Source organism: Pseudomonas sp. H9, assembly GCF_004353925.1.
In the GTDB taxonomy this organism is placed as follows: domain Bacteria; phylum Pseudomonadota; class Gammaproteobacteria; order Pseudomonadales; family Pseudomonadaceae; genus Aquipseudomonas.
Genome location: NZ_SMOK01000011.1, coordinates 230,687 through 346,029, shown reverse-complemented (window position 1 = coordinate 346,029; position 115,343 = coordinate 230,687). Strand labels below are relative to the sequence as shown.

The following is a 115,343-nucleotide window of genomic DNA, read 5'->3' as shown; positions in this document are numbered from 1 at the left end:
GACGGCTGGATGGGCAAGTGGAATTGGCCTTGGCAACTTCAGCGAAGTCAGCGCCGCCTTCGATCTGCGCTTTGAGCTCGTTGCACTTCTCTTCGCTGCTGACGAGGATGTGGCGGGCAGTGGCTTTTGCCATGGGAAAGTCTCCTGGTGAATGAACCGCAAGCCTAGCGCAATTGGCTGCACATTGCTCCTGCTTATTGAGCAAGCCGGTGGGAGCGGGCTTGCCCCGCGATAAAGGCTTGTCAGACACATCGCAGCGGGTCAAGCCTGCTCCCACCCCAGTCGCAAGGACTGCGCTGTTAACGTTGCGCCAGTGCTGCACTGGCCTGCTGCAACAGGTGCTGAGTCGAATCCCAGCCCAGGCAACCATCGGTAATCGATACACCGTACTTCAGTGGCTCTTTACCCAACGCCTGGCAGCCGTCGAACAAGTGGCCTTCGAGCATCATGCCGACGATTGAGCGGTCACCTTCCAGGCGTTGCCGCAATACCTCATCGAACACGGCGGGTTGGCGCAGCGGGTCTTTGCCGCTGTTGGCATGGCTGCAGTCAACCATGATCCGCGCGCTCAGACCGGCCTTGGCCAGGCCCTGACGTGCCTGGGCAAGGCTGGCCGCGTCGTAGTTCGGGCCCTGGTGACCACCGCGCAGCACCAGGTGGGTGTCGGGGTTGCCCAGGGTTTCGATAATCGCCGGGTAGCCTTGGGTGTCAATGCCGAAATGCCGATGTGCATGGGCAGCGCTGCGGATGGCATCGCAGGCAATGGCGACACCGCCGTCGGTGCCATTCTTGAACCCGACCGGCAACCCCAGGCCGCTGACCATCTCGCGGTGGATCTGCGACTCGGTGGTTCGTGCACCAATCGCCGCCCAACTCAGCAGGTCATCGAAGTACCCGGCCGCCATAGGCTGCAGCAACTCGGTGGCAACCGGCAAACCGCGCTCGAGCATACCCAGCATCAGCCCACGGGACAGGGCGATACCGGCGTGCATGTCATCGCTGCCATCCAGGTGTGGGTCGTAGGCCAGGCCTTTCCAGCCGACGGTGGTACGCGGTTTTTCTACGTAGGCTCGCATTACCAGCAGCAGTTGATCGCTGACGTCGTCACTGAGGGCTTTGAGGCGGTCGGCGTATTCAAGGGCCGAGCGTGGGTCGTGCAATGAACAAGGGCCGACGATCACCAGCAGGCGTTGGTCGCGACCTTCAAGAATGGCTCGGACGGCCTGGCGATGGCGTTCGACCTGATGGCCAAGGGCAGTGCTCAATGGCATTTGCTGCTTGAGCAGGTGGGCACTGGGTAGACGTTGGCTGACCGCAGAATTGGCGGCTTGCGGTTGGGTCAGGGGCAAAGCGAGCGAAGACGATTGCATGGCGATTATGTTCCCTGGGCGGACGGCGGGTTCTGGCCCGCGCACTCGGCCCTATCGAAGTGTTCGACAAAGATCCGGATTGGCTGTCTGTGTGGTTGCGCCACCTGTGATGGACCGGTCGGAGGCGGCAAACTGGCCCGAACGGGATTGGCTAAATCGCCAGGCGGTAAAGCTTGGGTAACGGTAATAAGTGGTGTAGTTCATGGGGTAATCCTCGTTATCTGTTCGGTTTTCCGGGGCCTGAAATGCAAAACCCCCGGTCGGGGGGCCGACCGGGGGTTGAGTATTCTCGTGTTCGGCGGCCCCTTGAAAGTGGGCGCCGGTGTGGGTATCAGCGGCGCCTGTGGCTAAACCAATACCCAAAATAAAACGCAGCAGGAGCGACGGTCGCGCACTCAGCCACAGCCAGCAGCGGACGCGATGGGCGACCTGCGTGGTGAGCGTGAATGAGGGTGGATGGCGACATGGGACTCTCCGGTTGATGTGCCTGAGCTTACTTCAGGCGCGGGCGTGGTTTCAATGGCTAATTTGCATATCCGTGATTACCCCCGACTATCGTCGCAGGTAGGCAGTGAAGTCGATGTCGCCAGCGCTGAGGATCGCCTGCACGCGGTTGTGCACATTGAGCTTGCGCAAAATTGCAGACACATGGGCTTTGACCGTGGTCTCGGCAATGTCCAGGTTGTAGGCGATCTGTTTGTTCGATTCGCCTTTGCTCATGCGCTGCAGCACCAGCAACTGTTTGCGCGTCAGCGCTTGCAGCAGCTCCGGAGCGAAGGGCGGGTGTTCGCTGTGGCTGCGGCGGGTGTTGGCTTTTTGCGTGCGAATGATGTCGGGTGGCAGGTACACATTGCCATTGAGGATCTGTTCGATGGCGTCGGTCATTTGTGAGCGCGGTGAAGACTTGGTGATGAAGCCCACGGCGCCATAGGTAATCGCTTGCAGCACGACCTGTTTGTCTTGTTCGGCCGAGACAATCACCACGGGTACGGTGGGGGCACTGTTGCGCAGGTTGATCAGGCCACCCAGGCCATGCATGCCCGGCATGTTCAAATCGAGCAGGATCAGGTCGAGGTCGTCATGATCGACAGTCAGGGCCAAGGCGCCGTCAAGATCGGCGGTTTCCATCACCTCGCTGCCGGGAAAGCCATCGCTGATCACGCTATGGATGGCTTCGCGAAACAATGGGTGGTCGTCGGCGATCAGAATCTTGTACATGGCTTTGCACCTTATTGTTGTGGGTGTTGCTGCACCCCTTCATTACAGGCCAGCACTAGCGCTTTGGAAATGCGACCATCGACAACGGAAACAGTACCAAAGTAGTAGGCGCCGGGGCAGGGGTGCGCTTTAGCATGGGCACAACCTGCTTCGCAGGACTACTGGGGAGGGGCTTTGGATGGCCATTTTACTGGTCGACGACCACCCGATGCTGCGTCTGGGCCTGGCCCGTCTGCTGATGCAAGGGCTTGAAGGGGTGGCAGTGATTGAAGCGGGCAGCGGCGAAGCGGCGCTGCTCAAGGTCGCCGAGCAGTTGCCGGGGCTGGTGATCATGGACTTTGACCTTCCCGGCATCAGTGGCCTGGAAACCACTCGGCGGCTACGCCAGCGCTTGCCGCAGTTGCGTGTGCTGTTTTTCAGTGAACACGCGCAGCTGGGGCTGGTGCGTCAGGCGCTGGATGCCGGCGCTTGTGGCTTTGTCTCCAAACGCGCTGAGCCTGAGGTATTACTGGAGGCGGCGCGCCGTGCGTTGTGCGGCCAGGCCTACATCGAGCAGCCGCTGGCCACAGCATTAGCGGTGCAGGCCTATGGTGGGCAAGCCGCCGATGTACGCCTGCAGGACTTGACCCCGCGCGAAGTGGAAATCTTTCTGATGCTGGCCAAAGGTTTTTCGAACCAGATGATCGCCCAGCAGCTGTGTTTGAGCAGCAAAACCGTGTCCAACTACCTCACCACCCTCAAGAGCAAGCTGCAGGTCAGTTCTCAGGCCGAAATGGTGCATCTGGCGATTGAAGCTGGCCTGCTACAGCTGGCAGCCTAGTTCCAACTGTCGGGACAGCCCTGGCAACCTTCCATGTTGCTGCCCTGGAAGTTGGCGTAGTGTTGGCGACTACCGCGCAGGTCGGCCTGCGCCAGGTTGCTTTCGCCCAGTTTGGCTTCCTGCAGGTTAGCGTCAGCCAGGTTCGCCCCTTTGAGGTCGGCCTTGCTCAACCAGGTCATTTCCAGGTCGGCAGCCTGCAGGTTGCTGTTGTGCAGACGGGCGCCGGAGAGGCGCGCGAACTCCAGATAGGCAGCACTGAGGTTAGCGTTGTCGAAGGTCGCGCCTTGGGCGAACAGCCCCCAGCCTTGCACGGCAACCAGGGTCGCGCCCTGCAGATTGGCCAGGCGCAGGTTGCTTTGCTGCAGGCTGGCACGGGTGAGGTTGGCGCCTTGCAGGTTGGCTTTTTCCAGGTTGGCCAGGTCCAGGCGGGCGTGGCGCAGGTTGGCGCCGCGCAGGTCGGCTCCGGCCAGATTGATTTTGCGTAGGTCCTGGTTGCTCAGGTCGGCGCCACGCAGGTTCGCGTTAGGGCATTGGCTTTCCGGGGCGAGCACGCAGCCGTTGATGGTCGGTGCGCTGTCGTCGGTGGCGAAGGCGGGGGTAAGGGCGGCGATTAGCAGCAATGGCAAGTAATTCATCAGAATCTCCTTGGGAGGGATGACGCTGTCGCGGGGCAAGCCCGCTCCCTCAGTGGGAGCGGGCTTGCCCCGCGATCGGTTCAACGCTGAGCAGTCTTGGTATCCCAGGCCGGGATCTTGAACACCCAGAAAGAACCACCCTGAGCCACCGGCTTGGTCAACTCGGCCATGTCGCCACCCCACAGCGGTACCGCGCCGCCATAACCGACGGTGACGCCGATGTACTGTTCACCCTCCTGCTCCCAGGTGATGGGTGGCGAGACAATGCCGCTGCCGGTCTGGAATTTCCACAGCTCTTCGCCGGTCTTGGCGTTGAAGGCCTTGAAGTAGCCATCGCCGGTGCCGGTGAACACCAGGTTGCCCTTGGTCGCCAGCACACCGGCCCACAGCGGCAGGCGCTCTTTGTGTTCCCAGACCATTTTTCCGGTGGTCGGGTCCATGGCGCGCAATGAGCCGACATGGTCCTCATACATGCGCTTGATCCTAAAGCCCATGCCTAGGTAGGCCGAGCCTTTTTTGTAGTTCACCTCCTCGGTCCAGTATTCCTCTTTCCACTGGTTCGACGGCACATAGAACAGCCCGGTGTCCTGACTGTAGGCCATCGGGTTCCAGTTCTTGCCACCCAGGAACGGTGGCGATACCTCTACCGGTTTGCCTTTGGTCTGGCCGGGCTCAGGCTTGGCCGGGCGTTGGCCAGGGTTCTCCACCGGGCGACCGGTGGTGAGGTCGATGTGGCTGGCCCAGGTGATGTTGTCGGCGAACGGAAAAGCGTTTTTCAGTTTGCCGTTGGTGCGGTCGACCACATAGAAGAAGCCATTGCGGTCGGCATGGGCGGTGGCCTTGAACGGCTTGCCGTCTTTGTCTTTGTAATCGAACAGCACCAGTTCGTTGTTGCCGGAGAAGTCCCAGGCATCGTTAGGGGTGTGCTGGTAGAACCACTTCACTTCTCCGGTGGTCGGGTCGACGCCCACCTGACCTGAGGTGTAGAGGCTGTCGTAATCGTGGGGGTTGCCGTCTTTGGAGGTACGCGCCCAGGTGTTCCAGGGGCCGGGGTTGCCAGCGCCGACGATGATGGTGTTGGTTTCAGCGTCGAAACTGGCGCTTTGCCAAGGCGCGCCACCGCCATGACTCCAGGCTTGGACCTTGCCGGTTTCGGTGCTCGGATCGTCTGGCCAGGACGGTGCTTTGACATCGCCGGTGGGGGTGCTGTCCTTGCCGTTCAAACGGCCCATGTGTCCCTCAACGAAGGGCCGCATCCAGACTTCATCACCGGTCTCGGGATCACGGGCAAACAGTTGGCCGACCACGCCGAATTCATCGCCGGAGCTGCCGTGAATCAACAGCACCTTGCCGCTCTTCTGGTCTTTGACCAGGGTTGGCGCGCCGGTCATGGTGTAGCCTGCACTGTGGTCACCGAACTTCTTCTTCCACACCACTTTGCCGGTGTCTTTGTTCAGGGCAATGACCTGGGCGTCGAGGGTGCCGAAAAAGATCTTGTCGCCATAAATCGCTGCACCGCGGTTGACCACGTCACAGCAGGGGCGGATGTTGTCGGGCAAACGATGGTTGTAGGTCCACAGGCGCTTGCCGCTTTTGGCGTCGAGGGCGAACACCCGCGAATACGAGCCGGTGACGTAAATCACCCCGTCGTTGACGATGGCCTGGGACTCCTGGCCACGTTGTTTTTCATCGCCAAACGAGTACGACCAGGCCGGGGTCAACTTGAACACGTTGCTGTCGTTGACCTGAGCCAGCGGGCTCCAGCGCTGGGCGTTGGTACCCATGCCGTACTGCAGGACGTTGCCGGTGGTTTTATGGTCATCGGCGATGTCGTCCCAACTCACCGGCGTTGCGCTGGCCGGTACGGCCAGGGCCAGGCCGCTGAACAGCATGATCGCGTGCACGGCGTTAGACAGTGGAGAGCGAGTGGTGGGTACCGATCTTATTGTCATGGTTGGAGTTCCCAGAAAAGGTTTTGGCCCGCTTAGCCTGGAACCTTGCCTCTGAGCGTGAAACGGAAAAACTCCCGCCCTTTACGGGAAAACTTCCCAAACGGCGCATGATTTGGCACTGCTTCACAAGCGTTACGACCAAGGGAGTAGAGCGCGGCCCCCAAAGCAGCATGGGGCCTGATGCCGGGTCGGCCTAGGCTGGCGAACACCCTTTCAACAGAGAGGGGTTCGCGTGCAAACAGCAGTCGAGGGCATAACAATGACAACAGTAAAAAACGCCTGGTTGGGCCTGATAATGACCAGCTGCCTGATCAGCAGCGCAGCGGTGTTGGCCCATGGCAACGTCACACCGACGGCGGTCAATACCGGAAACCTGGAAAAACTCGGCGAGCAATGGCGCACGGAAAACCCCTACCGCAACAGCAAGGATCATGACGAGGCAGTGTCGATTGGCGCATCGGCCTACAACCAGAATTGCGCGGCTTGTCATGGCCTGGAGGCCAAGTCGGGGGGGATCGCACCGGATTTGCGCTTGCTGGATGAAGGGGCGGCGGGTGATGAATGGTTTGTCGAGCGGGTGCGTAACGGCGCGGTGCGCGATGGCCGGGTGTACATGCCGAAGATGGCCGACTACCTGAGCCAGGAGGCGCTATGGGCGGTGCGCAGTTACCTCGACAGTGTGCATGTTGATGAGTAAATCGCGGGGCAAGCCCGTTCCCACCAACCCTGTGGGAGCGGGCTTGCCCCGCGACGCTTGTTACAACGCGTAGTGCTTGAGCTCGCGGGCAATCAGCATGCGCTGAATCTCGCTGGAGCCTTCGTAGATCTGGGTGATCCGCGCATCGCGGTAATAGCGCTCTACGGGGTAGTCTTCCAGATAGCCATAGCCGCCATGCACCTGAATCGCCTTGGAGCAGACCCGCTCAGCCATTTCCGAGGCAAACAGCTTGGCCTGTGACGCCTCGCTCAGGCACGGCTTGCCAGAACTGCGCAGGCGTGCGGCATGCAGGATCAGCAGGCGTGCCGCGTTGATTTGCACCTGCATGTCAGCCAGCAGGTTGGCGATGCTCTGGTGCTCATTGATCGGTTTGCCAAACTGCACGCGGTCACGGGCGTAGGCCAGTGCAGCTTCAAACGCCGCACGGGCGATCCCCAGTGCCTGGGCGGCAATGCCAATGCGTCCGCCTTCAAGGTTGGACAGGGCAATGGCCAGGCCCTTGCCGCGCTCACCGAGCAAATTGGCAGCGGGGATGCGGCAGTTGTTCAAGGTCACCGCGCAGGTATCGGAAGCACGAATGCCCATCTTGTGTTCGCTGCGATCGACCACAAAACCTTCGTTGTCGGTCGGCACCAGGAACGCCGAAATACCTTTCTTGCCCAGCTCTGGGTCGGTTACGGCAAACACGATGGCCAGGCCGGCGCGCCGTGCGTTGCTGACAAACTGTTTGGCACCGTTGATGACCCAGTGGTCGCCCTGCAACTGGGCGCTGGTGCGCAGGTTGTGCGCCTCGGAGCCCGCTTGTGGTTCGGTCAGGCAGAAGCAACCAATCACGTCACCGGTGGCCAGACGCTCCAGCCAGGTTTGCTGTTGTTCAGCATTGCCGTAGGCGAGCAGGGGGCCGCAACCCACCGAGTTGTGAATACTCATCAGGGCACCAGTGGCGCCGTCGCCTGCAGCGATTTCTTCGACTGCCAGGGCATAGGCAACGTAGTCGGTGTAACTGCCGCCCCATTGCTCTGGGACGACCATGCCGAGCAAGCCCAGCTCGCCCATTTTTTTCACCACCTGATCATCGATCCAGCCGGCTTTTTCCCAGGCCTGTGCATGCGGTGCGATTTCGCCACGGGCAAAGTCGCGGGCCATGTCGCGGATCATGATCTGTTCTTCTGTCAGTTCCAGGTCTTGCATCTGCGTACTCCAGGCCTCACAGGCCTTCGAAGAATTGATCCACCCGCGAACGGTCCAGCTCGGCAAGGGTCGGCGGATTCCAGCGTGGCTGTTTGTCCTTGTCGATGATCAGGGCCCGCACGCCTTCGATCAGGTCGCCATGCTCGAACCACTGCTGATCCAGGTGCAACTCCATCTTGAAGCAATCTTCCAGGCTCAGGTGACGGCCGCGGCGCAGCATCTCCAGGGTGGCTGCCATGGCCAGCGGCGAACGGGTTTCCAGCAGGTTTGCGGTGTTCACTGCCCATTCGTGGCTGTCGGCCACGGTTACCGCCCGTAGTTGTTCCACGATACTGCTGACGTCGGGCAGGGCAAAGAAGTGATCGATGGCCGGGCGCAGCTTGGCCAGTGGCGGGTTGTCCAGCGTTTGGGTACCCAGCTTGGCGAGTACGCCTTGCAGGTCTTTGAGCGGGTAATCGCTGAACGTCAGGGCATCGAGGCGTTCATCGAGCTGCGCCAGTTTGCTGCTGTCCACGTACCAGTCTGCCAGGCCGCAGTACAGCGCATCCGCCGCCTGGATCTGCACGCCGCTGACGCCCAGGTAGGTGCCCAGCTCACCGGGCACGCGGGACAGGAAGTAGCTGCCACCGACATCTGGGAAGTAGCCGATGCCGACTTCTGGCATGGCCAGGCGGCTGCGTTCGGTAACAACACGCAAGTCTGCACCTTGGGCCAGGCCCATGCCGCCACCGAGGGTGAAGCCGTCCATCAAGGCGAGGATGGGCTTGCGGTAATGATGGATGCACAGATCGAGGGCATATTCTTCGATGAAAAAATCCCGGTGCAGGCTGTCGCCGGCCTTGTAGCTGTCGTGCAACGAACGGATGTCACCCCCTGCACAAAAGCCCTTGGGGCCTTCGCCGCGCAGCACCACGGCATGCACATCGGCGTCGTGGGCCCAGGCATCAAGTTGAGCCTGAAGGCGGCGCACCATGTCCAGGGTCAGGGCGTTGAGGCCGGCGGGGCGATTGAGGGTCAAGTGACCGATATGGTTACGGACCTGGGCCAGAACCGGTGTTTCGGCTGGCGTTTGAACGTGCGCGGTCATCGCTTCTCCCTGCATTGTTATTGATTTTCCGCTAGAGGATCGCCGGATCCTACCAGTGCAAATTTGCTCAATACAATCGATAAAACTGCAGGGTGAATCTGCATATTTGCATAAGCGACACTGTGGGAGCGGGCTTGCCCCGCGATGCGATGTGTCTGATACACCGCAATCGCGGGGCAAGCCCGCTCCTACCTACACCGTCAGCTTGCCGGTTGGGTCACCGCGCTGGGGGCGCGTGAGGCGCGCAGGGCCACCAGGCTACCGACTACGATCAGGCCAGCCAGTGAATACAGGGCGGCATCGGTCGAACCGGTCTGGTCCTTGATGAAGCCCACCAGGTAGGGGCTGAGGAAGCCGGCCATTTGCCCGACCGAGTTGATGATCGCCAAGCCCGCCACTGCAGTACCGGCACTGAGCAGCGCAGTAGGCATTGGCCAGAACATCGGCAAGCCGGTGAGGGCACCCATGGTGGCGATGCTCAGGCCCAGCATGGCAATGACCGGGTTGCTGGCAAAGTTCACCGCCATCAACAGACCGATAGCGCCCATCAGCATCGGCACCACCAAGTGCCAGCGCCGCTCATTGCGCAAGTCGGCCGAGCGACCCACCAGCAACATGAACACGCCTGCCAGCAAGTAAGGAATGGCGCTCAACCAGCCAATCAGCAGGGCGTCGCTGAAGCCCAGGCTCTTGATGATCGACGGCAACCAGAAGTTGATCGCATACACACCGCTCTGGATGCAGAAGTAGACGAAACCGAACGTCCAGATCATCGGGTTGGTAAATACAGACACCAGGCTGTCACTGACAGTCACCGGCTTGCTGGCGGCATCGATCGCCAGATCATGCTTGATCATCTCGCGCTCAGCCGGGCTCAGCCATTTGGCGGTGGCATAACCGTCGCTGAGCAGGAACACGGCCATGATGCCCAGGATGACCGTGGGGATACCTTGAATCAGGAACATCCACTGCCAACCCGCCAGGCCATGCTGACCGGCGGCGAAATGGTTGAGGATCCAGCCGGAGAACGGCCCACCAAGCAAGCCGGACACCGGAATGGCCGACATGAACAAGGCCATGATCCGCCCGCGGCGGGTGGCCGGGAACCAGCGCGAGAGGTACAGCACGATGCCCGGGAAGAAGCCCGCTTCCGCTGCGCCGGTGAACAGGCGCAGTACATAGAACTCCATGGGCGTGGTGACGAACAGCAGGCAGGTCGACAGCGTGCCCCAGGCGATCATCATCAGTGCGATCCAGCGTCGTGGACCGAAGCGGTTGAGCGCCAGGTTGCTGGGCAAACCGCACAGTACATAGCCGATGAAGAAGATACCGGCACCGAGGCCGTAAATGGTTTCACTGAATTTCAGTGCATCGAGCATCTGCAACTTGGCAAAGCCAACGTTGACCCGGTCCAGGTAATTGAACAGGTAGCAGATAAAGATGAAGGGGATCAGCCGCAGAGTGATGCGCCGATACAGCGCGTTGCGGGAGTCGTCGTGGCCTTGGTCAGGGGCAGGGCTGTATGACATGATTTGCTCTCTTCGTTTATTTTTATCGCCGCAGCCTGCATCAAGGCGGCTGCTGCGATGAGTCTCGGTGAGAGGGCCGTGGCTGTCTTTGTGCTTGTGCACAGCATTTCTGGCGGCCTGCTGTGCCGCGGACCAATCATTGCGACAACAAGGATCCTCCCATGTTCGAACTGGACCATGATCTGGCGCAAGATATCGTCGATCGGGCGATGGCTATTTTGCCGTGCAACGTCAACGTGATGGACAGCCAGGGCCTGATCCTCGGCAGTGGTGAGCCGGAGCGCATCAACACCCGCCATGAAGGCGCGCAATTGGTGCTGGCCAACGCCCGCATTGTCGAGCTGGACGTTGAAGCAGCCAAGTGCCTGAAGGGCGTTCAGCCGGGCATCAATTTGCCGCTGATGCTTGACGGGCGTTTGATGGGGGTGCTCGGCCTGACCGGCGACCCTCAACAGCTGCGCACGTACGCACAACTGGTGCGCATGACTGCGGAAATGCTCCTGGCCCAGCGGCACATGCAGGTGGAACAGCAATGGCGGCGGCAGCGCTGCGATGACCTGTTGGCCTTGCTGTTGGGCGGCTCTGGGGATTCTCCGCGGTTGGTGGATGAAGCCCGACAGTTAGGGCTCAAGCCGCAGTTGCCACGGGTGCCGTGCTTGTTCGAGCTGGAAAGTGGCCCGGCCGCCGAAACCCTGGCCAGCTGGCTGATGAGCCGTTATCCGGACAGTTGGTGTGTGAGCCCGGCACGGCAATCCCTGCTGTGGTGCCGCCCGGCCAGCGCGACGCTGGATGAGGTGCGGCTGCTGGATAAACTGCAGCGCCACGGCTGGCAGGTGCAGCGTTTGGCCATTGGCTCGCCGGCACAGAGCCTTGAGCAGCTGCGCCGAGGCTACCGTCGAGTTCGCGATTTGCTGGCCTACGGTCGGGAAGTGTTGCCCGCTGAGCGAACCCTCACGCTGGCTCGCTACCGCTTGCCGGCGCTGCTTTGGCGCCACCGCAACGATGATGCGCTCGACGAGTTGCTTGAGCCCTTGCAGCGCATCCGCGCCAAAGACGCCAGCGGCCAATTGCTCGCGACCTTGCGCGCCTGGTGCGCCCATGACGGGCAGAGCCAGGCCTGTGCCGACGCCCTGGGCATTCACCGCAACAGCCTGCGCTATCGCCTGGAGCGGATTGCCGAACTGAGTGAAGTCGATCCGTTGCGCCTGGAGGGCATGCTGAGCCTGTACCTGGGGCTACAGTTGCTGGCAGCCGACGCCTGACTGGGCAAACTGACCAAAGCTGGAACATCCGCTTTGTGCATCTGACAGAAGCTCAAGCCGCGTCTTGCTGTCAGCATGCATCGATCTGGAGCAGGAGAATCCCCATGAAAATCGTCATCGCCCCCGACTCGTTCAAGGACAGCCTCAGTGCCGAAGGGGTGGCGCAGGCCATCGGCCGCGGGCTGACGGAGATCTGGCCTCAGGCGCACGTGGTCACGTGCCCGATGGCTGATGGCGGCGAAGGCACCATGGAAGCGATTGTTGCCGCCTGCCAGGGTGAAGTGCGTCAGCAGCAGGTTCAGGGGCCATTGGCTGAGCCGGTGCTGGCCAGCTGGGGCTGGTTGGCCGAGAGTCACACTGCAATCATCGAGATGGCCCAGGCCAGTGGCTTGCAGTTGCTGAGCCTGGCACAGCGCGATGCATGCCGCAGCAGCACCTATGGCACCGGTGAACTGATTGCCGCAGCGCTGGACGCCGGTGCCCGGCGTATCATTCTTGCCATTGGCGGCAGCGCCACCAATGACGCGGGCAGCGGGATGTTGCGCGCCCTTGGCCTGCAACTGTTCGATGCCCACGGGCAAAGGCTGGCCGAAGGCGGCCTGGCCCTGGCAAATCTGGCACGCCTGGATGCCAGCGCGCTGGACCCACGGCTGGCCGAGGTACGCCTGGAAGTGGCGGCGGATGTCGATAACCCGTTGTGCGGCGGCAATGGCGCCTCGGCTATTTTTGGCCCGCAAAAAGGCGCCAGCCCCGAGCAAGTCAAGGCGCTGGATCAGGCCCTTGGGCATTTTGCCGACCATTGCGCCCGGCTGCTGGGCGAAGACGTGCGTGACTTTCCAGGCTGCGGTGCCGCAGGCGGCATGGGCTTTGCCGCCAAGGCCTTCATGCAGGCGACATTCCGCCCTGGCATTGAAGTGGTGGCCGAACTCGCCGGGCTTGAGCAGGCGGTACACGGTGCCGACTTGGTGATTACCGGTGAAGGGCGTTTCGATGCCCAGACGCTGCGCGGCAAAACTCCATTCGGGGTGGCCCGCATCGCCCAACGCCAAGGGGTGCCGGTGGTGGTGATTGCCGGAACCTTGGGCGAGGGTTATGAACAGTTGTATGCCCACGGCATCGACGCTGCATTCGCCCTGACCAATGGCCCGATGAGCCTGGAGCAGGCCTGCGCCCAGGCCCCAGAGCTGCTGCAAGCCCGGGCCCGGGACATTGCCCGTTTGTGGCGTTGTGCCCGCGATTGCGGCCTGTCAGACACATAGCATCGCGGGGTTAGCCCGCTCCCACAGTAAGCCCGCTTGTGTCGCTAGCAGCAGGGTAGGTCCGGTGGGAGCGGACCTTGCCCCGCGATCGGCTGCGCAGCGGCCGTAAAAACAGCTGCTTGCAAGCCAGCTCCCCTCACAAGGACTTCAGGATTGAATCAAGCGCTGCGGCTGGGCCGTTTCAAGCAGGGCCAGCTCGCCGAACGAGGCCGAGGCATCGATGTAGCGCAAGGCCGATTTAGCGTCTTTCCAGCCGACGTGGCTCATCAGGGCCTTGAGCTCCCAGCCATTGCTGGTGGCCCAGGTGGCAAAGCCACGCCGCAGCGAGTGACCGGTATATAAAGCAGCAGGGACGCCGCTGCGTTCCAGAATGCGTCGGAGCAAGGCAATCAGGCTGTTGCTGTTCAGCGCCTCAAGGCCCAGGTTGCCCCAGCGGTCGAGTTTGCGAAACACCGGGCCATGGGCGATACCGGCAACTTCGATCCATTGCAGGTAAGCCTGAACCGGACACAAGACTTTCAACGCCGGCGCCTGATGCCGCACCCCCAGTGCCTGACGGTCACCTTTGCTGCGCGGCAGGAAAATCGACATACCTTGGCCCGCTTGTGCGTGAATATGCTCAACCTGCAATCGCGCCAATTCATCGCCTCGAAAACCGCGCCAGAAGCCGATCAGTAACAGGGCCACATCGCGTCGGGCCCGGAGCAGGGCGGGCAGGTTGTGGTGGGCGCGCGCCTGGCTGGCCGCGTTTTCCAGGGCAGTCACGGCCTGTTGCAAGTGCTGGATCTGCAACGGCGCGGCTTGCCGGGGCTCGGCCGGGTGCAAGGTGCGGATGCCTTTAAGCACCTGGCGCACCACGGGGGCCTTGGTCGGGTCGGGAAAACCCTGGCTGACATGCCACTGTCCCAACGCCGCCAGACGTTGCTTCAACGTGCTGATGGCATGGGTTTGCGCATGGTCGGCCAGGTAACGGGCAACACTGTCGGCGGTGGCGGGCAGAAAGCCGCCCCAGCTCACTTCATAGTGTTCTATCGCTGCCTGATAGCTGCGCCGGGTGTTATCCCGCGTGGCCGCCTGCAGGTAGCGCTCGATGCTGTCCATTGATGCTGTGGTTCACGTGCTGTGGTTTGCACGGATGGTAAGAATTTCTTCCGTGTAATGCCATCAAAAGCTCGTTACAGGCTACCCACCAAGTGGCCGCCATCCACTGCCAGCACGGCACCGGACATGTATGCGCCGGCTGCACTGGCCAACAACAGGAAAGGGCCGTTGAGTTCTTCGAGCTGCCCGAGCCGGCGCATCGGCACGGCTTGCTTGATGTATTCCTGGCCCTTGTCGCTGTCGAAGTAGGCGTCGTTCATCTCGGTTTTGAAGTAACCCGGGGCAATGGCATTGACGCGGATGTCGTAACGGGCCAGCTCCAACGCCAGCGACTTGGTCAATTGCACCACCCCGGCCTTGGCCGCGCAGTAGTGGCTGTAGCCGGTGCCGACACGCAAGCCGAGGATCGAGGCAATATTGACGATGCTCCCTGGCCGCTTGGCTTTGGCCAGACGCTGGGCGGCGCACTGAGCCACGCGCCAGACCCCGTCGAGGTTGGTGGCGAGCATGCTGCGCCAGTCTTCTTCGCTGACCTCCAACACGCGCTGGCCATTGCCGATACCGGCATTGTTGAGTACCACATCGACGGTACCGAAGGCGGCTTCAGCGGCATCGAAGGCAGCTTCCACACTGGCGCGATCGGTCACGTCCATGGCCACTGTCAGGGCCTGGGCACCGTTGTGTTGCAGCGCCTCGGCCAGTTGCTGCAGGCGCTCGACACGGCGTGCGGCCAGCACTACTCGGGCACCGGCGGCAGCGGCAACGCGTGCCAGATGTGCGCCAATGCCACTGGAAGCGCCAGTGATGAGTACCACGCGGTCATTGAGGCAGGAAGGGGAGAATAGGTTCATCAGGGCACCGGAAACTGTGAAAGTGAATGACGCCAGGGTTACCCCTGGCGTCTCTGCGTCAGACGCGTTCGATGCGCTGCTTGCCTGCGGCAACCAGACGCTCAAGCAACGGTGCCGGGGTAAACCACGTCTGGCCGTAGTCACCGAGTGCTTTGCGGTAATGGTTGAGGGTGGCCAACACCTTGTCCAGCCCCAACTGCTCGGCATAGTACAGCGGGCCGCCCAGGTGGCCGGGGAAGCCATAGCCGTTGAGCCACACCAGGTCGATGTCACTGGCACGCAAGGCGATGCCTTCGTCCAGTAGCTGGATGCCTTCGTTGATCAGCATGAACAGGCAGCGGTCGTGGATCTCCTGATTACCGATGGGGCGGCGCGGGATGTGCAACTCGCCCGCCAGGCGTTCGGCCAGGGCCACCACCTCATAATCGTCCTGACGATTGCGCCCCTCATAAAGGTAGAAACCACGGCTGGTCTTCTGACCGTAGCGGCCCAGGGCGTAGAGTTCATCGCCCAGTCGGCAGTAGCTGGGGTCATGGGCGATGGCGGCGCGGTTGGCATCGCGTACCAGGAAGTTGACGTCGATACCCGCCAGGTCAAGCATGCTGAACACACCCATGCTCAGGTCCAGGCCGGTGAGCACCCCATCGACTTGCGTGGGCGTGGCGCCTTCCAACACCAGCCGGTGCGCTTCACGCGCATAGGGTTCGAGCATACGGTTGCCGATGAAGCCGAAGCACACCCCGGACACCACGGGCATCTTGCCGATGGTACGACCCATTTTCAGGGTGGTGGCCAATACGTCAGGCGCGGTGAGCTTGCCGCGCACCACTTCGAGCAGGCGCATGACGTTGGCCGGGCTGAAAAAGTGCAGGCCGATCACGTCCTGCGGGCGGGAGGTCACCGCCGCGATCTGGTCGACGTCCAGTGACGACGTATTGGTGGCCAGAATAGCCCCGGGTTTGCACACATTGTCCAGCGTGCGAAACACCGCTTGCTTGATTTCCAACTTCTCGAACACCGCCTCGATCACCAGATCGGCATCGGCCAGGTCGGCGTAGTCCAGCGTGCCCTGCAGCAGGGCCATGCGCTGTTCCAGTTGCGCCGGGCTGAGCTTGCCACGCTTCACGCTGATCCCGTAGTTGTGGCGGATCTGCGCCAGGCCACGGTCCAGCGCTTCGCCTTCGCGTTCGAGCAGGGTCACCGGGATGCCGACGTTGGCGAAATTCATGGCGATGCCGCCGCCCATGGTGCCGGCGCCGATCACCGCAACGTTGCGCACACTGCGCAAGGGCGTATTGGCGTCGATGCCTGGCACCCGACCGGCTTCGCGTTCGGCAAAGAATACATGGCGCAGGGCTTCGGACTGAGCGGATGCTTCGGCCTGTTTGAACAACGCCAGTTCGCGGGCCAGGCCTTGCTCCAGCGGGAGCAGACAGGCGGCTTCTACCGCAGACAGCACCAGGCGTGGTGCCAGGCGCGACTTCCAGCGCGGTTCGTGATCTTCGCGAAAGCGGGTCAGAAAGTCTTCGGGCAGGCCTTTGTCCGGTTCCGGGTAAAGTGCAGCCGGTTGTGCCGGCGCCTGGCAGGCGACCAGTTCACGGGCGTAGGCGCAGGCTTCCGGCAGCAGTGTGGCGGCGCTCGCCGCGCAACGGTTCAACAGGCCTTGTTCAAGGGCATCTGCCGCACCAATCGGAGCACCGGACAACATCAGCTCAAGCGCTGGTTTAGCGCCGATCAGGCGTGGCAGGCGCTGCGTGCCACCGGCACCTGGGAGCAGGCCCAGGTTGATTTCCGGCAGGCCGAGGCGGCTGCCCGGCTCACCGATACGGTAACCACACGCCAGGGCCAACTCCAGGCCGCCGCCCAGGGCCAGCTTGCCAATCGCCGCCACCAGAGGCTTATCCAGCTGGGTCAGGCGCAGCAGCAGGCCAGGCAAGTCAGGTGCGGCGAACGAGGCTTCGCTGCCGAATTCGCTGATGTCGGCGCCGGCGCAGAACAACCCACTGCTGCCGTGCAGCACGATCGCGTTCACCGCCGGATCGGCAGCCGCGCGCTCGACGGCGTCGAGCAGTGCCGCGCGCAGGGGCTGGCCAAGGGCATTTACCGGGGGACGGGCCAGCCCGATCAGGGCCAGGTTGTGTTCAAGCTGATAGGTGACAAAGGTGTGCATGTGTATTCCTTAAAACGAAGTGCAGGCGAAAACCCTCAGAACCAGCGGTCCTGCATGTCAAAACTGGTGCGGTTCGCCGACCCCAGCAGGCGTGCCTGGGCTTCGATACCGGCCAACTCCCACTCCATGAAGTAACGGGCAGCCTGCAATTTGCCGTGATAGAAATCCGCTTCACTGGTACTCGCCCCGGCGGCAAGCGCACGGCTGGCAACCAACCCCATGCGCAGCCACAGCCAACCCACCAGTACACGGCCGAACAAATCGAGGTAGACGGTGGCGTTGGACAAGCCAAGGTTGGCATCGGCACTGACCTGGCCGAGCAGGTTTTCAGTGACGTCCTGCAAGCGGTCCAGGCTGCCGGCCAGGGTGTAAGCCAAGGCGGCGCATTGCGCGTCACGGCTAGCCTCGGTCAACGTCTGACGAACGTTCCTGAGGAACAATCGGTACCCTGCGCCGCCGTTCTGCAGCAGTTTGCGGCCCAGTAGATCCAGGCCGTGGATGCCCTCGGTGCCTTCATGGATAGGGTTCAAGCGGTTATCGCGGTAGTACTGTTCCAGCGGGTACTCGCGGATGTAGCCTGAGCCACCGAGAACCTGAATGCCGATGTCGGAGGCAATGACGCCGTACTTCGACGGATACGACTTGACCATCGGGATCAGCAAGTCCAGCAACTCGCCAGCCTGCAGGCGGTCGTCTTCGGTCTCGGCGGTATGGGCGTCCTCAAACAGGCTGCTGGCGTACAGGCACAGGGCCAGGCTGCCTTCGGCATAGACCTTTTGCTGCAGCAGCATACGCCGCACATCGGCATGCTCGACAATGCGTACCTGAGGCGCCAGCGGGTCCTTGATGCCAGGCAAGCGGCCTTGTGGGCGCTCGCGGGCATAGTCCAGCGCGTGAATGAAGCTCTGGTAGGCCAGCGACGAGGCACCGAGGGCCACGCCAATGCGCGCTTCGTTCATCATCTGGAACATGTAGGAGAGGCCCTTGTTGGCTTCACCCACCAGGTAAGCAACCGCGCCCTCGCGTTCACCAAAATTGAGCACGGTGGAGGTGGTGTTGCGATAGCCGTGCTTGTGCAGCAGGCCAGCCAGGGCCACATCATTGCGTTCAGCCGGGTTACCGTCGGCATCGAGCAGGTACTTGGGCACCAGAAACAGCGAGATACCGCGGGTGCCCGCCGGCGCACCGTCGATACGGGCCAGCACCATGTGCACGATGTTCTCGGTCAGGTCGTGGTCGCCACCGGAAATGAACATCTTCTGCCCTTGCACACGGTAAGTGCCGTCGCCTGCCGGGCGGGCGCTGGTGCGCAGGTCACCCAGCGCCGAGCCCTGGCCGGGTTCGGTGAGGGCCATGGTGCCGCTGAAGCGGCCATCGAGCATCGGCGCCAGGAACTGTTGGCGCAGCGGCGCGCTGGCGAAGCTCTTGACCAGGTTGGCAGCGCCGATGGTCAGGAATGAATAGGCGACGGTGGCGATGTTAGCGGCATTGAAGTAAGCCATGCTGGCACGCAGGATGACCTCCGGCAGTTGCAGGCCACCGTCTTCGAAATCGTGGTGGGCAGCGAGAAAGCCCGCCTCGGCGAAGGCATTCCATGCTGCTTTGGTTTCGGGTATCAGCGTGACCCGTTCACCGTCGAAGGTCGGTTCACAGGCATCGGCCTTCTGATTGTGCGGGGCGAAGTATTCGGCGGCGATGCCGCGTGCAGTTTCCAGGGTAGCGTCGAACACCGCCCGGTCATGCTCGCTGTAGCGCGCACGCTGGAGCAGGGCTTGGGTGTCGAGCAACTCATAGAGTTGGAAGCGCAATTCGCGTTCATTGAGCAGCGATTCGGTCATGGTGTTCTCGTGTACAGCCAGATGGAATGAGCCGTGCCAGTAAAGCAATACCATTGAAAGCGCTCACCCACCCCCTTGGAGTGGGGACAGTGAGGCAGGGTCGGCCTACTCGCTTGGAGGGGGGGACATCAGGTTGCAACGCCTTAAGGTGAAGCGACAGGCAACCGAGCTGTTCGGCGCCCGCACTCGCTAATTGCATTCAGGGGTAACTCCATGATTCCGCGCACCCTCTTCGAACATGAACATGAAGAGTTCCGTAATACCGCCCGCCGTTTCCTGGCGGAGGAATGCACGCCGTACCATGAGCATTGGGAAGAGAACCACTTGGTACCGCGCCAGATATGGCAGCGCGCGGGTGCCCTGGGCATGCTCAACGTCACAACACCGGAGGCTTACGGCGGCCTGGGCCTTGACCGTCGTTTCGCGATGATCGCGGTAGAGGAGGTGGCCCGTGCCGGCCTCTCGGGGTTGAGCGGCTTCAACGTGCACGATATCTGCGCGGGCTATCTGATCAACTTCGGTACCGAAGCACAGAAGCTCAGATGGCTACCCTCCATGGCCAGCGGTGAAACGATTGCTGCTGTGGCCATGACCGAGCCCGACACCGGCTCGGATTTGCAGGCGGTCACGACGCGTGCAGTGCTCGAAGGCGATGAGTACGTCATCAACGGTTCCAAGACGTTCATTTCCAACGGCACCAACAGTGACATCATCGTCGTGGTTGCCAAAACCGGTAATAGCGGCAAGGGTTCGCGCGACATTTCGCTGATTCTGGTGGAGGCGGACCGTGCTGGGGTGAGCAAATCCAAACCCCTGCGCAAGGTCGGCTTGCATGCCCAGGACACCACCATGGTGTTTTTCGAAAACGTGCGCGTCCCCAAGGCCAATATCCTCGGTGGCGAGCCAGGCCAGGGTTTCTATCAACTGATGAAAGAGCTGGCCTGGGAACGCTTGAGCATTGGCATTCTTGCCGTTGCAGCAAGCCAGGCCGTGCTGGAGCAGACCATCGCGTACACCCGTGAGCGCACCGTGTTCGGCAAGCCGATCATCGATTTTCAGAATTCCCGCTTCAAACTGGCGGACCTGAAGACCGAGATCGCCCTGGGGCAGACCTACGTCGACCGCTGCATGGAGTTGCTGCTCGAGCACGAATTGAGCGTTGAAGCAGCGGCAGCGGCCAAGCTCTGGTGCACCGAGTTGTACTCCCGGGTGGTTGACCAGTGCGTGCAGTTGCATGGCGGCAATGGCTACATGTTGGAGTACCCGGTGGCCCGCCACTATCTCGACAGTCGCGTCAACCGCATTTATGGCGGCGCCAACGACATCATGCGCGAACTGGTCGCGCGGTCGCTCTGAATCCTGCGCCTACAGGATGCTCCCCCTCGTATGGAGGGGGAGCATCGTCGTCATTGCACGACACCATGCCTGTTCACAACGCCAGCCAGGGCTTGCCTGGTGCCCGTTGCGGATGACCTTCGAACGCTTTTCGGCGAATATTCACCGATCAGCGGGGAGGTCAGCCATACGACTCTGCCCCGTACAGTGACGGGTCGCTGCGTGTTAACCGGCGGCTTGCGAATCGGAGACCGGTCTGGACATGCATACCGACAAACTGCTTGTATCGACAAAATTCGCACCACCGCGCATGGGTAACCAGACCATTCTGCGCCAACGGCTATTGGACGACCTGCGACGTATGGATCAATGCCGGGTAGGGCTGGTGACCGGCAGTCCCGGTTTCGGCAAGACCACGCTGCTGGTGCAATGGCGACAAGAGGTGATGCGCACAGGGGCGGATGTCGCCTGGTTGTCGCTCAGTGCCGACGATAATCATCTGGCTATTTTTTTCGCCTACCTGCGCGGCGCCCTGCAGCGCCTGGGTATTCCGATCGACAGCGGTATCCCGCCGGAAGGCGCGCGCCCCGAATTCATTGATGAAGTAGTCGCGGCGATTGTCGACGCGGCCGCCAGCATCAACAAAGAGCTGTATCTGGTCATTGACGACTATCAGCATGTGCTCGACCCGCGTTCGCACCAGTTGATGCAAAAGCTGCTGGATCACAGCCCGGACAACTTGCATTACGTGATTTCCTCACGGGTCGGCCCACCCTTGAGCTTCAGCCGCTTGCGCCTGAGTGGGCAACTGGTGGAACTCGACTGTGTCGCGTTGCCTTTTGACCTGCTGGAGTCGCGTGCTTTCCTGGACCATAACCTGGCGGCAATGAAACTCTGCCCCGAGGAATTGCACCAGATCCATCAACTCACCAGCGGCTGGCCGGCCACCTTGCAGTTGGTGGTAATCCTGTTGCGCAGCGATCCGCAGGCGCGCGGCACATTGCGCGAGATGGGCTGGCGCTCCGACGATCTGCAAAGCTACCTGGCCGAAAACGTTTTAGCGCATCTTCCGCCAGCGCTGGTGGCGTTTATGGAGGACATCAGTATCTGCCGGCGCTTCAATGCCTCGCTGGCCGAAGCCGTCACCGGACAAGCACCGGCCCAGGCGCTACTCAAACGCCTGGATGAAGAGAACCTGCTGATCTTCCGGGTCGAAACCGACGACCGTCAGCCCTGGTTCCGTTTTCATGCCTTGTTTGCCGACTTCCTCGCCAACCGCCTGGCGCGGCGCGACGGTGCGGCGCAAAGCAGCCTTCACCGCCGCGCTGCGGGCTGGTTCGCGGAGCGCAAACTGCTGGCGGAGGCTGTCAGGCATGCGACCTTGGCCGGTGATCTGAACTTTGCCGTTGAAGTGATCGAGCAAGCCGCACCGGCGACCTGGAGCCTGGACCAGTTGAGCCTGTTGCTGCGTCTGCTCGACCGGTTGCCACAAGACGTGTTGTTCTCGCGGCCACGGCTGTTTTTCCTCGGATGCCTGGCCTATGCACTGACTGCGCGGCCAGCCAAGGCCGAAGCCTGGCTGGAACAGTTCCAGCGCAGCGGCGCCGCGCAACAAGCTGATGTCGCCTATCGCTTGCCGCTGGTCCAGGCCGCCATCGAGGTCCAGCATGATCGCACCGAGCCAATCATTGATTTGCTCAAAGACTTTCGCGCGTTGCCGGATGACTATTCGGTGACCCGCTACGGTGCCCCGGCGTTACTTGCCATCGCCTACCTGGCGGCCGGCCGTATCGCCGAGGCATTGCAGTGCCTGGACAACAGCCCGATTCCCGAGGCCGAGCGCGATGCCGAAATGGCCTTGGTCGCCGAAGGTGCCAGGACCCTCTGCTATCTGCAGGAAGGGCACATGCATGAGGCCTTGCGGATAGGTTCGGCACAATTGGCCCGTGCCGTGGCGGTGCATGGCCACCGCTCAGCCAGCGCTTATCTGGGTGCCGCCACCCTGGCCGAGGTGTATCGCGAGTTGAATCGCATTGACGAGGCACGGGAGGTGCTGGCAAACCGCAGTGGCCTGCTGCAATGGGCAATGCCCGACACTATGTTGCGCGCCACGATCTGCCGGGCGCGGCTGGACCTGCTGCAAGATTCCAGTGCCGTTGCCATGGCATTTCTGCAGCGCCAGGAGCGTCATTTCCGTGCGATCGGCCAGGACCGTGCCCTGGTGCATTGTTTGGTTGAGCAGGTGCGCATGGCCTTGATGGCAAACGACCGTGCGCTGGCCGCCGAGCGTGTCACGCAACTGGAACCTCTGTTGCTCAGGCATGCCAACTCGCCGGGCTTTCGCGCAGATATTCCGGCCATGATTGCGCTGGCCCGTGCGCGCTTGCTGTTGGCCACTAACTACCCGGACAAGGCGCTGGAACACTTGCAGGTGTTGCACAACTACGCGACACGCTACCACCGCGGCCAGTTGCTGGTGACTTGCCTGTTGCTGATGGCTATCGCCAGGGCCGATTTACTGCAACCGCAACGGGTGGATGAACACCTGCTTGAAGCGCTGTCGCGCGGGCAGCAATTGGGCTTGGTACGGACCTTTCTGGATGAGGGCGAGGGGCTGCGCAAACTGATAGCCGGCCTTGTCGGTAAACCGTTGCCCGAGCCTGAGCACCGTTACCTGAAGCAGTTGCTGGAGGCGGGTGGAGGCAGTCTGGGCGAGCGCGCCGGCCAGGCATCGGCGCAAGGCGCACCGTCCATGCTCACGCCACGTGAGCTGGCGATTTTGCAGTTGATCAGCCAGGCGATGGCCAATAAGCGCGTAGCGCTGACGCTGAACATTTCGCTGGAAACGGTGAAATGGAACCTGAAGAACATCTACGTCAAGCTGGGAGTCTCCAGCCGTTACGACGCGGTGACCTGGGCTCGCAAGCACGGCATGATCGAGTAGTGCAGGTTACCGGCGACACGCAGAGACGCACGTTGCGTGGACGTATCGTCATTGCGTGCCGCCAGTTACACACGGCATTAGTCTGCGTGCGCGGCGCCACGCTGTAACCACTCGCGACGAGGGGCCTGGCTCGGGCGCCCACCACCGTTTACATCCCCCCCTCCCTGAGGGGGCTGACCCTCAAAAGCTGCTCCTATGATCGATCCATCGCCACCGCACCGACGGTGGAAGGATTGACCCCAGGAGAGCCTTGAATGATACCGCGTACCCTGTTTGATCATGAGCATGAGGCGTTTCGCAGCACTGTGCGACGCTTTCTGGCAGAACACTGCCTGCCACACCTGGAACAGTGGGAAGCAGATCATCGGGTACCCCGGGCTGTCTGGAAGCGCGCCGGGGAGCTGGGCATGCTCAATGCCACCACCCCGCAAGCCTATGGCGGGCTTGAGCTGGACCGGCGCTTCTCGATGGTCGCTACCGAAGAAATCTACCGTGCCGGGTTGGCCTCGGGTCTGATCGGCTTTGGCGTTCACGACATCGTCGCCGGTTACCTGGTGAACTTTGGCGATGAGGCGCAGAAGCAGGCCTGGTTGCCGAAAATGGCCGCCGGTGAAGCCATCGGTGCTGTGGCCATGACCGAGCCGGACACCGGCTCCGACCTGCAAGCAGTCAAGACCCGCGCGGTGCTCGACAATGACGAGTACGTCATCAACGGTGCCAAGACCTTCATCTCCAACGGCAGCCAGTGCGACCTGGTCGTGGTAGTCGCCAAGACCGGCAACACCGGCAAGGGAGCTCAGGATATTTCCCTGATTCTGGTTGAGTGCGACCGCCCCGGCTTTAGCAGGTCCGCACCGTTGCGCAAGGTTGGTCTGCATGCCCAGGACACCACCATGCTGTTCTTCGACAACGTGCGTGTACCTAAGCACAACGTACTGGGCGGTGTGCCGGGCCAAGGCTTTATCCAGCTGATGAAGGAGTTGGCCTGGGAGCGCCTGTCGATCGCCATCAGTAGCGTTGCCGGTGCCCAGGCCGTGCTCGACAGCACCCTGGAGTACACCAAGGGCCGTAGTGTGTTCGGCAAACCGATCTTCGCCTTCCAGAACACCCGCTTCAAATTGGCCGACATGACCATGCAATTGGCGGTTTCGCAGAACTACGTCGACCGCTGCATGGCTCAGTGCCTGGCGCACAACCTTACCCCTGAAGCCGCTGCGGCCGCCAAGCTGTGGTGCTCCGAGCTCTACACCAAGGTCGTGGACGAATGCGTTCAGTTGCATGGCGCCAACGGCTACATGCTCGAGTACCCAGTCGCCCGTCACTACCTCGATCACCGTGTGCTGCGTATTGCCGGCGGTGCCAACGACATCATGAAGGATCTGGTCGGGCGCACGCTCTGAACCGGGTCACTGAGGAAATTGCCATGGAATACCTGATACCCCGTACCTTGTTCAGCCCTGAGCACGAAGCGTTTCGCGACGCTGCGCGACGGTTTGTGGCAGAGGCAGTCGCGCCATTTCATAGCCAGTGGGAAAAAGACAAACGTGTGCCCCGCGAAGTCTGGCGCCACGCTGGCGAACTGGGAATGCTGCTGCCTTCGATACCGGAGGCCTACGGCGGGCCGGGCGCCGACCCACTGTTCGATGTGGTGTTCGCCGAGGAGTACATGCGTGTCGGTGCTACCGGCTTGATCGGCTTTGGCGTGCATGGCCTGGTAGCTAACTACATCCTTAACTATGGCACCGAACAACAGAAGCAGACCTGGTTGCCGAAGATGGTCAGCGGCGAGGCTGTCGGTTCAATTGCCATGACTGAACCCAACACCGGGTCCGATCTGCAAGCCGTATCTACCCGCGCGGTGCGCGAGGGTAACCAATACGTCCTCAACGGTTCCAAGACCTTCATCTCCAATGGTGCGTCCTGTGACCTGGCATTGGTGGTGTGCAAAACCGGTAACAGTGGCAGCGCCAAAGACATCTCTATTGTCATTGTTGAGAAAGAGCGCGCCGGCTTCGTCCGCTCCCAGCCCCTTGAGAAGGTTGGCCTGCACGCCCAGGACACCAGCATGCTGTATTTCGATGACTGCCGCGTGCCCCTCGAAAACATGCTCGGTGGCGAGGAGGGCAGGGGCTTCTACCAGCTCATGCACGACCTGGCCTGGGAACGCATCATCGGGGCGGTGGGCTTTCAGGCCCAGGCTGAGGCGGCGCTGCAGCAAACCATCGAATACACCCGCACCCGCAAGGTGTTTGGCCAGCCGGTACTGGACTTCCAGAACTCGCGTTTCACCCTCGCGCAATTGAAAACCGAAGTGCAGATCGGACGCTCCTGGGTCGACAGCTGCCTGGCGTTGCTGATGCGCGGTGAGCTGACCTCTGAAACCGCTGCCGTGGCCAAGTACTGGACTGCAGAGTTGAGCAGCCGGGTGGTCGATGCCTGCCTGCAGTTGCACGGCGGCAATGGCTACATGACCGAATACCCCATCGCCCGGCTGTACCTCGATACCCGCGGCAACCGGATCTGGGGCGGCACCAACGAAATCATGAAAGAAATCATCGCTCGCACCTTGTGAGCCGACCCTTCGAGTAACCCATTTCTAGAACAGAGGATAACTATCGTGACGCAAGAGATTCGCTTTGATGGCAAAGTAGCCATCGTGACCGGTGCAGGCAATGGCTTGGGCCGCGCCCACGCTCTGCTGCTCGGCGCGCGTGGTGCCAAGGTGGTGGTCAACGACCTTGGAGTGACCACCCAAGGCCTGGGTAGCTCCAGCGCCGCAGCCGATGCCGTAGTGGCCGAAATCCGCGCCCTGGGTGGCGAGGCCGTGGCGGATTACCATTCGGTTACCGAAGGCGAGAAGATTGTCGCCACTGCCCTTGAGTGTTTTGGCACGGTCGATATTCTGATCAACAACGCCGGTGTACTACGTGATACATCGTTCCACAAAATGACCCATGAACAGTGGGACTTGATTCAGGACGTCCACGTCAATGGCGCTTTTCGCCTGACCCACGCAGTCTGGCCGATCATGCGTGAGAAGGGCTATGGGCGGATTGTGATGACCGCCTCGGGCGCTGGGATCTTCGGTAACTTCGGCCAGTGCAACTACGCCACTGCCAAGTCCGGCTTGATCGGATTCACCCATGCGCTGGCCATCGAAGGCGCAAGCAAGAACATTCGCGTCAATACCATCGCGCCGATTGCCGCTTCGCGCATGGTCATCGCCAGTGGCATCTTCCCGGAAGAGTTGCACGCCAAACTCAAAGTCGAAGATGTCGCACCGCTAGTGGGCTGGTTGTGCAGCGAGGCGTGCCAGGACACCGGTGGTCTGTTTGAAGTAGGCGGCGGGTTTCACGCCAAGTACCGTTGGGAGCGTTCGCAGGGGCGTTTCCTGCACACCGACACGCTCAGCCCCGAACTGGTGCGTGACAACTGGGAGCGAATCACCCGCTTCGATGAGCACAGCGTGCATCCGGCCAATGGCGCTGAAGGTTTCAAAGAGCTGTTCGAGCGCATGGAGTCGCCAGCCAAAGGGGGTAATGCCTTTGTCGATATGGAAGTGGCGGCCAATGCCGTTTCCTACCTGGAAACCGAATACGACCAGAAAGACGCGGCACTCTATGCCTTGGCAGTGGGCGCGGCCAAAGACCCGCTCGATCGTACGGAACTGCTGTACGTCAATGAGTTCGTGGGTGATGAGTTCCGCGTGCTGCCGACCATGGCGGTGCTGCCGGCGACCGAGGTATTCCTGCGGGCAGCCAAGTCCGGACAGCCCCAGCTCGAAGGCCTGAACCTGCCGTTCAGCAAAGGCCTGCACGGCGAGCAATACACCGTGATGTATCGCCCCTTGCCGCCAGCCGCCAAACTCAAGCACAGCATGCGCCTGAAGGCTGCAATTGACAAAGGCAAGAGCTCGGTCAGTGTGCTGGCCATCGAGACCACCGATGAGCACGGTACGCCGCTGTTCTACAACGAAGTCACCGGCTTCTACCCAGGTGTGCCTGGTGCCGGCCTGCAACGCGTGGCCAGCGAAGAGATCAACCTGCCACCTGCGCGTGAACCCGATGCTGTGCTCGCCGACCAGACCGACATCAACCAGGCATTGCTGTATCGCCTGTGCGGTGACTGGAACCCGATGCACGTTGATCCCGACTACGCCGCCAAGGCCGGTTATGAGAAGCCGTTCCTGCATGGCTTGTGCACCTTCGGTTACCTGGGGCGCCATGTGATCAAAGCGTTCTGCGGTAACGACTCGCGGCTGTTCAAGAGCGTTCGAGCGCGTTTCGCTTCGATCGTGATGCCCGGCGACACCCTGCAAACGCGCATGTGGCGTGAATCGCCAACGCGCATCATCGTCGAGATGCGTGCGCTGGAGCGTGACGTGATTGTGTTGAAAAACGGTGCAGTCGAACTGTTCGAGCACCTGCCGGCCTGACCCTTGGCCATCTGCCGCCTCCATGCCCTGGAGGCGGCAGCTTCAGTTTCAGGAGAGCACGATGCAACGATGCGTCAATGTGATTGGCGTAGGGATGTCCCCGTTCAGTGCCGCTGCGCTCAGACATGATCCGATCGGGCTGGTCGGTGACGCGCTCGGTCAGGCACTGGCGGACGCCGGATTGACCGCCAGGGATACAGGTATGCTCTTCGTCGCTACAGGCCAGATGGAGGGCACGGGGCTGCGGTGTGCTCTCGATCACGCAGGATTCGCCGCGGTACCCCTGCAACTTGTACCAGCAACTCCGTCCGATGCTTGCGCTGTGCTGTTCAATGCCGCCCGGGCCATCGAAATGGGCTTGTGCGAGTGTGCGATGGTGCTCGGCGTACAAGACGACTTGCTGCCATTCACCGATCAGGGCGGTACGCTTGCGCAGCTTGGTGCTACAGCACGTGAATACATGGCGCGTTATCAGGTTCGCCCGGAAACCTTCGCCATGGTTGCGGTCAAGGCGCGCCGACATGGCACACTCAATCCGCTGGCAGCGTACAGGCATGCGACAAGCCTCGATGAAGTCCTGCAGGCTGAGGTCATCGCCGCCCCCCTCACATCCCCGCAACTTGCCTGGGCCAGCACGGGTACGGCCGCTTTATTGCTGTGCTCCGATCAGATGGCTCGGCAAGCCCGGGGTGCGCGAGCGGTCAGGATCCTTGCGCAGGCGCGTGTGGCAGTGCCCCAGGCGGTTGGCGCCGATCAGGATGTGCGTTTCGCCGGTACCGGTTATGAGGTCAGCATCGCCGCCGCCCGGGAATTGTACGAGCGGGCTGGCATTGGGCCTGAGCAAGTCAGTGTGTGCGAGCTGCATGACAGCAGTACCCTCGGCGAACTGTTGCTGTACGAGGCATTGGGCCTGTGCCCTGAAGGTTGCGCCGAGAAAATGGTCGAAGACGGTGACAACACCTATGGCGGTAACCTGGTGGTCAATCCCTCGGGGGGGCTGCTGTCACTTGGACAGGCGCCGGCGGTGAGCGGGCTGGCACAGTGCATTGAGCTGGTGAGCCAGTTGCGTGGCAACGCCGGACCGCGTCAAGTCTTCGGCGCGCAGATTGCGTTGCAGCATCAAATCGGTACGGATGGTACGGTGATGACCACACTTTATCAGCGCGCCTGAACAACGCGGCTCGTTTGTCGCGCACAGAACAATAGCAAAGGGTGGAACACCACCCCTCAGACGCAGGATCGCTATGAACAAGAATAATGAGCACCCTACGCTGTTGCACCGTTTCCTTCACTGGGAGCAATGCACACCTGATTCGATCTACCTGACCCAACCGCAACCGGATGGTAGCGTGATCGATTACACCTGGCATGAGACCGCAAGCCAGGCCCGGCGTATGGCGGCCTATCTGCAATCCCTTGACCTGCCGCCGAAATCGTCCATCGGCATTTTCGGCAAGAACACTGCGCACTGGATCATCGCCGACCTGGCGATCTGGATGGCCGGACACGTCAGTGTGCCGTTGTATGCCAGCGCCAACGCCGACACCGTACGCTATGTCCTGGAGCACGCCGACGTGCATGTGCTGTTCGTCGGCCGACTTGACGGTGACGCGGCGGGCTGGAGCATCATCAGCGCAGCGGTCCCCGTCGACCTGCCGCTGATCGATCTACCCATGTCGGCGTGCGGCCACGGCAAAGCCTGGGCGGATATAGTCGCGTCAATGCCGCTACCGGCGGAGGTCGTTTGCCCGGCACCGGATGAACTGGCGACCATCATCTACACCTCGGGTAGCACCGGGAACCCCAAAGGGGTGATGCTCAGTTTCAACGCGATGTATCAGGCGCCGGCGCTTACCGGCGCGATCTACGCCGGCGGCAAGGGTACCTGCAGCAGTGATCGTCTGTTGTCGTACTTGCCCCTGGCGCACACCGCTGAGCGGGCTGTGGTGGAGGCGATTTCGTTGTTCAGCGGCTGCCGTGTGTTCTTCAACCTCGGGCTTGAGACCTTCAGCGATGACCTACGTCGCGCACGGCCGACAATTTTCCTGTCCATGCCACGGCTGTGGGGCAAGTTCTACCAGAGCATCAACGAACGTATTGCGCCCTCGGTTCAGCAAGCGGCGTTTGCCGATCCGCAGCAAGCGCCGTTGATGAAGGCGCAGATCCTCAGCGCCCTGGGCCTCGATCAAGTGCATACCGGCCTGTCCGGCTCAGCTCCGCTGCCGGTGAAGGTCATGGCGTGGTATCGCCAGCTCGGCTTGGAATTGCTCGAAGGCTATGGCATGTCGGAGAACTTCGGCATTTCGCATTTCAGCCTGCCAGGGCAGGTGCGCGCGGGGTATGTCGGCGCTGCGGTGGCCGGTGTGCACAGCCGTATTGGCGACGACAACGAGATTCTGGTGAAGAGCCCTGCGCAAATGCTGGGTTATTACAAGCAACCGGAACTGACAGCGCAGAGCTATACCAACGACGGTCTGTTTCGTACCGGCGACCGTGGCGAGCAAGATGAGCAAGGCCGCCTGCGCATCACTGGGCGGGTCAAGGAACTGTTCAAGACCGCCAAGGGCAAGTACGTGGCGCCAGTGCCCATCGAGGCCAGGCTGGGCAATCACAACCGTGTCGAAGCCACCTGCGTGACCGGCGTCGGACTGGCGCAACCGGTGGCCTTGGTCAATGTGTTTCCAGACACCCGGGCGTTGCTCGACAGCGCCCAGGGACGCGACACGGTGAGCACTGAACTGGAAGTATTTCTGCAAGCGCTCAATGCACAGTTAGAGGCACATGAGCAGTTGGCCTGTCTGGTGGTAGTGCACGAGCCCTGGAGCATTGCCAACGGTCTGCTCACCCCGACCCTGAAAATTCGCCGCAACCTGATTGAAGCGCGTTACCACGACAAGATCGAAGCGTGGAGTGAGCTTGGCGCTAAAGTGCTTTTCGAATAAGACCAACGTAGTTCAGCGCAGGTAGGCCTGCGATTGGCTGCGTAAGATCGCAGGGCAAGCCAGCTCCCACCGGGTTCACACCGACCCGGTGGGAGCGGGCCTTGCCCCGCGATCGGCTGCGCAGCGGCCGTAAAAACAGCTGTTTGCAAGGCAGCTGACATACCGAGGCGACTGAATTGCTGCCGCTATGCGCCAGATCGCAGGGCAAGCCAGCTCCTACCGGGTTCACACCGACCCGGTGGGAGCGGGCCTTGCCCCGCGATCGGCTGCGCAGCGGCCGTAAAATCAGCTGCTTGCAAGGCAGCTGACATACCGAGGCGAATCAATTGCTGGCGCTATGCGCCAGATCGCAGGGCAAGCCAGCTCCTACCGGGTTCACACCGACCCGGTGGGAGCGGGCCTTGCCCCGCGATCGGCTGCGCAGCGGCCGTAAAATCAGCTGCTTGCAAGGCAGCTGATATACCGAGGCGACTGAATTGCTGGCGCTTCGCGCCAGATCGCAGGGCAAGCCAGCTCCTACCGGGTTCACACCGACCCGGTGGGAGCGGGCTTTGCCCCGCGATCGGCTGCGCAGCGGCCGTAAAATCAGCTGCTTGCAAGGCAGCTGATATACCGAGGCGACTGAATTGCTGGCGCTTTGCGCCAGATCGCAGGGCAAGCCAGCTCCCACCGGGAGCTGGCTTCATGGTCGATGGTCACTTCGGGCAAAGCCCTGCAAGGCAGTTGCTCCCACCGGCAACAGGCCCGATTCAGGGGCAGAAAGGGCAAGTAAGCACGCACAAAAAAATCCGATACCAGCGAGCCGGTATCGGATTTTTTCAGTCAACAGCATTGCCTCAGTACAGCATTTCGTCGCTGGGTACTTATCGAATACCCGCATTGCGCAAGGCCGCAGGGGTGAAATCTGCCATCTTGGTGCGGTTACCATATTGCGGCGCGCGTTTCGCCTCGTTGCTCATGGTGGCGACGATGTAACGCCCGGCCATCAAATCGTAAAAGCCTTGTGCTGCAGGAGCATTCAAGCCTTTTTCGTAATGATTGTAGGTATGGTTTTCGCCCACGCGCCAGAGCTGCCCGCGGCCATCGTAATGGTCGACTTCAGCCAGTACCCAGGTGTCTTCATCGAAGTACATGTCACGCTTGGCATAGATGTGTCGCTGGCCAGCCTTGAGCGTCGCTTGCACGTGCCACACCCGGTGCAGCTCGTAGCGTGTCAGGTCCTGGTTGATGTGGCCTGGTTTGATGATGTCGGCATACTTCAGGCTTGGCGATTGCAGACGGTAGTTGTTGTAGGGGATGTACATCTCCTTCTTGCCTAACAACTGCCATTCGTAACGATCAGGCGAGCCGTTCATCATGTCGGCGTTGTCGGAGGTGCGCAGGCCATCGGAGGCGAGGCCAGGGGCATCATAGGCCAACTGCGGCGCACGCCTTACCCGCCGTTGCCCGGCGTTGTAGGTCCAGGCCTTACGCGGCTCTATGAGCTGGTCGATGGTCTCATGGGCCATCGACACGGTCCCGGCCAGGCGTGCCGGGGCGTTGATGGTGAAAATGTAGTAATACAGAATGTTCTTCGCCGACTGTGGGTCTACACCGTCCATGTATTGCGGAAAGCTGTTCTGGTCATGAGTCTCGACGATGGTGTAGTCGCCGTTGACTTGTGGTGCGGCCTGTGCCGCCGAACGCTCAATGTTGTCGCCGCGGTAGCGGGTGACGTAGTTCCAGTAAACTTCAACTCCACTTTTAGGAATCGGGAAGGCGTAGTAGCGTGTGTCGGCTAAGTTGGCCAAGCCTGTGCCTTCATTGACCAACTTCACGTTGACCGCACTTTTTTTCGCTGCCGCGTAAACACTGGCCGGCGCCGCTGCCGTGCGGTGGCTTGGGTACACCGGAATCCTGTAAGAGTCCGGATAACGCTTGAACATCGCCAGTTGGCCGGGGCTCAGCTTGTCTTTGTACAGGTCGACGTTGGCGGCGGTAATGGTGAACAGCGGCTTTTCGTCTTTGAACGGATCACCGAGAAAGCCTTTGCTGTCCACTGGCGCGGCATCAGCCTTGAGCCCGCCGGTCCAGGCCGGAATACTGCCGTCGGCGTTGCCTTCTTTCTGCGCGCCCAACGGTGTGAGCGTGGTGCCCAGTTGAGCCGCTTCCTGATCGCTGATAGCTGCCATGACGCTGGTGGTCAGCAGGGAAAGTGCCAGGGTTGCCGAAGTGATGACGGTTCTAGTGTGCATGGATATACCCTCTGTCAGGTGCGACTCAGAAGTTGACGCCGAAGCTCAGCGCGACGTAGTCGCGGTCTGTGCTGGTGTTGAACTGACCGCCAAAGAAGTCCGTGTAGCTCAGGCTGGCGGTGTAGGTATTGAGGTAATCGGCATCGACACCGAGGCTCACGGCTTTGCTGCCTTCATCGAAATTCGGCCCCCAACCGTCAACGTCATGGGACCAGGCCAGGTTGGGTGACAGGTTGATGCCGGCCAACACATTGCTGTAATCAAGCTTGGCGCGCAGGCGGTAACCCCAGGAGTCGGTGGTGTAGAAACCGTGGCTGTTGCACTGTTGCTGCGGGTTGGTGGCGGTGGCGCAGACCGTGGCGTTCTGGTTGCCTGGGAATTCACCCGGGCCATACACCGGGCTGCGTCCGAAGCGGATGTCGGTGCCATCGGCGGAGCCGAGCCCGTTGATGCGGTTGTAACCTACCTCACCGATCAGGGTCAGACGGCTGGCGCCCCAGATCTGGTCGACGAAATGGGTAGCGGTGACCTGCGCCTGCACTACCGGCATGCGCTTGTAACCGGGCAGTTCGCCACCCAGCGCTCGTGCCACTTCACCGGTGGTGAACAGCGGTGAGGTTTGCGTGCTCAGGTCAGTGTCGGTGGACTGAATGGCTGCCAGGTTGAGATCGGCGGTGTTGATCTGCAGCGGCATGTTCGGGCGAAAGCTTACTTCGCCACCTACCGACGTCGCCCCCAGGGTGGTCTGGAAACTAACGCCATACAGGCGGATGTCTTCCGGGTAATCGACGAAGTAGCGGGCTGAGCGTACCCGGTCGAACTGGCTCTGGATCGCGGCCAACTGACGGGCGGCTGCGGGCAGGGCGGCCAACTGCGCAGCAGTGATCGGTGCAACGCTCGTCTGCTTGAAGCTCAGGTAGGGGCTGCGGCTGTGGTAGTTCATGGCATAGAAGCCGAGCTCGGTATCGTTCAGCTCGGGCACAAACCAGCGCAGCGCTACGCCAAACTGGCCGCTGTCACGGGGGTCGTTGTCTTCCAGGCGCGGCATGTACACGTTATCGACTACCGCGCCGCTGAGGATTTGCGCGGCGCTCGCGGTGTTGCTGGCAACGCCCGGCGGCAAGTCGGGACCGGCGAACACCAGGCGGTCGTTGCAGCCTTGCGGCAGCGGGTCGGAGCCAAAGAAGGTGCCGCAGTTGTCGACCACCGAGTTGTCCCACTGCAACTGGTAGAACGCCTCCAGGTTGAGGTTTTCGCTCAGGCCCTGCGAGATATAGAACATGTTCACCGGCACCAACCCTTCTTTTACCTCGGCGCCCGGGCGACGCAAGGCCGCCACGTCGACTGGGTTGATGCTATTGATCGAGTTGCCGATAAAAGTGCTTTCGCCCCAGCTCACCACCTGTTTACCCAGGCGCACGTTGCCGGCCAGCTCAGCCACCTCATAGTTGTGGTAGACGAACGCGTCGAGGAACTCGGCGCCCGAGGACTTGGCCAGGTCGTCGCGGCCGTTGTCGTCGATGTCATAAAACAGGCGGTGCTCATCCTTGAGCTCGAAGTCGTACCAGTATTTGCCGCGTACGAACACGCCGCTGTCGCGGTATTTCAACTCCAGGTCGTGCACGCCTTTGAAGATCTTCGAGAAGGTTTCACCTTTCTTGAAGTTCTGCCGGTTGTCGTCGGCGGTGCGGGTAGCCGATTCGCCGCGCAGCCCCATGATGTTGGCGGCGTTGACGAACTCCGGGTCCGGACCACGAACGGCCCAGCTGGCGCCTATAGAGAGGGTCGAGTCGAACTGTCCCTCGATTTCGCCTAGTTGAAAGTCGATGGCATTGGCGTTGGCACAGGTGCCCAGGCCGACCGCCAGGGCCAGCAAGTGCGGGCGCAGTTCGGTGGGCAACAAGGCGGACGGGCGATGGCTTTGTGAGCTCAGGTGTCTTGCAAAGGTCACGTGGTGGTACCCCTGTGATTTTGTTGTTGTTCTGGTGGACCGCACGCAAACGCTACCGCCCCGGGGGTGGGCGCTTCCCCCTCCAGAGGGGGGGGAAGGTTGTGTTCGATGGCCAGGCGGCAGACAGGCGAGGGACGCGCTCCCCCTCTAGCCGGGGGGGCGAGGTGGCTCGGCGTTACGTAACCATCGGTCGGCGGTTTGCTGCGATCGCCGCCAAGACGGACGCAGTCGCAAGCCTGAAAACTGACCTTGGAGAAAGTGATGTCGCAGAAAGTATTTGTCGCCGGTGTCGGCATGATTCCATTTGCCAAACCTGGCCAAAGTGGTACCTACATCGAAATGGGTGCACAGGCCATTCGCCTGGCCCTGCAGGATGCCGGTCTGGACTACAACAAGGTCCAGCAGGCGTATGCCGGGTACGTCTATGGTGACTCCACCAGCGGTCAGTCGGCGCTCTATGAAGTCGGGCTGTCCGGCATCCCGGTCATCAACGTCAACAACAACTGCGGCAGTGGTTCCACCGCGCTGTATCTGGCGCGCCAGGCGGTGGAGAGTGGGGCGGTGGATTGCGCCCTGGCCTTTGGCTTCGAGCAGATGCAGCCAGGTGCGTTGAAGTCGCATTGGCTTGACCGCCCGATTACCTACGGCAAAGGTCAGGACGTGGCCAACGCGGTGTTCCCTGAAGGCCGCGAGATGCCGGATGCGCTGAAATTCTTCGGCGGTGCGGGCCAGGAACACATGCAAAAGTACGGTACGCGTATGGAGACATTCGCCGCGATCCGTGCCAAAGCCAGCCGCCATGCTGCCAACAACCCGTTGTCGGTGTTCAAAAAGGTCGTCACCGTCGAAGAGGTAATGGCCGATCAGGTGATTTTCCCGGGTGTCATGACCCGCTTGATGGCCTGCCCACCCACCTGTGGCGGTGCCGCGGCAATCGTGGTCTCTGAGCGTTTTGCCAAGCAGCACGGCCTGCGCACCGACGTCAGCATCCTGGCTCAGGCATTGGTCACAGACAAGCCCGAGGCCTTTGACCCACCGTCATTGATCAGCATTGTCGGGGTCGGCATGACCCGTCAGGCCGCCACACAAGTCTACGAGAAAGCCGGTGTGGGCCCGGAAGACATTCGTGTCTGCGAGCTGCATGACTGCTTCGCCCATAACGAACTGTTGACCTATGAAGGCTTGGGTTTCTGCCCGGAAGGTGGTGCCGAGAAATTCGTGATGGATGGTGACAACACCTACGGCGGCCAGGTGGTGGTCAATCCGTCTGGCGGCTTGCTTTCCAAGGGCCACCCGCTGGGTGCTACTGGCCTGGCGCAATGCTACGAGCTGACCCATCAGCTGCGCGGTACGGCTGACAAGCGCCAGGTACAAGGCCTGCAGCATGCCTTGCAGCACAACCTGGGCCTCGGTGGTGCCGGCATCGTGACCTTGTTTGGTCGCGGCTGAAGCTGATGCGCGCTGGCTTACGGCGCGCTTTTCAATACACCTACACGAGTGCATGACATGGCAGACCAATCTCTGATCGGCCAACGCCTGGGCGTGACCACCTGCGAGGTGGAGAAGGGCCGCTTGCGTTTCTTCGCCAAGGCCATTGGCGAGACCGATCCGGTCTACACGAACGAAGCCGCTGCCAGGGCTGCCGGGTACCCGTCGTTGCCCGTGCCCCCCAGCTTTCTGATGTGCCTGGAAGCGGAAGGGCGTGACAGCGATCACATCGTCGAAACGCTGTTTGGTTTTGACCTTGGACGCATTCTGCACGCCGAACAAGGTTTCGTTTATCACGCAATGGCCTTTGCGGGCGATGTGCTGACCTTCGACAGCCGCGTTGCCGACGTTTACCAGAAGAAGGGCGGGGCTTTGACCTTTGTTGTCCAGCAGACCCGCGTTACCAACCAGGACGGCCGGCTCATAGCCGATATCCGTTCTTCTCTTGTGCAACGCTGAGGAGCACTCGCCATGAACGTTGTTCACGCGTACGACGTGCCCGTCGGCTTCGAGTTGCCGCCACTGCAGTTACCGGCGATCAATCGAACCACCCTGGCCCTGTATGCCGGTGCGTCGGGTGATCACAACCAGGTGCATATCGACCTGGATTTTGCCCGCAAGGCGCGCCAGCCCGATGTGTTCGCCCACGGCATGCTGTCGGTGGCCTACCTCGGCCGTCTGCTCACCGCCTGGGTACCGCAGTCGTGCATTCGCAGCCTGTCGGTGCGCTTCACCGGGATCACGCAGTTGGGTCATGTTCCGACCTGCAGTGCCCGCGTGGTGGAAAAATTTGTCGCCGACGGCGAGCCCCGGGTGCGCCTGGCGATTCGCTGCACGAACCAGTACGGCGAAGAAAAACTGTTCGGCGAAGCCGTCGTGGCCTGCGCCTGAATCCAATAAAAACAAGGAACAACCCGATGAAAAAACTTCAAGGCAAAGTGGCACTGGTGACGGGCTCCGGCCGGGGTATTGGCCGTAGCGTGGCGCTGAAACTGGCCGGCGATGGCGCCCGTGTGGTGGTCAACGATCTGGACGCCGCCCCGGCTGAGGAGGTGGTGGCCGAAATCCGCGCCGCCGGTGGTGAGGCGGTGGCCTGTGTGGGCAGCGTGACGGCGGCTGACTTCGCCGAGCGTTTTGTCAAAACCGCAGTGGACGCTTACGGCAGCATCGACATCATCGTTAATAACGCCGGTTACACCTGGGACAACGTCATCCAGAAGATGAGCGATGAGCAGTGGTACGCCATCATCGACTGCCATATCACCGCACCGTTTCGCATTTTGCGCGCGGCGCAGCCGATCATCAGTGCCATGGCCAAACAGGAAGCCGCCGAAGGTCGCGTGGTCAACCGCAAGGTGGTCAACATTGCCTCGGTCTCAGCCGGTGGCAATCCCGGTCAGGTCAATTACTCCACTGCCAAGGCCGGTGTGTTGGGTATGACCAAGTGCCTGGCCAAAGAGTGGGGGCGGATCAAGGTCAACGTCAATGCCGTAGCCTTCGGTCATATTGAAACCCGTCAGACCCAGCCAGTGGAAGGTGACCCGAACTACATCAACATTGAAGGCCGCGAGATCAAGGTGGGCATCAGCCCGGCGATTGTCGAGCAGTCGCGGACCATGATTCCGCTCGGCCGTCCGGGCAACACTGAAGAGGCGGCAGGTGCGGTTTACCTGTTTTGCATTCCGGAGTCGGACTACGTCAGCGGCCAGGTGCTGGTATGCGGCGGCGGTATCGGTAACGTTTGACAACCGTGGCGGGGCGCGCAGGCGCTCCGCCACCCGGAGTTCATGCCCATGTCCCCGTCCACCAAACGCCGTTTGCTCCACACCCGCCAAGTCGTATGTACCGGCTTCGAACGCGAAGATGGCCTGTTCGATATCGAGGGCCGTTTGCTCGACACCAAGGGTGTGGCCACCGATTTCCCTTACGGGACCATTCCAGCCGAGGGCGTGTTGCATTACATGCGCATCATCATGACCCTCGACCAAGACATGATCATCCGCCAGTTCAAAGCCATCTCCGAGCAGGCGCCGACGCCTGCGTGCAGCCAGATCGACCGAGCCTACGGGGCACTGGTGGGGCTGCGTATCGGCCCGGGCTTCAAGAAACACGTGGCTGAGCGCGTCGGTGGTGTGAAGGGCTGTACTCATCTCACCGAAATGCTTGGACCGATGGCGACTACGGCCATCCAGACGCTGGCACCGGTGATACAGCAGCGCTTGCGCCAACGCGCCGCGAGTGATCCGGACTTCCAGATGCCGCGACACTGGGTGATTGGTACCTGCCATGCCTATCACCCAGAGGGCGACGCCGCGCGCCGAGCCAGTGAGTGGCGCCCGGACGATGCAGCTACGGATGTCTGAAGTCGTCAGGTGTCAGGTGCCTGGCTGTTGTTTAAGGAGCTTCATATGAACAAGAACACTGTCAAACACATACTGGCAACCGTGCTCTTTGCCTTGCTCGGTCAGGCCTGCGTCTCCAATGCTCAGGCACTGACCCCGGTTGAAGCCAGGAGCATTGCCAAGACCGCGTACATCTATGGCTTTCCCTTGGTAGACAACTACCGGGTTCAGTACACCTACTTTCAGGACCGCACGCACCCTGAATTCAAGGCGCCGTGGAATACCCTGCACAATACGGCGCGAATCTATACCCCGGACGACAAGGCCTATCCGACGCCCAACGCGGACACCCCATACTCGCAACTGGGTGCCGACCTGCGCAGTGAGCCGCTGGTGCTGAGCATGCCGGTGGTAGAAGGGGGGCGCTATTATTCCGCACAGTTCGTCGATGCCTACACCCACAATTTTGGCTACGTTGGCAGCCGTACAACCGGCAATGGCGGTGGTACCTTCATGTTGGTGGGGCCGGGCTGGCAGGGCACGGTCCCTGCGGGTATCGACCGTGTGTTTCGCTCCGAAACCTGGTTCGCCTTTGTCTTCTATCGCACCCAGCTGCTGGGCCCGAACGATCTGGTCAATGTGAAGCAGGTGCAGGCCGGTTACAAGGTTCAGCCGCTCTCGGCGTATCTCGGTCAGCCGACACCACCTGCTGCGCCTGCCGTTGACTTCCTGGTACCGCTGAGCGCCGAGGCTGAACGTTCCAGCCTTGCGTTCTTCAAGCAGCTGAATTTCGTGCTGGGATTTTGCACCGTACACCCCTCAGAGCGTGAACTGATGGTGGAGTTCGCCAAGCTGGGTATCGGTCCGGGGTTACGCTTCAATGAAGCGGCCCTGCCTGCGGATATTCGTCAAGCGATAGCGGCGGGCATAGCCGATGCCTGGCGTGATTTCGACGCGCTGGGTCAGCAGGTGGCGCGGGGGGAGGTATCCACCTCACGCTTTCTTGGAAGCCGTGAGTACCTCGGCAACAATTATCTGTACCGCATGCGCGCGGCGGTCACCGGCCTGTATGGTAACGACCGTGAAGAGACCCTCTATCCACCGTTCTATCTGGACAGCGATGGGCAGAAACTCGACGCCTCGCGGCACCGCTACACCTTGCGCTTCGCTGCTGACCAACTGCCACCGGTCAACGCCTTCTGGTCGCTGACTCTGTACAACGCCTCGAGGTTTCTGGTGGCTAACCCGTTGGATCGCTACCTGATCAATTCGCCGATGCTGCCAGCACTGCAACGTGATGCCGATGGCGGGCTGACACTGTACATCCAGCACCAACGCCCGGCCAAAGCGCTGGAAAGCAACTGGTTGCCGGCGCCGGACGGCCCGTTCTACATCGCCGGGCGCCTGTACTGGCCGAAGCCTGAAGCGCTGGACGGACGCTGGAAGGCTCCACGGATCCAACGCATCGATTGATCCCGGCAACCTCACGAACAAGGAATGCTGACATGCCTGTACGCAAGCTACCCCTGCGGCCTTTTGCCTGGATTGCACCGCTGTGCCTGGCTGGCCACGCCCACGCCGCTGGCGTGCCGGTAACGGTTGATAATTTTGTGCGTGCCGAGTCGCACACGTTCTTCACCCGTGTGGTGGCGCGAGGTGGCTTCGGCACACTGGTGCACAACCGCGACCTGGTCCCGGTGGACAGTCAGGTGGTGGTACGCCCCAATCGCGACACGTTGTACTCGTCGGCGGTGTTTGACCTGGACGCCGGAGCAGTCAACGTTACGCTGCCCGATGCCGGCAAACGTTATTTTTCACTGATCGCTATCAATGAGGATCAATACACGCCGGGCCTGGTGTACGCACCTGGAGACTACCGCTTCACTCGCGAAACAGTGGGCAGCCGCTACGTGCTGCTGGGCATCCGTACCTTGGTGGACCCGGCATCAGCCACAGACATGGCCCAAGGCCGGGCACTTCAAGACGCCATCCAGATCAGGCAAGAAGGCTCGGGCGGTCGTTTCGAGGTGCCGAATTGGGATCAGGCGAGCCTCAATGCGTTGCGCGATACAGTGTTGAAGCTGGCGGCAAGCGTCACTGATTCACGCGGCATGTACGGTCAACCGGGAGAGGTTGATCCCGTTCGGCACTTCATCGGCAGCGCCAGCGCCTGGGGCGGTAATCCGGCAAAGGATGCGTACTACCTCAACGTCACACCGGCGCGTAACGATGGCCATACCCCTTATCAACTGGAGGTCAAGGATGTGCCGGTTGATGCCTTCTGGTCCATCAGCGTGTACAACGCCGAGGGCTATTTCCAGCGTAATCCGCAAAACGCTTACACCCTCAACAACCTGACCGCCAAGCGCGAGACTGATGGCCGTATCGTGGTGCATTTCGGCGGGTGCCAGGCGCAGGTTGCCAACTGCCTGCCGATTACTGCGAACTGGAACTACATGGTGCGGCTATACAAACCGCAGGCACAGGTGTTGGATGGCCGCTGGCAGTTCCCCGCAGCGAAACCGGCCAGTTAAGCGCCAGCATCCGGTGGGAGCGGGCTTGCTGTGGGAGCGGGCTTGCCCCGCGATAGCGATCTGTCAGTCACACCGAATCGCGGGGCAAACCCGCTCCTACAGCAAGCCCGCTTGTGTCTTGAGGAAGTAGACCCGGTGGGAGCGGGCCTTGCCCCGCGATCGGCTGCGCAGCGGCCGTAAAAACAGCTGTTTGCAAGGCAACTGACATACCGAAGCGACTGAATTGCTGCCGCTTCGCGCCAGATCGCAGGGCAAGCCAGCTCCCACCGGGAACTGGCTTCATGGTCGATGGTCACTTCGGGCAAAGCCCTGCAAGCCAGTCGCTCCACCTGGCAGAGGTTCTACTCGCCAGCGTAATACGGCACTTCCACCTCGTGGAACCAGAGTGAATACCGGTGGGAGCGGGCCTTGCCCCGCGATCGGCTGCGCAGCGGCCGTAAACACAGCTGCTGCAAGGCAGCTGACATACCGAAGCGACTGAATTGCTGCCGCTTCGCGCCAGATCGCAGGGCAAGCCAGCTCCCACCGGGAGCTGGCTTCATGGTCGATGGTCACTTCGGGCAAAGCCCTGCAAGGCAGTTGCTCCCACCCAATGCTGCCTGCCGCTTAGAAGAGCGAGATATCCATGTCTTGTACGGCATCGCCGCCTTCCACCACGATGCGCGCCAGGCCCTCGGCACGCGGCAGCAGGTGCTCGGTGTAGAAGCGAGCCGTCAGTAACTTGGCGCGATAGAAGTCCTGCTCCGTGGTCCCGGCCTTGAGCTGACGATCAGCAACCAAGGCTGAGCGAGCCATCAACCAGCCACCGGCCACGGTGCCGAACAGCTCAAGCAACGGCACTGCGCCTGCCAACACTTGGGGCGCGTTGTCTTTGAAGTTGGACACGGTGTAAGCCACCGCAGCATCCAGCGCGCTCACCGCGTCGGCGAGGGCGCGGGCAATACGCATCAGCACAGGGTCAGTGCTGCTGGCGAGCCGTTCGATGTCTTGACGCATGTGTCCCATCACCAGGCCAATGGCCTGGCCGCCATCGCGGGCGATCTTGCGACCCACCAGGTCCGAGGCTTGAATGCCGGTAGTCCCTTCATAGATCGTGGTAATGCGCGCATCGCGCAGGTGCTGGGCGGCGCCGGTTTCCTCGATATAGCCCATGCCGCCGTGAATCTGCACACCCAACGAGGCGATATCGACCGCTGACTCGGTGCTGCAGCCTTTGACCACCGGAATCATCAAGTCGACAAACGCCTGTGAGGCCTGGCGGTGTGCAGGATCAGGGTGGCGCTCAGCACAGTCCATCGCCGCCGCGACTTCGCAGGCGATGGCGCGCAGCGCTTCGGTGCGGGCTTTCATTGACAGCAGCATGCGGCGAACGTCCGGGTGGCTGATGATCGCGACTTTGTCCCGGTGTTTGGCGCCCGCTTCCGTGCCCTGGATGCGCTCACGGGCATAGGCGAGGGCGCGTTGGTAGGCCCGCTCGGACAGGCCCACGCCTTCGATACCAACGGAAAAGCGCGCTGCGTTCATCATGATGAACATGTATTCCAGGCCGCGGTTCTCTTCGCCGACCAGCCAGCCCAAGGCACCTTGGTTATCACCAAAGGCCAACACCGCTGTCGGGCTGCCATGAATCCCCAGTTTGTGCTCAAGGGATGCACAGCGCACGTCGTTGCGGGCACCAAGGCTGCCGTCTGGTTGTACCAGGAATTTGGGGACCACGAACAGCGAAATGCCTTTTACCCCTTCCGGTGCGCCTGGAACACGGGCGAGCACCAGATGCACGATATTGTCGGTGAGGTCATGCTCGCCATAGGTAATGAAGATCTTCTGGCCAAATACACGGTAGGTGCCGTCGCCCTGCGGTTCGGCACGGCTGCGCACGGCTGCCAGGTCTGAGCCAGCCTGAGGCTCGGTGAGGTTCATGGTGCCGGTCCACTGGCCACTGATCATCTTCGCCAGGTAAGTTTCTTTCAGGTAGGCCGAACCGCACAGTTCAATCGCCTCGATGGCGCCGCGTGTGAGCATCGGGCACAGGCCGAACGACACGTTGGCGCCGTTCCACATTTCTTCCACCAGCGCCGACACCAGTCGCGGCAAACCCTGGCCGCCAAACTGCGGGTGGCACGATAGGGCATTCCAGCCGCCCTCGACGAACTGCTCATAGGCTGCCTGCCAGCCTGGCGTGGTGGTCACTTCGCCGTCATGCCATCTTGCGCCTTGACGGTCGCCGATCACGTTCAGTGGCGAGAGTACGCCCTGCGCGAACTTGCCGGCCTCGCTCAGAATGGCATCGACCAGGTCGGCACCGAGGTCTTCACAGCCAGGTAGTTTGGTCACTTGGTTCAGGTAGCCCAGTTCGTTGAGGACGAACTGCATGTCGCGCAGCGGTGCGCTGTATTCACTCATGGCGTAAACCTCACTGTATTCATCAAGCGGAATCAACGGCGCAGAGTTCAACAGATTGCGCACCAGCGTCACCCACCCGCGTAGAGGGGATGGCCGTGCAAACCGGGCAAACGGTTGCATGTGTCAACCGGTGTCTGAAAACCGCAAGAGTGGGGTGGCAGCCCCCATCTTAAGGAGTGGGATGCTGCGCTGAGGGTTATGAGTAGGCTGTGGGCAATCAACAGTCGAGGGACAGTGGATGACCGCGCCACATGGATCACCGCCAACGAAACGCCGTAAAGCCAACCAACACGTCTGGGCGCGCATGATCGGCATGCCGCAGGTACGGCGTTCGAGCCGCCCTGATCAGGATGCCCGCGCCTTTCTTCGGGTACTCAACCTGGCGACCCGCGTGCGCCCGGTCGAACAGTACTCGCTGCGCCAATTGCGCGAAGTCTGGCGCCTGACAGCGTTGGCCCTGGGCCAGCAGCCGGCAGTGGCAACAGTGACCGAGCAGGTCATCGAGGGCCCCGGCGGGCCGATCGAACTGCGTATTTTCCGGCCCCGGAGCAGCGATCAATTGCTGCCTGCCTTTCTTTGGTGTCATGGCGGCGGGTTTATGGTCGGTGGTCTGGACACTGCCGAATCGATTTGCCGCAGCGCCACACAAACCGCGGATTGCGTGAGCATCGCCGTGCGTTATCGCCTGGCGCCGGAGCATGATCTGGCCGCCGGGCGCGAGGACTTTCTCGCCGCCCTGCAATGGTTGGCCGACAACGGTGAAGCGTTGGGGATCGACAGCAAACGGCTGGCCATCGGTGGCGACTCGGCGGGCGGCAATATCTGCGCTGCCGTAGCCCAGCAGACCGTGCGGCACAACGGGCCGGCGCTGTGCCTGCAGGTACTGGCCTATCCGGCAACCGACTTGCTGCAGGAGTTTGCCTCCTTCGCCGAGAACGCTGAAGGCTTCATGATCACCGACACCTTGCTCAAGCACATCAAGCAAACCGTCGCCGCTTCGCTCAACACGCTCAATGCCGAAGACCCTTGGTTGTCGCCACGGCGTAGCCAGAACATGCACGGCCTGCCACCGGCTGTGGTCATCAGCGCCGGGTTCGACCCGATCCGTGACGACGGCCTCGATTACGCGGCGCGCTTGCGTGCGGCGGGGGTGCCGGTGGAGCTGCTGCATTATGCCGGGCAGTTTCATGGCTTTTTGAACTTCGACGCTGTCAACGGTGCCGGTCGCGATGCCTTGCAGCGCATGGGTGAAGCCTTGCAGGCGGCATTCCACGGCGACTCTGCGCCAGACCGCACACTGGAAATTGCCGACGCACCTGCGCGGCCATCGCGGTTGTGCGCGGCAGTGGCTGAGCTGACGAGCTTGAGCTTGGTGACCTGGGTGGCCACTGAAGGCTGGAGCGGTACGTTGCTGCGCCAGATGTCGCCGACGGCAGCCCGCGTTGCACGTGGCGTACTACTGCCTTGGAACCTGCCGTTGAACGTGATGCGTCACCGACTGATTGCGCGGATCGACGGGCGAACCGCGCACCAGACCTACCCAGAAACGCAATGCTGACTCAGGAGTGTCGCCGTGGGAATTCTTGATCCCTTTCAGATGTGGCGTGAAGCAGTGACGTTGGTCGAGAGTGAAATCAACGCACTGGCAGTACGAAAGCTGGAGTCGGCCGAGTTCGCACAAGCGGCCAACCAGTTCTCCAAGGTATCGCTGGGCGTTCAACATGTGGTTGAGCGCTCGCTAGCTGCTGCCTTGCGCCGGCTGGAGCTGCCCAGTAGATCAGAAGTCGATGCGCTGACCACGGCGGTTCAGCGTATCGAAGACAAACTTGAGCAGTTACTGCCCAGCGCGGTCAATCCGGCCCATGCGCCGCGGCCGCCACGTACCCGTCGGCCAGCGCCGCCTGCAGCCCCGGCGTCGAAAACCGCAAAACGAACCCTGAAACCGGCAACCCGACGTGCGCCCAAAGAGGATTGAATCATGGCTGACAGCCAACCCCGCGAAGATGTTGCCCGCGACCTCACTCACCGGCTGCGCACAGAAGTCGGGCGAATGGTTCAGCGTCGGCTAAAGGGCCTGGAGTTTCTTGGTTCACCGGGGCCTGCGATGGGCAAGACCCCCAGAACCTTGTTGCACCGCCGGGGCACGGTGGCGCTGTACCGCTATCACGCGACCTGCAATGAGGTGTATCGGGTGCCATTGCTGCTGGTGATGGCACCCACCAATAAGGCCTATATCTTCGATCTGGCTGAGCGCCAGAGTTTGATCGAGTTCCTTCTCGGGTGCGGCTACGACATCTATGTGATCGACTGGAATGCGCCGACCGCGGCCGAGCGCACGCTGCGCCTGGAAGACTACGTGCTGGATTTCATTCCCGATTGTATAGCCCGGGTGCAGGCAGACGCCGGGGTGGACGAGGTGACATTGGCCGGCTACTGCATGGGTGGGGTGCTTTCAACCTTGTATGCCGCGCTGCATGGCGACGGCCCGCTGAAGAACCTGGTGTGTTTCACCACGCCGGTGGACTGGTCGCAGATGAGCTGGTCCCGGGGTATCGCCAACCAACGCGTGTTCGACGTTGATCGATTGGTCGACAGCGTGGGCATCATCCCCGGCGAGATGATCATGCAGGCGATCGATCTGCAGCGCCCGGCCAGCCGCTTCGCCGGTAGGTTGCGGCTGTGGGACAACCTGTGGAATGACGCCTATGTCAACCAGCACCGGATGATGGTCGGCTGGGGCAACGATCACCTGCCGTTGGCCGGCGAATACTACCGCCAGGTCATCAAGCAGCTGATGTGGAAGAACAGCCTGTTTGAGGGCTGTTTACGCGTGGCCGGTCAGGCCGTTGATCTGGCGAATATCAAGGTGCCGCTGCTGCATGTCATCGCCGAACACGACTCGCTGGTGCCGCTGGCCTGTGCGCGACCGCTGGTGGAAAAGGTGGGCTCGGCAGACAAGCACGAACTGGTATTGCCAGGTGGCCATGTCAGCCTGATCGCCGGCCCCGCGGCGAAGAAGCGTATGTGGCCAGCCCTTGATCAATGGCTGGGGCAGCGCTCTGTGTAGCGCGGTTGATGCGTGCACTCAATAAACACTCAACGATGGAGAAGTGCGATGAACCTTGGTGCCATGCTGAGCGGGCAACGGATTTTGATCACAGGCGCGTCCTCAGGGTTGGGCAGCCACTTTGCCCGTCTGGCGGCGCGTAACGGTGCGCAGGTGGTGATCGGCGCACGGCGAACCTCACGGCTTGAGGCGCTGGCGGTGGAACTTGAGGCGCTCGGCGCAGTGCAGGTGACGGTCATTGAACTCGATGTGGCCTCGCAAACCTCCGTTGAGCAAGCCGTTGCCACCATTGCGGCGACCGGCAAGCCCTTGGATGTTGTTGTCAACAACGCCGGCATCGGCCACGAAGGCATGGCGCTGAAGCAGCCGATCAGCGAGTTCGACGACATCATCGCGACCAACCTGCGCGGTGTGTGGCTGGTGTCCACCGAAGTGGCACGGCAATGGAAAGCGCTGGGGCAGGGCGGCGTCATCGTCAACATCGCCTCGATTCAGGGCGAGCGGGTCATGCCCGGTGTGGCGGCCTATTCGGCGTCCAAGGCGGCGGTGGTGCATTTGACCAAGGGCCTGGCACTGGAATGGGCGCGACATGGCATCCGCGTCAATGCTATTGCCCCCGGCTACATTTCAACCGAGATGACCGAGGCCGCCTGGGACACGCCGCAAGGCGCGGCGCTGATCAAGCGCATTCCCTTGCAGCGCCTCGGCACGCCAGATGAGCTGGATGGCGCGCTGTTGCTGCTGGCGACCCCGGCATCCTCCTGGATGACCGGTTCGATCATTACCGTGGATGGCGGGCATCTGGTTTCAGGGCTTTGAAACAAGCACTTGCCCGCGCTGCGGCTTTTTGCCGTAACCGGGCCGTTTCAACCGGCGTGCCGCAAGGCGTCGAGCAGCTCGCCTCTGCGCATCGTTGAACGCCAGTTCTGGTCGCAGCCGCGCGCTTGTCGGAAGACCAGCGCGCTTGTTGTTTGGCTGCAGCACTTAGCCTGCGGCTGTCTGTTCAAGCAGCTCGTCCACCACGTAGTGCAACGCGGTGCCGTGGGCAAGGCCCAGGGCACGGGCTCGGTGATAAGTCGCCAATTGCCGATCGGCACTGGTGCCATGAGTAACGATACGCAGGGCGTGATCAAGGTACCTTGGCGACAGCGCAAATTGCTCCTGCAACTGCAGCAACCAGTCCTGGGCTGAGACCAGTGATTGCGTAGTCGGCTCGATAAATGTGCCGCCACTGCCATAGCGCATGGCCCGCCACAGGTTTTCCTGGGTGATCCATTGCATTTGCTGAGCGTCCTCAGTGTTGGATGCGTTCAGCTCTTGGATTTGCGCAATCATCTTCCGGAACATGCCGGCAATGCACAGGGCGTCTTCCAGCTGTGGGCAGCCATCGGCGATGCGTAGCTCAATGGTCGGGTAGCGCGATGAAGGCCGAATCGCCCACCAGCAATCAGAGCGTGCGCGCACTGAGCCTGTGCGTTGCAGCAGGTTCAAGTAGCGCTGATAGTCATCCCAGTCGTGTAACGGCTGTGGCAGGCCCATGCGTGGCCACTCAGTGCACAGAACGCGGCGATAACTACGGTAGCCCGTGTCGCGCCCCTCCCAGAAGGGTGACGAGGTACTGAGCACCAGCAGCAGGGGCAGCCATGGCAGCACCTGGTTAATCAAGCGGATCCGGTCGTAGCCGGGGCCGACACCGACATGAATGTGCAGACCACACACCAAGCTGCGCCGGGCGACCTGTTGGTAATCGTCGAAGAGGTGATGATAGTGATCGTCCTCAGCGCACTGCTGTAGCTGCCAACCGCCCAGGGGGTGGCTGCCGGCGGCGCAGATACCCAGGCCCTGTTGAGCCAGGGACGCCGCCAGGTGATGACGCTTGCTGCGTAAAAAATTCCGTGCGTGTTCCAGCTCGGAAAATACAGGTGAGGCCAGCTCGATCTGGCTCTTGAACATCTCCTGAGCGAAATGCGCGCCAAACACTTCACGGCACAGTTCTATGGCGGCAGTACCTGGCTCGGCGACCACCTGTCGACTGTACAGGTCGACCAACAGGAATTCCTCTTCGATACCAAAGCCCGGCTTCATGGGCGGCGCTGCACAGTGAGGGCTACGGCAGCGATACGCTCCGCTTGACCGTAACCGGGTTCCGTCAACTGCTCGCCAAACACGTCCGGATCCACTTCACTGTAGTGCCAGGCCCATTCGGAGGAGACCAGCAGGCGATTGAGCGCGGTGAGCAAGGGATCTTGCCCCTCGATTATCGCCACACCGGTGTAGAGCAGCAGCGAACCGTGGACGGCAAGGCGCGGCAAGGCTTCGTTGACGATCCGCAACGACAATGCCTCGCCCAGCAGGCCGCCGCCATGACGGTAGGTGCGTTCTTCGGCATCGAGCATGTAAGGCGGATTGGCAACAATCAAATCGAAGGTGCCGATTACCCCATTGAGCACATCACTGTGCTCTACCGAGACAGTGGCCAGCTCAGCCAAGGCCGCATTGATGGCGGTATAGCGCACGGCCAGAGGGTTGATATCAACGGCCGTGACCTGGGCGTTAGGGCATGCGGCGGCTATCAGCAGCGCGCCAACCCCGGTGCCCGAGCCGATTTCGATCGCATGGTTGACCGGGTTGCTGTCCCGCCGTAAATGCGCCTCTATCAGCTGGGCAAAGCGGTAGCTGTCAGGCCCGAAGAACACCGCATCTGTCGCGTCAGTGGGATAGCCTGAATGAAGGAGCAGCAATTGGCCCAGTGTGGAAAAGCGCACTGTGCTTCGCAGTTCGCTACCGTGACGTTCGACGATGGCTGCCGCCTGCATCAGCGTCAGCTCATCCGGAGACAGCAGGTCGGGCGAAAACCGCTGGTTCCAGCCGAACACATCGCGCAGGCTACGCGCCAGAGCGCCTTCTGCGCGTTCGAGGTGTCGCTGCTGAGTCAGTGGGGTAACGCAGATGAACTGGTACCCGTCGGCCTTCAACCGTCGCCCGAGCCGCAAGAGTGCTTCATCGGCGCTGCGTTGCTGCTCTGTAAGCTGCATCAGTCATGACCTCCGTGCAAACCGGTGATGCGCCGATAGCGCCGGGTAGCCGCCAGACCTTCAGGCGATGCGTGGCGCGCCCCGGCCATCAAGGCAAGGGTCTCGATCAGTGGCTTTTTGTCTTGTGAGCCTTCGTCGGCGAGCCCACTTTCTATGGCTGAGCCGGTTGCACAGCTGCGGCGGGGCGCTTGCCAGTCACCGGCGATCCAGTCATGCAGCAATTGCTTTTCATACGGGCTGAACACACCGAACATCATCGCCGTTGGTCCTTCGATGAGCCGCCAGAAACGGCTGTTGGCCGGATCCTGGTTGCGCCTGATCCAGCCTTTGCGTTGCAGCGCAGCGAACAATGCTTTGACACTGCCAGGTTCAGCCAGCCACTGATTTACCGTACGGCCTTCAATGCGGCAGTAGTCTGAGTGCATCTGCAGGCCGAAGGTGCGTTTGCGTTCGAATGCATCCAGCAACTGCGCTTGCAGATCGAAACCCGCTGCGATGTCGGCAGCGCCGAGGCTCAGATCGTTCAGTCGGTAACCGTTGGCGACACGACGATAGAACGTTTGTGGGTCTTGCGCGGGCCAGAGCTGACGCAGTGCCTCGACCGCCTTGCAGGCATGGCCAGTGCTGGTGTTGTCGATGGTGACATGCAAGCGGAAATACTGTGCGTCGATGCCCAACTCTGTCAGTTCGAATGCGCTGACCAGCAAGTGCAGCGGTAACTGCTCATAGCCGAGGTTATAACCGACGACTTCCGGCAGAAACGCTTCGCTGTTCAATCCCAGGGCCAACTGTAACGCGCCTTGTAAATAGCGCTCGTCGGGCAGCGCAATGGGTTCGTGGCATCCGAGGCTGGCGAGCAGACGGCGGTAGATCAGCACATGGTTGCAGGCTGGGTCGCCGTCACCCAGTTCTTCCAGGTAGGTACGGATCAAACCGTGGTAACGCGGATCATCCCAGTGCCTCAACGTACCGAATAACCAGGCACCATCGACGGCTTTGGTTGGTGCGACGTGTTGCAGAAAGTACAGGGCGTGGGCACGGTTACTGAAATACTGCCGCGCAGCGCCCTGGCGGCGATTCTCCAGGTAGTCGGCATAGTGGCGGCCGACCTTGGCGGCGAGTTGCACCGTCCATGCCGAAACCGCCTGCGGGTCGGCTGGGAGCGGGTTTGCCAGCGACTGGGCACGGTGCAATTGCGAGGTGAGCCACGTTGCGCTGTCACCGGCTTCACCTTCAAGCAAAGCGTCATAACGCCGTTTCAGGCTTCCCGTACGCGCGGGAACGACAACGGTTGGCAGGCTCATTGGGCTGACAAACGCAAGGACAGTGACTGGCGGTAATCCGTTGCTGTGGTCGGGTGCTGGTGTTTGAGTGCGATAGACATAGCCACCTCACGAACGGGCGGCCCAGCGGATCTGGGCCTTACTCGTTGGAATCGGTGGGATTGTCGTAGGTGCACTCGAGTCGATGAGTGGTCGTTACCCATGCAGCTCAGTGCAGGTTGGCTGACCATCGCGGCTGCGTCGCCAGGGCGAGCAGCTCGCGCTGGCTCGAGATGCCGAGCTTGCGGTACAGGCGCTTGATATAGGTGGCGGCGCTGGACAATTGAATGCCCATCTCCACGCCAATGGCATCTATTTCACAACCGGCCAACATCAATTGCAGCAACTCCTGATCGCGCCGGGTCAGCTGCGGGCACAGCTGTGAAACGCGATGGCTGAGCAGTGCCGGCATTTCATTGGCCTCCAGGTAGGCGCGGTAATGCAGCCGGACGATCTGCATGATCAACGGCGCCGCCGTTTCAATGCAGTCGATCTCGCTTCTCGAAAAATGGCCATGCTCACGGCCACGATAGAAATTGACCGACAGCCAGCGATCAGCGTCGCAGTGGGTTAGCAGGGCGACGCGCTCGGAGATTTGTGGCAGTTCGTAGCAGATGCGTCGGTAGTCGCGGTGGGCGATGTCTTCGGCAAACTGGCGTTGTACCAGTATGCGCTCACCCGTTGATGCAGGCAGCCGCGCAGCCATGGCCTGCTGGTTGCCGTCCAGGCTGTAGAACCGGTCTGCGTAATTGCTGGAGATTTTCGGCAGCTCGATCATTCGCGCAAAGTCGGCGAACGAGATGATCTGCGGGTTGCGATTGGCGCTGTAAGCGAAAATGGTGCATTGGGCCAATGGCACTTGGGCGCTGACCAGTTTCAGCAGGTCGGCCGCCAGCATCTTGCCGTGTCGCTCGCCAACGCGCGAGAGCAAGCTCGCGGTTTGCTCAACACTCAGGCGGTAGTCGCTAGCGGACGCTCGCAGGGGCCAATATTCCATGGTGCACACTCATGAAGCATGAAGGTTGAGAGGCACTGTAGCGACATTTGCCCAAGACAAAAAGCCGCTACAGCGCAATCGCTGATGGTCGGTTGCCGTTCAGCAGCGTGCGCGCTGACTGTCAGCGTGCCGTAGACGCTGCATCGGGGTGGGAGCGGCAATTGGCAGCAGGAAGATCAACAGCGTTCCCACCAGCAGCAGCACCGTGGCATAAGCAATTCCCGCAGTGAAACTCTGGGTCAGGTCCTTGAGCCAGCCGACCACCAGCGGATTGAGCGCCGAACCGATGTTTCCGACGGCGTTGATCACCGCAATGCCGATGGCACGGGCCTTGAAGCTCATGGCCTGATCCGGGGTGGTCCAGAAAATCGACATGGCTGTGTAGGAGCCGGTGGCGGCCATGCAAATCCCAGACAATTGGATCAATGGCGTGCCGCCCCAGGCTGCAAGCATCCAGCCAAGCGCAGCCAGCAGCATGGGCAGCACAAGGTGCCATTTGCGCTCCTGGGTACGATCGGAGTGCAACCCCCAGACCACCATGCCAATGATGGTGCAGAGCTGCGGAATGGTAGCCAGCAAACCGATGGTGCTGTTGCTACTGTCGGCCGCGCTGATGCTCTTGATGATCAGCGGCGTCCACACGGCAATCATCGCCAGGGTATTGACCAGGCAAAAGTACACCAGGCTGAACAGCAGCACGGTGGGCGAAAGCATTTCCTGCAGCAGGCTGGTAGGTTTCGCTGCGCTTGCAGTGCTTTTTGCCAGAGCGTCTGCGACCAGCGCTTGTTGCAGAGCCTGTTGTTCTTCGGCGCGCAGCCAGCGCGCCTGTTGCGGCGTGTCATTGAGGTAGTAGAACACCACAAAGCCCATGATCACCGAGGGCAGGCCTTCGAGCAGGAACAGCCACTGCCAGCCGTGCAAGCCCCATGCGCCATCGAGGCCGAGGATCTGCCCGGACAAGGCCGAGCCGAAACCTGCGGTAAAAGGCATAGCGATCATGAACAGGGCATTGGCGCGTGCGCGATAAGTGGCCGGAAACCAGAAGGTCAAGTACAGCAGCACGCCAGGTAGAAAGCCGGCTTCGGCAATACCGACCAGAATGCGCAGCAGGTAGAGGCTGCTGGCATCGGTAGCGAACAGGGTCGCAGTCGAGGCCAGGCCCCAGGCGATCATCAGGCTGCCAATCCACTTGCGTGCGCCGACCCTGGCCAGGGCGATGTTGCTGGGAATGCCAAAGGCGATATAGGCGATGTAGAACAGTGTTGTCGCCATACCGAACTGAGTGCTGCTCAGCCCCAGGTCGCCCATCATGGTCAGGCCGGCAAAGCCGATATTGATACGATCAAGAAACGACAGCACAAAGCACAGAAACAGGAACCACAGCAGGCGCCTGGACACCTTGCGCATGAGGTCGTGCAGGGGCGGGCTGACGGTTTTGGTGGAGGGAAGTTCGGCAGAGTTCTGATGCATATCAGCTCCTGATTATTATTAGGTAGAGCTGTACCGCGCGCTGTGCACGTTACTGCACAGCGCGCGAGCAGACGGCTGTTCGCAAGGCGCGGTCTGCTCCCGTTGCAGTTACAGGTCTTGTAGTGCTGACTGGGTCAGTTCGGTGAAGGTCTCGGCGTCGCCGATGGTCTGGGCACAGAGCAGCGCCAGTTTGACCAGAAAAAGTTCTGCCTTGGCCTGTGTGGCCGTGTCCAGCGCCTCTGCCAGCACGTCGTAAACCACTTCCAGATCGTGTACCGACAAGGTGTTCATGGCTGTTCCTCCGGGGTCTTGCCCAATGCGATTTCGATGGCGCTGTGCAGTTGCTCGGCCGATACCTGCAGCCAACGGGCGCAGATGTGTTGGTCTGGTCGAACCAGGTAGGCGCCCCCTTCAGTGATGCCGTACTTCGCGGCGATATGGCCGCTGGCGTCGTCGATCAGTTGGTCTGCGCCGGTGACCGCGGATTGCGCGTTCTGCGCGACTGCGATGATCTGCAAGGGAATGCCGCTGCTGCGTATGGTCTGGGCCTGGGCCAACAGCGCTTCACAGAGGGAGGTCTCGGCAGTGAAGTAGAGTAAATAGAAGCTCGCGCCCAAATGGTCGAACAGGTAGTCGTTATCGGCCAGTTTCAGGTTTAACAGCGGTGCGCCGTTACGCGGACCGGCCGTGAAGCGATCGTTGTCGTCAGTCGGGCAGTTGAGTACCGACTGCGCATAGTCGTGTGGTCGCGACGTCCGCCAGTGGTAAAGCGGACGTACGAAGGCCTGGGTCAGCGACAAGGACAACACCGCATCGCGGACCAAACGGTAACCGCTGCTCGGAGGCGCCATGAACCGCGTGCTTTTGCCGGCTTCGCTGATGATTTCCCGGGCGGCACTGACCCGTTCCTCGCTGTAGGAGGGCAGCAACCTCGGCCCCGCCAGGCCCTTGAGGGTCAAGGCCAGTTTCCACACCAGATCATGGCAATCCTGGAACCCGGTGTTGGCACCGCGCACACCAAAGATAGGCAACAGGTGTGCCGCATCGCCCGCGAAAATCACCCGCTGGTGAATGTAGTCCGGCAGGGTCAGGGCACGGGCCGAATAGACCGAACTCCAGTCCATTTCCCACTGCGGATCTTTGACCCCGAGCATCTGCAACTGTGCGTTGATCCGCTCGCGCAATGATTCGGGCTGCAGTGCCTGCTCAGGGGTTTCGTTTTCTGGCAACTGATAGTCAATGCGCCAGATATTGCCCGGCTCGCGGTGCATCAACACCGTGTTGCCCGGGTTCCACACCGGGTCGAAATAGGCAAGGCGTTCGGTCGGCAGGCCCAGGTCGATCTTGATGTCGGCGATGACAAAACGCCCCTCGTAAGAAGCACCTTCGAGTTTCAAGTCGAGCAGTGAGCGGATCGTCGAGCGAGCGCCGTCGGCGGCCACCACCCACTCGGCGTCGAGGCGGTAGCTACCGGCAGGGGTATCGACCTCCAGGCAGGCACCTTCGGAATCCTGCGTGAGTGCCGTGACCCGATTACCCCAGCGAATCTCGACCAGCGGGTTAGCCTCCGCGGCCTCGACGAGGAACTGTTCCAGGTAGGGCTGTTGCAGGTTGGTCATTGGCGCGTAGCGATCATCCGGGTCTTGTGGGTTCTCCATACGGAACACCAGTTGATTGCGGTAGAACGAATTACCGCAGCTCCAGGGCAGGCCCAGCTCACTGACGCGATCCGCTACGCCTACCTGCTGGAGGATTTCCATCGAGCGGCGAGTGAAGACAATCGCGCGGCTGCCTTCGCTGACTTGCCGTTCCGACGCCAGCACCACACAAGCAATGCCTTGGCGGGCCAGGTCCAGTGCTGTGGTCAGGCCGATCGGGCCGGCGCCCACCACCACGACGGGTTTTCGCTCGATGAGCGGGGCGCCGACGCTCGCGGTGAAAGCGGGAAAGACCTGATAGTCGAAATAGATAGAGTGTCGCGGCACGTCATAGGGCTGATGCATGGGCGCGCACCTCCTGTTTGTTGTTGTGGAAGCCAAGGGCTTTTCAGGTGTGCAAGCGACTTTACGGCAGGCGGCAGCGAGCGATGTCCCTTTAACAGGACAAGTGAATCGACGATTTGAATGCCATTTTGCAGCTTGAGATGCGATAAACCGTGATTATTTAATCTGAGAAATACAATTTTTAGGTGTTGCTTTTGATCTTCATGTACCCTGTAAACACATAGTACGTACCACATTACGAAATAGTAGGAGCAACCATGGCCCGTGGCGGAATAAACAAGGCTGTCGTGCAGAAAGCACGGCAAGCGTTGCTGGCGCGAGGTGTACACCCGAGTATCGATGCGGTACGTATCGAGTTGGGCAATACCGGCTCGAAAACCACCATTCACCGTTACTTGAAAGAGCTCGATAACCAATTCCCGGCCTCACCGGTCAGTGCGCCGGATATCAGCGATGCGTTGGCGACATTGGTCGAGCAACTGGCTGAGCAGTTGAAAGAGGAGGGGCGGGCGCGCATCGAAGAAGCCCGTAGTGCGTTTGAGGCAGAGCGGCAAACATTGCTGGCCCAGGTGCAGATCAGTCAGCAGGCATTGCAGGCGCTACAGCAGCAGTACGAAATCCAGGGCGCTGCGCTGGCCGGCGAATCCGCTGAGCTGGCGACTACCCGTAGCACCTTGCAGGCCGAACAGACCCGCAATGCCACGCTCAATCAGGCCGTAGGCGAACTGAACCTGCGCCTGGCCGACAAAGACGAACAAATCGCTTCGCTGGAAGACAAACACCAACACGCGCGCAACGCGCTGGAGCACTACCGCAGTGCCAGCCGCGAGCAGCGTGAGCAAGAGCAGCGCCGGCATGAAGGCCAAGTGCAACAACTGCAGGTCGACGTACGCCAGTTGCAGCAGACGTTGATCGTCAAACAAGACGAACTCACTCGGCTGAACCGTGACAATGAAGGCTTGCTGGTGCAGATCCGTACCCTCAAAGACGCCCAGCGCACCTTGAAAACCCAGAGCGAGCGGCGTCAGGCGCAGATTCACGGCCTGGAGGTCAACCTGGCGCAACTCAACGGCGCGCGCGACGAGATGGAAAAGCAAAACCAGAACCTCGCCTTAAGCCTGGCTGAACGGGTGACCGAGTTGCGCCAGCAGTTACAGTTGATCGGCAAGCTTGAGGCCCAGTTGCGTCAGGCAGAAAAAGTCATACCCCCGGTGTAGGAGCGGGCTTGCCCCGCGACGCCCCCATCCGTCACATCGCATCGCGGGGCAGGCGCGCTTCCACTGCGTCTGAGGCATGGCCGCGGCTTACCCACCAGCCGAATACTCCAGCGGTAAAGAACATGATCAAGCTGTACAGCGCCGCCGGAATCGCCATGGTCGAGTTGTTGAGCAAGGTCGGGGCCAGGGCCAGCGCTATCGCCAAGGTGCCGTTGTGGATACCGATTTCCATGCCGATAGCGATCGCCTGACGCTTAGGGATCTGCAGCAGGCGCGGTAGCCAATAGCCGATGCTCAGGCTCAGCAGGTTGAACAACAGCGCCGCACCGCCGACCACCGGGGCATAGTCGACAACGGTCTGCCAGTCTTTGACCAGCGCCAGAACTACGGTAAACACCAGAAACAGCGCAGCGATGATCTTCATCGGCCGTTCCATACGCGCGGCAAAGGCCGGTGCCAGGCGGCGGATCAGCATGCCGATGGCCACTGGAACCAGCACGATGGCGAACACCTGCAGCACTTTGGCAAATTGCAGCGGAATGGCCTGCTCGGCGGTCATGAAGTATGCCAGCGACAGGTTGACCAGCAGCGGCATGGTCAAAATGGCAATCAGCGAGTTGACCGCAGTCAGGGTGACGTTCAACGCCACGTCGCCATGGGCCAAGTGGCTGAACAGGTTGGCGGTGGTTCCCCCCGGGGATGCGGCCAGCAGCATTAACCCCACCGCCAGGGCCGGAGCCAGGCCGAAGCCTTTAGCGATCAGAAAGCAGATAAAAGGCAGTAGCAGGATCTGGCACGCCAGGCCAATGATCACCGGTTTTGGGAACTTCACCACGCGGGCAAAATCGGCCAGGGTCAGGGTGAGCCCCAGTCCGAGCATGATGAAACCTAAAGCAAGGGGCAAAAACGCGCTAAGCAGCGGCGATGCGGTCATATTGGAAGCTCGCAAAAAGAGGGATGAACGGCAGTGTAGGCGAGCTTTTCGGACTGCGTCGTGTAAGTGCTTCTCACTTCACCGAGGCTTGCCCCTGTGGCAAACCTGCGCGCTTGTCGCCCTGGGTTCCAGGCAGTAGCATTCGCGCTTTACTCAAGGATCCGATTCCCGATGCAGTTCCAGCCAGGCATTCTCGCGGCACCCGTTCCGGCACAAGGCCGTCATCTGTTCTTTAGTCTGCACGCGCCGAGCGCATTGCCCGCCGTGCTTGATGGTCTGCAACAGCAGGTGGATGGCAGCCGCGTGGTCGCCGGTTTCGGCGCGCCATTGGTGCAGGCGCTAGGCCGCAGCATCGAAGGCCTGCGTGCGTTTCCGCAATTGACTGCCGCGGTCGATAACCCATGCACCCAGCACGACCTGTGGCTGTGGTTGCGCGGTGAAGACCGTGGCGATCTGTGGCTGCTGAGCCAGGCGCTGGAAAAGTTGCTGGCACCGGCTTTTGCCCTGGTTGAAGCCACCGACGCCTTCCGTCACAAAACCGGCTTTGACCTGACCGGTTATGAAGACGGCACAGAAAACCCGGTGGAAGACGCCGCCGTTGCAGCAGCGATCCTGTCCTCGGACGTGCCTGGCCTGAACGGCTCAAGCTTTGCTGCCTTCCAGCTGTGGCGCCACGACCTGGATGCTTTCAAGGCGCTGCCACAAGCCGAGCAAGACGACATCATCGGCCGCCGCCACGCGGATAACGAAGAGCTTGACGATGCGCCAGAGTCGGCACACGTCAAACGCACGGCCCAGGAAAGCTTCGATCCAGAAGCATTCATTGTGCGCCGCTCCATGCCGTGGGCCGATCAACGTGGTGCCGGGCTGGCGTTTCTGGCCTTTGGCTATTCCTTCGATGCCTTTGAAGTGCAACTGCGGCGCATGAGTGGCCTGGAAGACGGGGTGGTAGATGCCCTGTACCGCTTCAGCCGACCACTGACCGGTGGCTACTACTGGTGCCCGCCGCTGACGGCGCAAGGCCTTGACCTCAGTGCCTTGTTGGGTTGATTAGAGGGCTTGCTGTAGGAGCGGGCTTGCCCCGCGATGTGATGCGCCTGAAAGACCGCAATCGCGGGGCAAGCCCGCTCCTACAATGGTAATTTGTAAAAAAATTTTACGGATATTTTACGAAGTCTCGGAACACACACAGGGATACTGACTGCGTTTACAGGCCCCTCCGTTCCGAGACGTTCTACCGTGAGCCAAGCCGCATCCTCTGCAACACCTCATGCCCCCGTAAAGTCTTCGTCAATGAGCCTGCTGATCGCCGCCGTCGGCGTGGTCTATGGCGATATCGGCACCAGTCCGCTGTACACCCTCAAGGAAGTCTTCGCCCCGCACTACGGCGTGCAGGCCAACCATGACGGTGTGCTGGGTATTCTGTCGCTGGTGTTCTGGTCGTTGATCTGGGTGGTGACCCTCAAGTACGTGTTGTTCGTGCTGCGTGCTGATAACCAGGGCGAGGGCGGTGTCATGGCGCTGACCGCACTGGCCCGGCGGGCTGCATCCCCTTATCCGCGACTGAGTCGGGTGTTGGTGCTGCTCGGCTTGTTCGGGGCAGCGCTGTTCTATGGCGACAGCATGATTACCCCAGCCATCTCGGTACTGTCGGCAGTGGAAGGCTTGCAACTGGCGTTCGACGGCATCGAGCATTGGGTGGTGCCGATTGCCCTGATCGTGCTGGTGGCCCTGTTCCTGATCCAGAAACACGGCACGGCGCGCATCGGTATTCTGTTCGGGCCGGTGATGGTGTTGTGGTTCAGCGTGCTGGGCGCTCTGGGGGTTTACGGCATTGCCCAACGCCCAGAAGTATTATTGGCACTCAATCCCGCCTGGGCTGTGCAGTTCTTTGTCGTGCATCCGGGTATTGGCGTAGCGATTCTCGGCGCGGTGGTGCTGGCGTTGACCGGTGCCGAAGCACTGTATGCCGACATGGGCCACTTTGGCCGTAAACCGATAGCCCGTGCCTGGATCCTGCTGGTGTTACCTGGTTTGGTGCTGAACTACTTCGGCCAGGGCGCGCTGATCCTCGGCAACCCGGAAGCCGTGCGCAACCCGTTCTACCTGCTGGCCCCGAGCTGGGCGTTGTTGCCTATGGTCGGGCTGGCCACCCTGGCGACCATCATTGCCTCGCAGGCGGTGATCTCCGGCGCCTTCTCGCTGACGCGCCAGGCGATTCAGCTGGGTTATGTGCCGCGTATGTTCATCCAGCACACCTCCAGTCAGGAACAAGGGCAGATCTACATCGGTACAGTGAATTGGGCGCTGATGGTCGGGGTGGTGCTGCTGGTGCTCGGCTTTGAGTCGTCCAGTGCCCTGGCGGCGGCCTACGGCGTGGCCGTGACCGGTACCATGCTGATCACCACCTTGCTGTCGGCGGCGGTGGTGCTGTTGCTGTGGAAAGCCCCGAAGTGGCTGGCGGTGCCGCTGTTGTTGTGCTTCTTGCTGGTCGACAGCCTGTACTTTGCGGCTAACGCGCCGAAGATTTTTCAGGGCGGTGCGTTCCCGGTGATTGCCGGTATCGTTCTGTTTGTGCTGATGACCACCTGGAAACGTGGGCGCAAGATTATCGTCGAGCGTCTGGATGAATCGGCCTTGCCGTTGCCATTGTTCATCAGCAGCATCGGTGCGCAGCCACCGCACCGGGTGCAGGGCACGGCGGTATTCCTCACTGCCCGTAGCGATGCAGTCCCCCATGCGCTGTTGCACAACCTGCTGCACAACCAGGTGCTGCACGAGCGTGTCGTGTTGTTGACGGTGGTGTCGCAAGATCGTCCGCGGGTGCCGATGGCCGAGCGCTTTGAGGTTCAGGCGTTTGGCGACGGTTTCTATCGGGTCAACCTCAACTTCGGCTTCATCGAAGAGCCAGATGTGCCGGCGGCATTGCAGCTGTGCCATGAACCGGCGCTGGATTTCAGCCCGATGGCCACCACCTACTTTTTGAGCCGCGAAACGGTAATTGCAACCAAGCGCATCGGCATGGCGCGTTGGCGTGAAGCGCTGTTTGCGTTCTTGCTGAAGAACGCCAACAGCAACCTCAAGTACTTCAACTTGCCGCTCAACCGGGTGATTGAGCTGGGCACGCAAGTCGAGATGTGAATCACCTATAGGAGCGGGCTTGCCCCGCGATGCTTTGTTGTTGACACACCGCATCGCGGGGCAAGCCCGCTCCTACGGGGTTTAGCCTGTTACCGGCTGCATCGGGCACAGCTGCGCGTTGCGGCGCACCAGCCGGTGCATCACGCTGGCCACCAAAAAGCCCACCACGGCCAGGCCCATCATGCTCATGAACACATAGTTGTAACCCTGCTGACCGGGGAAGTGATCGAGAATCGCGCCGTAGCCAACATAGGCAAACATGCCAGGCGCATAGCCGATCAGGCAGCCAATGCCGAAGGCAGAACCCGTGATGTGCGGGGCAATGCCCACTTCACCCATCGGCGCCCAGAACACCCCACGCATCGAGAACACGATAAAGGCGAACGACAGCGTTGCAGCCATGCCGGCGTAGATGTAGCCAGGGCTCTTGGGCACCATGAGGATGATCGCCATCATCGGCAGCAGGGCCAGAAACGCCCACTTCAGATAACGGCTAGGGCTTTTGAACTGCTTGTCAGCAAGAAAGCCACCGGCTGGGCCTCCGAGGATCTTCAGCATGTACTGGTTGATGATGCCGTAGGCGCCAACCAAGGCAACCGGCAAGCCGTAAACCTCCTTCAGGTAGGGGATGAAGTAGGTCAAGCCGCAGTACACGATGTACACCATGAACACGTTGCAGCTGACCACCCAGATCGCCGGGACCTTGATGGCTTCGACCAGGTTCGACAGCGGGTTTTTCTTCGCCGGGGCAGTTTGTGCGGCCTGGTTGCCCTTGAGCAGGAACCAGGTGAGTACGCCGGCGGCAATATCGATCAGCGAATAGAACACGATGGCGGCTTTCAGGCCCGCTTCGGCGGCGCCCATGGCAATGAACACGCCCAGGGCGGAAAACGCCACCAGGGTGTCGACCACGCCGCGACCACCTTCTAGCAGGCCGAACAGGCGCCCTTGTTCCTGGTCATTGCCCAGGCCGCGAATGGCCTTGAGTAGTGCCGGCCAGTAGATGCAGTCGGCGCAGACCGCCAGCAAGCAGAAGACCAGCATCAGGCTGCTGAACGGCGGGAAGGTCGCCAGGTACAAGCCCAGCGCACCGGTACCCAGCAGTCCGACCGGGATCAGTTTGCGCGTATCAAAACGATCGGCGAGCACCCCGCCAACCACGAACAGGCCCGTGGCGATGATCGCGTTGGCGCTGAGCAGCAGACCGATTTCAGTATGGGACAAGCCCATGAAGGTCTGCATGGGGACGTAGAACGCGTCTTTGAGGTTGGCCAGCTTATAGATGGTGCCGCCACCGAGGATGAGTATGAGGAATTTGAACCATTTGGCCTTGTCGTGTGCAGTCATTGTTATTCTCCAGGCGTAGTGGGTAGTGACGGTGTCAGTCGCTGGTCGTGGTAGCCAGCTGCAGTTCGGCCAGGGTGCGCAGCTCGGCGAGCAAGCCTTTGATGTAGCTGACCTGGTTGTTCGCCCAGCGATGCTCGCCCGCGAGCATTTGCTCCAGGGTGAAACCGGCAGGCAGCGGTGTATCGCTCATTTCGCGGTAGGCAATGAAAGGGTCGGCAGGCTCGTCGGACTGCCGGAACGCGGGGGCGATGTAGTGGTTTTCCTGTTCAAGGATGAAGGCGATCACCTGCGGGCGTTGCTCGCCGAGCATCAGCAGCTCAAACAGCATACGGGCGCTAGGCAGATCGTCTTCGGCGCTGCCCTGCAGGACGCCGTAATGACCAAAGCCCGAGGCTTCGGGCACCACACGTACGCCTTTAAGGTGCACTTGGCGAATGTGCGGGGCCAGGTGCTGCAATGCCTGCAACGGCTGTTCACAGGCATTGATCATGTTGCCGAAGTCGAACAGCGCATGCAGGCGTGGGTGAGCGGCGTCCCGGAGCAAGCGGGCAATTTCGTCGCTTTTGAGTTCTTCGTGCTGCTCGAAGTCGAAGTACAGGTCGTGGGCGTCGGCTTGCTGGGCCAGGTAGTGCAGATCACCGCTGATGCGATCCATCACCTGCGACAGCGTGCCTTCGTAGCGTGAGTACACACGGATGTTGCGGGTGCCGATGGCCTTGGCCACGGCAATCACCGCGTCAACGTCTGGCTTTAGGGTACTGCTGATTTCCAGGTGCACGTCCAGCTCCAGCTGGCGGGCCTTGTCAGCAAAGGCACGCAACTGTTCGGCGTTCATTTGCGAGAGGCTGTTGTGCTCGCCGTCGAGCATATGCAGGCTCAGGCCTTTGAGCTCGTGGCGGTAGGCGAAATCGAGCAGGTCGAAGGGCGTCAGGCGCCCGTGGGTGAGGTTGGTCAGTAACGGGTAGGCGTGGGCGAACAGGCGAACCTGGTCAAGGCGTTCGATCAGACGTTTGGCCAGTTCACGGGTCAACAGCACCGGCGCTGCGGCGCCTTTGGTCTTGTTATCGAGCAACCGGGTGAAGCGTTTTTGGATAGCATTCATTCGAGTCGTTCCTGGTGCGGGCACCGGTTCTACCGGCGCGTCCTTTATCGCGCCAGTGAGGAACACTCGATAGATCCATTACGAAGCAAATGATAAGGCCACTGGCCGATGGCTATACCGGTTGGCCCAGGGCTTTGAAGGCTTGAACCAGCGCCTGCACCTTGGTTTCAGCCTCGGCTTGCGGGGTGCCGGCGAAACCAATCAACAGGGCAGGGGGCAGATAGCGCTGCAGGCAATAATCACTCAAGGCATAGGTATGCACACCGAGCCTGGCCAGTTCGCGGGCGATGTCCTGGTCGTCGAGGTGAGGCGGTAGCCAGGCAATCAGGTGCATGCCGGCTTCTACCGGGGCAATGGTCAAAAAGTGCCCGAGCCGGCGCTCAAGCACTTCCACCAGGCAGGCCTGGCGCGCCTGGTAGAGTGCGCGCATGCGCCGGATATGGCCGATAAAGTGGCCTTCCTTCATGAAGTCGGCGGTCACCGCTTGCAGCAACGTAGGTGGGCTACGGTCCATCACAGCGCGAATGGTGCAAAACGGCTCGACCAGTGCCGGCGGCAGAATCACATAGCCCAGGCGCAGCGACGGAAACAGCACTTTGCTGAAGGTGCCGACGTAGATCACCCGGTCGCTCTGGTCCATCGCGTACAAGGCTGGCAATTGTCGGCCGCTGTAGCGCAGTTCGCTGTCGCAGTCGTCTTCGATCACCCAGCGTTGATGCTCGGCGGCCCAGTCAATCAACTGCAGACGCCGGGCATGGCTGAGGGTGACGCCCATCGGATGTTGCCGAGACGGTGTGGTGAACACCAGCCTCGCGTCAGGGCAGTCGGTGATGCCTTGCTCAACATCGATGCCTTGCTCGTCGATCCGCACTGGCGCCACCCGGCAGCCCTGGGCCTGGAAGGCGATGCGCGCGGCTATGTGGCCAGGGTCTTCCATCCACACCGGGTCATCCGGGTTCAACAGCAACATGGCCAGCAGGTTGAACGCTTGTTGCGCGCCGGAAACGATCACTACCTGTTCGGCCTTGCAGTCGATGCCCCGGGCATCAAACACGTACTCGGCGATGGCTTGACGCAGTTCCTGTAAGCCCTGCAACTCGCCGTAACCGAGCATTTCCTTACTGGGCTTTTGGCTATGGCGTACCAACAGGCGCTTCCAGATGTGCTGGGGAAAGGTCTCGAACGCACCGTGGCTGGGCAAAAACGAGGTGGGGGTGTCGGCGCTGTAGTGGGCGTACGACACTCCACGAAAATGGTGGCTGCGCAACGACAGCATCGACTGGCTCAGCTCCGACAGTTGCGGCGCTGGCGCAGGCTGTGAAGTGTCTGCTTGCCCCGACCGTTCCCATTCGTCACCCACATAGGTCCCGGCCCCGGTTCGCGACACCAGAAAGCCCTCAGCGATCAATTGATCGAACGCGTTGAGCAGGGTAATGCGCGACAGCTTCAGTTCCTGGCTCAAGGTGCGTGTCGACGGCAGACGGATGCCCCCCTGCAGGCGGCCGGTGAGGATCTGCTTGCGGATCTGCAGGTAGAGCTGGCGGTACAGCGGGGTGGCGCTGTCGCGGTCGAGCTCAATCGCTGAAAGCAGCAAACCGGCCGGGGATTTCATCGAGTCACTCTCAACAGTGGTGGAAAGGCGCGTGCATCGTACGAGAAAGCCTTGCAGGCAGCCAGGCTTGCTGTAGGAGCGGGCTTGCCCCGCGATGCGATGCAACTGGCACCCTACAATCGCGGGGCAAGCCCGCTCCTACAGCAGGGTTGTCACGAAATGAAAACGCCTTGTCGCCCGATGCGAAGCACCCCTAAAGCGTAAGGCTTATTGTCCACTCAACCTGTACTGACACAGTGCATCAAGAACAAGAGTGGAGTGACAAGCATGTCCAAAGCCGTACGTTTTTACGAGACCGGTGGCCCCGAAGTCTTGCGTTATGAAGACGCCGAAGTCGGTGAGCCAGGTCCCGGTCAGGTTCGCCTGCGCCAGGTCGCCGTTGGCCTGAACTATGCCGATACGTATTTCCGCAATGGTACCTACCCGATTCCGATGCCCAATGGCATGGGCGTGGAAGCTGCCGGCGTGGTGCAGGCAGTGGGTGAGGGCGTCACCAACGTTGCAGTCGGTGACCGGGTGACCTACACCGGCTTTCTCAATACCTTGGGTGCCTATTGCACCGATCGCCTGATTGGCGCCGCTGCCCTGATCAAACTGCCTGAAACCATCGCCTTTGAAACCGCCGCAGCAATGACCATGCGTGGCCTGACCTCGGCCTACCTGATGCGCCGCCTGTACGACTTCAAACCCGGTGACACCATTCTGCTGCACGCCGCTGCTGGCGGTGTGGGCCTGATTGTGTCGCAGTGGGCGCGTCTGCTGGGGCTGACGGTGATCGGCACGGTCTCCACCGAGGCCAAAGCTGAAGTAGCACGGGCCCATGGCTGCACCCACACCATCAACTACAGCCATGAAGACGTGGCCAAGCGTGTGCGTGAACTGACCGACGGCATCGGCGTCAACGTGGTGTTCGACAGCGTTGGCAAGAGCACCTTCATGGCCTCGCTCGACTCCCTCAAGCGCCGCGGCCTGATGGTTTGCGTGGGCACCGCCTCCGGCACCATCCCGCCGTTCGATCCGCAGATCCTGGCGATGAAGGGCTCGCTGCACCTGACCCGCCCGGCACTGGCCGACTACATCGTCGACCCGGCCGAGAAGGCCGACCTGGCCGGTGAACTGTTTGATCACGTCAGCAGCGGTCGCATCAAGATCGAGATCAACCAGCACTACGCCCTGCAGGACGCTGTTCAGGCGCATCGCGACCTGGAAGCACGCAAAACCACCGGTTCGTCGATCTTCGTCATCTGAAGAGGGCTGTAGCATGCACATCGAACAATTGACCTGCGCCATTGGCGCTGAGGTTTCCGGGGTTAACCTGGCGGATGCGGTGCACGATGACGACCTGTTCGAGCAACTGCGTGCGCAGTTGCTCAAGCATCGCGTGCTGTTCTTGCGCGACCAGAACATCAGCCGCGCCGAACATGTGGCCTTTGCCCGACGCTTCGGCGAGCTGGAGGATCATCCGGTGGCCGGTAGCGATCCGGACCATCCCGGCCTGGTGCAGATCTACAAGCGCCCGGACCAACCGATGGACCGCTACGAAAATGCCTGGCATACCGACGCCACCTGGCGCGAAGCCCCACCCATGGGCTGTGTGCTGCGCTGCGTGGAATGCCCGCCGGTCGGTGGCGACACCATGTGGGCCAACATGGTGTTGGCCTATCAGAACCTGCCGGATGAGGTGAAGCAGAAGATCGAAGGCCTGCGCGCCCGGCACAGCATCGAGGCCAGCTTTGGCGCGGCGATGCCGATTGAAAAACGCCTGGCGCTCAAGGCCCAGTACCCGGACGCCGAACACCCGGTGGTGCGCACCCACCCGGAAACCGGCGAGCAGGTGCTGTTCGTCAACGCTTTCACCACTCACTTCACCAATTTCCACACCCCGCAACGGGTGCGCTTCGGCCAGGACGCCAACCCAGGGGCGGGCGAATTGCTGCGCTACCTGATCAGCCAGGCCTACCTGCCTGAATACCAGGTGCGCTGGCGCTGGAAGCCCAACAGCATCGCGATCTGGGATAACCGCAGCACCCAGCACTACGCCGTCATGGACTACCCCCCGTGCCATCGCAAGATGGAGCGCGCCGGCATCAAAGGCGACTTGACCTTCTGAGGTCAGTGCCTGTTTTACCCCTCCGCAGTACTGCGGAGCCAAGACAATAACAATACCGAGGACGAGAACATGCAATTCTTCGACGATTCGCTGCACCCGGAAAACATGGAAAAGGTCGTCATTACCGTGGCCCCGTATGGCCCGGAGTGGATGCCCGAGGACTTCCCCGAAGACATTCCACTGACCATGGACGAGCAGGTGCAGAAGGCCGTTGACTGCTATGAAGCCGGTGCCACTGTACTGCACCTGCATGTACGTGAACTCGACGGTAAAGGCTCCAAGCGCCTGTCCAAGTTCAACGAACTGATTGCCGGTGTACGTGAAGCCGTACCGGAAATGATCATCCAGGTAGGGGGCTCGATCTCTTTCGCCCCGGAAAGCGACGGCGAAGCCGCCAAGTGGCTGTCCGACGACACGCGCCACATGCTTGCCGAGCTGACGCCCAAGCCTGATCAGGTCACCGTGGCGATCAATACCACGCAAATGAACATCATGGAACTGCTGTACCCGGAGTACCTGGAAGGCACCTCGCTGGCCAACCCGGCGTTCCAGGCCGCCTACAGCGAAATGACCGTACCCGCCGGCCCTGCCTGGGTGCGTGAACACCTGCGTCGTCTGCAGGATGCCAAGATTCAGCCGCACTTCCAGCTGACCGGCATGCACGCCCTGGAAACCCTCGAGCGTATCGTGCGCCGCGGCGATTACATGGGCCCGCTGAACCTGACCTGGATCGGCATCGGCGGCGGCTTCGATGGCCCGAACCCGTTCAACTTCTTCAACTTCATTCACCGCGCGCCCGATGGCTGCACCTTGACCTCCGAATCGCTGCTCAAGAACGTGCTGCCGTTCAACACCATGGCTATGGCCGTGGGCCTGCATGCGCGCTGCGGCAACGAAGACACCATCATCGACCACCAGGGCAAGCGCTTCAGCTCGGTGCAGCAGATTCAACAAACCGTGCGGGTTGCCCACGAGCTGGGCCGCGAAGTCGCTAACGGCAAAGAAGCGCGGGCGATCTATCGCATTGGTGAGCAGTACAGCAGCATCGAAGAAACCCTGAAGGCCAACGGCATGGCACCGAACCGCCGGCCGGGGCAAAAGGGTGTGCCGCAGCGCGGCTGACCGGTCAGGGTCGGCACCGCCGTGCCGGTGTCGACCCACCTCAGCTGCAACGCGGTCCGTCAGGCTTCTGATAACAACAAGACTTACGCCAGACAACAACCGAGGAGGCACTATGGCCGCCTATATCGCCAGCGCCGAAGACGATGGTGTTGACACTTCCCAAGGCATTTCACGGCGCTATGCCTGGATTGTCTTTGCTTTGACCTTTGGCCTGCTGATTTCCGACTACATGTCGCGCCAGGTCCTCAATGCAGTATTCCCGCTGCTCAAGGGCGAATGGGCCCTGACCGACAGTCAGCTCGGGCTGCTCAGCGGCATCGTCGCGCTGATGGTCGGGCTGTTGACCTTCCCGCTGTCATTGCTGGCCGACCGCTTCGGCCGGGTCAAAAGCCTGGTGCTGATGGCTGTGCTCTGGAGCCTGGCAACCCTGGGGTGCGCCCTGGCGGAAAACTACCAACAGATGTTTATTGCCCGCTTCCTGGTGGGTGTTGGCGAAGCCGCCTATGGCAGCGTCGGCATTGCCGTGGTCGTGGCGGTGTTCCCCCGTGACATGCGTGCGACCCTGGCCGGTGCGTTCATGGCCGGTGGTATGTTCGGCTCTGTCCTGGGCATGGCCCTTGGCGGCGTGATGGCCCAGCATTTCGGCTGGCGTTGGGCATTTGCCGGCATGGCCTTTTTCGGCTTGATGCTGGCCTTGCTGTACCCCGTGCTGGTCAAGGAATCGAAGATTTCACCCAAACGATCCCGCGCATCCTGCAAGGCCGAGCGGCCGTTGCGTACTTTGTACAGCAGCCGTTCGGTGATCGCCGCGTACGTCGCCAGCGGCCTGCAGTTGTTCGTGGGCGGCACGGTGATCGTGTGGATGCCCAGCTACCTGAACCGTTACTACGCCATGGGCACCGATCAGGCCGGCGTACTCGCTGCGATCATCGTCTTGTGCAGCGGCATCGGCACGATTATCTGCGCCATACTCTGCGACCGCCTGGGCCGCCAGCGCCCAGACCGCAAAATCAGCCTGGCGATTACCTATTGCCTGGGCAGTTGCCTGTTGCTGTCGCTGGCCTTTGCGTTGCCAGCAGGCACGGCGCAATTGGTGCTGATTTGCCTGGGGATGATGATCGCCGTGGGCACCAACGGGCCATCCAGTGCCATGGTCGCCAACCTCACCCACGCCTCGGTGCATGGTACGGCCTTTGCCACCTTGACCTTGGCCAACAACTTGTTGGGGCTGGCCACCGGGCCGCTGATTACCGGCAAGGTGTCCGACCTCATCGGCCTGCAGGCGGCATTTCAGCTGGTGCCGCTGATCAGCATCGCCGCCGCTGCAGTGTTTTTTATTGCCAAGCGCCATTACCACAGTGACATGGCCCGCCTTGAGGCTCAGCAGCAGATTGCGCCAGGCGCAGCGCAGATTCAGGAGGTAAAACCGTGAAACCCGTGTTGTCCATCGAAGTGTTCTTCGATTTCATTTGCCCGTGGTGCCTGATCGGTCAGCGCCATCTACAGGTGGCGCTTGAGCAGTTGCGCCGCGAACAGCCTGAGCTGGAGGTCTTGTTGCACTGGCGCGGTGTACAGCTACTGCCCGACATGCCGCGCACCGGACAGCCGTTCGAAGCGTTTTATCGCAAGCGCCTGGGCAGCGACGCGGCCGTGCGCCAGCGCCAGGCGCAAGTGCGTGGCGCCGCCGAAGCTGCGGGGGTTGAAATCGACTTCTCGCGTATCAGCCGCATGCCCAATACCGCTGATGCTCACCGCCTGCTACAGCGTGCGGCAACCCTGGGCATGCCCGAGCTCCCCGAAGCGCTGCTGACACAGCTGTTTGCCGCTTACTTCCAGCAAGGCAAAGACCTCGGCGACACGGTGACCTTACTGCACATCGCCAAAGCCTGTGGCTTGAACCCGGCGCAGGTCGCCGATTGCCTGCGCGGTGATGCCAGCCCGTTCAATGCCGACAATGATGTGGCCATGAACGGCGTGCCCTGTTTCCGCTTCAACCAACGGCAGACCATCAGCGGTGCGCAACCTGCTGCTGTGCTGCTTGAGGTCATGCGCGAGGCGCTGGCTGTGGCGGAACCGGTATGAGTTACCGTTACCCAGTGCCCGCGGCCAAAGTGCCGCCGCGTAACAGCCGTGTGCTGTTGAACTTCGAGAACAAAAGCCTGGCGCTGTTCAACGTCGCCGACCAGTTTTATGCCATCGATGACAGCTGCCCGCACCAAGGCGCTTCGCTGTGCGGCGGGCGCCTGGAAGGGCGGGTGATTCAATGCTGCGCCCACGGCCTGCGTTTTGATTTGGCCAGTGGCTATCTGCTCAACTCCACCGCGCTCAAGGTCGGCAGTTACCCGGTCGAGTGTGAGGGCGAGCAGGTGTTCATCGTCATCGGTGCCGAGGAGTCAGGCCAATGAACACCCTTGCTATTACTGCTGCCAACCAGCGCATACGTACACTCGCACCGGGGTTTATGGTCAGCCTGATCGCTGCCGGTGCGGCGACGTTCCTCAGTGAGCACTACGGCGCTCCGGTGATGCTGTTTGCCCTGTTGCTGGGCATGGCCTTGAACTTTCTTGCCACCGACGGCCCGTGCAAAGCCGGGATCGAGTTCACTGCGCGCACCGTGCTGCGCATCGGTGTCGCCTTGCTCGGCATGCGCATTACCTTGGAGCAGATCGCCAGCCTGGGCTGGAAGCCGGTGGCGCTGGTGATCATCATCGTCGCGGTGACCATTGGCGTGTCGATGGTGGTCGCCAAGGCCATGGGCTTCAACCGCCTGTTCGGCATGCTCACCGGCGGAGCAACGGCCATCTGTGGCGCTTCAGCGGCCCTGGCGCTGGCGGCGGCCTTACCGCCACACAAGCAGAAAGAACACGCCACGCTGTTTACCGTAATCGGGGTGTCGGCGCTCTCGACCCTGGCGATGATCCTGTATCCAATGATCGCCGGCTGGCTGCAACTGTCACCAGCGCAGGCCGGAGTGTTCCTGGGCGCGACCATCCATGATGTGGCGCAGGTGGTGGGGGCGGGCTACAGCATGTCCACCGAGACCGGTGATATTGCCACGGTGGTCAAATTGATGCGGGTGGCGATGTTGCTGCCGGTGATTGTCTGTGCGGCGATGATTACCCGTCGGGCAGGGGACAACGCCACCGGGCAACGTCCACCGTTGCTACCGTGGTTTGCCGTGGGGTTTGTGCTGCTGGCCTGCCTGAACAGCACAGGCTGGGTGCCGACGCTGGTGCAAAGTGGCGTTAATGACCTGTCGCGGTGGTGCCTGGTGGTGGCGATCAGTGCCCTGGGGATGAAGACCCAGCTCAAAGAACTGGCCAAGGTTGGCTTCAAGCCCATCGCCTTGATGGTGGGCGAGACAGTGTTTCTGGTCCTGCTGGTGCTCGCGTTGATGCATTGGGGGCTGTAAACACTCACCAGTAGGAGCGGGCTTGCCCCGCGAGGCGATGTGGCTGACACACCGCTATCGCGGGGCAAGCCCGATCCCACAACAAGCCCGCTCCTACCATTACCTATGCTGCGCTCGCCAGGTAGCCGGCGGCATACCGAACTGGGCAATGAACCAGCGGGTGAAAGAGCTGGGCATCGAGTAACCGAGCATGTCAGCAATACGCCCCAGCGAGTAGTTGGGGTTCTCCAGATAGCGAATCACCAGATCCCTGCGCACACTGTTGATCAGGTCGCTGAAGGTCAGCCCACATTCTTCCAGGCGCCGCTGCAGGGTACGCACGTTCATGCCCTGGGTCTGGGCCACCTGCTCGATGGTGGCGCGGCCCATAGGCAGCAGCAGGTAAATGGTCTTGCGCATTTCCAGCTCCAGCGACTGTTTGCCGCCCGCCTGCAAGGTATCCAGGTAACGTTGGGCCAGGCGCGCCATGGCCTGGTTGGCCAGCGGATTGGCGGCATCAAGGTCGGCGGCGGGGCAGACAATGCCATTGAACTCACTGCCAAACTCCAGCTTACAGCCGAAAATCCGCCGATGAATGGCCAGGTCAGCCGGGGCGCTGTGGGTGAAATTGGCACTGATCGGGTGCCAGTGCGCACCCAACAACGCCGCGCACAGGCGGCGCAGCACACCAATGGCCAGTTCGGTGGCCTGGCGGCTGCCCTGCGGCCGCTCGCTGACCACTTCCTCACGAATGATCACGGTTTTACCCGCATCCTCGATATAGATGGCCAGGGCGTCATTGAGCAAATGCCGGTACTGCACGATCACCTCCAGGGCATCACGCAGTGTTCGTTGGTGGCTGAGCAACAGGCTGATTTCGCCGAAGTCGGACAACTGGCGCAATTCCGCCATGCGCAGGCCGAAGGTTTCGCAACCGCTGACCCGCGCAGACTCTTCCAGCAGGGTGATGACCGACGAGACGGCAAGGCGCTGGTTGGGGTCTTCCAGCAGCGCTGCGCTGATCCCCACCTGGGCGAGCAGCGCCTGTGGATTGAGCCCCAGGTGGCGCGACACCTCGAGGTAATTGGTCAAGCTTGCAGCACGGACAAGGGCGGTCATTTTATTGTTTTCCACGCGTTTACATTAGGCGTCCCACTTCTGTGGCGGGTCGCTTTTTATAGCCTGACTGTCGTGAAATGCAAAGCGGGTTATCGCCATTGAGGCTGAATATTTCACCTGCGTAAGCTTAGCCATACCTCACTGTAGGAGCGGGCTTGCCCCGCGCTCACAATGCCACCTGCCCACCGCCGAGCACACAATCACTCACCGCTTTGCCCGGTGACTGCGCAGCCAGGTAATCCACTCAATGAGCTCGCTGTGCCCCTGCTGCTCAATGAGCTTCATAAACACACTGCGCCAGCGCCTGCAGGTTATTGCGCAAAACCCTGTGCGTCGCTGCAACTCGCCGCTTCGCTCGCCATTGATCAGCGCCTGAGCAAAGGTCAGCCAGTGCTGCGGATAACCCATTCGGTGCAGCAACGTACCACGGAGCAAACTGACCGAATTGCCACAGCCAGGGCAGTAGAAATCCGGACGTCGCTGGTTGATCCGACGCATATCAGGTGAGCCACACGTCGGACAATCAGCGTGCTCAGTGGTCAGGTAATACGCTATCCCGTCCAGGAACGCCTGGGCTTGAGCGGCGATATGCGCCGGTGGCTCCAGGCAGGTCCGATCTTGTCGCGCAGCCCACCATTGGTACAGCGCAGGAAACTCTTTGGCCATCACTGCACGGAAGGGCTCTACCCAGTTGCTAGCGGTAACTTCGGTAAGGTCCATGGCGTCGGCCGTCGCTTGCGTAGGCCAACCGGCCAACAGGTAGTGGCCATAGATGGGCCACAGGTGCGTACGCACATACCTCGCAAGCGGGTTCTTCACCTTGCCGTTACACATGCCGCAGAGGTACGAAGGCAGAGACAGGTTGGGTTTGATTTCTCGCTTGAGGTGCGGATGGGCGCAGTACGGGCACTTTTCCGGCGCCCAATCAGGTAGCTCACGCAAATACTGGATGAAAGCATCCGCCTGGCTGTGGAGCTCTGCGGGCAGGCACAGGCGATAGTTGGGTAACGCCTGGGTTTCGAGTACCGAACCTGAGATTTCTGTATTACTGTTTTTCACTTAAAGCTTTCCTTCGTTTTCACATTCCAGATCAACAAGGCGCGTGGTGGGGCCATTGGGTTTCAAACGTTCAGTAACAATCCTCGGCCAGGAATTGCGAAAGTGGCGTTTGGCAACGCTGTAGGTGAGCTCATGAATTTTTCCCGGGAGGTAGAACATTGGCGAGAGGACCAGCATGCCTACGTCATCGCCACCTAAGTAATTTCTACCTCCAGTGTCTATCTTCGCTTGCTTTATTCGCGCCAGGGTACGTTTGAAGGTATTGCTCATCATAAATCGCGCGCGCAGTTGGCTTTTTACAAACGCATCCGATTCACTGTGAATGCCGTGTTTGTCAAAGTAGGGGCCGTTGTTCATGTAGGCGCGGATGTATTCCCAAAACGCTTTTTGCATCGCCATTGAATTTCCGATGGGAGCACAGAGGCTGATCATAGAGGTGGTTTCCGGCTTTCCAAATTTGAACGCGCGAGCCTCAAGCGAGGTACTTTGCAGGTTGTTTACTTTCGCGCCGACCGGCTGAAGTTCCTTGGCTACGGCAGTAATGCCATCCCACGGGGCGTGGAACAGTTCGCCATTGTGCTCGAAATAAACTTCACGGGTGCGACGATTGAATAAAATTGGGAGGGGTAGGGGGCGTAGAGTTTCCCAAAGAAACGGCAGCAGAAATAAAAGTATGCCTGCGATTATCAGCATATAGGCGGAGTCAAGGTATCCGACTTTTGTTTCTATAAGGCCATGCACAATAAACAAGCAGCCGCCTACCCCGCCAAGTACGCCCGTCAACGTTCCTAGATTCATGGTCCCTTTTGCTTGCACTGCCAAGTAATGCTCGTTGTGTTCATCGACGACAAACAACTCCCCCGGTTTTACGCCCGTAGATTTATCTGCCACAAGTATTTCCGTAGCTGTATCGAACATAGCGTTTGATTTTTCCTTATCATTGATTTTCACTCGGCTTTCCTCCCGCCATCACATTCCAGATCAACAAGCCGCGTTGTGGGGCCGTTGGCTTTCAAGCGTTCAGTGACAAGGCTCGGCCAGAGGTTACGAGAGCGGCGTTTGGCAATGCTGTAGGTAAACTCCTGGATTTTTCCCGGTAGGTAAAACATCGGGCTGGTAATCAGCGTGAATACGTCATCGGCCCCTAAATAATTTTTGCCTCCGGCATCTTTTTTCGCCTGTCTTATCCGCGCCAGGGTATCTTTGAAGCTGTTGCTCAATTTGAAACGTACGCCCAGTTGGCTTTTTACAAACGCATCCGATTCACTGTGATTTCCGTATTCGTCGAAGTACGGGCCATTGTTCATGTAGGCGCGGATGTATTCCCAGAAGCCTTTTTGTAGTGCCAGTGATTTACCGAAGGGGGCGCCGAGGCTAACCATCAAAGCTATTTCCGGCTCCCCGAATTTCCACACGCGAATCTCAAGCGACGCATTTTGCAAGCTGCCTATTTGAGCGCCGACCAGCTGAAACTCATGGGCCACGGCGGTAATGCCATCCCACGGGGCGTGAAACAGTTCGCCGTCGTGATCGAAATACACTTCACGGGTTCGGCGGTTGAACAGGATGGGAAGAGGGAGGGGGCGCACGGTTTCCCATAGAAATGGCAGCAAAAATAAACTGATACCGATTGCAAGCATGATGGGATCGAAGACTCCTCGCATCGCCAGCATCAGAGTCAGCCCCACCGATCCACAGCCGCCTATCCCGCCTAATACGCCCGTCAGCATTCCGCGGTAAGAATCATCATTTACTTCTAACGTCAAGTAATGCTCAGTGTGCTCATCGACGATAAACAACTCCATCGGTTGTTCGCCCGTCGATTTATCCGATCCCAGTATTTCCGTGGACGAGGCGTTATGCCGGGGTTGTTCTGGCATATTCATATCCATGCTCGCTCCATGATTTTCAACGCGGGCAGCGTCAGCCCTTCACGGGGGGAATAGATCAATTCGCCTTCGATGCGATGCAAGTCTCGAAAACCGTCTTCATGGTATACGCGGCGATAAGGGGTGATGCCGGCCGCTACTGGAATGCGCGTGCCGCTATGGGGGGAAAAGTCTTTACCTGTCCACTCGACCTTTCTGGTTACATCGGGGTAGTAGCCGAGCATATCGCCCCACACTTCCTGCCCGCTGAAGTGAACCATGTCATCGGTCAGCAACACTTGTTCACCCGGCAAATTCAGCATCAGGTAGGTGGAGGTTTAACGTAAAACATGCGCAGTGGGCCGAGGTCGACATAGGCTTGTTTTTCCTTAAACGGGTAGAAAATCAACCCCGGAAAAGCTACCTAGGTTTCATTAGGAAATATGTCAGACGCTTCCGAAAGTGCGCCTGCATCTGCCAATTGTGGGAGCGGGCTTGCCCCGCGATAGCGATCTGTCAGTCACACCGAATCGCGGGGCAAGCCCGCTCCCACAACAAGCCCGCTCCTACCGACAGCTGTCCAGCTCCATGTCATCAAATGAAAAGCCACTGACGCTCAATGTAAAGCACCCAGGGGGAGGGGTGATTACTGTGACTCACGAAGCGCTCACCTGAGTCGGTGAGCTGCGTGTCTGAGCATAGGTGCTGATGTGGAAAGAGTGCATACCGCCGCTACCGTCCTGATTATTCCTGGCCTGCGTGACCATGTCGCCGAGCATTGGCAGACGTTGTTACAAGCCAAGCTGACCAAGGTTCGCGCAGTACCGCCGTTGCAGGTCAACGGGCTCGACTGCAACGCCCGCGTCGAAGCGATCCAGCACGAGCTTGAGCAGATCGAAGGTGATGTAGTGTTGGTGGCGCACAGCGCCGGTGTGTTGATGGTGGCCCATTGGGCTGCACGCTACGACCGCCCGATCAAAGGCGCTTTGCTCGCCGCACCACCGGATCTGCAGGCGCAATGGCCCGCCGCGTACCCAAGTCCGGACACGCTGCGTGCCAACGGCTGGGCACCGCTGCCTATCACAAAGTTGCCGTTCCCCAGCATTGTTGCCGCCAGTAGCAACGACCACTTGGCCAGCCTCGAAGCGGTGTCGGCCATGGCCCGTGGCTGGGGTAGCCAGCTTGAGCTGTTGGGCGCTGTTGGCCACCTAAACCCTGCGGCCGGCTTCGGCCCTTGGCCTGGCGCCGAAACCTTCATTCAAACCCTGGACCGTTAACCCCTGCCGTCGCGCATGGACGCTTGACCAACGCCCGCACAAGTCGGGCGGCGATAACAACAATAACAATACGTGGAGTCATCGCAATGCCAAATCACCGCATGTTCTGCGCTGTGCCGTCACAGCGTTGCCTGCTAGCCTGTGCCATCAGTTTGCTCGCCTTGCCGGGCGCTCAGGCGTTCGAAGTCGATACCGGTAACGAAGACTGGGCCGTACGCCTGGACAATACCGTCAAGTACAACTACGGCGTACGCACCGAAAGTGCCGACAAACGCATGTTGGCCACGCCCAACAACAACGACGGCGACTACAACTTCCGCAAGGCCGGCACCAACATTACCAACCGTGTCGACCTGCTGACTGAACTGGACGTGATCTATCAGGGCAGCATGGGTTTTCGTGTCAGTGCCGCCAGCTGGTATGACAAGGCCTATGACAATACTGGTTCGAACTCCAACCCGTTCGTCAACGGCAACGGCGACACCTCCGGCATCAACCCGAGCCTCAACGGTTTGCCCGGCACCGGCACGCCGCTGGGCAGCCCGCACCTGAGCAACTATGCCCAGCGCTATTACAGCGGCCCGTCCGGCGAGGTGCTCGATGCCTTCGTGTTCATGCGCACAGAAATCGGCGACAGCTCGGAGCTGAGCGGCAAACTGGGCCAGCACAACCTGTTCTGGGGCGAAACCCTGCTCAACCCGGTGCACTCGCTCAGCTACGGCCAGTCTGGCCTGGACCTTGCCAAGCTGGCGGCGTCGCCGGGTACTGAAGCCAAAGAACTGTTCGTACCGCGTAACCAGCTGTCCACCTCGTTTCTGGTGAATGAGGAACTGACCGTCGGTGCCCAGTATTTCCTCGATTGGGACGCCGCGCGGTTGCCGGAAGCGGGTACTTACTACGGTGGTTCGGACGTGGTCGGCGAGGGCGCGCAGAGCTTCCTGCTCGGCCACACCGGCACCCCCGGCTTGATCCCGGTGCGCGGCGCCTTGACCAGTATCCGCCGTGGCGATGACCTGACGCCGGATAAACGCGGCGACTGGGGCGTCATGGCCAAGTGGTCGCCCGAATGGCTGGGCGGCACCCTGGGCTTCTACTACCGTAAGACCTCGGAAATTCTCCCGCAGGCCTGGCTCGACGCCCGTGGTCTGACCGTTTCACGCGGCCCCTTCGGCACACCACCGGGCAGCCTCCAGGGCGCAGTCGGCAACCTCTACAACTCGCTGCAATCGACGACCTACCAGTTCGCCTACGCCGACAACATCGATGTGTATGGCTTGAGCCTGTCCAAAGACGTGGCGGGAATCAGCGTCGGCAGCGACCTGAACATTCGTCACAACATGCCACTGGCAAGCATTCCGGCAATCGTCAGCGCCCCCGGCCAAGGTGGCCTGGGTGGTGGTTTCGGCCTGCTGCCACCGCGCCTGCCCAGCAGCGGCGTGATCTACGACGTGCCCGCCGACGGCGACGGCCTGAGTGCCACCGGCCAGACCCTGCACTGGACCCTCAACGGCCTGATGACCATCGGCGACACGCCGCTGTTCGACAGCGCCAGCCTGCTCGGCGAGCTGTTCTACAGCAACCTGCTCAAACTCGATGGCCATAACGAGGCCTTGTACAAGGGCAAAAGCAGCTACCGCGGCATCGACAAGCCAACCCGCGACAACTGGGGTATCGCGGTCAACTTCACCCCGACCTGGTACCAGGTCATGCCCGGCGTAGACCTGAGCATGCCCCTGTCGATCAACGTCGGACTCGATGGTGTCTCTCCCGTGCAAGGGGGCGGCGCCGAGGACACTGGTAACTACGCGGTGGGCGTCAGCGCTGCGGTGTACAACCAGTATTTCGTCGACCTCAAGTACGTCGACAGTTTTGGCGATACCCAGTCGTGCAACAACGGCCAGACCGATGGCGCGGCACCCAATGCCCTGGACGGTGAGCAGGATTACACCTGCTACGGCGGCGGCTACTCGTCCTTCTCCGGTGGCGGTGCCACCACTGAGGACCGTGGCGCGCTGTACCTGACGGTTAAAACCACTTTTTAAAGTCACTTCAACGTCACGTCTTCCTTCAGACATCACGCAGGAAAATACTCATGAACTACGTGAAATCACTGCTGGCCACCTGCCTGTCGCTGGCTGCCATCACCAGCGCCCACGCGGCTGTTTCCAATGATCAAGCGGCGCGTCTGGGCACCAGCCTGACCGCCATCGGCGCCGAATCCGCCGCCAACGCCGACGGTTCCATTCCCGCTTACAAGGGCGGGCTGGTAACGCCGCCGGCCGCTTTCAAAAGTGGCGACAGCATGCGCCCGGATCCGTTTGCCAATGAAAAACCGCTGCTGGTCATCAATGGCCAGAACGCTGAGCAGTACAAGGCGCAGTTGACCGCCACTACCCAGGCGTTGCTCAAGCGTTACCCAAGTTTCCAGGTCGATGTCTACCCGACACACCGCACCGTGGCGCTGCCACAGGCGGTGCTGGATAACACCCGTAAAAACGCCGTCGGTGCGCGCAGCCAGGAAGGCGGTACCGCGCTCGACAACGTACTGCCGGGCATTCCGTTCCCGATCCCGCAGAGCGGGGCCGAAGCGATGTGGAACTTCCTGCTGCGTTATCAAGGTGTCAGCCTGGCCGCCAAGTACGATTCCTGGAACGTCGATGCGGCTGGCGTACCGACCTTGTCGACCACCGGCCAGGCCAACATCAGCTATCCGATTTACGAGGACATGAGCAAGACCATCGGTGCCAAAGACACCTATTACCAGATGAAGCTGATGTACACCGGGCCCGCCCGCCGCGCCGGTGAAGCAATGATGCTGCGCGACGCCGCCAACCCGTTGGTACAGCCACGCAGTGCCTGGGTGTACCTGCCGGGCCAACGCCGGGTGAAGCTGGCACCGAACCTGGCCTACGACACGCCGAACCCAGGGACTTCGGGCTCAGGCACCTACGATGACGTGTTCGTTTTCAACGGAGCCCTGGACCGCTACGACTGGACGCTGGTGGGCAAGCAGGAAATGTTTGTGCCGTACAACACCTACAAGCTCACCTATCACACCGACATCAAGCAACTGATTACCCCCAACCATCTGGCGCCGCAGTTTGTGCGCTGGGAGAAGCACCGTGTGTGGGTAGTCGAGGGCAAACTCAAGGATGGCGCCCGCCACATCTACCACAAGCGTCGCTTCTACCTGGACGAAGACAGCTGGGTCGCCCTGGCCTCTGACCAGTACGACGCCCGTGGCCAACTGTACCGTGGCTCGTTCGCCTTCCTCAGCCAGAGCTACGACAAACAAACCCCGGACTCCACGCCGTTCATGATCTACGACCTGATCGGTGGCACCTACAACCTCAACGGTGTGGTCGGGGCTTACGGTGGCATCCGCTACATCGACCCGTTGTCGAAAACCCAGTGGTCGCCTGAGTCGCTGGCCGGCGCCGGTATTCGCTGAGACCGGTCGCAGGGTAGGTACGGCCCGGCATTCCCTCAATGTCGGGCCGTTGGTTGAGCAGCCTGCTGCGTGCAGCGGCGATCCGGAGGACCGGGTATGTATGTTGTAAAGCGCTACACCGCGTTGTTGCTGACGTGGATTGCCCTTCAGGGCGTGGCCCAGGCCGCCCCTTACATGGATGTGCTGGATGTGCCGGCCACCCCTAGCGCGCTGGCAAAGGTCAGCGCACTGCGTGACGTAACCCGCGCCGGCTCGCGCCTGGTGGCGGTGGGCCCGCGTGGTCACATTCTGTATTCCGACGATAACGGTGGCCATTGGCAGCAAGCGCAGGTGCCGGCCAGCGCAGACCTGAATGCCGTGAGCTTCCCCAGCGCCGAGAAAGGTTGGGCGGTGGGCAACGACGGTATCATTCTGCACAGCAACGACGGTGGTATCAGTTGGCAAAAGCAGCTGGACGGGCGCGTGCTGGGCGAGCAAGTAGTGGCCTATTACCAGGCCCAAAGTCAGGCGATGCCTGGCGATGAACGCTGGCCAGCGCTGATCGCCGAAGGCGAGCGTCTGGTACAGGAGGGCGCCGACAAACCGCTGCTGGATGTGTGGTTCTCCGACGATCAGAACGGCTTCGCGGTGGGCGTGTTCAACTTGCTGCTGCATACCCGTGATGGCGGTCAGCACTGGACGCCATGGCTGGAGCGCAGCGACAACCCCCAGGGCCTGCACTTGACCAGCCTGGAAAGTGTCGATGGCACACTGTACATCACCGGCGAGCAAGGCCTGTTGCTGCAACGCACGGCCGACGGCGAGCATTTCACCCAACTGACCACACCGTCACGCGGGACCTTCTTTGGCGCCACCGGCAAGCCGGGGGTGCTCCTGGCCTATGGTTTGCGCGGCCATGTGTGGCGCAGCACCGATAAAGGCCAGCAGTGGCAGCCGGTCAATACCGGCCTGGGCATCAGCATCACCGCCGGCGGCCTGGACAGTAACGGCCAGCTCTGGTTGCTGAGCCAGGCCGGGGATGTGCTGCGCAGCCGTGATGACGGCGCAAGCTTCGTGGTGGTCAGGCAAAAAACCGCCCGCACACCGGTCAGCGCCGTGGCCTTTGACAGCGCCACCGACCTGGTGCTGGTAGGTGAGCGTGGCGTGCGCACCCTTGCCGTCGAATAACCGCCGTCCACATAACAAGAGAAAAACCTGATGGCCAACATCAAGCAAGACACCTTGCCGGTAATACGCACCCTGGATGAATTCGACCGACGTTCCGGCAATTGGCTGGAGCGCCTGGTGTTCAACCATCGTTTACCGTTCATGCTGCTGATGCTGCTGGCGACCCTGCTGCTGGGGTACATGGCACTGACGCGTCTGGAGCTGCGGCCCAGCTTCGAGAAGATGATTCCGCAGAGTCATCCCTATATCCAGAATTACCTGGAAAACCGCCAATCGTTGCGCGGGCTGGGTAACTCATTGCGTGTGGTGGTGGAAAACACCGAAGGCGACATCTTCGACCCGGCCTATTTGCAAACCCTGCGGCAAATCAACGACGAGTTGTTCCTCAGCCAGGGTGTAGACCGCGCCTGGATGAAGTCGCTGTGGAGCGCGGCGGTGCGCTGGACCGAAGTCACCGAGGAGGGCTTTCAAGGCGGGCCGGTGATGCCTGACAGCTACCAGGGATCACCGGCCGACATCGAGCAACTGCGCCAGAACATCGAGCGCGCCAACATCGTTGGCAGCCTGGTTGCCCGCGACTTCAAATCGAGCATGTTGATCGTGCCGCTGCTCGACCAGGATTCAGCCACCGGCCGTGGTGTCGATTACTACGCCTTCTCGCAGAAGCTCGAACAACTGCGCAGCCAGTATGAAGCGCAAGGTCCCTACAAAATTCATGTGATCGGCTTTGCCAAGCTGATGGGCGACCTGATCGACGGGCTGATTCAGGTCATGCTGTTCTTTGCCCTGGCGGTGGTCACCACCCTGGTCATCATCTACCTCTATACCCGGTGTGTGCGCAGCACCTTGCTGGTGGTGTTGTGCTCGCTGACGGCGGTGATCTGGCAACTGGGTATTGTCGCCTGGTTGGGCTATGCCATTGACCCGTATTCGATCCTGGTGCCGTTCCTGATTTTTGCCATTGGTGTGTCCCATGCGGCGCAGAAAATGAACGGCATCATGCAGGACATCGGGCGCGGCACCCATCGTCAGGTGGCCGCCCGTTACACCTTCCGCCGCCTGTTCGTTGCAGGCGTGACGGCACTGCTGGCCGACGCGGTAGGCTTTGCCGTGTTGATGCTGATTGACATCCCGGTGATCCAGGACCTGGCCATCACCGCCAGCATCGGTGTGGCGGTGCTGATTTTTACCTCGTTGTTGCTGATGCCGGTGGCGTTGTCGTATGTCGGCGTTGGCCGCAAGGCTGCCGAGCGTGCCTTGCGCATCGATTCCCGGGCCGCCGAGCACCGTGGCTTCGGTAAGCTGTGGGACCTGCTGGACCGCTTTACCACCCGTAAATGGGCAACCGCCGCACTGCTGGTAGCAGGCTTGCTGGGAGCAGGGGGCTTTGCCCTCAGCCTGCAATTGAAAATCGGTGACCTCGACAGCGGTGCGCCCGAGCTGCACGCCGACTCGCGCTACAACCGTGACAACGCCTACATCACCAGCCATTACGCGCTGTCCAGCGACACCTTCGCGGTGATGATCAAAACCGCACCGGAAGGCTGCTTGCGCTATCAAACCCTGGTGCTGGCTGACCGCCTGGCCTGGGAGCTGCAGCAATATGCCGGGGTGCAGACCACCGTGTCGTTGACCAACGCTGTGCGTCAGATCACCGCGGGCACCTACGAAGGCAACCCCAAGCTCAACAGCATCCAGCGCAACCAGGACGTGCTCAACTACGCCGCGCAGCAGGCCTCGGTCAACGCCCCGGAGCTGTTCAACAATGACTGCTCGCTGATGCCGGTGATTGCCTACCTCACCGACCACAAAGCCGACACCCTCGACCAGGTGGTAGCCATTGCCGATCGCTTTGCCCAGGCCAATAGCGGTGAAGACCGCCAGTTCCTGCTGGCGGCAGGCAGTGCCGGCATCGAAGCGGCGACCAACATTGTCGTGCGCGACGCCAACCGCACGATGCTGTTGCTGGTGTACCTGGCGGTCACGCTGTTCTGCCTGATCACCTTCCGCAGCTGGCGCGCCACGGTCGTTGCCGTGGTGCCACTGATTCTTACCTCGATCCTTTGCGAAGCGCTGATGGTGATGATGGGCATCGGTGTGAAAGTCGCCACCTTGCCGGTCATCGCCCTGGGCGTGGGCATTGGTGTGGACTACGCGCTGTACCTGCTCAGCGTGCAATTGCACTACCAGCGTAAAGGCATGCCGCTGTCTGAAGCGTATGAGAACGCCGTGGCCTTCACTGGCCGGGTCGTAGGCCTGGTCGGTATCACCTTGGCCGCCGGCGTGGTCGGTTGGGCCTGGTCGCCGATCAAGTTTCAGGCCGACATGGGCATTCTGCTGACCTTCATGTTCCTGTGGAACATGCTCGGTGCGCTGATCCTGATTCCTGCACTGTCGTATTTCCTCCTGCCGGGCCACAAAACCCAGGCAGCTGCCACCAGCACCGCCAGCAGCGGCGAGCTGAAACACACCACCCAAGAAGTAGAGTGTTCGCATCATGTCTGATTACCTTCCGCCCCTTCGCGACATGGAGTTCCTGTTCAACGAGGTGTTCGATATTCCGGCGATCTGGTCACGGATACCGGCCCTGGCCGAGCAGGTCGATGCCGACACGGCCAAAGCCGTGCTGGAACAGGCCGGGAAAGTCATCGCCGAAGTGGTCGCACCGCTAAACCGCAGTGGCGACGAGCAGGGCTGCCGTTGGGACGCAGGCCAGGTCTTCACCCCCGATGGTTTCGCCCAGGCCTACCGCACCTATGCCGATGATGGCTGGGTAGGCGTGACGGGCGCGGTGGAGTACGGCGGTATGGGCATGCCGAAAGTGATGGGCGCGCAAGTTGAGGAAATGCTCAACGCTGCCAACCTGTCGTTCGGACTGTACCCGATGCTCACCGCAGGCGCCTGCCTGTCGCTGCTCAACCACGCCAGTGAAGCGCTCAAGGCCCAGTATTTGCCTGCCATGTATGAAGGGCGCTGGGCCGGCTCGATGTGCCTGACCGAACCGCATGCCGGTACTGACCTGGGGCTTATCCGCACCCGCGCCGAGGCGCAGGCCGATGGCAGCTACCGCATCAGCGGCACCAAGATTTTCATCACCGGCGGTGAGCAAGACCTGACGGAAAACATCATCCACCTGGTGTTGGCCAAGCTGCCGGATGCGCCTAAAGGCGCCAAAGGTATCTCGTTGTTCCTGGTGCCCAAGATCATGGTCAACCCAGACGGCACGCTAGGCGCCGCCAACGCTGTGGGCTGTGGGTCGATCGAGCACAAGATGGGGATCAAGGCGTCGGCCACCTGCGTGATGAATTTTGATGGCGCCACCGGTTACCTGGTGGGCGAGCTGAACAAGGGCTTGAATGCCATGTTCACCATGATGAACTACGAACGCCTGGGTGTCGGCATCCAGGGCCTGGCCTTGGGTGAGCGCTCGTACCAGAACGCCATCGAATACGCCCGCGAGCGTCTGCAGAGTCGCGCCCCCAGCGGCCCAGTGGCCGCCGCGCAGGCTGCCGACCCGATCATCGTCCACCCCGATGTGCGGCGCATGTTGCTGACCATGAAGGCCCTGAACGAAGGCAGCCGGGCGTTCTCCACCTACGTAGCTTTGCAACTGGACCTGGCCAAGTACAGCGAAGACGCCGTCGAGCGTCGCCGCGCCGAAGCGCAAGTGGCCTTGCTGACCCCGGTGGCCAAGGCGTTCATGACCGACATGGGCCTGGAGTCGACGATTCATGGGCAACAAGTGTTTGGTGGCCACGGCTACATCCGTGAATGGGGCCAGGAACAGCTGATTCGTGACTGCCGCATCACCCAGATTTACGAAGGCACCAATGGCATTCAGGCCATGGACCTGCTGGGCCGCAAGTTGGTTGCCGATGGTGGCCAGGCGTATGCCGCACTGTCAGCGCAGATCAACGCGTTCGCGCAATCGCTGGCGCCGTCGCGTACCGAGTTCAGCACACCGTTGTTGGCTGCCGTCGCTAACCTCGATGAACTGACCGCCTGGGTACTCGACCGGGCGCAGGGCAATCCCCAGGAAGTCGGCGCTGCGGCGGTGGAATACCTGCATGCGTTTGGCTACACGCTGTATGCCTACCTGTGGGCGCAGATGGCCGATGTGGCACTGCAGCATGGGGAGGAGGGTGGGTTTTACACCAGCAAACTGGGTACGGCGCGATTCTACTTCGCACGGATACTGCCGCGGGTACAGTCGCTGACCGCCACCATCAAGGCGGGTAGTGCCAGCCTGTTCCTGCTGGAGGCCGAACAGTTGTAACCCGGTAGGAGCGGGCTTGCCCCGCGATGCGATGTGGCTGACAAACCGCAATCGCGGGGCAAACCCGCTCCTACCCGTATTTATTTTGACTCCTCCGCTTTCGAGAGTTCGCGAGTGATCGAAGAGACCAAATCACGAATCCTGTAACTACTTTTCATTATTTCGTCTAGATCCTCTATTTCAAACTCTTCTTCCAGCGCCATGCCTAACTCTGTCAGTTCAATGCTGTCCGGTTGCACATTGCAATCCTCATCAAGAAGTGTATATTCTGTTAGATACTCTAATTTCATACCGGTTTGCGCTACGATAATTTTTTTGACCCGTTCTTCTATAGTGTCCATCGCAAATTTCCTGATTCAAGGTTGAAGAAGGTGTGCAGGCACGCCTGGGTTACGGCAGCAAACCCGCAGCGTCCTCAACGGTGCTTAACTTTTCGATATCACTGTCGCTGACTTCGATACCGTGATCTTCCTTCATCTTTGCAATAAAGAGCGACTGATTTGCGGAAATAATATCGTCGAGTTTATCGGTGCCACTGATACCTTCTTCTTTTTTATCGAAGTTGTCAGCAAGCAAAGTTTTAACTTTTTTAATGTTTTCGGCAGTTGCCATGATCGGCTCCTTGTGTTTGACACGGCTATTAACAACTCCCCCTGGCACCTGCGTAGTGCCTCGTGCCAGGGGTATGTTGATCGCTACTCTTGCAAATTCACACTTTCCAGATTGGGTGTCAGCGTGTTCAAGCGAATAGGGTCTGCCTCGATATGTAAATCGATGCCACAGATCACATTGCGGACAAACTTGCCCTGCGAATCGTTTAGCCGGAAGGCCCAGAGCTGCTCTTCAATTTTGGCAACCACGCCTTCGTAAGCAATGTTGTCTATTCGAACCTTCAACTGCTTGTTCAAGTAGGCTTTGGCAATTGCCAGGTCACGGGTTTTCCTGACGTCGGTATTTTCGTATTGCGCCACTGCGTGGCTGAGATTGCTGGCGATACTGCTGTTCTGTTGCGCTGCATGGAACGCGTCTTCGGCCGCGCTGGCGTCGGCAACGGCATCCCTGCGGCATTCGTCCCTGACGTCGTCATAGGCACGTGTTGCGGCAATCCGCTCGTCACCCGAAAGCGGGTCAAGGGATGACTTGGCTGCTTCAATACGCGCTTGCCGTTTCTCAGCACCCGCCTCGGCATCGGTTATCACCGCGCTAAGGGCCGCCTCGGCTAATTTCGAAGCGTCATCCCCAGCACACTGCACGGCCCAGACCAAGGCGTACACATATGCGTGCCTTAGCGCCTGTACGACCTGCGGGTCTTCTGCAGCACCCTGTTGTTCGACGATTGAGGCAATCTGCACCTGAACCTTCGCATAGTCGTCGCACTTGCCAATATCCGCCAACACATCAGCCAAGGTGATCCGGTTCGCCAATGCCTGAGCTGCCTTAGCGGCGTCTTCGGCGTCTTGAGCCGCTTTTTTGCCCTTTTCCTGGGCCTCTCTGGCATCGTCGATCACCTTAGTGGCGTCTTCGGTAGTGTTAAGGTTCGCGGCCCGTATCAACGTTTGATTGGCGTCTTTCTCGGCTTTGCGGGCAGCGGCTAAAGCCGTGCTTACTTTTTCCGCTTCGGCTGCAGCTTTCGGACGCTTGAGGGCTTCCTGTGCTGCGACGGATTCGACGGTTGTACGGGCTTTGGCGGTGGCGCTGAGCGCTTCTTTGGCAACGGTCATGGCATTGCTTCGGTGCCTGGCAAGCTCGGCTGCAGCCCGCGCTTTGTCGGCGGCGTCGCTGGCGCTCCTGGTGGCTGCGGTCACCTTGTCGATGAGGGCGTTCGCCTCGTCGACAGTTTTTATCTTGGCGATTTCCTTTAACGCCAGCGCGGCTTCGTTCTCGGCCTTACGGGCATCCGTTACCGCAGTGTCGGCCTTGGTGGCTTCGCTAGCCGCTTCGGGCGACTGCAGTGCCTGCGTAGTGGCGGCTTCTTCTGCGGCCTTGCGGTATTGTTCAGTTCTTGTTATCGCCGTTTTAACAGCGCTCGAGGCGTTGGCCTTGGCCTCGGTTAAAGCGTTATCGACGGTGGGCTGCTTTTCGGGCGGCCGCTTGTCGGGCGTCTCGGAAGTTGACTGGGGCTTGTCCAACAACGCCCTGATGCCATCGGCAAAGGCTTCGCCACCGTCGAGGGCGGAGTAGCTCAGCTCGATGTGTATGTCCTCTACCACGCACTTGCCATCGCTGTACAAGGTTGAACAGCTTTTGGCTCCAGCCGGGAACGACAACACCCAACTGGAGATCGCCCCCGTGCCCTCGAACGGCAGGTAACGCGTTGGGTCCTTGATGGAAGGCTGCAAATCGAGGTTGCGCGTTACAGGCTTGGAATACCAGACGGCGGCCTGCTGGTTGGGCCGCAAGTCTCGCAGCAGGTTCTGAGCTGTACCGTCTTTGGGGGAGTACAGGTGTTTTGCGCCTTCGATGTCGTTGCTGAGCAACACGATGTTGCTGGTCTGCGTCAGCATGGCTGAGATCGGCCCAGTCAAAGTCTTCAGAACACCCCCTTTGTCTTTGCCAATGAACGTCAAGGTGATCCGCTCGATCCGACGCAGGTAGTGGCCCGGGTACTGTTCATCGAACAGTTTTGCGCGCAAGTCGAAGTGAATCACGCCGTTTTCCAGTTGATTCTGCAGCGTCGTGCCATCCCCGCCCAAGAGAGCCGTCAGCGACAATTCCATGCGGATATCCAGTGGCCGTTCGTTGTTCACCACGGCTGCGGTGTCCATCTCGATCAAGTCGCGCTCCAACGCTTCGCCGGCGAGCATGCCGCGCCAGTTGTCGATCCAGGCGCCCGGTTTGATCCAGGTACTGTTGAAGTCGCCCAGTTCATACTGCAGGCAGGTTTCGGCCATCAGGCACAGCGACAAGGTGGCGTCGTAAGCGGTGCTGTAGATGTCTGACATGCGCCCGATCAACCACAGGTAGGTGGCGTGGCTGGAGAACACCGTGGTCATCACTTCATATTCGGCGCGCTGGGCGGCCTGCTTGGCGCGCACTTCCTCCATGGCGAGCTTGGCGGCGCGGATGTGTACGTCTTGCTCGAGCAGTTGTTTGTCGAGCATGTTCAGTTCAAGGGTCGCCTGGTCGGCCTGGAACTGCCATTCCTGGGCGCGTAGTTGATAGCCGGCTTGCTGGCGCAGTTCCTCGCTAGTCATTTCAAGGGCTTTGCCCATTGTGAGCGCGCCTGATGCGAGTGCCTCTGGAAAACCGGCAGGCTCGGATCCGCCAAACGCCATACCGAATACCTGGGGAAGCATGTCCGTGGCTCCTGCTAACATCTGAAATGGAATCGACATCGCGTAGTACGCCTGAGCTCCATAACCCATCGCAATGGCCATTTCTTCAATCGGTGTAATACCTTCTTCTACCAGTGCCTGGTAATAGCCCAAGCGATGCTGAACCATCTGCTTGCTTGCCAGTAAGGTATCGCGCCCGCGTTTCGCCGACTCCAGCGCTTGCTCCTGAAGGCGGCAAGGGAAATCAAGCAACTTGATGTAATTGGCCTTGCTGAACAACGCCAGCTTTTGCGCACCCTCAGTGTCGTAGAAGCGAAGCAATGTTTGGCCCAGCTCGATCAGTTGCAACACCGCCGCATCTGCACGTTTACGGACTTCTTCATAGCGGCAGGGCGGCACAGGGCGTGCGACTCTGGCCACCTGGCTGTCTTCAACGGCAGCCGCGCCGAACCCGAGCAGGGCTTGGTCGAGGGTGTCCGGGTTGAGCATCAAAGTGGCGGGTTTGCCGTCCAGCGTCAGGCCGTGGCGCAGGTTGAACAGGCGACTGCGTAGCAGGTTGCGCAACTCGATCAGTTTGTTGTTCAGCGGTGGGGTAAAATCGCCGCGCTGTGCTTGGGCTAACGTCAGCGCCTCCCGAGGCGTGCTGGACAGGTTCTCTGGCAGCGTGCCGATCAGGCGCAGGGCCCGGTCGTAGCAGATTGCGGCCTCGACCAAGGTGTCGCGGGTGAGTTGGCGGTACAAATCGTCGCCCTGGCGTTGCCAGCTTTCCACCACGAACAGATGCAGCGCCATGCGGTAGCGCACAGGGGCGGCGTAGGCCAACAGATCAGGGTCGTTTACCTCGTTGCTTGGCGCGTATGCACTGCGCCCGATGATCGGTTGAGTCATCCAGTACAGCGGCGCTTGGTTGCCTTCGGATTTCCAGGTGCGATAGGGATCGAACAGATGGCGTGTGCACCAGCGCCATGCCTCGCGGTACTCGCGGTTCTGGCGCAGTTGCCAGGCCACCAGCATTGGCGCGTGGAAGAACAGCTCCCAGAAGTACAGGCCATTGGCGCTACGGAAGTCGACCGTGGTGTCGGAAGTTCCGGCGGCAAGTCGCGGTTCGGGTAAACACTGAGCTTCCCAAGACAGCGCGCGTTCCACTGATTGGGTGGCGAGGGCGACAAGTTGTTTGCCGAATAGTGTGTTGAGTCGTTGATGTGGGACCGGCTCGCCGCCTGATTTGGAATTGACTTCATCAAAGTCCAGGTACAGTGCTTGCTCGTTGTTGCGTCTGACTCTAACGCTAGGGACCAGATCGTCTGGCAGGTCTGTTAAACGATATGATTGGGATATTCGAATAATATTTTTGTGCGTGGCCTCATCAATTATCGTAAGCGTGACAACATATTCAGGTGCGTCTCTATTTATGGGGTGCCGAAAAGTTAAATACCCTTCGCCATCTGCGGAAAACGTGCAATAAAATTCAACTTTGTGTTGCGGGTCAATACACAAAAATATTCTTCGCGACTCTTCCGGATGGTGGTGCCACAGGCGAACAATTGAGGAGATTAATATACCTGAAGGAACTTCATACTCCAAGTCACCAGCTATGGACTCAACTTCGACTTCTAAAAGTGCGTTAATCGCAGTCGTGTTATTTTCAGCCCTAGCTCGAATCACGGCATTTTCAATTGATATAATACCCTTCGGACCTTGATAGCAGGAGGAACCAAGAATATTGGCGAGCGTATACTCTGTAATATAACGTTCCTTAAAAATCAATTTCTTTAATGCCGCGAAACCGCTTCCAGGGGATTTGGCATAACCGATTAGATCGATAAGATTAAAGTCTTCCAACAATTTTTTTTCATGAGCGGACAGCAGCCAGGCGACATTTTCAGAAACGGAATTATCAACCGTAAATGTAACGGGAAGGCGAATGTCGCTTTGCTCGAAAGGTAGAAGCGATAGCTTTGCTTTTTCATCAAGCTGCGGGTTTTTAAAAAGAACTTCGTCCGAATAAATACCATCAAAACTCAAATGGCTTAGGGTGCGTTCAAGCTTCGCATTGTAGTTTTTTTCTCCTTTATCATATTTTATTTCTAGGCTTTCACTTCTCAACGTTATGGCTTGCCCAAGCCTGAACTCGTCAACACTAACATTAAGTGAGAAAACATCTAGATCACTGAAATTATTTATTTTTTCGCTGGCAACAATCATGTCGACGGTTATCTGGAAAGTTTCAGCGTGCTCAATCAGGCCTACCTTGCAGTACGCCAACAAACCATAGACCTGATGATGAATTACATGACTTGGATGTGAAGTCCATGAGCGGGAGATTGTGAGCGAATTTGGAATTTTTATCTCTATTTCTTTTTGATTCGCTGAAACTCTTTTTTTGAAAGGAGGAATTAATCTATTTATATTAATAAATTCATTTATACCAAAGCAGCCAACAACATCAAAGTCTCTCATTTCGTGGGTCGGTGTACCAGTATCCTCGATTGCTGCCATAGGGCCTACGTAAGGGTGTTGAACTACACGCGGATCACTGAAAAAAAATAGCCAATTTTGTACTAGCCTAGACTCTATAGGGATGTCAGGTTCTGATTTCGCATCCAAGGCTTTATTTTCGAGCAGAAGAAGATCTCTGTTTACAATGAAGTATTTATTTTCAGTTTTCCATTCCGGGATTTTTTCGAGTGTTGGAATAGTGCTAGAGGAGCCATCAAACAAAAGCACAGTCAGCCAAGGGTCATTCAACCGACCCCCCATGTTGTTCAACATCACCGCTAACCCAGGCACGAAGTCTTTGGTTTTCAAAAACGCATTACTGGGAGTTGAGCCATTCACCGGTGTTTCCACCGACAGGTTTGGATCGAAAACACCCTGTTCATCATGCCCATCCAGGCGTATCAATTCGTTGGGGGCGCTCCAGGCGCCATCCGTCTGCTGGAAGGCAAAGCAGACGCGCAACGGAAAATAGGGGCTCTGCTTGTTTTCCGGCCCCATGGCAATGGCGGTAGCTTCCCACTCTGCCCACACCACATAGCGGCGCCCGGCGATGATCACCGGGCGGATCAACTCGATGTGTGTGCGCAGGTCTTCTGCAAGGCGTGCGTCTTCTGCCTGTTTTTCCTTCTCGGCATCCGATTTTTTCTGCGCTTCGGCTGCTTTGTCGGCTTCGGGTGTGTCTGGCTTTTCGCGGTACTGCAGGGGCGCTGTTTTCGGCAACGTCGTCAGCACCAGGTTACCGGCCAGCGGCAGCGAGATTTTCTCCCATTCACCCCACGCCAGCATGCTGGGTGCGTTGTGCTGATCGCGCTGCTTCAGGTCAAGGGTGCGCCAGTAATACTCCACCGGTTCGACATTGGTCTTGCCAATGAAGTGGTAGGTGTCTTCCAGCGGCGACGTACCATCGGCGTAGGCGGAAATCGGCTGGATATTGCTGACTTTCTCGAAACTACTCAGGTACCCGAGCATCGCCGTTTGAATATCTTCAGGCCGGCATTTGCCTTGGGCCAGCTGCGTTTCCAACTCTTTGAACGCCGTGGTTTTGCGCTCGCGGCGGGTCGGGTCGATGAAGTTCTGTGGCTCGTTGCGCACGTCTTCACGCAATTTCCAGCGCTCATAGTGGCTGGCAAAATCGACCCATTCGTCACGCTCATGCTCGCTGATGGCGGTGTTGCGGTAGCCGTTTTCCAGGCGCGAATGAATCTGGTGCAGGTAGCGCTGCAGGCTGGCGGTGGCTGACAACAGGCGGGTGGTCAGTGGTTGGTGAGCGACTTGCAGGTCGAGCAGCAGGTAGTCGGCCAGGGTTTGTGGAGAGTTGACCCAGCTGCGTTTGGCGTCGGCGGGCGCCCAGTGCACCAGCATCCAGGCCACCAATGCGTCGCGCCAGGCCATGCGCAGTTGCGCGTCCAACGCTTTGCGCTGGGGGCTTGAGCAGCCTTGACGCAAGGCGGTTGCGAAACGCTCGAAGGCGGCGTCATCGCGGGTTTGCCTGAGTTCGCCGAGGCCAACCAAGGCATCCACTGACAAGCGGTGCTGTTGTGCCAGATCCAGCAGGCGCATCAGCCGATCGAGCGCGCACAATGTTGTCGGCGGTGTCAGTGTGCTGAGTCGGGCCAGGCGGTCTGTGGGCTGGTTCAGGAGCTTTTCCACGGTTGCCCAGGCGGCGTTGGCCGATTGCGCTGCGCTGACTTCGCCCTGTTTCACCGCATTCTGGAGGTAACTCAATACATCGCTTTCACTGCGTTCCATAGGCAGTCGGGCTAACAGGGCTTTGTAGCGGCTGAGTTGATACACGGTGGTCAGGTCAAGAGGGCGTAGTGTTGTGGCCGATGTGCCCTGCAGGTCGAAACAGGCAGGTTGATTGACCAACGCATCGACCGCGCCCGCGCTGAGTTTGAACAGTTTGATCAGCGCGCTGTAGCGCTCAAGCTTCGTCCACTCGAGCAGGTCGGTTGGAGTGAAGCATTGGAGGGGCGCCTTGCTCTTTTCATTACTTTCCTGGTCAAGCGCTTGCATGCGGGCAAGGAGTGCGTCGGGCTTGAGGTTCGCCCAGCGCAGCAGGTCGGCAAGCTGATTGTCGGACTCCAGTGTCAGCGCTTTGCGCAGCGCGGCATGCACTACCTCATCCGGTGTGTCGGTTGCCTTGTTGAAGTCTTCGGTGAAGGCGATGTTCCATTCTGTATTGGCAATAGGGCTGTCGTTCTGCAGGATAAACACCAACTGCTGAACGTTCAGCGCCTCGCGCTTGAGCCAAAGCAGTGTGTCCATGAAACCGACGATCACATCGACAATATCGGCCTCGGCCGATGCCGACGCGAGGCTGGGCACGCCCGCCAATTGCCTGACATAGGCCGGCGTTTGCCGGCTCAGTAAACCCAGAGCTAGCACCCCGGACTGGGCGTCTATGCCAAACAACCGGGGCAAGGCGGTCATCCGGTAGCAGGCCGAGATCACCGCTAGCGAGCGGGTGGGTTGGCTCAGTTGCTGGGCTTTGACCACTTGTTCGAGTATGCCGCGCAGCAGCGGCTCGTCGACTTTCAAGCCCAGGCACAACAGCTTCATGGTCTGGGCATCGGCACCTTCGGTTGCGGCGGGGTCAAAAGCACTGCCGTCGAGCACCAGTGGCGGGGTAGGGGCGGTGTCTTCGTCGCTGCTGTCGGGGTTGAACAAGCGGTCGAAAAACGCCGGTGTGCGGTTACTGCTGTAGGGTGAAATCTCATGGATGAACGCGGCGAACTGGGCGGCGGTTGCACCATAGTGTTGCTGAAGGTGGCGGAACAGGCCGAGGGCTCGCAGGGTCGCTGCGCTCAACGTGTAATCAGGCTGCAGGCCTTCAGCCCGCAGAGCAGCCATCACCACGCTGTCGGTCTCGTCAGCCTCCAGTTCCAGGGCGCGTTGCAGGCGCAGCATACGTTGCAAACGGTCCAGGTGGCTGGTGGTCATGCCGGTGATGTGGACGGTCTTGCCGACGGGGTCAGGGCGAGTCAGGTAAAGCGGGGCGCCGCTATTGTTGATAACGCTGGCCCCGTAAACCTTACTCGAGGCCGCTGCGACAGTGGCGGTGGTGACATTGGCGCTACGGGTAACCGCAGTTTGGTCTTTGCCAATGGCTTGCACCGCCAACAGTTGGCGCAAGTGTTTGCGGGTGATGCCCAGGGCCTTGCACAGGCCTTGCGCTGTACTCAGAGTGCTCCGTGCCTCCAAGCGGGTATGGAAATGCCGTTGATAAAAGGCCGCGTCGCTTTCGCGCTTGGCCAATAGCAAGGTGCTCAGTTGCGGTGAAAAACCGTTGCTGAGGGTGATCGCCTCGCGCAGGCCGGGGAGGGTGAGGTTATCGAAGGTGAAGGCAGGGCTGTCTGTGGTGCAGCTGCCCGTCACGTCCCACAGCGAAAGCTGTTTTACCGCCAGTGTTGCCTTGATCGCTTCCCAGGGGGCATTGAACGGCACGTTGCCGTGGCAGACGCCTTCGGCAACCGCCTGCTGCAATGTCTTAGGCCCCTTCAACACCTCGCGCGCGCGGCTTTCCAGCACACCCAGCACCACGCGAAGGGTGGGCAGGCTGCGCTTGGAAGTTTTATCGTCGAGTTTCAGTTGCAGCAGGTCGGGGCGGCGCTCTTGCAAGGTGATCGCCGGTGCCACATCCGCCCGGGCTTCAAAGGCTTCGACCAACGACTTGAGATAAACCAGGTAAGCGAGGCGACCGTTGTTGGCCTGAAGCGCGCCGGGCGCACAGCGGGTTTGACTGTCGGGAAACAGGCCCATGTAGTTGGCTGCGTCCTTGCGGGTTGACGGGCTGTTTTGGCTGGCCTGGGTCGAAAGGTCATTCATCGTCAAAGTCCTGGGCAACTGTGATGAGGGCTTTGCACCAGGACATCACCACGCTGGATGCAGTGACCAAACCCTACACCGGCATCACCGCACGCACACCTGACAAAAATATCAGGTGTGCATTGCCAGGCCGGCCCAGTGTTGGTTGGTGTGACAATCTTCAGTACACTCGCGGGCCACCGGACCACTGATAAGCGTGACCAGCGTGTTCGCACATGTATTCAAGGAAGAAAAGGGCGTTCATTTATGACCAAGACGCTATGCAACGCGTGCAAGCAGCTTGTAGAACCCGATGCGAAAACCTGCCCCAACTGCGGCGAGGATTACCCAACCGTCGACAGGGCCAGGCAATTGAAGTTGATCGCAGCGGTGGGCCTGGTGCTGGGCTTGTGGATTGCGGTGTATTCAGGCTGGACCACGTTGACCCGCAACGTGCAGGGCGCACCTGAATCGGCCCAAGAGCAGACCGGCCCGCGGGGGCCGTTGCAAGTCTTGAATGGCAAAATCGTTTATTACCAGACCTTGGGGCAAACGCCAAAGCAGTATGCCGACCGCGTGAACGCGTTTCTCAAGGCGGCCAACCTCTCTTACACCATTGACACGGCCAACATCGATGTGGGGGAAGTCTACGACTTTCTCAATGCTGAACTGGGGCCTTTCGTTGTGCTCACCGCCTCGATCCAAAAGGACAGCGGGCAGCTGGACAGTATTGCCATTTTTGCTGGAGGTGACGGCAATCGGTCTTCCGGTGAAGAGATTGTAACCGTCGCCAGCGCGGCCTTGGCGGGGGCTTCGCCGGGGGCGGACCCGCAAGAAATCAAACAACGATTCGAAGACATGGTCCGCAAAGACGAGCCGTACCGTCACGGTTATGTCGAGTTCAAAGCAGGGGTCACACAGATGATGGGCTCCTGGTTCTCGGCAGATCCGATTCGGCCTGAGTGATTGGCCCTTGGCGCTGTTCACTTTTTCACGAAAACGATCCATGAAGGCGAGGAGTCAATGATCTGTTCCTCGAACTCGATCTGAATCTGGCCCGGGCCAAAGGCGCTGATGTCTTTCAAGGTAAGGCCACCCTGAACGATAACCTTGGCGTCTTGTGGCAGGCGCGACAGGGCCGCAATCAATTCAGCCACGGTTTTGGGTTTCGACATCAGCATTGCCCTCCATAAAATTCGAGGACGGATACTTGCCCATTACGGGCCCTGCGTTCAAGTAGAAAAAGCCCCGGCGCAAGCGTGGCCGGGGCTTTTTCATTTGCCTTGTCAGGCCTTGGGTGGCGTGCCTTCTGCGTTCGCTACCACGGCTTCGATCTGTACCAACGCATCACCAGGTAGCTGCGATACGCCTACGGTTCTACGTGCGGGCACAGCCGTTGGGAAGAAGCTGGTATACACCTCATCCACCGCAGCGACATCATCGATGTTTTTTAGGTAGAGGTTGATCTTGACCACATCTTCCATCGCATGATTGATGCTCTCTACGATGGCTTTGATGTTTTTCAGGCATTGCCCGGCCTGTTCTTTTACACCGCCCGTGGCCAGTTGGCCTGTTTTCGGGTCGAGCGGAAGTTGCGCCGAAAGGTGGTTGTAGTGGGAGAAAGCGACCGTCTGGGTGGAGAGGGCGCAGAGCGGGGCACTGCTTGTGTTGTTGGCTTTGATAACAATGCCGTGTCGGTCCTCGACCGCCTGCGGCGGCGTGCCATCGCCGTGTGAGACGACAGCTTCGATCTGGACCAAGGCACCCAGGGGCAGGGCAGAGGCTGCAACGAGTGTGCGAGCTGGAACGTAGGCCGCTGTGCGGGCAATGGCCGAGTCGGGGAAGAAGGTTGAATACACTTCATTCACAGCGTCGGCGTCTGAAAGGTTTTTCAGGAAGAGGGTGATTTTAACGATGTCATCGAAAGGAACATCAATACTTTCCAGAATGGCTTTGATGTTCTCCAGGCACTGCTCGGTTTGTTGTTTTATGCCACCGGCTACCAGTTTCCCTGTCCCCGGATCAATGGGCAGTTGAGCAGAGAGGTTGTTGTAATGAGAAAAAGCGACCGTTTGTGTCGAGCGCGGATCTGTTGGCGCATTTTTCGTGTTTCTTGCCACCTTGATCAAGTCGCCTGCCTGTGGCGCGTTGGGGATTGTGCCTTCGCCGTTCGAGACAAGCGCTTCTACTTGCACCCGAGCACCCAAGGGTAAAGCGGCCACGGCAACGGTGGTCAGTGCCGGCAAGTAACTGGAGAAATACGTTTGATAGACGTCAAAGACCGTGTCGCTGTCTGCGATGTCTGTGACAAAGACGGAAATCCTGACAACATCGTCCATGACATGGTCGATGCTTTCTATAACGGCCTTGATGTTTCGGAAGCACTGCTCAGCCTGCGCTTTTACACCGCCCGCGACAACGCCCCCTGATGTCGGGTCAACGGGGAGCTGGGCGCAAAGATGATTGTAGTGAGAGAAGGCGACGGTTTGAGCGTAAGGGCCTATGCCTTGCGGAGCGTTTTGCGTGTTCCTTGCTAAGACAGCGTTATAGCCAACCATGATGTTACTCCCTGTGTTGCTGGATTGAGTGAGTAGCGAGGCGAACGCGTACTACTTTCGATCATCAGCGATTGCCACTGTTTATCCGGACAACGGACCTGAGTCCACACGGGTAGGCGTACCGGTAGGATCGGGCTTGCCCTGCGATTCGATGTGTCTGATACACCGCAATCGCGGGACAAGCCTGCTCCTGCTAACCAGCCTGTTGTTGGACGATCACCGTTTGCGCTGGCATCGGTGCCGGGAAACCGGCCTCGCCAAGGGCGTCCTTGATGGTGCGGTTGGTATCGAAATAAACCTGCCAATAGTGCTCGTTATGGCAGTACGGACGCACCGCGAGTACCGGGCCAACCAGGTTGAATTCAAGAATCTCCACATCCACGGCCGGCTCGGCCAACACATTGGGCAACGCCGCGATACGTTCCTTGAGCAATGCCGCAGCGGCCTTCCAGTCAGCCGCACCGGACAACTGCGCCTGCAGTTCGACACGGCGGAAGGAGTTGTGGGTGAAGTTCTGGATGTTGTCACTGAAGATCTTGTTGTTGCCGACCAAGGTCAGCACGTTGTCCGGGGTATTGATCGCGGTGACGAACAAACCGATCTCAGTAACCGTACCCGTCACGCCACCGGCACAGATAAAGTCGCCAACCTTGAAGGGGCGAAGAACAATAATAAAAGCACCCGCGGCAAGGTTGGCCAGCAGTCCCGACCAGGCCATGCCGATGGCCAGGCCGACAGCGGCGAGCAGGGCGGCGAAGGTTGTGGTTGGCATGCCGAGGTATCCGAGGATACCGATCACCAGGATGATATTCAGTGTCACGGTGATGACAGAGCCAACATAGCGCAGCACGGTCGGGTCGAGCTTTTGCTTGGCCAAGGCGCGCTGCACCACACCCACGGCAAAGCCGATCAACCAGCGTCCAATGATCCAGAAGGCGATGGCGGAAATAATCTTGACCACAAAAGCAGCGCCGTACGTTTGTACAAGCGCGAGGAGCGCATTGACCTTTGTGGTGGTCATGCTAACGATGGATTCGTCCATAGCTGGGGCCCGAAATAGAGGGATTGACCAGAGAACGCTAGCACAAGATGTGTACCGCGCCAGGCAAGCGGTTTCACCCCGCATTACGCGCGGGATTCAGGCCATCTGAAGTACATAGCTGTGGCGTTAGTAGCGTCTTTTTGCATTTCGCTAGCGCACGTTTTATATAACTACACTAAATGACTATTTAGTGTAGTTATTCTTTCTGCGCATATGAAAACACAATAAAGAGGGTGATGACCGGGAGCTCTGGTCTTTTCTTTGCACCCGCGAAAACCTCGCCGGAGCGCTGCAGCGATTGGCATGGAGATCCTGCTGAAAAGCTAGGTTTGCGTTCCTGATCCGCATCAAGTTGCGCGGTTAAGACCTGTACGCTTGACGTTGACGCACTTAGCGCGGCGCGCAGACATCTTCGATGAATCGGCAAAGCGCTGGGCAATCTTCTATGTGGAAGCTGCGATGTGTTGTCGCGGTTTCGGGTTACCTTGCTGATAACCGTGAATCGTTGAAGCTGACAACCAGGGTCAATCGCTCAAGCGATACTGCAGGATGCTCAGCAATGACCGGTGCCCGTAGGCGTCAAGGCGTTGGAAGTTTTCCAGTCATTCGATCTTGATGAGGCTGCTGCGGTGGATACAGCCAAACGTGGTTCGCAATCACAGAGAGTGTGGTTCTCGGGAATCGTTTGTCTTGGCTCACATGGTTAAGGTCCGTTTGCGAGCAGCGCAGGCGTGATTGAGGCCTGGGGCCGGGCTTCAAATCTGCACGCTCATGGGCAGCAAAGCGATATATGAATATGCGCATAATGTATATTATGTTAAATCATATGTTATGTCAGAAATGTTCATGAGCATCCAATCCCACACATCTCCGGTCAAATTGATGCGTTCACGAAATTATGCGAAACCGCCCCCTCGCCACTCTGAATGCCGCGCCAGCCAAGGCCTGTAGCCCACCTGACGGCTTTGCACGGTACGTCGACTTTGCAGAAATCATGCGACATCCAAAACGGCCCTCCGTGACGCCCAACTCCTTGAGGTTCAGGGCCTGCAGCCGTTTTAACGCCCTCATGGGGTGCTCGCGGACGACGCAGTCTGAGGTGTAGCCCGTCCACACACTCGAAAAACCGCGACAGCCCAGTGACGACGTAGCCTCAAGCCATTTTTTGCAGAAATCATGCGAAACGCATCTTTTTGCAGAAATTACGCGAATCGTCAGGTGCTTTGCTGATAGCTCCAGCTGGCTCGCCGCTGTTCTAAATAATTACTGTTCTTGGGGCTGAACCTCACGCAATCCGGGGCTTCTAGCGAAATGTGCTCGACTCCTTGTGCCAGGATGCGTTGGTTTTCCAATCCTTGCAGACTTTGCAGTAATCATGCGAAACGTCGACGATTTGGGCTGTACTCACGTGGTTGCCCCAATAAATACAAGGGCTATACAGAGGCGCTTTCAAAAAATATGCGAAATGTCAGCTTTTCATTTATTCCGCGAAGCGTCAGACTTTTAATTTAATGTGCGAAACGATCGAAAATAACGTGCGCTTTTAGTCTTATATGGACTATATAAGTTTTCCGGAAATTTCCAGAGCAAATTCACAAGTCGCCTGCGCGCGTAGTCGAACAACAAGAAATATAAGCAGCCAATTCATTAAGAGAACCATTCCTCAGCCGTAGTCTTAAAGACAAACTGAACAGCGTATGCGACCGAGGCACGCGGGCCGGCCAAGCGACGCCCAGGCAGCGAGGCTGGGGGCGCGGGGGCGCGCCAATTTACCCATTAAGCAACGAAATATTAATTAACACCTCAAAAAGCTCAATATTCACTTAATTAAATATGCATTGGCGCACTTAGTCCTAAAAGCTGCAGGAGTCAAGTCCAAAATGATTGCCGGTAGACATAAGGCGTGCAGTTGTGAGAAGAGCAGTTGGGAGCTAATATCGGCCATTGTCAATCATTAAGTGTCGAGGAAAAGAGGAACCATGAACTACCCTCCTCTAACTTCCAGTTACTCCCAATACTGGAAGTCTACGAACAGCGTTAAACCGATCGGTAAGTCTCTAGATGTCTAACCAGCCACGACCGATCTTTGAATCTTATGAGATCTTCATTGATCAGGACTTCAGTCTGAACGAGCCGAGTATGGCGTGCGTCCGGACATACATTGAGTCCTTTGAACCGTCAGTCGAAGCCCATAAAGGCTATCTGCTTGCCCGGAATTTTCTTCGTGCGTATTCGGATAACAGCTTGACCTTTACGTCGTACCGTACGCATGTAGAGCGGCTACTGCTATGGGGCATGATCATCAAACATAAACCCTTCAATCAGCTCAAGCGCCAAGACGCCGAGGAATACCTTCAGTTCTGCCGGCATCCGCCGGCAGACTAGATCGGGCCCATCGTTCGAGGTCGTTTTGTCACCAGCGACCACTCGGAGTCCACCTGGGGTGAGCCAACGATGCCCAATGAAAAATGGCGTCCTTTCAGCTTGAAGGCCTCCAAAGCCGTGAAGCATGAGCATGATGGTTCTGAAAATGGAGCCCCGCCACAGTACAAGGCGTCTCAAGGCACCATCAACCAGGTGTACTCGATCAGTACACGCTTCTTCGAGTACCTGTGCCTGGTAACCCTTTCCGATTGATCAAGAAAAAAGGTATGAGCGCCGGCACGCCGTAGGATGAAGGGTCTCATAGAGCCCTAACACCTCTGCAATGGGACTATGTGTTGGAGACCGCCGAGCTGATGGCTTCCGCTGAGCCTGCTCGTCACGAGAGGACACTCTTCATTCTCGCCACGCTTTTCGCCATGTACCTACGGGTCTCTGATATCGTTGGCAGATCCAACTGGACGCCAGTCATGGGGGATTTTCGGCAAGACCCTGAGGGTAATTGGTGGTATCACGTGATCGGCAAAGGTAACAAAGCCGGTAAGATTGCCATGCGCGATGAGTACATTGAGCACTATCTCAAGCGCTATCGTCGTTTTCTTGGGCTATCTGAACTGCCACTGTGGGACGAAAAAACACCCTTGCTCACGACCTTGAGTGGTCGTTCCGGGCTCTCTGGGCGGCAGGTGCGCGCCCTCCTCCAGGCTGTGTTCGACAATGCACTTAGCCGGATGCGTCATGAAGGCCGTCAGGCGCACGAGATGAACAGTCTCAAGGCTGCATCTGCACACTGGCTGAGACATACCTCGGCGACGTTCGATGCGCCATTGCGCAGCGCTAAAGATCTTCAGCTTGATCTGCGGCACAGCAATCTCAGCACGACTCAGAACGTCTACTACCACTCGCATGACCAACAACGAGGCAAATCGATCAAGAGTGTGCCGATGCGAGACCGTGGTTAGTACACCCACTATGCCTAGCATGACTTGGTGATCAGACTGTCCAACCAGCCGAAATCCTTGCGCAGCTGCCGACCGACAAGCAAGTTAAACAGGTTGCCCTGCTCAACTGTATCGCTCTGGCCAACGCTTCAGTGAAATCTTTCCAGACTCTGCCGCCATCGAGACCTGATCGGTGCTTTGTACATTATGGCTATGCAGCTGCTCTGGAGTGGTTTCAAGAACGTGAGGCGGATGGACTGCTGAGCATCAATTACGCGACGATCACGTACCGCTGCCGCACCGAGATTGCCAAGTTTTCAGACACCATTTTTGATGCCGACTGGAAGTTTCCGCCCACGACTTCCGTGAATTATGAGGTATCCGGCCATGACGGGGTGTTCCTCATACATAGCAAAGACCTGGACACCTACATCGAACACTATCAGCCGCGCTGCCTGCGTTACTCAGCGAGTTCGGGCAAGCAGTACGAGCTCGAGCATGTCAATTTCAAGGGCTCGAAGGGTTCTACGTTTGAGCGCGTGTTGATCGTCCCTACAGGCAAGATCGAGCAGTTCATCAGCAAATCTACATTGCTGGAGTCCACGACTGCTGCCGCCTTCTATGTTGCGGTCACTCGAGCCAAGCAGAGCCTCGCGATCGTGATCGACAAACCTGGAAATTCAAAGTTGCCGATTTGGAAGCCGTGAGAGCTACGAAGTCGAGCTTCAGCACTACGCGGCGGGAGTAGGGCGCTATAACGCGCCCTAAACTAACGATCGATGTCATCTCCACAAAACTTGAGCAGCTTGACTTCTGAAGCCCCGCAGGACGATTAGCCACTATCGACGCACCTGAATTGGAGCTTCACGTCCTAGGATGCTAGAGGGACTCGACACGGCTGAAAAGATGCTGAATTACCCTGTTGTAGCTGGAAATGGACTTTACGATATCGGCTGAATAGGCTTGGTCGTAGTCTTTACGCTTTCCAAGATTTTCCGTGCACAGATGGGTCAGCCACCATGGAGAGATTATAGAAACACGGCAGTTGGTTGCCTCGGCACCTGGCGCATGTGTCTCAACGCCGGTAACAAGCAGGATCCGGTACGAAGGCGCTAGCTTCGGCGCCGGAGCTTCAAACAATTCATCGAGCCCTAGCTCCTCAGCAAAAGCGCCATTTGGAAGAATGAAACTGATGCTTAAAAATGTGCTCGCTTGCAAATCCCCTTCGATAGCCACATTTTCTGCAGCGATGGCGATGCGTGCGAGAATTGCCGCTGTGTCACGGATGCAATGAGCAACGTTACGGACATCATAAGATGGATCCTTAGCTGTGATCTTTCCACGCTTTTTTGCAGCAGTTAATCCCCGATCCGGCAGCTGGTGGTTGATATTAAACAGCGGGGCTTCGTCTCCGATGGCATTTTTCTCCGCCTCTTTTGCGAGCGCCTCTGACGGGTAGTTTTCAATTTTTACGTAGGCTATATCTTCTGCCCAGGCCGATGTGCGTCGGTGCTGCGACAGCCTGGAAATGGCGCTATTTGAGATCCCTACGTACAGAAGTCGGCCAGAAGCGTCGAAATGTCTATAGAGCTGGTGTTTCGCTAAGGTGCGTTTCATGGTTAACCTGTAATCAGTGAACGTCTGCATGTCTGCCGTTACGTTGCGATAACTACCCGATCCCGGTTCGTTGAGGCGGTCAGCTGATGGTCTAGCAGCTACGTAAATCTCACAGTTTAAGGCGCTCCGTAGCCAGTCTTGAAGCAGGCAATTCAAAATCCGCCCGACTCGACCTTTGTGGTAGATGATTCAGGGGCACCCAGATCAGACGGAGCATTGACGGCGGCTCTCAACGACCACAATGGCAGCCATGCTGCTCGTTCCGTCATCGTCTTACCACGGTCGCTGGTACATCGTTTTGTACATGATGCTCGCAGTTACCGCCTCCAAATAGCGACCACCGTGAGGTGTGAACTGATACGTTTCGAATGTGCTCCGCAGTAGCTTTTAGCGTCATCTCCAGCGGCGAACTGGCCTGGATAAAACCCACCCCCCGGCTCGGCAACCGAGCAACGCATTACCGGCCGCAGTTTTCTGATATTGCTCACCTCGCTAAGCCCGCATACCATTTGCCGTTCTCGCAATACAATAAAGCGCAAACCGGCCGATAGCCGGTAGCACAATGGCTGGATCCGCCTTCAACGGACCCCGGTTAATGGGCTATTTGCTTCCTGGCCACAAACCATTGGCCAGAAGCAATTGCGCGGTCGAAACACCGTCGATGAAGCAGATACGACAAGGGGTGGTGAGGTTTTGAGTAAACGCCAACGCCTGGGCCTGCTTGCGGACGGCAGCACCAATTTTGTGGCAGTGCTGAATCACATAAATCTGGGCAGGTATGTTAAACAGTCGGTAGAGCTGGTCGGCATTTTTGCCCAGGTCAGTGGGCTTCATTTCGTGGAATCTGGATGGCCCCTTCAGCAGGAAAGCTCCCAACTGCCGTTGTCCTGCGACGATCAGATTGGCGGATAGCACATCGCTCTCTTCGCCTCCCCAGTCAGCAGGCACATCGGGTTCCTCCAGCAAACTGCAAATAAGCTCCTTGACGGTGCGTTCAGGGACTTCTTTCAACCTCTTGAATTCTGCTGCACTGGGAATCCAGGATCCGTCGATGCATGAAAACTGCTGGATCTCTACTGGGCGGAGCTCCAGCGTGGTGATGATCGGAACCGGAAAAGCTGGCGTAGCCTTGATCACGTCACCGATGACGTACGGAACAGCTCGGATGGACGTCTCGTCCATTTGAGTGACGTAGCCAAAGATAAACAGTCGGGTTAGCCCCTGCATCCGCACATACGCGGTGTCGTTCACAAGCCCAGCTTTGGAAAAATCGATCACAAGCTTTTTCCCCTCGAGGGCGTACTCAAGCTTGCCAGTGAGGCTGAGGGCAGGTGTTTTGTTGGCCCACGAAAACCCTTTCCCCAATACCGGCCCGTAGTGGATAAACGGCACCCCTTCCGCCAGCTGCCCGTCCCTTTCAAGTTGATCAAGGGTCTTGATTGAGCTCGTCGTGATTGCCTCCATCACATAAGCGCCAACCTCATTTGACAGGATCGCGGAGGCCATTGAGACATCATGACCTCTGAGGGCCATTTTCATGGATAAAGGAAGCCGTTGATAGTGCAGCAAAGCAAGGACGCGATCTCGACTGAGATAGAAAGTCATTAGCTGCATTTCACAAGGGGCCGATTCTCCAAAGCGGGATAGAAGAGTCATGTTGGGGCTCAATAGAGGCTACTACGGGATGAACTCATCAGACACGGGCGGGCCAGGTCGATTCGCCTGTTGAAGGATACCCCCCAGAAACTGCTCCCATAGGGCAATACACTCACGCGCCAGCTGCCGAACGTCGATTGATTGACCGCTGCTCATGACTCGATAACTAAACTGTAGTACCTCTCCTCCTCCATTACCCACGTACCACGTGGAGTAATGAGTCTGCGGATCCGTAATCGAAGGCTGATGGCCTGAGCGTGGCGTACGTGTCAGCTTGCAGTGCTTTGAGCCATTGGCCAAGTCGGCGCAGATTCTAAGAGCTTCATTCTCATCAATGAACGCGTCGATCTCGCACCTTTGAACCGTTGACCCGTCCTGATGCAGTGCCCAGTCCCTGACGTGATAACAGTGAATGAAGAAGGAAAGCACATCATCAAAATACGCGTCTTCATCGTGGCCGAGCGATGAGAATACACCCGCGTACAAGCGCTCTATCCTGCCCAGATAACGCTTGGCTCGACTCAATTGCTCCATGCCCAAGGTCTCCACTCAATTTTCGATGATCAACAATCCAACGCACGGATGAGGCCAAGGAGCCGGCGCGAATTCGAATCCAGGATCTTCATGACTTCGGCGGGTGGAACTCCCCATGCCCCAGCCAGCAACTGTGCGGTCTGCCCTGCACTCCATGGCATGACGCTGGCGCCATCCACCTGGGCGAATGGCCCATCGCTTTCGGGAACGACCCGATCGCGCGGAAGCTTTTTCGCCAGGGACTGGCCCGCTGCCGAGTTGAATGCTGCAGGGCCGATGCTGAACCAGCACCCCTGCTCTACCGCTGCCTTGAGTTCCGAGCCAGATCCTGTAAACCAGTGAAGCACTGCAGTCCCATAGCCAGAGTGTGCGTTCAGCACCGCGAGCACATCCTTCACTGCCTGGCGTGAATGGATGCTCAGTACGCGGCCACCTAAGGCCGCGCACTGTTCAACGACGGCGACGAACACCTTGCGCTGCATCTCATAGCTGGCCTGGAAGCGTTTGGAGCCATCCAGGCCGACTTCTCCCACTGCCCTCACCTGCCGGATTTGGTCAAGCAGCAGGTCGAGCTCTGCGTGACGGGCGCCCACAATCTCTGGATGCAACCCTGGTGTTATTAGCACCTTTTCGCTTCCACCCAGAACTCTACTGGTGGCAGCGAATGCACGGGGGCTGGTGGTTACGAGCCACGTGAACTCGTTCCTGTCCCGGGCCTGCGCATAGACGTCGCGGGCATTGGGATACAGGTCGAGGTGGCAGTGAAAATCCATCACAGCACTCCATCTCCAGTCAGCAAGGCATCAAGTTCTTGGATGCCATTCGTGAGGACTGAACGATACTGTGCACGCTCACTGACGGGGGCAAATGCGAGCGACGCGCCCAAAAATCTGTCAATGCCCTTTGTCTTAGTCGTCAAGATAGCCAACGCAACAGCCATGGGATCATCCGGCCCACTGGACTTGTCGCTGCCAACCAGGCTTGGATACACATATTCGGTGTCATCAGAGCCTCCCGTCCAAGCTGTAAAAGCGGCCCGCCTTATCATACAGGGCACACAACGACCGCAATGCGTGCGGTTGTAGGTTCGGAAGCGTCCGCAGCTGGTCGTATCCGAGGCCAATTGCTGAAGCCGCGCCTGGTCAAGGCACTCGTTCATCATTTCACCCTTGGTCTTGAACCGATAGGGTAATTCGAGCTGAACTTGAACACCTACACCATCCAGCACTTGTTGCAGCTTGTTGATGAACAGTGGGTGCGTCGTGCGAGTGCTCAGGCTCGATATGCGCCCTGGAACAAGGGGCGGGTTCACACAGATGAATCCGTTCTCAGGAATGAACAAGGTAGGTCGTGGGTTGGCCAATCGCGATGCTGCCAGAACGGCAAACGCGTAAAACGCCAAGGATCGGGCGCGGGTTGAAGGTTCCTTATGGCCTTTGAAACTGATGCCGTGACTCCACTGGTAGTGGGCGTTGTCGCCGCCTAGCAGATGAGCGTAATCGCGCTGACGCTTCGAGTCCTCGTGCGCCAGCTGCGATACGAACAATGGGCGTCGTCCCTGTACTACCAGGTCAAGCCCTCCAATCAGGCTATCAAGGCCGCCCGACAACAACGACACACAGTCCTGTGGTTTGGCAACAAAATTCCCTTGAGGCGGCGGCAGGCCGGCACCGGTGAAGATCAGTGTCCAGTAATCCCCGGTCAATACCTTGAGCAGCTGCTCAAGCTCGGTTCTGTAAGGCTCCCATCGCAGCGGTTCATGCAAGCCGACGCTGAGCTCAATCGTCCGAGTCCAGCCGTCTGCGCTGGTCTTACGCAAGCCACATAGATCCGTGGCGCACACCGCCAGGCAAAACTGCACGAAATCCCAAGTCGCGGGACTAGGTCGAAAACCCTTGCGCTTGAGGGAGCCATGCCACCCTTTGGCGATGGTGCCAACGCCCTCACGGCGGGCGGACTTGAAGTACGAGAAAGCGCGCTCACCTGGTTGTAGTTCAGCGGGCAGCTGGTCAGCGCGGGCACAAATTACCTTGATCATTCTGCAAAGACCTCCAGCGCGCTTGTGAGGACGGTTTGCGCCAGCGTCTGACAGTCCAGTCTTAGTCCTGCGAGGCCTTCCATAATGCGCTCCACCTCCCCGTGTACCCATTCTCGGATATCGTTCCGTAGCTCTTGCACCTGAACCGGTGAATACTTCAATTTTTCGTAGGTCTGGCCCAGCTGCTCATCCATCCGGTTGCACACCTCGTTACCGATTGTGAACCCGATGACCGAGGCAATTTGCTCATCGGTAAGGGAGAAAATATCGACATTGGGGTCTAGCTCATACAGCTGTCCCAAGGCGTCTGAGGCTGCATTGCGCAGCGACTCATCATCTATGCTGCCCGTATCAGGCATGACTTCCTTGATGAGCTCGAGCGCGAGATCAGCTGCAGAGAGGTTTTGCCCTCGCACGCGTTGCCGCCAGTCAATGGCTTGCTGGGTAGCGCCATCACGAACGGCACCCAAGAAATCTCCTAGACGCCCGGCGCCTTGAGCGGCGCCGCGCATTGTGCGCGCCGCCCGGGCTGAGCCGCCCATGCCTTTGTTGATCATGCTGCTGGCGGCACCACGAAGTGCATCTCTTCCGCCACCTGCGAGGTACTTACCAAGCTTGGCGCGAGCCGGCATAAAACGACGATCAGGAGCTACATCGCATTCCTGGCCAGCCTCAGCGTTACCGTCCTGTCCATCAGGCGTACCGTCGGCGCCATCAGTATCGGGTGCGCCATCGCCGGTGCCTGTTCCCGCAGCGCTGCCGTCCCCTTGATCCAACCATTCCGGATCGAAGGGTGAACCTGCTTTACCACCGCTGCTTGAAGTTGAGGTGCCCATCAGTTTGCCTTCCTTAGCGCCAGATCGATTGCGTTTTTCGTATTGGTTGCGACATCTGAGTCGTCCTTCCAGGTCTTAAGGACATCAGTTGCCCAGGGTTGGTTAGCAAGCGACGGAATGATCCCAGGCCCAACCGCTTTCGCTGGCGCTTGGGCAAGCAGCAGAGCGGCTCGTTTACCCAGGGAAGGGTGCACCTTGCAGGGCTGGATCAGCATGACCAGCTCGGCTTTGCCTTTCCAGGTGCGAGTGGTGGCAGTGCCCTGCCACGCCTTGACCATTGCAAGCTCAGCCTGTGTGGTATCCAAAGCGCGGATTGCCTTGCTCAACGGTTCATTACCGCCCGAGGCTTTTTTCAGCATGTCTCGAAGCTGTCGCGAAGCAGGCGTCATGTTGTCATCGCCGAAGTCACGGGTTGCCGAGTCGCGGCTAAGGTGAAGCAGTGGGCGCAAATCCCTGGCACCCAGCGCAGGCGCAAGCTGCAGCCATTCCCTGACGAAAAACTCATCCGGGAAGTTCTCTGGCAAAGTATCTCCGCTCGCCGCAAGGGATTCGGCTTCCAGGAGAATGGCGATCTCGCCTTCATTGAGCGAGGTCACCATTGAGGACAACGTTTTGGCGAGGTCTTCATTGCAGCGCTCAAGCAGGTGCCACTTGGCCAACGCGGGGATATCCAGCGTGATGCCCTGAGGTGCGGCCAGTGACTGACGCAGGAACACTGTGTTCAGGAAGCGTTTCATCAGCCGGGGGTTGGCGCTGATGGCGGTGGAGTTGAACATGAGCGGAGCCAGACCCTCTGCAAGCTGCATGAGTGTCTGCAGCCTGAGGTCACCATCGACGAGCTCAAACAAAAACTCGGTGGTAATCGTCTCGCCCTGCCAGCTTTGACTAAGCCTTTTGGGGATGAGCTGCTTGGCATTCTCAAACTTGTCTTGTGCGAACGCCCCTGCCCTGGCCTCGCGCTCAAGTAGCAGCAGCACCAGGTAGGCTTTGGCCTCGTTCACCCCCAGACGAGGTACGTGCAGAGGTACCTGAATGAGCTTGTCAAAGTAGTTGGTCGCGATATCGTCGTTGATCTCGGTTCCTTGGAAGTGCTTCTTTACCGCACCGCGAATGAAATCATTGTCGGCAGCGATCACGAACGCGGTGCGTTTGAGGAACAGCAGAAGCCGGATCGACTCCAGCGTCGAGATGGCGGTTTCAGGCAAGCACCTGTCCAGGTCATCGACAAACACCACCAAGGTTACCCCGAGCTCACCGAGCAGCTGCTCCAGCGCATCGCGAAATGCCTGGATCTCGTTCGGAAGAGACATGGGATTGGCCGGGTTCAAGATGCCGAGCGATTTGAGACCAAAATAATCTGCCGCCGCTTCGTCATCGCTGCCCTCGGCGTCTTCGCCTTTCGTGCCAGCCGTCTGGTCATCTCCAGCATCCCCTGAGGATTTGAACCAGCCCATGGCTTTCACAACTGCTTTACCCACTGAGCCTATGGGCAGCCCGGTCTTGATGGAGAGCGCGGCTTCAGTGCTGACCTGTACCAGCTTAAGCAAATTGATCCTGCGCATCAGGTCGACAGCTTTGTTCCAGAGGGTCTGATCACCTTTGGCTAGCTTGAGCACCTCATCGCCGACGATTTGCAGCAAAGCACTGCGAGCACTTTCGAAATCCTGATAGAGCCACGGGTTGAAAGTGATAACGACGTAGCGATTGTTCAGGGCCTTGTCTGCTGTTGCAGATTTCGGGGAGGCAGTTGGTGCTGCGTCAGCAGCAGGTAGGTCAGCCAGGCGTGCAGCGATCATCTTCACTAACGAGGATTTGCCTGCTCCCCATCCGCCTGAAACGCCAATCGAGATAGGCTCGCCGGCGCTCTGCTTCAGCAGGCTCGCGCAAGCGTCAGCGACCACCCCGAAGTTCAGGTAGTCCGTCGTGGTTTCATTATCGTGCCACATGAGCAAAATCCATTTTCTGAGGCGATCGAGCCGTTGAGTACGCGGATCCATCGCGGTGAAGACAAGCCGTGAATTGTAGGCAAAGTGGTAGCTCTATGCTATCACCTAATTCGCCAGGCGGACTGGTCAGTAGAGAAAGTCAAGAGACAACGCCGGAGGGACGTGTTAACGCAGCCGTTGGTATCGGCTTCGGCAATCAGGTCAGGCCGAAAAGAGCACATACGTACTCCGCTCGTCGTTGGTTGAGCAATAGAGCATTCAGGTCGGCTCAATGGCCACCTGGTGTGTGTTGCGCACCCGGTGGACTACCGGCAGCAAACTCTTCGGCGGTGCGAGCGTCGTACAAGAAAAGACTGCGCCTGGCATCGCGAGCCCACTGCTCGACCTGTGTAGCCGTCACCGTTATCACCCAGGCCCTATCCGCCAATCGGGCAGCCGCCAGCCGTTGCGCGGTCAATGGTGCTGCGGTCACGGCATCGGCATAACGACGGCTACTTCCATGCTCCAACTGTAAATCTTACAGATCCCAGCCTTGGGTTCCGTTCTCCAGGGCATAAACCGGGTTCTTCAAACCCAGGTTTATCAGCGTCTGCACACCGATAATGCTACGGGTTCGACCGGCGCAATTGACCACGATCGGAGTATGTGCGTCAGGCACCAGGTCGTGGATGCGGTACCCTAGTTCGCAGTTCGGACAGCATACGGAACCGGGAATGGTCATCTTGCGATACTCATCGAACGGTCGTCCGTCGAGCACCACCAAAGGCTCGCCCCGGGTTTTCCATTCGGCCAGTTGCTGTGCAGTGACATGTCGCGTGTGGCTGACCTCTTCGACCAGTTCACCAAACGCCTTGGACGGAACATGTACGCCAGCAAACAGCTGATAACCGGCGGCCTGCCAGCCATCGGCCCCGCCCTCGAGAATGTACACCTAGTCATACCCCAGCACGTGAAGACGCTGCGCAGACCGCTTGGCGACGTCCCACCTGGCTCCTATGGACTACCCCCGGTACGATAGACATCCCCGGCCTATGCTTTGAGCATAGGAGGAAGTCTATGAGCACCCAGCGATACACACCGGAATTCAAGGCGGAAGCCGTCAGGCAGGTGGTTGAGCGCGGCTACTCCGTCGCGGAGATTGCCGCACGCCTCGGCGTCTCGACTCACAGCCTCTACAAATGGGTGAGCGCCGTCACCCCTGATAAATCAGAGAAGCAAGCCAACGAATTACTCGAAGCCAAGAGTGAAATTCTGCGGCTACGGGCCCAGATGCGCCGCCTTGAAGAAGAGCGGGATATCTTAAAAAAAGCCGCGCGGTACTTTGCCAGGGAGCCCGAGTAAAGTACCGCTTCATGAACGAGCATCGCCATCAGTATGCAATTACCACGATGTGCAGGGTATTGCGGATCGCTCGTGCTGGGTTCTGTCAATGGCTGCACAAGCCCGTTTCTGAGCGCGACCAGGACAACGACCGCTTGCTGAAACTGATCCGCGATTCCTATGCGGCTAGCCGAGGGGTTTACGGTGCCCTGCGTGTCTATGGCGACCTGCGCGAGGCCGGCGAGCGTTGTGGCAAACACCGTGTTGCGCGGCTAATGCGTGCCAACCGGATCAAGGCGTTGAGGGGCTATAAGGCACCGCGCCCAATTGCCGGGCGGCCGTCGATCCTTGCCCCCAATCATCTCAACCGAGCATTCACCGTCGATGCCCCCAACAAGGCCTGGGTGACCGACATCACCTACATCCGTACATGGCAGGGTTGGCTGTATTTGGCCGTGGTGGTGGATCTCTATGCGCGCAAGGTCGTGGGTTGGTCGATGAAGCCGACATTGGCCCGTGAACTCGCGCTGGACGCGTTACTAATGGCGCTCTGGCGCCGTCGGCCCAAAGACCGTGTACTGGTACATTCCGATCAAGGCAGCCAGTACGGCAGTGATGACTGGAAGCGCTTTTGCTTGGCCAATAATCTTGAGCAGAGCATGAGTCGGCGTGGCAACTGCTGGGATAATGCCGTGGCCGAATCGTTTTTCAGCAGTTTGAAGAAAGAGCGTATCCGTAAGCGCATCTACAAAACCCGTGACCTGGCCAGGGCCGATGTGTTCGATTACATCGAAGTGTTTTACAACCGAACTCGCCGCCACAGCCACCTGGGCGGCGTCAGTCCTGAGGCCTTTGAAAGCGCCTCGTTATGAGGCCGGAAAATGTCTATTGGAATGGGGGTAGTCCAGAAATAGCGTTTCTCATACTCTATTGGCGACAGCTGCATAGCACTGCTGTGTCGCCGTTTAGGGTTATAAAACATCTCGATGTAATCGAAAATATCACTTCGGGCTTCGTCTCGCGTTCCGTAAATTCTTCGTCGGATTCGCTCTCGCATCAAAAGCTGGAAAAAGCTCTCGGCCACGGCGTTGTCGTGGCAGTTTCCTCGCCGACTCATGCTGCTAATCACATTGTTAGCCTTCAAGAAGCTTTGCCAATCTGAACTACTGAACTGACTGCCTTGGTCTGAGTGAATCATCACTTGCTGCTGTGGCTTGCGTCGCCACATGGCCATCAACATCGCGTCGATAGCCAGGTCGCTGCACATCCTGGGCTTCATTGACCAACCAATTACTTGGCGAGAGAACAGATCCAGCACTACCGCCAGATACAGCCATCCTTCATAGGTACGGATATAAGTGATGTCTGTCACCCAGACCTTGTTCGGCTCACTGACTTTGAACTGCCGCGCAAGGTGATTAGGCGAGGCGACTGCTGGCTTTCCGCCGTAAAACCCTGGACGCCGGCGATAACCTGTTTGCGAATGCAGCCCGTCTGCCTGCATCAAGCGTCCGACTCGATTTCGCCCGCATGTCTCTCCCAGCTCCCGCAGGTCATCGTTAATTTTGCGATAGCCGTACACACCCCCCGCTTTCCAACCAAGCATGTTTGATCAAGCCAAGCAGACGTTGATCTTCTTTTGCTCGGGCAGATTGGGCTCGGCAAGCCAAGCGTAGTAGCCGCTGGGATGCACCTTGAGGGTTTGGCAAAGGCGGCGCACCGGGTAATCACTCGAGTGCTTCTTGATGAAGGCGTACTTCAGCCGCACTCCTTGGCAAAGTACGCGGCGGCCTTCTTTAAGATGTCTCGCTCTTCAGTCACGCGCTTGAGTTCAGCGCGAAGCTGACGCAGCTCGGCCTGCTGGTCATCGTCCTGCTGACGCTGCTCACGGGGCTTGCTGTAGACCTTGATCCAGGCGTAAAGGCTGTAAACGGACATGCCCAGGCGCTGGGCGACATCGGCTACAGGCTTGCCTTTCTCGGTCACTTGCTTGACCGCTTCGATCTTGAATTCTTCGGGATAACGCTGACGACTCATGGCACCTCCTATTTGGGCCTCATTATGAGGCTTGGAGGTATCTACTAAACCAGGGGCGATTCAAGGCTAGGCTCTGTACGAAAAGCCTTGATACTCGGTGATGCTGCGTTGAAAACAGCCTCGGAATGCTCATTTACAACCCGTAAAGTCGAGCGCGACTCCGACCGTTCCTCGGCTGTTTTCGCCTTGCCTGACCTTCGTCTCAAAACTTTTCGTACAGAGAGAGGCTGCAGCCCGCGAAAGACGGGAGCCTCCCGCGAGAGTTTTAATTCTCGAAAATCACTTTTGCTTCGAACTCGATAATTAGTGCTCCGGTGGTCGTATCGGTACTGGTTTGACCGTCGCCGATGCGGCACACTCGAATCAGCCCGTTAGTATGGAAGTCGCATGAACCTCGACATCGGACGCCAGCCTGGCGTTAAGCCCACAACAAAAATATACAAGGCAAAGCTACAGCCTCCGGTCACTGGCACCCATCATTTACAGCGAACTCAACTACTGGAAAAGATCCAGGAGGCTGGCGCGCAACGATTGGTGCTGATCAGGGCTGCAGCGGGTTTTGGAAAAACCACACTGATGCATCAGTACTGGAGACAATGCCTCGCCAGTAAGCGACACGTGGTCTGGTTGAATCTTGATATGGCGGACAACGATCTGCTACGTATGGTGACCCACCTGCGAGCAGCTTTCGGCGAACTGCTCCCCGAGCTGGATCCGTCTACCAACCGGGACTGCAGCGAACAGGTCCAGGATCTGCTCGAGTCTATTGCCGACCTGGATCACTCATTCTCCGTGCTGCTTGACGAATTCGAAGTCATCCATAGCCCACCAGTGCTGGATTTCATCCAGCAATTGATCGAAGTCCTGCCGCCCCTTGGGCTGCTGATGATGGCCTCCAGAACCGCACCGGACATCGGTTTGGGTCGTATCCGGGCTCGAGGTCAGCTGCTGGAGATCAAACCGGACTCACTGCGATTCTCGCTTGAGGAAGCGACGACCTTCATCCGGGACAAACACCAGTTGCACTTACGCGACAAGGACATCGCGATCCTGTATCGCTGCACAGAGGGCTGGGTGGCCGCAATCTTCCTTGCCACGCTGTCGTTACACAGTCGCTCCGATCATTCTGCTTTCGTGGCCTCTTTTTCCGGGTCCAACC

General features: G+C 59.5%; 86 protein-coding genes and 3 pseudogenes (2 of these 89 running past the window's edge). 43 read left to right on the top strand and 46 right to left on the bottom strand.

Annotated elements, in window-relative coordinates; genetic code table 11:
- The 3 genes from E1573_RS09465 to E1573_RS09455 all read right to left on the bottom strand — a co-directional run.
- Positions 1 to 133 carry the 5' end (the start) of a peptidylprolyl isomerase gene (locus tag E1573_RS09465; protein WP_133212906.1) on the bottom strand. Its footprint begins 149 nt before the window's first position, so the window shows 133 of its 282 coding nt (coding positions 1-133); the start codon lies at positions 131 to 133; its stop codon lies beyond the left edge, outside the window.
- Between the two features lie 166 nt (positions 134 to 299).
- Positions 300 to 1,370, bottom strand: a complete 1,071-nt coding sequence (locus E1573_RS09460) for a 3-deoxy-7-phosphoheptulonate synthase (protein WP_133212904.1) — start codon at positions 1,368 to 1,370, stop codon at positions 300 to 302.
- A 552-nt stretch (positions 1,371 to 1,922) separates the two neighbouring features.
- Positions 1,923 to 2,588, bottom strand: a complete 666-nt coding sequence (locus E1573_RS09455) for a response regulator transcription factor (RefSeq protein ID WP_133212902.1) — start codon at positions 2,586 to 2,588, stop codon at positions 1,923 to 1,925.
- Between the two features lie 178 nt (positions 2,589 to 2,766).
- On the opposite strand from E1573_RS09455, the gene E1573_RS09450 reads away from it, so the two are divergent.
- Positions 2,767 to 3,408 carry a response regulator transcription factor gene (locus E1573_RS09450; RefSeq protein WP_133212900.1) on the top strand — a complete coding sequence of 214 codons (642 nt, stop codon included), beginning with the start codon at positions 2,767 to 2,769 and terminating at the stop codon, positions 3,406 to 3,408.
- Here E1573_RS09450 and E1573_RS09445 read toward each other — a convergent pair.
- Together E1573_RS09445 and exaA are read right to left on the bottom strand one after the other, a co-directional pair.
- Positions 3,405 to 4,043: a pentapeptide repeat-containing protein gene (locus E1573_RS09445; RefSeq protein WP_133212898.1), complete on the bottom strand. Its 639-nt coding sequence runs from the start codon at positions 4,041 to 4,043 to the stop codon at positions 3,405 to 3,407. The two genes, E1573_RS09450 and E1573_RS09445, sit on opposite strands and share 4 nt — an antisense overlap.
- An 80-nt stretch (positions 4,044 to 4,123) precedes the next feature.
- On the bottom strand, positions 4,124 to 5,935 hold the full coding sequence (gene exaA / locus E1573_RS09440; RefSeq protein ID WP_256659513.1) for a quinoprotein ethanol dehydrogenase: 1,812 nt from the start codon (positions 5,933 to 5,935) through the stop codon (positions 4,124 to 4,126).
- Between the two features lie 355 nt (positions 5,936 to 6,290).
- Here exaA and pedF point away from each other — a divergent pair, with 355 nt between their 5' ends.
- Positions 6,291 to 6,692 (top strand): cytochrome c-550 PedF, encoded by a 402-nt coding sequence (gene pedF, locus E1573_RS09435; protein ID WP_371925153.1) that lies wholly within the window; start codon positions 6,291 to 6,293, stop codon positions 6,690 to 6,692.
- A 60-nt stretch (positions 6,693 to 6,752) separates the two neighbouring features.
- On the opposite strand, the gene E1573_RS09430 is transcribed toward pedF, so the two are convergent.
- From E1573_RS09430 to E1573_RS09420, 3 genes are all read right to left on the bottom strand, one after another.
- Positions 6,753 to 7,904: an acyl-CoA dehydrogenase family protein gene (locus E1573_RS09430; RefSeq protein ID WP_133212892.1), complete on the bottom strand. Its 1,152-nt coding sequence runs from the start codon at positions 7,902 to 7,904 to the stop codon at positions 6,753 to 6,755.
- A 16-nt stretch (positions 7,905 to 7,920) separates the two neighbouring features.
- Entirely contained in the window at positions 7,921 to 8,991 is a 1,071-nt protein-coding gene (locus tag E1573_RS09425; protein ID WP_133212890.1) for an enoyl-CoA hydratase/isomerase family protein, read from the bottom strand.
- 200 nt (positions 8,992 to 9,191) lie between these two features.
- Complete coding sequence (locus tag E1573_RS09420) at positions 9,192 to 10,520, bottom strand: MFS transporter (RefSeq protein ID WP_133212888.1); 1,329 nt, start codon at positions 10,518 to 10,520, stop codon at positions 9,192 to 9,194.
- Positions 10,521 to 10,681: 161 nt separating this feature from the next.
- On the opposite strand from E1573_RS09420, the gene E1573_RS09415 reads away from it, so the two are divergent.
- On the top strand, positions 10,682 to 11,782 hold the full coding sequence (locus E1573_RS09415) for a sugar diacid recognition domain-containing protein (RefSeq protein ID WP_133212886.1): 1,101 nt from the start codon (positions 10,682 to 10,684) through the stop codon (positions 11,780 to 11,782).
- 104 nt (positions 11,783 to 11,886) lie between these two features.
- Entirely contained in the window at positions 11,887 to 13,041 is a 1,155-nt protein-coding gene (locus tag E1573_RS09410) for a glycerate kinase (RefSeq protein WP_133212884.1), read from the top strand.
- Between the two features lie 147 nt (positions 13,042 to 13,188).
- Here the strand turns inward: E1573_RS09410 and E1573_RS09405 are convergent, their stop codons facing one another.
- The 4 genes from E1573_RS09405 to E1573_RS09390 all read right to left on the bottom strand — a co-directional run bounded on the left by E1573_RS09405 (position 13,189) and on the right by E1573_RS09390 (position 19,001).
- Positions 13,189 to 14,142 (bottom strand): site-specific integrase, encoded by a 954-nt coding sequence (locus tag E1573_RS09405; protein WP_133212882.1) that lies wholly within the window; start codon positions 14,140 to 14,142, stop codon positions 13,189 to 13,191.
- 74 nt (positions 14,143 to 14,216) lie between these two features.
- Positions 14,217 to 14,993, bottom strand: a complete 777-nt coding sequence (locus E1573_RS09400) for an SDR family NAD(P)-dependent oxidoreductase (RefSeq protein ID WP_133212880.1) — start codon at positions 14,991 to 14,993, stop codon at positions 14,217 to 14,219.
- A gap of 58 nt (positions 14,994 to 15,051) precedes the next feature.
- Positions 15,052 to 17,163, bottom strand: coding sequence for a 3-hydroxyacyl-CoA dehydrogenase NAD-binding domain-containing protein (locus E1573_RS09395; RefSeq protein ID WP_133212878.1), 2,112 nt, complete (start codon positions 17,161 to 17,163; stop codon positions 15,052 to 15,054).
- Between the two features lie 35 nt (positions 17,164 to 17,198).
- A complete protein-coding gene (locus E1573_RS09390; protein WP_133212876.1) occupies positions 17,199 to 19,001 on the bottom strand; it encodes an acyl-CoA dehydrogenase in 1,803 nt (600 codons plus the stop codon).
- A gap of 213 nt (positions 19,002 to 19,214) precedes the next feature.
- Here E1573_RS09390 and E1573_RS09385 point away from each other — a divergent pair, with 213 nt between their 5' ends.
- The 7 genes from E1573_RS09385 to E1573_RS09355 all read left to right on the top strand — a co-directional run bounded on the left by E1573_RS09385 (position 19,215) and on the right by E1573_RS09355 (position 30,657).
- A complete protein-coding gene (locus tag E1573_RS09385; protein ID WP_133212874.1) occupies positions 19,215 to 20,357 on the top strand; it encodes an acyl-CoA dehydrogenase family protein in 1,143 nt (380 codons plus the stop codon).
- 241 nt (positions 20,358 to 20,598) lie between these two features.
- Entirely contained in the window at positions 20,599 to 23,280 is a 2,682-nt protein-coding gene (locus tag E1573_RS09380) for a LuxR C-terminal-related transcriptional regulator (protein ID WP_133212872.1), read from the top strand.
- A gap of 254 nt (positions 23,281 to 23,534) precedes the next feature.
- Positions 23,535 to 24,680 (top strand): acyl-CoA dehydrogenase family protein, encoded by a 1,146-nt coding sequence (locus E1573_RS09375; RefSeq protein ID WP_133212870.1) that lies wholly within the window; start codon positions 23,535 to 23,537, stop codon positions 24,678 to 24,680.
- Positions 24,681 to 24,712: 32 nt separating this feature from the next.
- Positions 24,713 to 25,852 (top strand): acyl-CoA dehydrogenase family protein, encoded by a 1,140-nt coding sequence (locus tag E1573_RS09370; protein ID WP_256659512.1) that lies wholly within the window; start codon positions 24,713 to 24,715, stop codon positions 25,850 to 25,852.
- A gap of 45 nt (positions 25,853 to 25,897) precedes the next feature.
- Positions 25,898 to 27,715 carry an SDR family oxidoreductase gene (locus E1573_RS09365; protein ID WP_133212866.1) on the top strand — a complete coding sequence of 606 codons (1,818 nt, stop codon included), beginning with the start codon at positions 25,898 to 25,900 and terminating at the stop codon, positions 27,713 to 27,715.
- 61 nt (positions 27,716 to 27,776) lie between these two features.
- Positions 27,777 to 28,886, top strand: a complete 1,110-nt coding sequence (locus E1573_RS09360; protein ID WP_133212864.1) for a hypothetical protein — start codon at positions 27,777 to 27,779, stop codon at positions 28,884 to 28,886.
- Positions 28,887 to 28,959: 73 nt separating this feature from the next.
- Positions 28,960 to 30,657, top strand: a complete 1,698-nt coding sequence (locus tag E1573_RS09355; protein ID WP_133212862.1) for an AMP-binding protein — start codon at positions 28,960 to 28,962, stop codon at positions 30,655 to 30,657.
- An 863-nt stretch (positions 30,658 to 31,520) separates the two neighbouring features.
- Here E1573_RS09355 and E1573_RS09350 read toward each other — a convergent pair.
- Positions 31,521 to 32,891, bottom strand: coding sequence for a DUF1329 domain-containing protein (locus E1573_RS09350; protein ID WP_133212860.1), 1,371 nt, complete (start codon positions 32,889 to 32,891; stop codon positions 31,521 to 31,523).
- Positions 32,892 to 32,916: 25 nt separating this feature from the next.
- The gene (locus tag E1573_RS09345) at positions 32,917 to 34,791 is read right to left on the bottom strand and encodes a DUF1302 domain-containing protein (protein ID WP_371925152.1); all 1,875 of its coding nucleotides are present in this window, start codon (positions 34,789 to 34,791) and stop codon (positions 32,917 to 32,919) included.
- 312 nt (positions 34,792 to 35,103) lie between these two features.
- Here E1573_RS09345 and E1573_RS09340 point away from each other — a divergent pair, with 312 nt between their 5' ends.
- The 7 genes from E1573_RS09340 to E1573_RS09310 are packed head-to-tail and all read left to right on the top strand — an operon-like array spanning position 35,104 to position 41,206.
- On the top strand, positions 35,104 to 36,291 hold the full coding sequence (locus E1573_RS09340; protein ID WP_133212856.1) for a lipid-transfer protein: 1,188 nt from the start codon (positions 35,104 to 35,106) through the stop codon (positions 36,289 to 36,291).
- Positions 36,292 to 36,348: 57 nt separating this feature from the next.
- Positions 36,349 to 36,789, top strand: a complete 441-nt coding sequence (locus E1573_RS09335) for a MaoC family dehydratase N-terminal domain-containing protein (protein WP_133212854.1) — start codon at positions 36,349 to 36,351, stop codon at positions 36,787 to 36,789.
- A gap of 12 nt (positions 36,790 to 36,801) precedes the next feature.
- Positions 36,802 to 37,221, top strand: a complete 420-nt coding sequence (locus E1573_RS09330; RefSeq protein WP_133212852.1) for a MaoC family dehydratase — start codon at positions 36,802 to 36,804, stop codon at positions 37,219 to 37,221.
- A 26-nt stretch (positions 37,222 to 37,247) separates the two neighbouring features.
- The gene (locus E1573_RS09325) at positions 37,248 to 38,075 is read left to right on the top strand and encodes an SDR family NAD(P)-dependent oxidoreductase (RefSeq protein ID WP_133212850.1); all 828 of its coding nucleotides are present in this window, start codon (positions 37,248 to 37,250) and stop codon (positions 38,073 to 38,075) included.
- A 48-nt stretch (positions 38,076 to 38,123) separates the two neighbouring features.
- On the top strand, positions 38,124 to 38,693 hold the full coding sequence (locus E1573_RS09320) for a DUF2889 domain-containing protein (RefSeq protein ID WP_133212848.1): 570 nt from the start codon (positions 38,124 to 38,126) through the stop codon (positions 38,691 to 38,693).
- A 45-nt stretch (positions 38,694 to 38,738) separates the two neighbouring features.
- Positions 38,739 to 40,145, top strand: a complete 1,407-nt coding sequence (locus tag E1573_RS09315) for a DUF1254 domain-containing protein (protein WP_133212846.1) — start codon at positions 38,739 to 38,741, stop codon at positions 40,143 to 40,145.
- 32 nt (positions 40,146 to 40,177) lie between these two features.
- On the top strand, positions 40,178 to 41,206 hold the full coding sequence (locus E1573_RS09310) for a DUF1214 domain-containing protein (RefSeq protein WP_133212844.1): 1,029 nt from the start codon (positions 40,178 to 40,180) through the stop codon (positions 41,204 to 41,206).
- 606 nt (positions 41,207 to 41,812) lie between these two features.
- Here the strand turns inward: E1573_RS09310 and E1573_RS09305 are convergent.
- On the bottom strand, positions 41,813 to 43,609 hold the full coding sequence (locus E1573_RS09305; protein WP_133213334.1) for an acyl-CoA dehydrogenase C-terminal domain-containing protein: 1,797 nt from the start codon (positions 43,607 to 43,609) through the stop codon (positions 41,813 to 41,815).
- Between the two features lie 238 nt (positions 43,610 to 43,847).
- On the opposite strand from E1573_RS09305, the gene E1573_RS09300 reads away from it, so the two are divergent.
- The 4 genes from E1573_RS09300 to E1573_RS09285 are packed head-to-tail and all read left to right on the top strand — an operon-like array spanning position 43,848 to position 47,495.
- Positions 43,848 to 45,167: an alpha/beta hydrolase gene (locus tag E1573_RS09300; RefSeq protein WP_133212842.1), complete on the top strand. Its 1,320-nt coding sequence runs from the start codon at positions 43,848 to 43,850 to the stop codon at positions 45,165 to 45,167.
- A 15-nt stretch (positions 45,168 to 45,182) separates the two neighbouring features.
- Positions 45,183 to 45,584, top strand: coding sequence for a phasin family protein (locus tag E1573_RS09295; protein ID WP_133212840.1), 402 nt, complete (start codon positions 45,183 to 45,185; stop codon positions 45,582 to 45,584).
- 3 nt (positions 45,585 to 45,587) lie between these two features.
- Complete coding sequence (locus tag E1573_RS09290) at positions 45,588 to 46,676, top strand: alpha/beta fold hydrolase (protein ID WP_165957314.1); 1,089 nt, start codon at positions 45,588 to 45,590, stop codon at positions 46,674 to 46,676.
- A 48-nt stretch (positions 46,677 to 46,724) separates the two neighbouring features.
- Complete coding sequence (locus E1573_RS09285; RefSeq protein ID WP_133212838.1) at positions 46,725 to 47,495, top strand: SDR family NAD(P)-dependent oxidoreductase; 771 nt, start codon at positions 46,725 to 46,727, stop codon at positions 47,493 to 47,495.
- Positions 47,496 to 47,660: 165 nt separating this feature from the next.
- On the opposite strand, the gene E1573_RS09280 is transcribed toward E1573_RS09285, so the two are convergent.
- From E1573_RS09280 to E1573_RS09250, 7 genes are all read right to left on the bottom strand, one after another.
- Positions 47,661 to 48,761, bottom strand: coding sequence for a carboxylate-amine ligase (locus E1573_RS09280; protein ID WP_133212836.1), 1,101 nt, complete (start codon positions 48,759 to 48,761; stop codon positions 47,661 to 47,663).
- On the bottom strand, positions 48,758 to 49,711 hold the full coding sequence (locus E1573_RS09275; RefSeq protein WP_133212834.1) for a class I SAM-dependent methyltransferase: 954 nt from the start codon (positions 49,709 to 49,711) through the stop codon (positions 48,758 to 48,760). Before E1573_RS09275 ends, E1573_RS09280 begins: the two co-directional genes overlap by 4 nt.
- Positions 49,711 to 51,015: an iron-containing redox enzyme family protein gene (locus tag E1573_RS09270; RefSeq protein WP_133212832.1), complete on the bottom strand. Its 1,305-nt coding sequence runs from the start codon at positions 51,013 to 51,015 to the stop codon at positions 49,711 to 49,713. The genes E1573_RS09275 and E1573_RS09270 overlap by 1 nt, the downstream gene beginning before the upstream one ends.
- A 187-nt stretch (positions 51,016 to 51,202) precedes the next feature.
- Entirely contained in the window at positions 51,203 to 52,030 is an 828-nt protein-coding gene (locus E1573_RS09265) for a helix-turn-helix transcriptional regulator (RefSeq protein WP_133212830.1), read from the bottom strand.
- 99 nt (positions 52,031 to 52,129) lie between these two features.
- Positions 52,130 to 53,500 (bottom strand): MFS transporter, encoded by a 1,371-nt coding sequence (locus E1573_RS09260; RefSeq protein WP_165957313.1) that lies wholly within the window; start codon positions 53,498 to 53,500, stop codon positions 52,130 to 52,132.
- 108 nt (positions 53,501 to 53,608) lie between these two features.
- The gene (locus E1573_RS09255) at positions 53,609 to 53,791 is read right to left on the bottom strand and encodes a DUF2783 domain-containing protein (protein WP_133212828.1); all 183 of its coding nucleotides are present in this window, start codon (positions 53,789 to 53,791) and stop codon (positions 53,609 to 53,611) included.
- Entirely contained in the window at positions 53,788 to 55,503 is a 1,716-nt protein-coding gene (locus E1573_RS09250; RefSeq protein WP_133212826.1) for an FAD-dependent monooxygenase, read from the bottom strand. Before E1573_RS09250 ends, E1573_RS09255 begins: the two co-directional genes overlap by 4 nt.
- A gap of 257 nt (positions 55,504 to 55,760) precedes the next feature.
- Between E1573_RS09250 and E1573_RS09245 the strand changes: the two genes are divergently transcribed.
- The gene (locus E1573_RS09245) at positions 55,761 to 56,720 is read left to right on the top strand and encodes a DNA-binding protein (RefSeq protein ID WP_133212824.1); all 960 of its coding nucleotides are present in this window, start codon (positions 55,761 to 55,763) and stop codon (positions 56,718 to 56,720) included.
- 31 nt (positions 56,721 to 56,751) lie between these two features.
- Here the strand turns inward: E1573_RS09245 and E1573_RS09240 are convergent, their stop codons facing one another.
- The gene (locus tag E1573_RS09240) at positions 56,752 to 57,654 is read right to left on the bottom strand and encodes a bile acid:sodium symporter family protein (protein WP_133212822.1); all 903 of its coding nucleotides are present in this window, start codon (positions 57,652 to 57,654) and stop codon (positions 56,752 to 56,754) included.
- Positions 57,655 to 57,825: 171 nt separating this feature from the next.
- On the opposite strand from E1573_RS09240, the gene E1573_RS09235 reads away from it, so the two are divergent.
- Entirely contained in the window at positions 57,826 to 58,704 is an 879-nt protein-coding gene (locus E1573_RS09235) for a Dyp-type peroxidase (RefSeq protein ID WP_133212820.1), read from the top strand.
- Between the two features lie 189 nt (positions 58,705 to 58,893).
- Entirely contained in the window at positions 58,894 to 60,795 is a 1,902-nt protein-coding gene (locus E1573_RS09230) for a potassium transporter Kup (RefSeq protein WP_371925144.1), read from the top strand.
- Between the two features lie 81 nt (positions 60,796 to 60,876).
- Here E1573_RS09230 and E1573_RS09225 read toward each other — a convergent pair whose 3' ends face one another.
- The 3 genes from E1573_RS09225 to E1573_RS09215 all read right to left on the bottom strand — a co-directional run bounded on the left by E1573_RS09225 (position 60,877) and on the right by E1573_RS09215 (position 64,856).
- On the bottom strand, positions 60,877 to 62,142 hold the full coding sequence (locus E1573_RS09225) for an MFS transporter (protein WP_133212816.1): 1,266 nt from the start codon (positions 62,140 to 62,142) through the stop codon (positions 60,877 to 60,879).
- Positions 62,143 to 62,176: 34 nt separating this feature from the next.
- Entirely contained in the window at positions 62,177 to 63,244 is a 1,068-nt protein-coding gene (locus tag E1573_RS09220) for a sugar phosphate isomerase/epimerase (RefSeq protein WP_133212814.1), read from the bottom strand.
- A 112-nt stretch (positions 63,245 to 63,356) separates the two neighbouring features.
- Positions 63,357 to 64,856: a PLP-dependent aminotransferase family protein gene (locus E1573_RS09215; protein ID WP_133212812.1), complete on the bottom strand. Its 1,500-nt coding sequence runs from the start codon at positions 64,854 to 64,856 to the stop codon at positions 63,357 to 63,359.
- Between the two features lie 267 nt (positions 64,857 to 65,123).
- On the opposite strand from E1573_RS09215, the gene E1573_RS09210 reads away from it, so the two are divergent.
- The 7 genes from E1573_RS09210 (at position 65,124) to E1573_RS09180 (ending at position 71,500) form a co-directional block, all read left to right on the top strand.
- Positions 65,124 to 66,104, top strand: coding sequence for a quinone oxidoreductase (locus E1573_RS09210; RefSeq protein ID WP_133212810.1), 981 nt, complete (start codon positions 65,124 to 65,126; stop codon positions 66,102 to 66,104).
- 13 nt (positions 66,105 to 66,117) lie between these two features.
- Positions 66,118 to 66,966, top strand: a complete 849-nt coding sequence (locus E1573_RS09205; RefSeq protein WP_133212808.1) for a TauD/TfdA family dioxygenase — start codon at positions 66,118 to 66,120, stop codon at positions 66,964 to 66,966.
- 69 nt (positions 66,967 to 67,035) lie between these two features.
- Positions 67,036 to 68,088 carry a 3-keto-5-aminohexanoate cleavage protein gene (locus E1573_RS09200; protein WP_133212806.1) on the top strand — a complete coding sequence of 351 codons (1,053 nt, stop codon included), beginning with the start codon at positions 67,036 to 67,038 and terminating at the stop codon, positions 68,086 to 68,088.
- 112 nt (positions 68,089 to 68,200) lie between these two features.
- Positions 68,201 to 69,520, top strand: a complete 1,320-nt coding sequence (locus E1573_RS09195; RefSeq protein WP_133212804.1) for an MFS transporter — start codon at positions 68,201 to 68,203, stop codon at positions 69,518 to 69,520.
- Positions 69,517 to 70,170 carry a DsbA family oxidoreductase gene (locus E1573_RS09190; protein WP_133212802.1) on the top strand — a complete coding sequence of 218 codons (654 nt, stop codon included), beginning with the start codon at positions 69,517 to 69,519 and terminating at the stop codon, positions 70,168 to 70,170. Before E1573_RS09195 ends, E1573_RS09190 begins: the two co-directional genes overlap by 4 nt.
- Positions 70,167 to 70,493: a Rieske 2Fe-2S domain-containing protein gene (locus E1573_RS09185; RefSeq protein WP_133212800.1), complete on the top strand. Its 327-nt coding sequence runs from the start codon at positions 70,167 to 70,169 to the stop codon at positions 70,491 to 70,493. Before E1573_RS09190 ends, E1573_RS09185 begins: the two co-directional genes overlap by 4 nt.
- Positions 70,490 to 71,500 carry a YeiH family protein gene (locus tag E1573_RS09180; RefSeq protein ID WP_133212798.1) on the top strand — a complete coding sequence of 337 codons (1,011 nt, stop codon included), beginning with the start codon at positions 70,490 to 70,492 and terminating at the stop codon, positions 71,498 to 71,500. Before E1573_RS09185 ends, E1573_RS09180 begins: the two co-directional genes overlap by 4 nt.
- A 99-nt stretch (positions 71,501 to 71,599) precedes the next feature.
- Here the strand turns inward: E1573_RS09180 and E1573_RS09175 are convergent, their stop codons facing one another.
- The 5 genes from E1573_RS09175 to E1573_RS09155 form a co-directional block, all read right to left on the bottom strand.
- Positions 71,600 to 72,598: an AraC family transcriptional regulator gene (locus E1573_RS09175; protein ID WP_133212796.1), complete on the bottom strand. Its 999-nt coding sequence runs from the start codon at positions 72,596 to 72,598 to the stop codon at positions 71,600 to 71,602.
- A gap of 204 nt (positions 72,599 to 72,802) precedes the next feature.
- Entirely contained in the window at positions 72,803 to 73,657 is an 855-nt protein-coding gene (locus tag E1573_RS09170; protein ID WP_133212794.1) for a hypothetical protein, read from the bottom strand.
- Positions 73,658 to 74,608 (bottom strand): DUF6708 domain-containing protein, encoded by a 951-nt coding sequence (locus E1573_RS09165; protein WP_133212792.1) that lies wholly within the window; start codon positions 74,606 to 74,608, stop codon positions 73,658 to 73,660.
- On the bottom strand, positions 74,605 to 75,549 hold the full coding sequence (locus E1573_RS26990) for a hypothetical protein (protein WP_256659505.1): 945 nt from the start codon (positions 75,547 to 75,549) through the stop codon (positions 74,605 to 74,607). The genes E1573_RS09165 and E1573_RS26990 overlap by 4 nt, the downstream gene beginning before the upstream one ends.
- Entirely contained in the window at positions 75,540 to 75,824 is a 285-nt protein-coding gene (locus tag E1573_RS09155) for a hypothetical protein (RefSeq protein ID WP_133212790.1), read from the bottom strand. Before E1573_RS09155 ends, E1573_RS26990 begins: the two co-directional genes overlap by 10 nt.
- A 411-nt stretch (positions 75,825 to 76,235) precedes the next feature.
- On the opposite strand from E1573_RS09155, the gene E1573_RS09150 reads away from it, so the two are divergent.
- From E1573_RS09150 to E1573_RS09125, 6 genes are all read left to right on the top strand, one after another.
- On the top strand, positions 76,236 to 76,802 hold the full coding sequence (locus E1573_RS09150) for an alpha/beta hydrolase (protein WP_133212788.1): 567 nt from the start codon (positions 76,236 to 76,238) through the stop codon (positions 76,800 to 76,802).
- Between the two features lie 86 nt (positions 76,803 to 76,888).
- Complete coding sequence (locus E1573_RS09145) at positions 76,889 to 78,844, top strand: DUF1302 domain-containing protein (RefSeq protein ID WP_133212786.1); 1,956 nt, start codon at positions 76,889 to 76,891, stop codon at positions 78,842 to 78,844.
- Positions 78,845 to 78,894: 50 nt separating this feature from the next.
- The gene (locus E1573_RS09140) at positions 78,895 to 80,253 is read left to right on the top strand and encodes a DUF1329 domain-containing protein (RefSeq protein WP_133212784.1); all 1,359 of its coding nucleotides are present in this window, start codon (positions 78,895 to 78,897) and stop codon (positions 80,251 to 80,253) included.
- Between the two features lie 96 nt (positions 80,254 to 80,349).
- The gene (locus E1573_RS09135; protein WP_133212782.1) at positions 80,350 to 81,420 is read left to right on the top strand and encodes a YCF48-related protein; all 1,071 of its coding nucleotides are present in this window, start codon (positions 80,350 to 80,352) and stop codon (positions 81,418 to 81,420) included.
- A gap of 30 nt (positions 81,421 to 81,450) precedes the next feature.
- Complete coding sequence (locus E1573_RS09130) at positions 81,451 to 83,925, top strand: RND family transporter (protein ID WP_305955354.1); 2,475 nt, start codon at positions 81,451 to 81,453, stop codon at positions 83,923 to 83,925.
- Positions 83,918 to 85,696 (top strand): acyl-CoA dehydrogenase C-terminal domain-containing protein, encoded by a 1,779-nt coding sequence (locus E1573_RS09125; protein WP_133212780.1) that lies wholly within the window; start codon positions 83,918 to 83,920, stop codon positions 85,694 to 85,696. The genes E1573_RS09130 and E1573_RS09125 overlap by 8 nt, the downstream gene beginning before the upstream one ends.
- Before the next feature lie 80 nt (positions 85,697 to 85,776).
- Here E1573_RS09125 and E1573_RS09120 read toward each other — a convergent pair whose 3' ends face one another.
- From E1573_RS09120 to E1573_RS09110, 3 genes are all read right to left on the bottom strand, one after another.
- The gene (locus E1573_RS09120) at positions 85,777 to 86,037 is read right to left on the bottom strand and encodes an acyl carrier protein (protein ID WP_177494573.1); all 261 of its coding nucleotides are present in this window, start codon (positions 86,035 to 86,037) and stop codon (positions 85,777 to 85,779) included.
- Between the two features lie 49 nt (positions 86,038 to 86,086).
- Positions 86,087 to 86,308 carry a hypothetical protein gene (locus E1573_RS09115; protein WP_133212778.1) on the bottom strand — a complete coding sequence of 74 codons (222 nt, stop codon included), beginning with the start codon at positions 86,306 to 86,308 and terminating at the stop codon, positions 86,087 to 86,089.
- 83 nt (positions 86,309 to 86,391) lie between these two features.
- On the bottom strand, positions 86,392 to 95,298 hold the full coding sequence (locus E1573_RS09110; RefSeq protein WP_133212776.1) for a neuraminidase-like domain-containing protein: 8,907 nt from the start codon (positions 95,296 to 95,298) through the stop codon (positions 86,392 to 86,394).
- Positions 95,299 to 95,544: 246 nt separating this feature from the next.
- Here E1573_RS09110 and E1573_RS09105 point away from each other — a divergent pair, with 246 nt between their 5' ends.
- Positions 95,545 to 96,243 carry a zinc ribbon domain-containing protein gene (locus tag E1573_RS09105; protein ID WP_133212774.1) on the top strand — a complete coding sequence of 233 codons (699 nt, stop codon included), beginning with the start codon at positions 95,545 to 95,547 and terminating at the stop codon, positions 96,241 to 96,243.
- A gap of 17 nt (positions 96,244 to 96,260) precedes the next feature.
- Here E1573_RS09105 and E1573_RS09100 read toward each other — a convergent pair whose 3' ends face one another.
- From E1573_RS09100 to E1573_RS09090, 3 genes are all read right to left on the bottom strand, one after another.
- Positions 96,261 to 96,452: a hypothetical protein gene (locus E1573_RS09100; RefSeq protein WP_133212772.1), complete on the bottom strand. Its 192-nt coding sequence runs from the start codon at positions 96,450 to 96,452 to the stop codon at positions 96,261 to 96,263.
- Between the two features lie 111 nt (positions 96,453 to 96,563).
- Positions 96,564 to 97,835 (bottom strand): RidA family protein, encoded by a 1,272-nt coding sequence (locus E1573_RS09095; RefSeq protein ID WP_133212770.1) that lies wholly within the window; start codon positions 97,833 to 97,835, stop codon positions 96,564 to 96,566.
- 193 nt (positions 97,836 to 98,028) lie between these two features.
- A complete protein-coding gene (locus E1573_RS09090; protein WP_133212768.1) occupies positions 98,029 to 98,877 on the bottom strand; it encodes a mechanosensitive ion channel family protein in 849 nt (282 codons plus the stop codon).
- A 2,061-nt stretch (positions 98,878 to 100,938) separates the two neighbouring features.
- Here E1573_RS09090 and E1573_RS09085 point away from each other — a divergent pair.
- Both E1573_RS09085 and E1573_RS09080 read left to right on the top strand, forming a co-directional pair.
- Positions 100,939 to 102,221: pseudogene (locus tag E1573_RS09085) on the top strand (tyrosine-type recombinase/integrase).
- 131 nt (positions 102,222 to 102,352) lie between these two features.
- Positions 102,353 to 102,907 (top strand): hypothetical protein, encoded by a 555-nt coding sequence (locus tag E1573_RS09080; protein ID WP_177494572.1) that lies wholly within the window; start codon positions 102,353 to 102,355, stop codon positions 102,905 to 102,907.
- 172 nt (positions 102,908 to 103,079) lie between these two features.
- On the opposite strand, the gene E1573_RS09075 is transcribed toward E1573_RS09080, so the two are convergent.
- The 8 genes and pseudogenes from E1573_RS09075 to E1573_RS09040 all read right to left on the bottom strand — a co-directional run.
- Positions 103,080 to 103,817: a hypothetical protein gene (locus tag E1573_RS09075; RefSeq protein ID WP_133212766.1), complete on the bottom strand. Its 738-nt coding sequence runs from the start codon at positions 103,815 to 103,817 to the stop codon at positions 103,080 to 103,082.
- Between the two features lie 600 nt (positions 103,818 to 104,417).
- Positions 104,418 to 105,473 (bottom strand): methyltransferase, encoded by a 1,056-nt coding sequence (locus E1573_RS09070; protein WP_256659503.1) that lies wholly within the window; start codon positions 105,471 to 105,473, stop codon positions 104,418 to 104,420.
- 21 nt (positions 105,474 to 105,494) lie between these two features.
- Positions 105,495 to 106,007, bottom strand: coding sequence for a hypothetical protein (locus E1573_RS09065; protein WP_133212764.1), 513 nt, complete (start codon positions 106,005 to 106,007; stop codon positions 105,495 to 105,497).
- Positions 106,008 to 106,036: 29 nt separating this feature from the next.
- On the bottom strand, positions 106,037 to 106,780 hold the full coding sequence (gene qatD / locus E1573_RS09060) for a Qat anti-phage system TatD family nuclease QatD (protein WP_133212762.1): 744 nt from the start codon (positions 106,778 to 106,780) through the stop codon (positions 106,037 to 106,039).
- Entirely contained in the window at positions 106,780 to 108,045 is a 1,266-nt protein-coding gene (gene qatC / locus E1573_RS09055) for a Qat anti-phage system QueC-like protein QatC (RefSeq protein WP_133212760.1), read from the bottom strand. Before qatC ends, qatD begins: the two co-directional genes overlap by 1 nt.
- Positions 108,042 to 108,881 carry a hypothetical protein gene (locus E1573_RS09050; RefSeq protein WP_133212758.1) on the bottom strand — a complete coding sequence of 280 codons (840 nt, stop codon included), beginning with the start codon at positions 108,879 to 108,881 and terminating at the stop codon, positions 108,042 to 108,044. The genes qatC and E1573_RS09050 overlap by 4 nt, the downstream gene beginning before the upstream one ends.
- Complete coding sequence (locus E1573_RS09045) at positions 108,881 to 110,827, bottom strand: P-loop NTPase fold protein (protein ID WP_133212756.1); 1,947 nt, start codon at positions 110,825 to 110,827, stop codon at positions 108,881 to 108,883. The genes E1573_RS09050 and E1573_RS09045 overlap by 1 nt, the downstream gene beginning before the upstream one ends.
- A gap of 274 nt (positions 110,828 to 111,101) precedes the next feature.
- Positions 111,102 to 111,809, bottom strand: a pseudogene (locus tag E1573_RS09040) (rhodanese-like domain-containing protein); the annotation flags it as partial.
- A gap of 74 nt (positions 111,810 to 111,883) precedes the next feature.
- Here E1573_RS09040 and E1573_RS09025 point away from each other — a divergent pair.
- Positions 111,884 to 113,019 (top strand): IS3 family transposase gene (locus E1573_RS09025; RefSeq protein WP_218568371.1). Its coding sequence is split into 2 segments (ribosomal slippage): positions 111,884 to 112,136 and positions 112,136 to 113,019, totalling 1,137 coding nucleotides; the frame shifts between segments, so codons are not numbered across the junction.
- Positions 113,020 to 113,057: 38 nt separating this feature from the next.
- Here E1573_RS09025 and E1573_RS09020 read toward each other — a convergent pair.
- Positions 113,058 to 114,184 (bottom strand): annotated as a pseudogene (locus E1573_RS09020) (IS3 family transposase); the annotation flags it as partial.
- Positions 114,185 to 114,823: 639 nt separating this feature from the next.
- Here E1573_RS09020 and E1573_RS09015 point away from each other — a divergent pair.
- Positions 114,824 to 115,343, top strand: the beginning of a protein-coding gene (locus tag E1573_RS09015) for a LuxR C-terminal-related transcriptional regulator (protein ID WP_165957312.1). 1,946 nt of this gene lie beyond the right edge of the window; only the first 520 of its 2,466 coding nucleotides appear in the window; the start codon lies at positions 114,824 to 114,826; its stop codon lies beyond the right edge, outside the window.

What these genes read in the sequence shown, in the direction of transcription:
- E1573_RS09245 (WP_133212824.1), top strand. Translation starts at nt 55,761, where the DNA reads ATGGCCCGTGGCGGAATAAACAAGGCTGTCGTGCAGAAAGCACGGCAA.
- E1573_RS09355 (WP_133212862.1), top strand. Translation starts at nt 28,960, where the DNA reads ATGAACAAGAATAATGAGCACCCTACGCTGTTGCACCGTTTCCTTCAC.
- E1573_RS09265 (WP_133212830.1), bottom strand. Translation starts at nt 52,030, where the DNA reads ATGGAATATTGGCCCCTGCGAGCGTCCGCTAGCGACTACCGCCTGAGT.
- E1573_RS09185 (WP_133212800.1), top strand. Translation starts at nt 70,167, where the DNA reads ATGAGTTACCGTTACCCAGTGCCCGCGGCCAAAGTGCCGCCGCGTAAC.
- E1573_RS09045 (WP_133212756.1), bottom strand. Translation starts at nt 110,827, where the DNA reads ATGTGGCACGATAATGAAACCACGACGGACTACCTGAACTTCGGGGTG.
- E1573_RS09225 (WP_133212816.1), bottom strand. Translation starts at nt 62,142, where the DNA reads ATGACTGCACACGACAAGGCCAAATGGTTCAAATTCCTCATACTCATC.
- E1573_RS09390 (WP_133212876.1), bottom strand. Translation starts at nt 19,001, where the DNA reads ATGACCGAATCGCTGCTCAATGAACGCGAATTGCGCTTCCAACTCTAT.
- E1573_RS09425 (WP_133212890.1), bottom strand. Translation starts at nt 8,991, where the DNA reads ATGACCGCGCACGTTCAAACGCCAGCCGAAACACCGGTTCTGGCCCAG.
- exaA (WP_256659513.1), bottom strand. Translation starts at nt 5,935, where the DNA reads ATGCTGTTCAGCGGCCTGGCCCTGGCCGTACCGGCCAGCGCAACGCCG.
- E1573_RS09050 (WP_133212758.1), bottom strand. Translation starts at nt 108,881, where the DNA reads ATGGGCACCTCAACTTCAAGCAGCGGTGGTAAAGCAGGTTCACCCTTC.
- E1573_RS09305 (WP_133213334.1), bottom strand. Translation starts at nt 43,609, where the DNA reads ATGAGTGAATACAGCGCACCGCTGCGCGACATGCAGTTCGTCCTCAAC.
- E1573_RS09195 (WP_133212804.1), top strand. Translation starts at nt 68,201, where the DNA reads ATGGCCGCCTATATCGCCAGCGCCGAAGACGATGGTGTTGACACTTCC.
- E1573_RS09315 (WP_133212846.1), top strand. Translation starts at nt 38,739, where the DNA reads ATGAACAAGAACACTGTCAAACACATACTGGCAACCGTGCTCTTTGCC.
- E1573_RS09450 (WP_133212900.1), top strand. Translation starts at nt 2,767, where the DNA reads ATGGCCATTTTACTGGTCGACGACCACCCGATGCTGCGTCTGGGCCTG.
- E1573_RS09310 (WP_133212844.1), top strand. Translation starts at nt 40,178, where the DNA reads ATGCCTGTACGCAAGCTACCCCTGCGGCCTTTTGCCTGGATTGCACCG.
- E1573_RS09285 (WP_133212838.1), top strand. Translation starts at nt 46,725, where the DNA reads ATGAACCTTGGTGCCATGCTGAGCGGGCAACGGATTTTGATCACAGGC.
- E1573_RS09075 (WP_133212766.1), bottom strand. Translation starts at nt 103,817, where the DNA reads ATGAAACGCACCTTAGCGAAACACCAGCTCTATAGACATTTCGACGCT.
- E1573_RS09455 (WP_133212902.1), bottom strand. Translation starts at nt 2,588, where the DNA reads ATGTACAAGATTCTGATCGCCGACGACCACCCATTGTTTCGCGAAGCC.
- E1573_RS09210 (WP_133212810.1), top strand. Translation starts at nt 65,124, where the DNA reads ATGTCCAAAGCCGTACGTTTTTACGAGACCGGTGGCCCCGAAGTCTTG.
- E1573_RS09135 (WP_133212782.1), top strand. Translation starts at nt 80,350, where the DNA reads ATGTATGTTGTAAAGCGCTACACCGCGTTGTTGCTGACGTGGATTGCC.
- E1573_RS09220 (WP_133212814.1), bottom strand. Translation starts at nt 63,244, where the DNA reads ATGAATGCTATCCAAAAACGCTTCACCCGGTTGCTCGATAACAAGACC.
- qatD (WP_133212762.1), bottom strand. Translation starts at nt 106,780, where the DNA reads ATGGATTTTCACTGCCACCTCGACCTGTATCCCAATGCCCGCGACGTC.
- E1573_RS09300 (WP_133212842.1), top strand. Translation starts at nt 43,848, where the DNA reads ATGACCGCGCCACATGGATCACCGCCAACGAAACGCCGTAAAGCCAAC.
- E1573_RS09095 (WP_133212770.1), bottom strand. Translation starts at nt 97,835, where the DNA reads ATGGTTGGCTATAACGCTGTCTTAGCAAGGAACACGCAAAACGCTCCG.
- E1573_RS09275 (WP_133212834.1), bottom strand. Translation starts at nt 49,711, where the DNA reads ATGCAGCTTACAGAGCAGCAACGCAGCGCCGATGAAGCACTCTTGCGG.
- E1573_RS09130 (WP_305955354.1), top strand. Translation starts at nt 81,451, where the DNA reads ATGGCCAACATCAAGCAAGACACCTTGCCGGTAATACGCACCCTGGAT.
- E1573_RS09350 (WP_133212860.1), bottom strand. Translation starts at nt 32,891, where the DNA reads ATGCACACTAGAACCGTCATCACTTCGGCAACCCTGGCACTTTCCCTG.
- E1573_RS09180 (WP_133212798.1), top strand. Translation starts at nt 70,490, where the DNA reads ATGAACACCCTTGCTATTACTGCTGCCAACCAGCGCATACGTACACTC.
- E1573_RS09375 (WP_133212870.1), top strand. Translation starts at nt 23,535, where the DNA reads ATGATACCGCGTACCCTGTTTGATCATGAGCATGAGGCGTTTCGCAGC.
- E1573_RS09420 (WP_133212888.1), bottom strand. Translation starts at nt 10,520, where the DNA reads ATGTCATACAGCCCTGCCCCTGACCAAGGCCACGACGACTCCCGCAAC.
- E1573_RS09100 (WP_133212772.1), bottom strand. Translation starts at nt 96,452, where the DNA reads ATGTCGAAACCCAAAACCGTGGCTGAATTGATTGCGGCCCTGTCGCGC.
- E1573_RS09235 (WP_133212820.1), top strand. Translation starts at nt 57,826, where the DNA reads ATGCAGTTCCAGCCAGGCATTCTCGCGGCACCCGTTCCGGCACAAGGC.
- E1573_RS09110 (WP_133212776.1), bottom strand. Translation starts at nt 95,298, where the DNA reads ATGAATGACCTTTCGACCCAGGCCAGCCAAAACAGCCCGTCAACCCGC.
- E1573_RS09215 (WP_133212812.1), bottom strand. Translation starts at nt 64,856, where the DNA reads ATGAAATCCCCGGCCGGTTTGCTGCTTTCAGCGATTGAGCTCGACCGC.
- E1573_RS09330 (WP_133212852.1), top strand. Translation starts at nt 36,802, where the DNA reads ATGAACGTTGTTCACGCGTACGACGTGCCCGTCGGCTTCGAGTTGCCG.
- E1573_RS09360 (WP_133212864.1), top strand. Translation starts at nt 27,777, where the DNA reads ATGCAACGATGCGTCAATGTGATTGGCGTAGGGATGTCCCCGTTCAGT.
- E1573_RS09405 (WP_133212882.1), bottom strand. Translation starts at nt 14,142, where the DNA reads ATGGACAGCATCGAGCGCTACCTGCAGGCGGCCACGCGGGATAACACC.
- E1573_RS09250 (WP_133212826.1), bottom strand. Translation starts at nt 55,503, where the DNA reads ATGCATCAGCCCTATGACGTGCCGCGACACTCTATCTATTTCGACTAT.
- E1573_RS09240 (WP_133212822.1), bottom strand. Translation starts at nt 57,654, where the DNA reads ATGACCGCATCGCCGCTGCTTAGCGCGTTTTTGCCCCTTGCTTTAGGT.
- E1573_RS09270 (WP_133212832.1), bottom strand. Translation starts at nt 51,015, where the DNA reads ATGAGCCTGCCAACCGTTGTCGTTCCCGCGCGTACGGGAAGCCTGAAA.
- E1573_RS26990 (WP_256659505.1), bottom strand. Translation starts at nt 75,549, where the DNA reads ATGGATATGAATATGCCAGAACAACCCCGGCATAACGCCTCGTCCACG.
- E1573_RS09145 (WP_133212786.1), top strand. Translation starts at nt 76,889, where the DNA reads ATGCCAAATCACCGCATGTTCTGCGCTGTGCCGTCACAGCGTTGCCTG.
- E1573_RS09445 (WP_133212898.1), bottom strand. Translation starts at nt 4,043, where the DNA reads ATGAATTACTTGCCATTGCTGCTAATCGCCGCCCTTACCCCCGCCTTC.
- E1573_RS09395 (WP_133212878.1), bottom strand. Translation starts at nt 17,163, where the DNA reads ATGCACACCTTTGTCACCTATCAGCTTGAACACAACCTGGCCCTGATC.
- E1573_RS09430 (WP_133212892.1), bottom strand. Translation starts at nt 7,904, where the DNA reads ATGCAAGACCTGGAACTGACAGAAGAACAGATCATGATCCGCGACATG.
- E1573_RS09200 (WP_133212806.1), top strand. Translation starts at nt 67,036, where the DNA reads ATGCAATTCTTCGACGATTCGCTGCACCCGGAAAACATGGAAAAGGTC.
- E1573_RS09105 (WP_133212774.1), top strand. Translation starts at nt 95,545, where the DNA reads ATGACCAAGACGCTATGCAACGCGTGCAAGCAGCTTGTAGAACCCGAT.
- E1573_RS09415 (WP_133212886.1), top strand. Translation starts at nt 10,682, where the DNA reads ATGTTCGAACTGGACCATGATCTGGCGCAAGATATCGTCGATCGGGCG.
- E1573_RS09065 (WP_133212764.1), bottom strand. Translation starts at nt 106,007, where the DNA reads ATGGAGCAATTGAGTCGAGCCAAGCGTTATCTGGGCAGGATAGAGCGC.
- E1573_RS09335 (WP_133212854.1), top strand. Translation starts at nt 36,349, where the DNA reads ATGGCAGACCAATCTCTGATCGGCCAACGCCTGGGCGTGACCACCTGC.
- E1573_RS09115 (WP_133212778.1), bottom strand. Translation starts at nt 86,308, where the DNA reads ATGGCAACTGCCGAAAACATTAAAAAAGTTAAAACTTTGCTTGCTGAC.
- E1573_RS09290 (WP_165957314.1), top strand. Translation starts at nt 45,588, where the DNA reads ATGGCTGACAGCCAACCCCGCGAAGATGTTGCCCGCGACCTCACTCAC.
- E1573_RS09090 (WP_133212768.1), bottom strand. Translation starts at nt 98,877, where the DNA reads ATGGACGAATCCATCGTTAGCATGACCACCACAAAGGTCAATGCGCTC.
- E1573_RS09400 (WP_133212880.1), bottom strand. Translation starts at nt 14,993, where the DNA reads ATGAACCTATTCTCCCCTTCCTGCCTCAATGACCGCGTGGTACTCATC.
- E1573_RS09125 (WP_133212780.1), top strand. Translation starts at nt 83,918, where the DNA reads ATGTCTGATTACCTTCCGCCCCTTCGCGACATGGAGTTCCTGTTCAAC.
- E1573_RS09340 (WP_133212856.1), top strand. Translation starts at nt 35,104, where the DNA reads ATGTCGCAGAAAGTATTTGTCGCCGGTGTCGGCATGATTCCATTTGCC.
- E1573_RS09140 (WP_133212784.1), top strand. Translation starts at nt 78,895, where the DNA reads ATGAACTACGTGAAATCACTGCTGGCCACCTGCCTGTCGCTGGCTGCC.
- E1573_RS09280 (WP_133212836.1), bottom strand. Translation starts at nt 48,761, where the DNA reads ATGAAGCCGGGCTTTGGTATCGAAGAGGAATTCCTGTTGGTCGACCTG.
- E1573_RS09410 (WP_133212884.1), top strand. Translation starts at nt 11,887, where the DNA reads ATGAAAATCGTCATCGCCCCCGACTCGTTCAAGGACAGCCTCAGTGCC.
- E1573_RS09460 (WP_133212904.1), bottom strand. Translation starts at nt 1,370, where the DNA reads ATGCAATCGTCTTCGCTCGCTTTGCCCCTGACCCAACCGCAAGCCGCC.
- E1573_RS09175 (WP_133212796.1), bottom strand. Translation starts at nt 72,598, where the DNA reads ATGACCGCCCTTGTCCGTGCTGCAAGCTTGACCAATTACCTCGAGGTG.
- E1573_RS09325 (WP_133212850.1), top strand. Translation starts at nt 37,248, where the DNA reads ATGAAAAAACTTCAAGGCAAAGTGGCACTGGTGACGGGCTCCGGCCGG.
- E1573_RS09070 (WP_256659503.1), bottom strand. Translation starts at nt 105,473, where the DNA reads ATGACTCTTCTATCCCGCTTTGGAGAATCGGCCCCTTGTGAAATGCAG.
- E1573_RS09320 (WP_133212848.1), top strand. Translation starts at nt 38,124, where the DNA reads ATGTCCCCGTCCACCAAACGCCGTTTGCTCCACACCCGCCAAGTCGTA.
- E1573_RS09385 (WP_133212874.1), top strand. Translation starts at nt 19,215, where the DNA reads ATGATTCCGCGCACCCTCTTCGAACATGAACATGAAGAGTTCCGTAAT.
- E1573_RS09120 (WP_177494573.1), bottom strand. Translation starts at nt 86,037, where the DNA reads ATGGACACTATAGAAGAACGGGTCAAAAAAATTATCGTAGCGCAAACC.
- qatC (WP_133212760.1), bottom strand. Translation starts at nt 108,045, where the DNA reads ATGATCAAGGTAATTTGTGCCCGCGCTGACCAGCTGCCCGCTGAACTA.
- E1573_RS09380 (WP_133212872.1), top strand. Translation starts at nt 20,599, where the DNA reads ATGCATACCGACAAACTGCTTGTATCGACAAAATTCGCACCACCGCGC.
- E1573_RS09205 (WP_133212808.1), top strand. Translation starts at nt 66,118, where the DNA reads ATGCACATCGAACAATTGACCTGCGCCATTGGCGCTGAGGTTTCCGGG.
- pedF (WP_371925153.1), top strand. Translation starts at nt 6,291, where the DNA reads ATGACCAGCTGCCTGATCAGCAGCGCAGCGGTGTTGGCCCATGGCAAC.
- E1573_RS09255 (WP_133212828.1), bottom strand. Translation starts at nt 53,791, where the DNA reads ATGAACACCTTGTCGGTACACGATCTGGAAGTGGTTTACGACGTGCTG.
- E1573_RS09260 (WP_165957313.1), bottom strand. Translation starts at nt 53,500, where the DNA reads ATGCATCAGAACTCTGCCGAACTTCCCTCCACCAAAACCGTCAGCCCG.